At 52.5% G+C, this 115,343-nt stretch carries 85 protein-coding genes, 1 tRNA gene and 6 pseudogenes (1 of these 92 only partly in view); 37 read left to right on the top strand and 55 right to left on the bottom strand.

Features of this window, described 5'->3' with window-relative positions; genetic code table 11:
• On the bottom strand, positions 1-1,021 hold the 5' portion of the coding sequence (gene ggt / locus BLU64_RS06020) for a gamma-glutamyltransferase (RefSeq protein ID WP_074728118.1). It extends 743 nt beyond the left edge of the window; the window shows 1,021 of its 1,764 coding nt (coding positions 1-1,021); its start codon is at positions 1,019-1,021; the stop codon falls past the left edge of the window.
• A gap of 196 nt (positions 1,022-1,217) precedes the next feature.
• Positions 1,218-3,494, bottom strand: a complete 2,277-nt coding sequence (locus BLU64_RS06015) for a molybdopterin guanine dinucleotide-containing S/N-oxide reductase (protein ID WP_074728116.1) — start codon at positions 3,492-3,494, stop codon at positions 1,218-1,220.
• Positions 3,495-3,879: 385 nt separating this feature from the next.
• Between BLU64_RS06015 and BLU64_RS06010 the strand changes: the two genes are divergently transcribed.
• Positions 3,880-5,046, top strand: a complete 1,167-nt coding sequence (locus BLU64_RS06010; protein WP_026741477.1) for a pyridoxal phosphate-dependent aminotransferase — start codon at positions 3,880-3,882, stop codon at positions 5,044-5,046.
• A gap of 85 nt (positions 5,047-5,131) precedes the next feature.
• On the opposite strand, the gene BLU64_RS06005 is transcribed toward BLU64_RS06010, so the two are convergent.
• Entirely contained in the window at positions 5,132-6,148 is a 1,017-nt protein-coding gene (locus BLU64_RS06005; protein WP_074728114.1) for an acyltransferase family protein, read from the bottom strand.
• Between the two features lie 323 nt (positions 6,149-6,471).
• Between BLU64_RS06005 and BLU64_RS06000 the strand changes: the two genes are divergently transcribed.
• Positions 6,472-7,623 (top strand): alanine racemase, encoded by a 1,152-nt coding sequence (locus BLU64_RS06000; RefSeq protein ID WP_026741479.1) that lies wholly within the window; start codon positions 6,472-6,474, stop codon positions 7,621-7,623.
• Positions 7,624-7,668: 45 nt separating this feature from the next.
• Here the strand turns inward: BLU64_RS06000 and BLU64_RS05995 are convergent, their stop codons facing one another.
• The 7 genes from BLU64_RS05995 to bcsR form a co-directional block, all read right to left on the bottom strand.
• Positions 7,669-9,258 (bottom strand): EAL domain-containing protein, encoded by a 1,590-nt coding sequence (locus BLU64_RS05995; protein ID WP_244888412.1) that lies wholly within the window; start codon positions 9,256-9,258, stop codon positions 7,669-7,671.
• Positions 9,259-9,500: 242 nt separating this feature from the next.
• Positions 9,501-12,998: a cellulose synthase complex outer membrane protein BcsC gene (gene bcsC, locus BLU64_RS05990; RefSeq protein WP_026741481.1), complete on the bottom strand. Its 3,498-nt coding sequence runs from the start codon at positions 12,996-12,998 to the stop codon at positions 9,501-9,503.
• Positions 12,980-14,092, bottom strand: a complete 1,113-nt coding sequence (gene bcsZ / locus BLU64_RS05985; RefSeq protein ID WP_026741482.1) for a cellulose synthase complex periplasmic endoglucanase BcsZ — start codon at positions 14,090-14,092, stop codon at positions 12,980-12,982. The genes bcsC and bcsZ overlap by 19 nt, the downstream gene beginning before the upstream one ends.
• Complete coding sequence (bcsB, locus tag BLU64_RS05980) at positions 14,089-16,392, bottom strand: cellulose biosynthesis cyclic di-GMP-binding regulatory protein BcsB (protein WP_026741483.1); 2,304 nt, start codon at positions 16,390-16,392, stop codon at positions 14,089-14,091. Before bcsB ends, bcsZ begins: the two co-directional genes overlap by 4 nt.
• A gap of 19 nt (positions 16,393-16,411) precedes the next feature.
• On the bottom strand, positions 16,412-19,006 hold the full coding sequence (gene bcsA / locus BLU64_RS05975) for a UDP-forming cellulose synthase catalytic subunit (protein WP_074728110.1): 2,595 nt from the start codon (positions 19,004-19,006) through the stop codon (positions 16,412-16,414).
• Positions 19,003-19,734 carry a cellulose biosynthesis protein BcsQ gene (gene bcsQ, locus BLU64_RS05970; protein ID WP_074728108.1) on the bottom strand — a complete coding sequence of 244 codons (732 nt, stop codon included), beginning with the start codon at positions 19,732-19,734 and terminating at the stop codon, positions 19,003-19,005. Before bcsQ ends, bcsA begins: the two co-directional genes overlap by 4 nt.
• Entirely contained in the window at positions 19,725-19,931 is a 207-nt protein-coding gene (gene bcsR / locus BLU64_RS05965; RefSeq protein WP_071999713.1) for a cellulose biosynthesis protein BcsR, read from the bottom strand. Before bcsR ends, bcsQ begins: the two co-directional genes overlap by 10 nt.
• 214 nt (positions 19,932-20,145) lie before the next feature.
• On the opposite strand from bcsR, the gene bcsE reads away from it, so the two are divergent.
• From bcsE to bcsG, 3 genes are read left to right on the top strand one after another with little or no spacing between them, the layout of a single operon-like run.
• On the top strand, positions 20,146-21,687 hold the full coding sequence (gene bcsE / locus BLU64_RS05960) for a cellulose biosynthesis protein BcsE (protein WP_074728107.1): 1,542 nt from the start codon (positions 20,146-20,148) through the stop codon (positions 21,685-21,687).
• A complete protein-coding gene (locus tag BLU64_RS05955; protein WP_026741487.1) occupies positions 21,684-21,869 on the top strand; it encodes a cellulose biosynthesis protein BcsF in 186 nt (61 codons plus the stop codon). The genes bcsE and BLU64_RS05955 overlap by 4 nt, the downstream gene beginning before the upstream one ends.
• Before the next feature lie 2 nt (positions 21,870-21,871).
• Positions 21,872-23,533, top strand: a complete 1,662-nt coding sequence (bcsG, locus tag BLU64_RS05950) for a cellulose biosynthesis protein BcsG (RefSeq protein ID WP_026741488.1) — start codon at positions 21,872-21,874, stop codon at positions 23,531-23,533.
• A gap of 143 nt (positions 23,534-23,676) precedes the next feature.
• Here bcsG and BLU64_RS05945 read toward each other — a convergent pair whose 3' ends face one another.
• The 3 genes from BLU64_RS05945 to BLU64_RS05935 form a co-directional block, all read right to left on the bottom strand.
• Positions 23,677-24,732 (bottom strand): NAD(P)-dependent alcohol dehydrogenase, encoded by a 1,056-nt coding sequence (locus BLU64_RS05945; RefSeq protein WP_074728105.1) that lies wholly within the window; start codon positions 24,730-24,732, stop codon positions 23,677-23,679.
• A 245-nt stretch (positions 24,733-24,977) separates the two neighbouring features.
• Positions 24,978-26,315 (bottom strand): hypothetical protein, encoded by a 1,338-nt coding sequence (locus tag BLU64_RS05940; RefSeq protein WP_074728103.1) that lies wholly within the window; start codon positions 26,313-26,315, stop codon positions 24,978-24,980.
• Between the two features lie 265 nt (positions 26,316-26,580).
• Positions 26,581-27,414, bottom strand: a complete 834-nt coding sequence (locus BLU64_RS05935) for a VOC family protein (RefSeq protein WP_026741490.1) — start codon at positions 27,412-27,414, stop codon at positions 26,581-26,583.
• 297 nt (positions 27,415-27,711) lie between these two features.
• Here BLU64_RS05935 and BLU64_RS05930 point away from each other — a divergent pair, with 297 nt between their 5' ends.
• The gene (locus tag BLU64_RS05930) at positions 27,712-28,386 is read left to right on the top strand and encodes a MarC family NAAT transporter (RefSeq protein ID WP_026741491.1); all 675 of its coding nucleotides are present in this window, start codon (positions 27,712-27,714) and stop codon (positions 28,384-28,386) included.
• Positions 28,387-28,673: 287 nt separating this feature from the next.
• Here the strand turns inward: BLU64_RS05930 and BLU64_RS05925 are convergent, their stop codons facing one another.
• Positions 28,674-29,939, bottom strand: coding sequence for an SfnB family sulfur acquisition oxidoreductase (locus BLU64_RS05925; RefSeq protein ID WP_026741492.1), 1,266 nt, complete (start codon positions 29,937-29,939; stop codon positions 28,674-28,676).
• 134 nt (positions 29,940-30,073) lie between these two features.
• Entirely contained in the window at positions 30,074-30,712 is a 639-nt protein-coding gene (locus BLU64_RS05920) for a TetR/AcrR family transcriptional regulator (protein ID WP_051625414.1), read from the bottom strand.
• A gap of 217 nt (positions 30,713-30,929) precedes the next feature.
• On the opposite strand from BLU64_RS05920, the gene BLU64_RS05915 reads away from it, so the two are divergent.
• From BLU64_RS05915 to BLU64_RS05895, 6 genes are all read left to right on the top strand, one after another.
• Complete coding sequence (locus tag BLU64_RS05915) at positions 30,930-32,267, top strand: neutral/alkaline non-lysosomal ceramidase N-terminal domain-containing protein (RefSeq protein ID WP_026741493.1); 1,338 nt, start codon at positions 30,930-30,932, stop codon at positions 32,265-32,267.
• Positions 32,268-32,512: 245 nt separating this feature from the next.
• Positions 32,513-33,535: an LLM class flavin-dependent oxidoreductase gene (locus BLU64_RS05910; RefSeq protein WP_026741494.1), complete on the top strand. Its 1,023-nt coding sequence runs from the start codon at positions 32,513-32,515 to the stop codon at positions 33,533-33,535.
• Between the two features lie 328 nt (positions 33,536-33,863).
• A complete protein-coding gene (locus BLU64_RS05905; RefSeq protein ID WP_026741495.1) occupies positions 33,864-35,228 on the top strand; it encodes a carboxylesterase family protein in 1,365 nt (454 codons plus the stop codon).
• Between the two features lie 403 nt (positions 35,229-35,631).
• Positions 35,632-36,747 carry an NADH:flavin oxidoreductase/NADH oxidase gene (locus BLU64_RS05900; RefSeq protein ID WP_074728101.1) on the top strand — a complete coding sequence of 372 codons (1,116 nt, stop codon included), beginning with the start codon at positions 35,632-35,634 and terminating at the stop codon, positions 36,745-36,747.
• A 100-nt stretch (positions 36,748-36,847) separates the two neighbouring features.
• A complete protein-coding gene (locus tag BLU64_RS17400; RefSeq protein WP_157755363.1) occupies positions 36,848-36,988 on the top strand; it encodes a hypothetical protein in 141 nt (46 codons plus the stop codon).
• Positions 36,989-37,340: 352 nt separating this feature from the next.
• Positions 37,341-38,978 carry a tannase/feruloyl esterase family alpha/beta hydrolase gene (locus BLU64_RS05895; protein WP_051625425.1) on the top strand — a complete coding sequence of 546 codons (1,638 nt, stop codon included), beginning with the start codon at positions 37,341-37,343 and terminating at the stop codon, positions 38,976-38,978.
• Positions 38,979-39,202: 224 nt separating this feature from the next.
• On the opposite strand, the gene BLU64_RS05890 is transcribed toward BLU64_RS05895, so the two are convergent.
• A complete protein-coding gene (locus tag BLU64_RS05890) occupies positions 39,203-40,153 on the bottom strand; it encodes a D-2-hydroxyacid dehydrogenase family protein (protein ID WP_074728099.1) in 951 nt (316 codons plus the stop codon).
• 173 nt (positions 40,154-40,326) lie between these two features.
• Positions 40,327-41,304, bottom strand: a complete 978-nt coding sequence (locus tag BLU64_RS05885; RefSeq protein ID WP_026741499.1) for an alpha/beta fold hydrolase — start codon at positions 41,302-41,304, stop codon at positions 40,327-40,329.
• Between the two features lie 128 nt (positions 41,305-41,432).
• On the opposite strand from BLU64_RS05885, the gene BLU64_RS17395 reads away from it, so the two are divergent.
• The 4 genes and pseudogenes from BLU64_RS17395 to BLU64_RS05870 all read left to right on the top strand — a co-directional run bounded on the left by BLU64_RS17395 (position 41,433) and on the right by BLU64_RS05870 (position 44,631).
• Complete coding sequence (locus BLU64_RS17395; protein ID WP_157755364.1) at positions 41,433-41,573, top strand: hypothetical protein; 141 nt, start codon at positions 41,433-41,435, stop codon at positions 41,571-41,573.
• Between the two features lie 504 nt (positions 41,574-42,077).
• Positions 42,078-43,529 carry a sugar porter family MFS transporter gene (locus BLU64_RS05880; protein ID WP_026741500.1) on the top strand — a complete coding sequence of 484 codons (1,452 nt, stop codon included), beginning with the start codon at positions 42,078-42,080 and terminating at the stop codon, positions 43,527-43,529.
• Positions 43,530-43,970: 441 nt separating this feature from the next.
• Positions 43,971-44,324: pseudogene (locus BLU64_RS05875) on the top strand (type II toxin-antitoxin system RelE/ParE family toxin).
• Between the two features lie 4 nt (positions 44,325-44,328).
• Entirely contained in the window at positions 44,329-44,631 is a 303-nt protein-coding gene (locus tag BLU64_RS05870) for a helix-turn-helix domain-containing protein (RefSeq protein ID WP_026741501.1), read from the top strand.
• Positions 44,632-44,994: 363 nt separating this feature from the next.
• Here BLU64_RS05870 and BLU64_RS05865 read toward each other — a convergent pair whose 3' ends face one another.
• Positions 44,995-45,351, bottom strand: a complete 357-nt coding sequence (locus tag BLU64_RS05865; RefSeq protein WP_074728209.1) for a MerR family transcriptional regulator — start codon at positions 45,349-45,351, stop codon at positions 44,995-44,997.
• Positions 45,352-45,435: 84 nt separating this feature from the next.
• Here BLU64_RS05865 and BLU64_RS05860 point away from each other — a divergent pair, with 84 nt between their 5' ends.
• Positions 45,436-46,326 (top strand): alpha/beta fold hydrolase, encoded by an 891-nt coding sequence (locus BLU64_RS05860; RefSeq protein ID WP_026741503.1) that lies wholly within the window; start codon positions 45,436-45,438, stop codon positions 46,324-46,326.
• Positions 46,327-46,659: 333 nt separating this feature from the next.
• Here the strand turns inward: BLU64_RS05860 and BLU64_RS05855 are convergent, their stop codons facing one another.
• The 3 genes from BLU64_RS05855 to BLU64_RS05845 form a co-directional block, all read right to left on the bottom strand.
• Positions 46,660-47,781: an NADH:flavin oxidoreductase gene (locus BLU64_RS05855; RefSeq protein WP_026741504.1), complete on the bottom strand. Its 1,122-nt coding sequence runs from the start codon at positions 47,779-47,781 to the stop codon at positions 46,660-46,662.
• A gap of 293 nt (positions 47,782-48,074) precedes the next feature.
• Positions 48,075-48,263 (bottom strand): YjfB family protein, encoded by a 189-nt coding sequence (locus BLU64_RS05850; RefSeq protein ID WP_071999716.1) that lies wholly within the window; start codon positions 48,261-48,263, stop codon positions 48,075-48,077.
• A 523-nt stretch (positions 48,264-48,786) separates the two neighbouring features.
• Complete coding sequence (locus BLU64_RS05845; RefSeq protein ID WP_026741505.1) at positions 48,787-49,644, bottom strand: Ig-like domain-containing protein; 858 nt, start codon at positions 49,642-49,644, stop codon at positions 48,787-48,789.
• 1,421 nt (positions 49,645-51,065) lie between these two features.
• Between BLU64_RS05845 and BLU64_RS05840 the strand changes: the two genes are divergently transcribed.
• From BLU64_RS05840 to BLU64_RS05820, 5 genes are all read left to right on the top strand, one after another.
• Positions 51,066-54,476: an Ig-like domain-containing protein gene (locus BLU64_RS05840; RefSeq protein ID WP_175527798.1), complete on the top strand. Its 3,411-nt coding sequence runs from the start codon at positions 51,066-51,068 to the stop codon at positions 54,474-54,476.
• A 167-nt stretch (positions 54,477-54,643) separates the two neighbouring features.
• On the top strand, positions 54,644-55,558 hold the full coding sequence (locus tag BLU64_RS05835; protein WP_051625416.1) for a hypothetical protein: 915 nt from the start codon (positions 54,644-54,646) through the stop codon (positions 55,556-55,558).
• Positions 55,559-56,075: 517 nt separating this feature from the next.
• Positions 56,076-56,633 carry a hypothetical protein gene (locus BLU64_RS17160; RefSeq protein ID WP_139171486.1) on the top strand — a complete coding sequence of 186 codons (558 nt, stop codon included), beginning with the start codon at positions 56,076-56,078 and terminating at the stop codon, positions 56,631-56,633.
• Between the two features lie 242 nt (positions 56,634-56,875).
• The gene (locus BLU64_RS05825; RefSeq protein ID WP_026741506.1) at positions 56,876-57,940 is read left to right on the top strand and encodes a hypothetical protein; all 1,065 of its coding nucleotides are present in this window, start codon (positions 56,876-56,878) and stop codon (positions 57,938-57,940) included.
• Positions 57,941-58,005: 65 nt separating this feature from the next.
• The gene (locus BLU64_RS05820; RefSeq protein ID WP_026741507.1) at positions 58,006-59,334 is read left to right on the top strand and encodes a hypothetical protein; all 1,329 of its coding nucleotides are present in this window, start codon (positions 58,006-58,008) and stop codon (positions 59,332-59,334) included.
• A 1,149-nt stretch (positions 59,335-60,483) separates the two neighbouring features.
• Here BLU64_RS05820 and BLU64_RS05815 read toward each other — a convergent pair.
• Complete coding sequence (locus BLU64_RS05815; RefSeq protein WP_026741508.1) at positions 60,484-61,416, bottom strand: hypothetical protein; 933 nt, start codon at positions 61,414-61,416, stop codon at positions 60,484-60,486.
• 153 nt (positions 61,417-61,569) lie between these two features.
• Positions 61,570-62,666: pseudogene (locus BLU64_RS16975) on the bottom strand (IS3 family transposase).
• Between the two features lie 265 nt (positions 62,667-62,931).
• Between BLU64_RS16975 and BLU64_RS05800 the strand changes: the two are divergent.
• On the top strand, positions 62,932-63,180 hold the full coding sequence (locus tag BLU64_RS05800) for a helix-turn-helix domain-containing protein (protein ID WP_342341535.1): 249 nt from the start codon (positions 62,932-62,934) through the stop codon (positions 63,178-63,180).
• A gap of 24 nt (positions 63,181-63,204) precedes the next feature.
• Positions 63,205-63,963, top strand: coding sequence for a hypothetical protein (locus tag BLU64_RS05795; protein WP_026741510.1), 759 nt, complete (start codon positions 63,205-63,207; stop codon positions 63,961-63,963).
• On the opposite strand, the gene BLU64_RS05790 is transcribed toward BLU64_RS05795, so the two are convergent.
• Positions 63,949-64,842: a DNA-methyltransferase gene (locus BLU64_RS05790; protein ID WP_026741511.1), complete on the bottom strand. Its 894-nt coding sequence runs from the start codon at positions 64,840-64,842 to the stop codon at positions 63,949-63,951. The genes BLU64_RS05795 and BLU64_RS05790 overlap by 15 nt on opposite strands.
• A gap of 410 nt (positions 64,843-65,252) precedes the next feature.
• On the opposite strand from BLU64_RS05790, the gene BLU64_RS05785 reads away from it, so the two are divergent.
• From BLU64_RS05785 to BLU64_RS05780, 3 genes and pseudogenes are all read left to right on the top strand, one after another.
• Positions 65,253-66,197 (top strand): ArdC family protein, encoded by a 945-nt coding sequence (locus BLU64_RS05785; RefSeq protein ID WP_026741512.1) that lies wholly within the window; start codon positions 65,253-65,255, stop codon positions 66,195-66,197.
• Positions 66,198-66,524: 327 nt separating this feature from the next.
• Positions 66,525-66,625: pseudogene (locus BLU64_RS17155) on the top strand (type II toxin-antitoxin system CcdA family antitoxin); the annotation flags it as partial.
• A pseudogene (locus BLU64_RS05780) lies at positions 66,622-66,861 on the top strand (CcdB family protein); the annotation flags it as partial. The pseudogenes BLU64_RS17155 and BLU64_RS05780, both read left to right, overlap by 4 nt.
• Before the next feature lie 141 nt (positions 66,862-67,002).
• On the opposite strand, the pseudogene BLU64_RS17590 reads toward BLU64_RS05780, so the two are convergent.
• A pseudogene (locus tag BLU64_RS17590) lies at positions 67,003-67,089 on the bottom strand (mobilization protein mobC); the annotation flags it as partial.
• Positions 67,090-67,651: 562 nt separating this feature from the next.
• Between BLU64_RS17590 and BLU64_RS05770 the strand changes: the two are divergent.
• Both BLU64_RS05770 and mcrC read left to right on the top strand, forming a co-directional pair.
• Entirely contained in the window at positions 67,652-69,607 is a 1,956-nt protein-coding gene (locus tag BLU64_RS05770) for an AAA family ATPase (RefSeq protein WP_026741513.1), read from the top strand.
• On the top strand, positions 69,604-70,812 hold the full coding sequence (gene mcrC / locus BLU64_RS05765; RefSeq protein WP_071999720.1) for a 5-methylcytosine-specific restriction endonuclease system specificity protein McrC: 1,209 nt from the start codon (positions 69,604-69,606) through the stop codon (positions 70,810-70,812). The genes BLU64_RS05770 and mcrC overlap by 4 nt, the downstream gene beginning before the upstream one ends.
• 188 nt (positions 70,813-71,000) lie before the next feature.
• Here mcrC and BLU64_RS05760 read toward each other — a convergent pair whose 3' ends face one another.
• The 16 genes and pseudogenes from BLU64_RS05760 to BLU64_RS05680 form a co-directional block, all read right to left on the bottom strand.
• Positions 71,001-73,967 (bottom strand): DEAD/DEAH box helicase, encoded by a 2,967-nt coding sequence (locus BLU64_RS05760; protein WP_074728096.1) that lies wholly within the window; start codon positions 73,965-73,967, stop codon positions 71,001-71,003.
• 244 nt (positions 73,968-74,211) lie between these two features.
• Positions 74,212-75,450 (bottom strand): annotated as a pseudogene (locus BLU64_RS05755) (IS110 family RNA-guided transposase).
• 271 nt (positions 75,451-75,721) lie between these two features.
• The gene (gene mobC / locus BLU64_RS05750; protein WP_074728094.1) at positions 75,722-76,468 is read right to left on the bottom strand and encodes a MobC family replication-relaxation protein; all 747 of its coding nucleotides are present in this window, start codon (positions 76,466-76,468) and stop codon (positions 75,722-75,724) included.
• 8 nt (positions 76,469-76,476) lie between these two features.
• Positions 76,477-78,339 (bottom strand): type IV secretory system conjugative DNA transfer family protein, encoded by a 1,863-nt coding sequence (locus tag BLU64_RS05745; protein ID WP_026741516.1) that lies wholly within the window; start codon positions 78,337-78,339, stop codon positions 76,477-76,479.
• A gap of 725 nt (positions 78,340-79,064) precedes the next feature.
• On the bottom strand, positions 79,065-79,367 hold the full coding sequence (locus BLU64_RS05735) for a hypothetical protein (protein ID WP_026741517.1): 303 nt from the start codon (positions 79,365-79,367) through the stop codon (positions 79,065-79,067).
• 42 nt (positions 79,368-79,409) lie between these two features.
• Positions 79,410-80,426, bottom strand: coding sequence for a P-type DNA transfer ATPase VirB11 (gene virB11, locus BLU64_RS05730; RefSeq protein WP_026741518.1), 1,017 nt, complete (start codon positions 80,424-80,426; stop codon positions 79,410-79,412).
• Positions 80,416-81,639 carry a VirB10/TraB/TrbI family type IV secretion system protein gene (virB10, locus tag BLU64_RS05725; RefSeq protein ID WP_026741519.1) on the bottom strand — a complete coding sequence of 408 codons (1,224 nt, stop codon included), beginning with the start codon at positions 81,637-81,639 and terminating at the stop codon, positions 80,416-80,418. The genes virB11 and virB10 overlap by 11 nt, the downstream gene beginning before the upstream one ends.
• A complete protein-coding gene (gene virB9 / locus BLU64_RS05720) occupies positions 81,636-82,529 on the bottom strand; it encodes a P-type conjugative transfer protein VirB9 (protein WP_074728090.1) in 894 nt (297 codons plus the stop codon). Before virB9 ends, virB10 begins: the two co-directional genes overlap by 4 nt.
• Positions 82,526-83,209: a VirB8 family type IV secretion system protein gene (locus tag BLU64_RS05715; protein ID WP_026741521.1), complete on the bottom strand. Its 684-nt coding sequence runs from the start codon at positions 83,207-83,209 to the stop codon at positions 82,526-82,528. The genes virB9 and BLU64_RS05715 overlap by 4 nt, the downstream gene beginning before the upstream one ends.
• 220 nt (positions 83,210-83,429) lie before the next feature.
• Complete coding sequence (locus BLU64_RS05710; protein WP_026741522.1) at positions 83,430-84,470, bottom strand: TrbL/VirB6 family protein; 1,041 nt, start codon at positions 84,468-84,470, stop codon at positions 83,430-83,432.
• Positions 84,471-84,481: 11 nt separating this feature from the next.
• The gene (locus BLU64_RS05705; protein WP_071999721.1) at positions 84,482-84,706 is read right to left on the bottom strand and encodes an EexN family lipoprotein; all 225 of its coding nucleotides are present in this window, start codon (positions 84,704-84,706) and stop codon (positions 84,482-84,484) included.
• Between the two features lie 10 nt (positions 84,707-84,716).
• A complete protein-coding gene (locus BLU64_RS05700; RefSeq protein ID WP_026741523.1) occupies positions 84,717-85,433 on the bottom strand; it encodes a TrbJ/VirB5 family protein in 717 nt (238 codons plus the stop codon).
• Between the two features lie 23 nt (positions 85,434-85,456).
• A complete protein-coding gene (locus BLU64_RS05695; RefSeq protein WP_026741524.1) occupies positions 85,457-88,204 on the bottom strand; it encodes a VirB4 family type IV secretion/conjugal transfer ATPase in 2,748 nt (915 codons plus the stop codon).
• A 9-nt stretch (positions 88,205-88,213) separates the two neighbouring features.
• Positions 88,214-88,495: a TrbC/VirB2 family protein gene (locus BLU64_RS05690; protein WP_026741525.1), complete on the bottom strand. Its 282-nt coding sequence runs from the start codon at positions 88,493-88,495 to the stop codon at positions 88,214-88,216.
• A complete protein-coding gene (locus BLU64_RS05685) occupies positions 88,492-89,157 on the bottom strand; it encodes a lytic transglycosylase domain-containing protein (RefSeq protein ID WP_026741526.1) in 666 nt (221 codons plus the stop codon). Before BLU64_RS05685 ends, BLU64_RS05690 begins: the two co-directional genes overlap by 4 nt.
• Before the next feature lie 78 nt (positions 89,158-89,235).
• Positions 89,236-89,457, bottom strand: coding sequence for a hypothetical protein (locus BLU64_RS05680; protein ID WP_026741527.1), 222 nt, complete (start codon positions 89,455-89,457; stop codon positions 89,236-89,238).
• 581 nt (positions 89,458-90,038) lie between these two features.
• On the opposite strand from BLU64_RS05680, the gene BLU64_RS05675 reads away from it, so the two are divergent.
• The gene (locus tag BLU64_RS05675; RefSeq protein WP_026741528.1) at positions 90,039-91,979 is read left to right on the top strand and encodes a tetratricopeptide repeat protein; all 1,941 of its coding nucleotides are present in this window, start codon (positions 90,039-90,041) and stop codon (positions 91,977-91,979) included.
• A gap of 310 nt (positions 91,980-92,289) precedes the next feature.
• Here BLU64_RS05675 and BLU64_RS05670 read toward each other — a convergent pair whose 3' ends face one another.
• From BLU64_RS05670 to BLU64_RS05640, 7 genes are all read right to left on the bottom strand, one after another.
• Positions 92,290-92,673: a hypothetical protein gene (locus tag BLU64_RS05670; RefSeq protein ID WP_051625418.1), complete on the bottom strand. Its 384-nt coding sequence runs from the start codon at positions 92,671-92,673 to the stop codon at positions 92,290-92,292.
• 201 nt (positions 92,674-92,874) lie between these two features.
• Positions 92,875-93,210: a DUF8087 domain-containing protein gene (locus tag BLU64_RS05665; RefSeq protein WP_026741530.1), complete on the bottom strand. Its 336-nt coding sequence runs from the start codon at positions 93,208-93,210 to the stop codon at positions 92,875-92,877.
• A 367-nt stretch (positions 93,211-93,577) separates the two neighbouring features.
• Positions 93,578-93,787 (bottom strand): TraR/DksA family transcriptional regulator, encoded by a 210-nt coding sequence (locus BLU64_RS05660; RefSeq protein WP_015730135.1) that lies wholly within the window; start codon positions 93,785-93,787, stop codon positions 93,578-93,580.
• On the bottom strand, positions 93,777-94,361 hold the full coding sequence (locus BLU64_RS05655) for a DUF2857 domain-containing protein (protein WP_026741531.1): 585 nt from the start codon (positions 94,359-94,361) through the stop codon (positions 93,777-93,779). The genes BLU64_RS05660 and BLU64_RS05655 overlap by 11 nt, the downstream gene beginning before the upstream one ends.
• Positions 94,362-94,365: 4 nt before the next feature.
• Complete coding sequence (locus BLU64_RS05650; RefSeq protein WP_026741532.1) at positions 94,366-94,572, bottom strand: AlpA family transcriptional regulator; 207 nt, start codon at positions 94,570-94,572, stop codon at positions 94,366-94,368.
• A 153-nt stretch (positions 94,573-94,725) separates the two neighbouring features.
• Complete coding sequence (locus tag BLU64_RS05645; protein ID WP_026741533.1) at positions 94,726-95,640, bottom strand: hypothetical protein; 915 nt, start codon at positions 95,638-95,640, stop codon at positions 94,726-94,728.
• Between the two features lie 418 nt (positions 95,641-96,058).
• The gene (locus BLU64_RS05640) at positions 96,059-96,328 is read right to left on the bottom strand and encodes a helix-turn-helix domain-containing protein (RefSeq protein ID WP_071999722.1); all 270 of its coding nucleotides are present in this window, start codon (positions 96,326-96,328) and stop codon (positions 96,059-96,061) included.
• Positions 96,329-96,474: 146 nt separating this feature from the next.
• Between BLU64_RS05640 and BLU64_RS05635 the strand changes: the two genes are divergently transcribed.
• Positions 96,475-96,789: a helix-turn-helix domain-containing protein gene (locus BLU64_RS05635; protein ID WP_026741534.1), complete on the top strand. Its 315-nt coding sequence runs from the start codon at positions 96,475-96,477 to the stop codon at positions 96,787-96,789.
• Positions 96,790-96,973: 184 nt separating this feature from the next.
• Entirely contained in the window at positions 96,974-97,288 is a 315-nt protein-coding gene (locus BLU64_RS05630; protein WP_026741535.1) for a helix-turn-helix domain-containing protein, read from the top strand.
• A gap of 131 nt (positions 97,289-97,419) precedes the next feature.
• Here the strand turns inward: BLU64_RS05630 and BLU64_RS05625 are convergent, their stop codons facing one another.
• From BLU64_RS05625 to BLU64_RS05605, 5 genes are all read right to left on the bottom strand, one after another.
• Entirely contained in the window at positions 97,420-98,691 is a 1,272-nt protein-coding gene (locus tag BLU64_RS05625) for a tyrosine-type recombinase/integrase (protein WP_026741536.1), read from the bottom strand.
• Between the two features lie 161 nt (positions 98,692-98,852).
• Positions 98,853-98,928, bottom strand: a tRNA-Asn gene (locus tag BLU64_RS05620).
• A gap of 188 nt (positions 98,929-99,116) precedes the next feature.
• Entirely contained in the window at positions 99,117-100,421 is a 1,305-nt protein-coding gene (locus BLU64_RS05615) for a dicarboxylate/amino acid:cation symporter (RefSeq protein ID WP_051625419.1), read from the bottom strand.
• Positions 100,422-101,158: 737 nt separating this feature from the next.
• Entirely contained in the window at positions 101,159-103,309 is a 2,151-nt protein-coding gene (gene fdhF / locus BLU64_RS05610; RefSeq protein WP_074728089.1) for a formate dehydrogenase subunit alpha, read from the bottom strand.
• 374 nt (positions 103,310-103,683) lie between these two features.
• Positions 103,684-104,646, bottom strand: coding sequence for a DMT family transporter (locus tag BLU64_RS05605; RefSeq protein WP_026741538.1), 963 nt, complete (start codon positions 104,644-104,646; stop codon positions 103,684-103,686).
• A 194-nt stretch (positions 104,647-104,840) separates the two neighbouring features.
• Here BLU64_RS05605 and cbl point away from each other — a divergent pair, with 194 nt between their 5' ends.
• Both cbl and gltP read left to right on the top strand, forming a co-directional pair.
• Positions 104,841-105,797, top strand: a complete 957-nt coding sequence (gene cbl, locus BLU64_RS05600) for an HTH-type transcriptional regulator Cbl (RefSeq protein ID WP_026741539.1) — start codon at positions 104,841-104,843, stop codon at positions 105,795-105,797.
• Positions 105,798-106,452: 655 nt separating this feature from the next.
• Positions 106,453-107,763, top strand: coding sequence for a glutamate/aspartate:proton symporter GltP (gene gltP, locus BLU64_RS05595; RefSeq protein ID WP_026741540.1), 1,311 nt, complete (start codon positions 106,453-106,455; stop codon positions 107,761-107,763).
• Between the two features lie 218 nt (positions 107,764-107,981).
• On the opposite strand, the gene BLU64_RS05590 is transcribed toward gltP, so the two are convergent.
• On the bottom strand, positions 107,982-109,019 hold the full coding sequence (locus tag BLU64_RS05590; protein WP_036152260.1) for an ABC transporter substrate-binding protein: 1,038 nt from the start codon (positions 109,017-109,019) through the stop codon (positions 107,982-107,984).
• A 277-nt stretch (positions 109,020-109,296) separates the two neighbouring features.
• Here BLU64_RS05590 and BLU64_RS05585 point away from each other — a divergent pair, with 277 nt between their 5' ends.
• From BLU64_RS05585 to cuyB, 3 genes are all read left to right on the top strand, one after another.
• On the top strand, positions 109,297-110,319 hold the full coding sequence (locus BLU64_RS05585; RefSeq protein ID WP_026741542.1) for a malate/lactate/ureidoglycolate dehydrogenase: 1,023 nt from the start codon (positions 109,297-109,299) through the stop codon (positions 110,317-110,319).
• A gap of 243 nt (positions 110,320-110,562) precedes the next feature.
• Positions 110,563-111,573 (top strand): D-cysteate sulfo-lyase, encoded by a 1,011-nt coding sequence (gene cuyA, locus BLU64_RS05580; protein ID WP_074728087.1) that lies wholly within the window; start codon positions 110,563-110,565, stop codon positions 111,571-111,573.
• Between the two features lie 2 nt (positions 111,574-111,575).
• Positions 111,576-112,295: a cysteate racemase gene (gene cuyB / locus BLU64_RS05575; RefSeq protein ID WP_026741544.1), complete on the top strand. Its 720-nt coding sequence runs from the start codon at positions 111,576-111,578 to the stop codon at positions 112,293-112,295.
• A 116-nt stretch (positions 112,296-112,411) separates the two neighbouring features.
• On the opposite strand, the gene BLU64_RS05570 is transcribed toward cuyB, so the two are convergent.
• A complete protein-coding gene (locus BLU64_RS05570) occupies positions 112,412-113,752 on the bottom strand; it encodes an anaerobic C4-dicarboxylate transporter (protein ID WP_026741545.1) in 1,341 nt (446 codons plus the stop codon).
• Positions 113,753-115,343: the final 1,591 nt, after the last annotated feature.

Here is a 115,343-nt window from a genome sequence, read left to right as displayed (position 1 = left end):
TCAGCAGTTGATCGATCGGGTTGCGTACAAACGCCGGATCGCCCAGATAGGTATTGCGATCTTTATAGGCGTGGCGCAGCGCCTCGGTCAACGTATGGATCGCCTGCGCGGAGTTAAAGCCCATGCTTTTAAGATTGTAGCCTTGCAGAACGTTCAGCGTTTCGCACAGCGTCACGCCGCCAGAGCTGGGCGGCGGAGCAGAAATGAACTTATAGCCCCGATAGGTGCAGCTAATCGGCGCGGTTTCCGTGACCGTATAGCGAGCGAAGTCCGCGGCCGTAATGATACCGCCGCCTTTTTTCGCGGCCGCCTCGATGTTGTGCGGAAGCGCTCCCTTGTAGAAGGCGTCGGGACCGCGATCGGCAATACTTTGCAGGGTGCGAGCCAGGTCTTGTTGCACCAGCCGGTCGCCAGGTTGCATCGGCGAACCATCCGGGCGCAGGAAGAGGCGGGCGGCTTCCGGGTCTTGTCGGAAACGCTTGACGGTGGTGTCCATGATATCGGTGTCGCCGCGGTTCAGGATAAACCCTTCGCGGGCGAGCTTGATGGCCGGCGCCAGCAGCAGCTGGCGGCTCATCGTCCCGTATTTCTGCCGCGCGGTCTCCAGCCCCATCACGGTGCCGGGCACGCCGACCGCCAGATAGCCGTATAGGCTGGCGCCGGGTTTCACTTTGCCTTCCGCGTCCAGATACATCTCCGCGTTGGCCGCCGCTGGCGCGGTTTCGCGGAAATTGATGAAGGTATCTTTACCGTTCGCCAGATGTACGGTCATAAAGCCTCCGCCGCCGATATTGCCGCAACAGGGATTGACCACCGCTTGGGCGTAGCCGACGGCAACCGCCGCATCCACCGCATTACCTCCCTTTTTCAGAATATCAACGCCGACCTGCGAAGCCAGATGCTGCGAGCTAACCACCATTCCCCTTTTCGCCTCTACGGCCGGGATGGAGACCGCATAGGCCGGCCCCACGGTCAGTAGTCCCCATAGGCTTAATGCTAACCACCTTTTTCCTGATGTCATCCCTTGACTCCTGTCGATGTAATACCTGTTCTGTTGATTTTATATCCGGCAGGGCTGCCTACCGATGATGAAACAGCATACGGAGCTGTCTACGACGAGGGTACCATTCGTGAATAGAAAATTGGCAATCAAGTACCAGGACGTGGCGCAAAAGAAAACGGCCCTGTCTTAAGGGCCGTTGGCGTGAACGAGGGGGTCAGGCCGTCGCGTTTTCCGGCGCGGCGACCACCTCGACCAGACAGCTCATGGCGTTAGGGCCTTGGGTGAGAGAAGAGGTGCCGATATCCAGCGTCAGCACGTTGGCGTTGCCGGATTTCTCCACCTCGTCCCACTTCTTCTGCTCCCAGCCCGGATCGAACCAGGCGCCGGTGGCCATGATCACCACGCCCGGCGTGACGCCGTCGGTGATCTTCACCCCGGCGTAAATGCGTCCGCGCGCGTTATGCACTTCAACTTGCATGCCATCGGCGATATTTCGCGCAGCCGCATCCTGCGGGTGCATATAGAGCGTCTCCCGCCCGGCGGTCTTGTTGGCGGTGACCTGCGGCGTGCTGCCGAGCTGGCTGTGCAGCCGGTCCGAGGGCTGGATGGAGATAAAGTGGAGCGGCCATTTTTTCGCCATATCGGCGCCCAGCCATTCGACCGGCGGACGCCACTCGGGATGCGGACCGAAGTCGTCGTAGCGATAGCCTGCCAGCGTCTTGCTGAACAGTTCGATTTTACCGCTGGGTGTCTTCAGCGCGTGCTGCTCCGGGTCATCGCGGAACGCTTCAAAGAACACGAACGGTTTGTCGTCCATCGGAATTTCGACGAAACCCTGACGCCAGAACGTCCCGAAATCCGGCCACGCCTGTCCCGCGTCGCCCTGACGTTCGCGGCACTGCTGGTACATCATCGCCAGCCAGTCGCGCTCGCTGCGGCCCTGGGTGAAGTCGTCTCCGTAGCCTAGCCGTTCCGCCAGCTCACTGAAGATATCCACGTCGTTACGTGCGTGATGCTGGGGCGCAATGGCCTGATGCATAGCGAAAATGTAGCGATCCCGCGAGGAACCGCCGATGTCGTTGCGCTCCAGCGTGGTGGTGACCGGCAGCACGATATCGGCCATGCGGGCGGCGGGCGTCCAGACGATATCTTGCACGACCACGGTATCCGGCTTGCGCCAGCCTTCCACCAGCCGGTTCAGCTGTTGGTGATGGTGAAACGGGTTGCCGCCCGCCCAGTGGATCAGATGGATATCCGGATAGGTGTGCGTCTGGCCTTGAAACGTATAGGGCTGACCGGGCTGCAATAGCATGTCGGCGATGCGCGCGACGGGGATGATGCTGCCGCGATTCGGCACGGAAGGCGAGGCCGGGGCGGGGGTGGCGATCCGTTCGTTGCCGACGCTGTTCATCGAGCCGTGTCCGAACGAGAAGCCGCCGCCGGGCAGGCCGACCTGACCCAACATGGCGGACAGGGCGATCATCATCCAGTAAGGCTGCTCGCCGCGATGTGCGCGCTGTACGGAGTAGGAACAGGTAATAAAGCTGCGCACGCCGATGAGTTGTTGCGCAAGCCGCGCGATCCGGGCTGCCGGAATGCCGGTAATGACGCTGGCCCACTCGGGCGTTTTGGGCGTGCCGTCGGTGCGGCCGTCGAGATAATCGCTCAGCGCCTCGTAGCCCACGCAGTAGCGTTCGAGAAACGCGCGATCATCGGCTTCGAGACGGCGAATCTCGAACCCCAGCGCCAGCATCAGCGCCACGTCGGTGTTGGGGCGAATCGGAATCCATTCCGCGTCGACGAACGCCGGACAGTCGTCGCGCATCGGACTGATGTTGATGACCGGGATCCCCCTGGCTTTGAGCGTCTCCAGCGCGACTTTCAGCGTGTGCTGACCCGCACCGCCGGAGGCCACCTGCGCGTTTTTCAGCGCCAGACCGCCAAAGGCGATAAACAGCTGGCAGTGGTCCGCCACGCTGCGCCATTCGGTGACTTTACCGGTGAGCGGATGGAAGGTGCCGATGACGTACGGCAAGAAGAACTGCGCCGCGCCCCAGCTGTAGTTACCCGCCTGATCGACCGCGCCGCCGCCGCTGAAGTAGAAGCGGCGCACTTGAGAGCGCGCGTGGTGATAGCGTCCGGCGGAAGACCAGCCGTAGGAGCCGGCGAACAGACTGTCTGCGCCGTAACGGTCGCGCACGCGCCGGTTTTCTTCGGCCACCAGATCCAGCGCGACGTCCCAGTCCACCTCCACAAACGGCTCTTTGCCGCGCAGCGAGGTGTCGCTGTTTTCCCGTTTAGCCAGCCAGGAACGGCGGACGGCGGGTTTGCGGATGCGCTGCGGCGAATAGACCAGCGGTACAATGCTGTCGAGCATCGGAGAAGGATCGGGGTCGGCGGCAAACGGTTCGCAGCCAATCAGCCTGCCGTCTTCCACTACGGCCGTAAATGCGCCCCAGTGCGCGAGATGGGGGTAACGCGTGATTGTCATAGTGCCCTCGGAAAATCGGTGGTTTTCCTCGCCGAAGAGCCGGCATGTATTGTCTGCGGATAATGATCCGGATAAGCAATAAACACGATGTGGACCAGATGGTAAAGAGGGGCGGCGCTTTTTTAGTGCAGCCGAATATCGCTCAAGGTGCATGTGGTTGTTTTTTAACCGCCTTGATTAGGTGAGATGATACCGCGGGAAGACCTTGCAGGGCGCGCGTCGATGACACCTGACCGAACGGCGTAATACCAGTTTCAGGCGCCGGTTCACCTTGCCAGCCGCAAACCAGGCTTTGGCCGATTCGGCATGACGCTATCCAGTGTACGGTTGGTATAACCTTTGCTTGTGTAAAGTTGTGTATATTCACCTAAGGGACCACAGGCCTATGAGCGACATCACCCATATCAATCAAAAACGCCGCGAGATGTTTAAATATTCAGGGGCGTTACTCGGCGGTTTGGCGCTGGCAGGGTTGAACAAATCGGCGCTGGCTTCCGCTATTGCCAGCAGCAAAAGTGACAGCGGCACCACGGAGTCGGTGATTCGCATCAACTACAACGAAAACCCGCTGGGGATGTCGCCTAAGGGGCAAGAGGCGGCCCGGCTGGCTATCGCCAAAGCCAACCGCTATCCCTACAAGGAAGAGGGGCAGTTGCGGGAAAAAATCGCCGGGCTGCACGGCGTGGATAAAAGCAAGGTGCTGATGCTGCAAGGCTCCTGCGAGGGGATTCGGTCCAGCTTCGAGGCCCTGGGCACGGAGAAAACCCAGTTGGTCATCCCCGAGCTGACCTACGAGGGCGGCCCCAAGTACGCCAAGGTCATGGGGATGAATATCGTTCGGCTGCCCATGTTGCCGGGCTGGAAGTTTGATATCGAGGGGATGAAAAAAGCGGTGGCGTCCTACGGCGGTCCGACCCTCGTTTACATCGTTAATCCTAATAATCCGACCGCCACTATCACGCCTGCGGATCTGATCGAGCCGTGGATCAAAAGTAAGCCGAAGGACACGCTGTTCCTGGTGGATGAAGCCTACGCCGAGTTCGTAAACGATCGCCAATTCCGGTCGGTGGATGGGCTGATCCGTGAAGGGTATGACAACATTATCCTGCTGAAGACCTTTTCGAAGATCTTCGCGATGGCTGGGATGCGCGCGGGCTATGCGATCGGCAATCCCGCTCTTCTGACGAAGATGGCGAACTACAACACGTCCGAGTCGCTGAACTATTGCGCGATTGCGGCTGCCAGCGCTTCGCTTGATGACAAGGCTTTCATCAACTACAGCAAGAAAACCATTGATACGTCACGTCAGATTCTGATCGATACGCTGAAATCCCTGGATCTGGCGTATCTGCCGTCCGAAGCCAACTTCCTGTTCCACCGTATCAAGGTGCCGCTGGAGGGGTATCAGAAGCGCATGAAAGAACACGGCGTCTTGATTGGCCGGGCTTTTCCGCCCGCCACTGACTGGTGTCGCATTTCCATGGGAACGCCGGAAGAAATGCACGCCTTTACCAAGCTGATGCGGGAATTCAGAACGAAGGGCTGGCTGTAAGCGTTTTGTCGTGAGGCGTCAGAGGCAGCCATGAAACCGCCTCTGACGTAATAATGCTATTTCCGAACTTTGTCACCCAGGTTCACTACGCCTTGACGATGCGCTTGCTGGGAATAAGCGCGGTCAGCGGTTTTTCCACCACCCGGTAGGCAACAATCCCGAAGACTAACGAAACCAGCGTGGTCAGAATAATCACCGCCGTTTGATTGATGTCGCTCACGGCCAGCTTTTTCATCAGCATCGACAGCGTCATGGTAACGAACCCGTGCGCCAGATAAATGGAATAAGACGCATCGCCGATCAGCATTAACGCGCGGGAGGTCCATCCTTCCAAAGAACAGGCAGAAAACAGGACAACGAAAATCGGGCTGATATAAAAAATAACGGGCAGCCAGGTGGGTTGGAATAGACGGCAAATCAGGTAAAGGACCAGAACTATCGCGGATAATAAGAAACCGTTTTTCACGGTCAATCGCTCGGATACAAAGAAAATAACCATTCCCGCCAGAAAATACAGCAGAATAGGATTGGTCAATACTATGCTCGCGCCCGTATCCGCCGGGAGCCATTTCCCGATGAGAAAGGACAGCAGGAAACAGCACGAAAGGGTCAGCAATATACGGTTTTTCCTACCGAAGAAAATACACACCGCAAACAGGCAATAAAAAAACATTTCGTAAATCAGCGTCCACCCCTGAGACAAGATCGGGTTAATACGCCCGTCCTCGCCGATGCGCGGCAACAGCAGGTAAGAGCTGAGGATTTTGCCCATATCAAAGTGATGACTCTTTAACGCCAGCCCGGCAAACCACAGCGCCAGCAACGCGGTGGTCCAGAACCAATAGGGGGGAATCACCCGATTAAATCTGTGGATCAAAAATGTTTTCGCTTCTTGCGGCGACCAGGTCTTTTTATAGGTCGCCTTCATCATGATAAAACCGCTGATGATGAAAAAGATATAGACGCCCAACGTGCCGAGATCTTCGAGTCGGTATCCATTCTGAATACCGCCATCATAGATAGCCGTGGTGGCGTGCGCGAAAATAACCATGACGGCGGCAATACCACGCAAGTACTGTATATAACTCAGTTTTTTATTCATAGTAGTGACTGTGAAACTCCGTGGGTCGGGGCTATTTCTGAGGCTCAGAGTAGGTGAAGCTATTTTCATTCTCAACGAAATACTACGCTTTCTCACCATAAACAGAATTATCTCTATTTCCCGGCGTCGATTTCGTCGCGGATGCGTTCATCCGGTCATCACCTACCGCCGATGACCTCAGTTTTACTTTCCCCCCATCGACGGAGGAGGTATGACTAGCGGAACGTCTCTGTCGCCGACGCCAAACCGGGCGGTTTCGCGACCTGTCGAACGGGGTGTTGACCCGCTTCGTCATTTTTCTCTTCATTATCAGGAGTGTTGCCATGCGCCAGAATCGGGGATCGGATTACCTGCGGCCCTACCGCGACGATAGGTTGACGCCTTATATCGAGATCGACGATCGGCGTCTGCAGCGGAATCTGCGGCAGATGCAGTTGAAAGCGGATGAGGCGGGCGTGAGCCTGCGACCCCATGTTAAAACGCACAAGAGCGTCGTGATCGCGCGTCGGCAGATCGCGGCGGGCGCCGTGGGGATCACGGTATCCAAACCGAGCGAAGGCGTCGCCTTTATCGAAGGCGGCATTGAAGATGTGTTGCTGGCTTATCCGGTGATTATCCCCGAGAGCATTCGCGAGCTGCTGGTCGTGGCGGCCTATCGCCGGGCGCAGGTGTCTTTCATCGTTGCCGAACCGCTGGGGGTAGAAGCTATCGCTCGCGCGGTGCGGGAACAAGGTCACGATCCCGTCACGGTGTTTGTGAAGGTCGATGTGGGGTTGGGGCGGGTGGGCGTCAATGCGCATAGCGAAGACGGCGTCACGCTGGCGGGGCATATCGCACGCTGTCCCGAGCTGCGGTTCGGCGGCTTGGTGTCCCATGCCGGTCATGCCTACGGCGCGTCGGACATCACCGAGATCCAGACCATCGCGAAAGACGAAGCGACGCGGCTGCGTCTGCTACAGACACGTATTCTGCAACAGGGTGCGGTCAGCCGCTGCGCGCTCTCCACCGGGGCGACGCCGACGGCGCTGGGTGCGCCGATCTCACCCGGGACGGATGAGGTTCGACCGGGCAACTACGCGCTGCTCGATTTAACGGCGATTCGACTCGGACTGTGCCAACCGGACGATCTGGCGATGAGCGTCGTGGCGCGGGTGGTGGCCATCAACGACCGCTATGCGATTATCGATGCCGGTTCAAAAGCGCTGACGTCCGATCGCGGGCCTCATGGCACGGGCGCGGGTCATTGGGGGATTGCCATTAGCGAACACCTGCCGTTGGCCTATAAGGTGGAGAAACTCTCCGAAGAGCACGGTTTTGTCCCGCATCAGGGGCAGCCGCCGCGTTTGGGCAGCCTGATACGGGTCTTTCCCAATCACGCCTGCGCGGTAATGGCGCAGTTCAACAGCTGGGTGTTGCGCGGGGAGGATGATGCGGGACAGGTGATGCAGACGGAAGGACGGGGCTGTTTCCTGTAGCAGAAGAAAGCGGATGGCGGCGCGGGCATCGCGTTATGAGCGCGGTTACGCCGTCTCGGTCTTCGGTGCGGGGACGAATTTTTGCTGGCCTTGCTCTTTCAACCACGCCATTAGCGCTTCGCTGCTCATCGGGCGAGCATAAAGATATCCCTGCATCAGTTGCACGCCGCACCGTTTGAGGTAGTCGTATTCATAGGCGGAGTTGACTCCTTCGGCCACCATTCTGAGCGCCAGACGGTGGCTGAGATTAATAATGGCATCCAGCACCGGCGTATCCCGGTTCGCGGATTCGATTGTGCCGATGAAGCCTTTGTCTATCTTAAGATAGTCCAGCGGAAACATTTGCAGGTAGGACAGGGAGCAGTGGCCCGTCCCGAAATCGTCCACCGCGATTAAAATGCCCTCGCTCCGAAGCTGCGTCAGCTTCGCCACCACGTCTTGCATATCGCTGATCAGACTGCGCTCCGTGAGTTCCAGCGTAAGCTGAACGCGTTGGGACCGCAGCGTTTTCGCCAACTGTCTGATATCGCTAACGAAGTTAGGATGATGAATGTGCGCCGCGGCGACGTTGATCCCCAGCCGAAAATCCTGTGGCAATTTCCACTGGCTCACGTCGGCGACCAGCAGTTTAAACAGGTGATGCGTCAGCGGAATAATCAGCCCCTCGTTCTCGGCGGAGGGAATGAAAATGTCGGGACTGATGGTACGGCCACCCGGTCTAAACCAGCGCAGCAGCGCTTCAGCGCCGATACAACGCTCGGTTTTTATGTCGTACAACGGCTGGTAGTGCACCGAAAATTCATTGGATTGCATCCCTTTGCGCAGCTCATCGCGCAGCGACATCTTGCGCTTTTTCCAGGATCGCACGATGTAGATGAAGGTCAGCGACAGAAACAGCGATAGGGGTAGGAACGTCAGGAAATCATTGACCCAGTCTTGCTGGATCTCTTCCGGCTGGACCTCGGCGCTGACGACGATCGGATACCGCTTGGACGCGCGTTCGTGAAACAACGGCGAGATAAACCAATGCGGGGTTTGACTCTTGTCGCCTTCCTCGACACGAAAACCGCCGTTGAACTGGACGGCGAGATAATAGGGGCGGGCGTTATTGATGGCGCTCATGAAGTCGAGCAGATATTGACCGTCGACCACCACAAATGCGCCGTAGGTCGGCGAAAATTGTCGGGTAAAAATGATGGCGGGGCGGGAGGCCACGCCATGCGTACGCGGCACCGATATGCTCCACATTTCGGGCTGTACCGCCGGTAACGGATACTGGATGATCTGCGTCAGCGGGACGACCCGATCGCCGGAGACGGAGGAGCAGTACATATCCTGCCCGCGCAGCAGCCCCAGCGAGCGGAAATAGGCGGAGAGCGTGCCTTGCCTTATCAGATCGTTGAGTACCGAATCACACGACTTCCCCTCCAAAGGCGCCAGCTTGGCCACCTGATTCCAGGCCATGCTGTTAATCGTCTCCGCCTGATGCAGAATCACCTGTGTCGTCGCTTCCAGATCGCGCCTCACGTCCTGTCGGGCGATGATATAGCTGAATATGATGCCGAGGAGCAGGGGAAAAATGGCGGCGGCAAGGAGCCCTGCGCTGTATTTACGAGCCTGAATGCGACTATACACGACCAAGGATGCCTCCATTCTACAGGTGATTCAGAACATGATTGCTGGGTTGAAAAGGGCGGGGGAACAGCGGGAAGCGGTTCTATACCAGACGCAATAACGCAGAAATCTTCATGCGACAAGTGTAGCACCCGCTGTCACGCTGCGGGAAAAAGTTGTTGAGGCCTATAGGGAGGAATGACCTGCCAAACGGCAGGTCGGAGAGGGGCAACGCCAGCGCGGAGACCGCGCCGAAAAAGAGGCTATTTGAAATCCGCGTAAGGCGTCATCGGCTGAATCGGCATAGCCATATCGCCTTGCCAGCCCGCGTTCGAATAGCGCAAGTAGAGAAGTACATGGCTGGGCGTATAATCCTTGGCTTTCTGAATATCGACGCCGAGGCCCAGCATCCAATGATCCGTCAGGCGTCGCTCCACTTGTGCCTGCAAGGTGTAGCCGATCCCCTGACTGCTGCCGTTGGCCGAGGCCTGATCGCTGAAAAATCCGGGGTAGATCGGATAGCGCCGCTGACCGGTGGTTTTAGAACGAGACCATGATACTGAGCCGCCCAAATCCAACGACCAGTTATCCAAGCGCTGCCGATACGTAACCGGCACGCCGAGCGACAAATAGCGCTGTGGACTGTAATAGCCGCCCTGCCCGTAGGTGTAACCGCTGAGATCTTTCTGGTAACGCCAAAACATACTGTTGAAACCGACCGTCACGCGGCGATGATCTTCGTTGATCAGCTTATAGTAGTATCCCCCCATCAAGCGTTGTCGCTGATTTTCGGCGACATTTTTACCGTCGATGCGATGCGCGCTGATGTCTCCCCACAGACCCTGATCGCCGCCGTGATCGTAGCTCAGACCGATCGAGCCTCCCGTCGCCACGACGCCGCCCCAGGTGTTGCTGTTGCCGACGCCTGGGTTCCGCGCGCCGGCGAACGCCAGCAGCGAGCTGGAGATAGGACGGCGGGAAGCGGTAAGCGTCACGCCCACATTGTGGACGTCGGTTTTACGGCTGATACCGCCGACCCAGTTCAGAACGCGAAAACCAATCGGCGTCGTTCCCACATCCGCAGTCCAGTCCTGATTGCGCCAGCCTGCGCCCAGCGCTACACCTTCCGCGCGCTGCGTCAGATCGCGGCTGCATCCGGAGTCCGCGCAGGTGCCGAACAGGCTGGTATGCGTGCCGTTGGCGGTGCTGAATTGCCCTGCGGAGACGGCGACGTGGTCTACGCGCAGGAATCCCCGCCCGTCGGCAACCGGCGTTTCCCCTTGCAGCATGGTGGTATGCGCGGTGAAGTCGGACTGACCGCCGGTCCCCTTGTTGCGCGAATAATCCTGCGCCATCGACAGCGTGCTGTCCTGCTGGCGATAGAGCGAGGCGGCGTCGGCACGCACCGAGCGCTGTAGCCAGCTGTCTTGCGGGCGCAGGCGAGTCAAGGCGGTGAGGGCGGCGTTATCGCTCGGCGGGGCCGAGGTGATGCCGCTGTCGACCATGGCCTGACGATAGTCCTCCAGCGCCTCGTCGGGATGCCCTTGTTGGCGGGCGAGACTGGCGGCGTCACGGTAAACCCGCGCGCCGTCCGGGGAGGGCGGCGTCTGCGCGGCGCGGCGCTTCAACTGCGTATACAGTAATTCGGCCCGCTGTGGTTCACCCAGTCGCCACCACAGATTGGCGGTACGCCTGCCTTGATCCAGCGAGGGGGCGACGGGACTCGCCGACAACGCGTTCAGCGTCGCCTGCGCTTCCTGTCCACGGCCCAGAGCGGCGAGCGCTTCTGCCTGACCGATGCGCGCGTCGCTATTGAACCGGTCTTGCGTCAGTACGTGCTGATACCCGGTTAGCGCCGTATTCGCCTCTCCTTGCTCCAGCGCCCAGTCGGCCTGCACGATGTCGCGGCGCGGCGTGTCGGGCAGCGTGGACAACAGGCTGTGCGCCTGCGCATCCAGTCCGGCGGCGTGCAGCGCATAGGCGCGGGTATAAATCTCTTCCTGTTGCAGGCGGTTCATCAAATCCTGCAGGCTCTGCTCACGACGAGCTTCCGGCACGCTGTTCAGCAGCGCTAACGCGCGATGTGCCCGATCGCTGCCGGACAGATAGAGACTGTAGGCGTAAAGACGGGTGGCGTCGTGCGGTTGCTGGCGCGACATCGCCTCCATTTCACGGTCGGCTTCCTGCGGCTGTCCGGCGGCGCGCAGCGCGGTGGCCAGGCGGTAGTGCAGCCAGACATCATTCGGCGCGAAGCCCATCGCCTCGCGGTACTTCTCGACCGCCAGCGTCCAGCGGGACTGAGCGGCCAGTCGGTCGGCGTCGGCCCGCAGCGTGTCGCTGCGCAGCGCGTTGAGGGTGGCGAGCAGGGCGTGTTTCTGCGCGGGCGTGAGTCCGTTTTCGATAAACGCCATCGCCTTCTGCGGCGATTCCTGCTGGTAGAGCGTCACCAGCCGCCGCGCCGCCGTAGCGTTGCTGTCCATCTGTAACGCCTGACGGTATAGCTGTTCCGCCGCGCTGGGATGATGGCGAGCCAGCGCTACGTCGCCAAGCCCGATCACCGCATCGCTATCGCCGTCATCCAGTGAACGCGCCTGCCGGTACTGTCGCTCGGCGGTGTCAAGATCCCGCGCGGCGAGCGCGCTGTCTCCGCCATCAAGAGCCAGCCAGTAGCGAGTGGATTGCAGCAGGCTTCGCCATTTGGCGACCTTAAGGCTCATGCTGTCGGCCTGGATAGCCTGCTCAAAATAGCGGACCGCGGCGGCGCGCTGATTGCTGCGCGCCAGCGCCTGTCCCATCGCCCCCAGCACTTCGGCATCGTTAGGATTAGCGCGCAGCGCCTTCTGTAGCGCGGGGATGGCCGTGGCGCCTTCACCTCGCGCGATGCGGGTCAGGCTGGCGGCCCGCTGTTGAAACACCGGGTCGGCCAGTAGCTTCAGCTGATGATCCAGCTCCTGCCGCCCGTTTTCGTATCCATCGCCGGAAGTGAACGTTGTCAGGTAGTCGCGCAACTGCGCCACGCTGTCGTCGGTAATCGGATCGGCTTTAATGTACTTAAGCCACAGCTCGGCGGCGTCATCGCGCCCACGGGCATCGCCGGCCAACGTCCGAATCGTGGCGACGGCTTGCGGCACATCGTCCCGCGTAAACAGCATCCGGGCAATCTGCATCCGTACGCTGACATTGCCGGGGTATTGTCGATCAATAGCCTGTAGCTGTCTTAGGGCCAGCGCTTCCTGACCGGGAATGCGTGCGACCAGCCGCCAGTATTCATACTCGGTATCCACGGTGGGATAAACGCCGTTGAATAGCGCGTCGTAGGCCGCGCGCGCCTCCACCAACCGACCCGAGGCCGCCAGCAGTCGGGCCTCTTGCCACTGCTGACGGCCTTCTGCCGTCGCCAGCATCATACTGACCGCGGACTCACGGGCGGCCGCGGAGTTCGGCGCCTCGGCGTTCAGCCGGTCCATGTAACTCTGTGCCTTGTCTCTATCGCTCTGCATCAGCGCGTGCCGCAACAGGGCGGCGAGGACGTCCGGGTTATCGGGCGCGATATTTTCCAGCCGATAGAGCGACTGCTTCACCAGCTCCAGTTGGTGGGTGGTTTCCCCCATCCGAACCTGTTGCAGCAGCCAGCTGACGGGCAAAATGCCGCGTTGGTGATCCGTAACGGGCGCAGAGACGGCGGATACGGCGGGCGCGGCAGAGAGTCCGGCGAGGGCAGGCAGCATGAATCGCAGCCAGTTTATCTTGATGTTACGCATGTTTCTTTCCAGGCGGGGATGACATCGCCGTGTGGCGAAAAGCGGAAAAAGTGGCTGTCCCAACCGGTGCCGAACAGGGTCAGAACGGTGCGGTAATAGGCCTTTTCGCTAAAAGGGGAATTCCACGCTCTTTGGCGTTGGTCGGACAGGGCGGGTGAGTGCTGGAGCAGCGGCAGCAGCGCGGCGGAAAAGCCGACGTTGCCGAGGGGATCGCCGGCGGCATAACTGACGTTGACGCGTTCCGGCGGCGCGCCGTGGGCTTCCACATAGCGCACCATCGGCATAAACGCCTGCAACAGCGGCGTCTTGTCCGGATCGCCATCCTCCAGCATTCCGGCCCAGAGATAGACCCGAATGGCGTTATAGCTGCCGATCGGGCCTTTGGTCTCATCGAAATGCCAGCCCGCTCCCGACGTCCAGACGATCCAATCCGGCGAGAATCCGCGCGGCGCGGTATCGATCAACAGCTTGATTGTCGTGCGATGCAGGCGAGACCAGAGCCTGGATTGCTCGGCGAAGCTGGCCAGCAACGGCGGCGGCAGATAGCTTGGATTCACCGTCCAGCTTGTCTGGGACGCAAAACCATGTTTGCCCGGCAGCAGTACCGGACCAAGATCGGGGATCTCGGCCGTTTCTTCCCGGGCGATGCGCTGGAGCAGCAGGGTGCCCATGACCTGATAAGTGCGGCTTTGCCACAGCTTTCCGGCCTGTAACAGCGAATAGGCGATCCACAGGTCGGCGTCTGCCGCGGAGTTATCGTCCAACAGCGTCTCGCGACCGGTCGCGGCATCGCGTCCCCACAGCCAACCGGGGAGGCGCAGCGTCAGATCGCCGTTCGCCAGATGGGTTTCCGTCCAGGTCAGTATGCGGTCGAAGCTGTCGCGGTCATTCGCCGCCAGGGCGAAAAACAGCGCGTAGCTTTGTCCTTCGGAGGTGGTGATGGGATCGCCCTCGTTAGGATCGATGACCTGACCGTCGGCGCTGATATAGGCCTGCCGGAACTGCTCCCACTGCGGCCAGCGGCACTCTGCGGTTGTGACGCTGCTGAACCACAGCGCCAGCAAACCACAGCAGTAAACGGTCAGCCGTTTCACAGCGAGGCGTCCTCGTCGTCGAGGCGACGATGACTGATACGGCGCATGAGTCGCCAAGTTATCAATGCCAACAGGATAACCATGAAGATGGCGAGGGAGGCCAGCCAGACGGGATGAGACGACATCGCGCTCCAGATGCTTTCCCACCACGGCAGGTAGCCCACGAACCAGGTATCGCCCACGCGAAGGCTATTGACGCCGGACTCGCGAATAATGGAGACGGCGCCGAAGATAGCGGCGCGTTTGCCGGTATCGTTCAGCGCGTCATTCAGCAGCGCGTAGGCGCGCGGGGTATCGGCCAGCAGCGCGACGACGCTGCGCTGATCGTGGTAAGGGGACTGGAAACTGACGATAGCGGCCATCGGTCCCTCGGACACGATGGTGGTCTGGCTTTCAGCCTTACGCTCGGAGGCGGCGACCGACGTATCCAACGCCATTTGACGCAGCGGCTTCTTCACCCAGCTTTTGGTGGCGTCCACCAGCAGATTCACGTCGTGACCTTCGCGCAGATTGTCCGGCAGTCCGCCGATCATCAGCAGATCCACGTCCTGGTTTTCAGCCTGCTCCCAGTCGTCTGCAATGCGAACGTTGAGGGCCGGGAAGCCGGTCTGTGCGCCGATGTTGCCCATCACGTTAAGCAGCGTACTGATTTGGGCCGGCTGCGGGTGCGCGTTCACCAGCAGCAGCGTCTGCGACAGGTCCGCATGGCGGCTGAACGGGAAGCCGGCGTTAGCGAAGGCGCGCAGCGACGGCATTTCCAGATAGTGGCGATAGCCGGAGAAGTCGACGGTCGAGTCGCCGTCGATCACTACGTGGTTGGCGACCGGCATCACGGTTTCGCAGCGCTCTTCCTGAATGCCGCCGATCTGGTGGGCGGCGTAGTCGAAGTCAAAACGCAGCTGGTTCGCCGCCCCAAGGCGCAGCGCGGGCAGCGTCACCGCCGTATTGGTGTCCTGCTGTCCCTGAATCAGCGGGACGTGCAGTAGCCACTGGCCGCTGCTGTTTTTCGTCGTCAACGGCACGTCCTGCACAAACTGATTGTTCAGGTTCACGGCCAGGCGAGAGCCGTCATTCTGGCGCGGCGAGGTGTAGCGGTACATCACATTCATATCGATGCTGCGCTCGCGCACCAGATACAGATCCGGCGGCAGTCTCAGCAGCAGGGAGATCGGCGAAGGCTGCAACCCGTCCGACTGAAATTGCGCGTCATACTGCTGTAGCTCGGAGAAATGGGTCGGGCGGTCGGTATGCGCCCAGTTCGGCGCGTCGTAAGGAAGACGCGGCGCTAACTGACGGACGTTGTCGATGGTGGCGGACTGGCCGCGCAGCAGGACATCGCCCTGAGCGATCCCCTGAACGGCGGTGATTAGATCGCTGTCGTCCCGGCCCAGCACCAGCAGCATTTTGTTGTACGGATCGTCCGGCTGGCTGAGGATCTCCACGGTGGGTTTGTCGACCAGCGGATAATCTTTGAGGAAGTCCGGGCGGTGCGCGTTGGTGGCGAATACGACGGCGTGCTGATGCGACGGCAGCTGGTTATACAGCACCGGGAAACGTTGTCCGCGCCAATCGGCTTTGACGCCGAACCAGGACGCCAATATGGCCGCGGCGCGCTGTTCGGTCGTCGAAGGGCGGGCGGAGAAGACCACCGGTAGCTGAAGCGGCTGAGTGTCGCGGCTGTCGAAGAATGGCTCCGGAAAGTGAGAGAGATCGTTCTTGAGCGGCAGCTTTTGCAATGTCAGTTTCATCGCGCTGTCCTGACCTACCGCCATCCAGATCGCCGTGTTGGTGGTGTTTTCGCACTGGTTGCTGTAATGGCCCACCAGCGACAGCCGGACGCGGTTGAAATCGGTAATAAAACGCGGGTCCAGCGCCAGCTGGGTCTGGTTATTCTTACCCAGTTGTTCGGCCGTGATGGGCACAACGCCTACCAGCGCGTCGTTGAGATATACCTGTAGGTGCGACTGTGAGGGCAGTAGTGCGGGCGACGGTCGATAGCTCAGTTGCAGTACGGCCCGGGTGACCAGCTCATCGCTGCGCACGCCGAATTCTATCTGACCGTCGGGACGCATCCCTTGCAGTTGGAAGCTGCCCGGAGGGGGAGCCAGACGACTGAACGGCAGCAGGATGTCGCGCAGCGGGGCCGAAGCCTCCGTCTGCTCGGACATGCTCTGCGGCGCGACATTATCGATGGCGGCAACCGTATCCGCCGGGGCGGCTTGCTCGGAGAGCACGTCCGCATGAGTGATTGGAGAGAGTCCAAATAGTATAAAAGTGAACCAACGTAATCTTCTTGTCATTGTGTCATCATCATTGTGGTCATGCCTTCTGGCCGGACGTGCCGGCAGAGTTGATCCTGACCTGTTGGGGAAAAAATGAAGCCATCCAGGCGACGAACGTCGTCAGTATCATGAACAGCCGCCGTAATCGGGGCGGTCCGTACTCGGCCAGACGTAAGTAACCTTTGAAACCCAGCACGGTGATATCCGCGAGGCTATGCAGGGGTTTGTCCTGAGGGAAGCTGTCCTGCCACAGCGCCCAGGTGTCGGCGCGAGCAAACGTGCATTGAATGAAGTCGACCTGCTGCTCGGTCGTCAGATTGTGCAGCCGAATTCCGGCTGCGCGTCCGAGAGTGCGTTGGACATAACAAGGGAAATAGAACTCCTGACCGTCTCGTTGCAGTATCAGAAACACCTTTTCTTTCGCGCGCAGCGCAAGTTCTTCCCGCAGCTCTACGCCGACGCCGCCGTCTGAGTAATCGCGCAGCGTGCAGGGCAGCATATGGCCGTTTTCCCGCGCCAGCGCGGCGGGCATATTGATGTCTACACGGTGCGACTCGCGCAACTGCCTGGCTTCGACCGCGACGGAAACGGCGCCGCCGAGGATCACCATGTTGTACAGCACCCAGATCAGGCTGATGACCACCGTCAGCACCTCGTGCTGCGGACCGCAGTACAGCCGCCAGAACCCCATGACCAGCCCTGCCAGATTCAGCAGCACCAGCATGACGTAAGGGCGGGTGATCACCCAGTCGAGGTGTTTCTGGGGCACCAAACCGCCTTTGGCCGTCACGTTGAACGTGCCCTTGTTGGGATTGAACAGTGCGACGGTGGTGGGCCGGGCGATATACCAGGCCAACACGGTTTCATATACCTCGCTCCAGAACGAGTGACGATAGCGTCCCTGAATGCGGGAGTTGGTCAGACTGGTATGCAGCATGTGCGGCAGTACGTAAATGGCGATGGCCAATGCTGGCGCAAAAATGATGTAGGCATGGCACAGCAGGAAAGCCAGCGGGGCCAACAGGAAGATCAGTCGCGGGATGCCGGAGAGAAAGTGCAGCATGGCGTTGGCATAGCACAGCCGCTGCATGAAGGTCAGCCCTTTCCCCATCAGCGGGTTGTCCAGACGAAAAATCTGTACCATGCCGCGCGCCCAGCGGATGCGCTGGCCAATATGCGCGGACAGGCTCTCCGTCGCCAGCCCGGCCGCCTGCGGGATGCGGATATAGGCCGACGAGTAGCCCAGTCGGTGCAGACGCAGCGAGGTGTGCGCATCTTCCGTGACGGTTTCGACGGCGATGCCGCCTATCTCATCCAGCGCACTGCGGCGGATGATGGCGCAGGAGCCGCAGAAAAACGTGGCGTCCCAGACGTCGTTGCCGTCTTGCACCAGTCCGTAGAATAGGGTGCCTTCGTTTGGCGTACGCCGGAAACGGCCCAGATTGCGCTCGAACGGGTCCGGCGAGAAGAAGTGATGCGGCGTTTGCAACATCGCCATCTTCGGGTCTTTCAGGAACCAGCCCATCGTCATCTGCAGGAAGGAACGCGCCGGCACATGGTCGCAGTCGAAAATGGTGACGTATTCGCTATTGCAGGCGGTGCGCAGGGCGTGGTTGATGTTGCCGGCTTTGGCGTGTTCGTGAGTGGTGCGCGCGATATAGCGAACGCCGATGCTGTCGGCGAACTCGCGAAACTCCGGTCGGTCGCCGTCATCCAGTACGTAGATGGTCAACTTGTCCTGCGGCCAGTCGATGCCCAGCGCGGCATAGAGCGTGGGTTTGACGACGCTGAGCGGTTCATTGTAGGTGGGGATCAGTAGATCGACCGTCGGCCAGACCCCAGGATCGTCGGGCAGGGCGACCGGCTGGCGGTGCAGCGGCCACAGCGTCTGAAAATAGCCCAGAACCAATACGCCCCAGGCGTAGGTTTCGGCGACGACCAGCAGCAGTCCGAAGACCAGACTCACCGGGTCGTCCCAGTTGAGCGTCGAACTATAGCGCCACCAGAGATAACGGCAGGAGACGGTCAGCGACAGCATGATCAGCATGATGGTCGGCAAACGGCCAGGCAGCCGACGCACTACCATCGCCATGCCCCACAGCAACAGGACGAAAATAAACTGGGTGGCGATATCAAACGGCTGCGAGATGCAGAGCAGTCCCAGCAGCCCGACGAGGATTGCGCAGCCGATGAGAGTGAGCCGTCGCAGCCAGAGCGGCAGCCGACTGACCTGGCGCTCGGCTCGCGCAGGGAGCCTGCGCTGGAAAGCGCGTTCCGGCAGGCCGTCAAACCAACGGTAGAGACGCCGACGGCCGTTCAGCAGCCAGCTGAACGAAGAACGCCGGGCGTCGTTGGGGAAAACCAGCAGCAGCCAGGCCAGTTGCAGCAGATAACGCAGCGCGTCCAGCGGTCGCGGTCGCTGAGAGGCGATATGTGGAAACAGCTGATGCCGTTCGGCGATAATGCGCTGCCAGGCGGGGGTTTCCAGACGACAGAAAGTCCACGCCAGCACCACCCACAGACACTGCAAGCACGCCGTCGGGCCTGACACGCCTCTGTGACGATAGCTGTGGTAGCGGCGCTGTAGCGCCTGATGAATCGGCGGACAGAGCAGCCAGCGTAGTAGATTCATGCTTTTCGCTCCGTCACGTTCAATTGCAGCCAGGTCGCCAGCGTCGCCACCTCCTCCGACGCCAGACTGGATGGGCGATACTCTCCAACGGGCTGCTTCATCATCATCGCTTCGGAAAGGGCTTCATCCTGATGGACGATGACCGGAAGCAGCGATTGCAGCGTGCTGCTCCACAGCTGGTGCAGATCCCGCTGTACGGCGCTGTTGACGTTGAACCGGTTAATAAGATACAGGTTGTTGGCGTCGACGGGGTCGCGATTCAGACGCAGGTGGCAGTTGGCGTCCGGCGTGATCACGCGGATCACCCGGTCTGCCGCGTGTAGCAGTTGCTGCGTTGACGGAAGCGGATGCGCCGGTACGTCCAGCAGAATCCAACGGTAGTCCTGACGCAGGCCCTTCAGGCGATCGTCGATCCAGGGCTGAAGGAAATCCGACGACGTCTGATAGCGCATCTGCTCGTCGGCGTCCAAGCGGCCGAACGGGATGAAGTCGAGGCCGGAGAGATAGCGCAGGGCGTTTTCCCGCCAGTCACCATCGTCCAGCGTTGCGCGCATCCAGCCGTCGCAGTAGGACACCGGCGTGTTGAATTGGGTACCAAGCTGGTTGGCGGGAGAAAAGTCCAACGCTATGACCGATTCACCGCTCTGGTTGATAGCCCAGGCCAGCGCGGAAGTGAGTGCGGTGGTTCCAGCGCCGCCGCGTATTCCCTGGAAAGCAATTATTGGCATGGGTCACGATTCTCTTGCTGTCTGGAATTAAATTCATGCAGTAAAGACCAGCGCGCAATAATTCTGGCCAGACGATTTTCTCTGGCAATATCGACATACCGAATAGGCGCTAATGAAAAAACTTTATTCAATATGGCAATGTCATTTTGCGGGTGTAGGCAACCCGAATTTTTATAAACGGCGTTTTCTCTTTTCATCGTCCACTGATGGTTATCATTTTATAATTGATTAAGAATAAAGCTTTTGGCTTAATTATAATTATCGGATTAATCTGCATTGTGAGCTAAAGGGTGGTTCGTTGCCATAATTAATGGGATAAAAGGTAATCATTGTTGAGTATATTACATTTAATTTAAAATTAACGACAAGTGATAACGTCGTTTTTGTTCTCTCTATTATAAAAAACAACCTATGAAATATTTTTCTACGTTAGGAATAGAACAACTGCCGGATGAATTAATGCTGATTCAACCGGCAGGGTGTTATTGGATTACGGTTCAACGGCAGGAAGATGCTATTGCACTGGCGCGGCAGGTCATGAGCGCCCAGTCAGCGGTGACGCTGCTCAGCTCAGCCACCGCGCCGCAGGAGCTGCTGACTCCGCCGCTGACTTCAGGGCCGAATCGTATTCCGATGTATTCATTACCGCAAACCAACAGAGCATTATTGAAGTTGGATAAAGATTTTTTACGTCTATTTTCATCCTCCTCTACTCCTCGCTTGGTTTTGTTTTATACCGAGGTTAGTGATTGGGATAAATTAACGTCTTCAGAATTGTCTGAGTGGTTAAAAAGAGTAAAAAGTGTATTAAAAAGGAAAAAGATTTCATTGCTAATTATTACTTACGGAAGAAAAATAATCTCCCTCAGTGATCATCTGCATGGCCTATTTTGTTATTTAAATGGTCTTTCCTGTCTCGAATATCCAAAAGATAATTGGAAATACAGAATACATTGGTGGTATAACGCTACGCGATTACTGGCAGACCGACAGTTAGCGTTAAATTTTGAGCAAAATCGCTTTTCGTTGATGAAAAAAGAAGAGCAAAACGCGCCATTAACCTTAAATGACGAACATATTTTTATTGCCGAACGCAGCGTATTGGAAGGGGCGCCCCCATTATCGGACCAGTGGCAATTACATGACGGCAACGAGCGGGTTTATGCACAGGCCGAAGGGGCCGATTCCGCGACGGTGATCTTCAGCCTCAGCCACAACGATCAGACCGGCGGGCTGGCTCGCCATATCCACCGACTGCGCAGCCTTCGCGGCCCCGGACTGAAGATTGTCGTTCGCGAGATGGAGGTCGGTCAGCGTCAGAACGACGAGCGCCTGTTGCTAGCCTGCGGGGTCAATATTATCGTGCCGTTTGGCACTTCGTTGTCGCGCTTTCTGATGATGCTCGAAGGGTTGCAAGGGCAACGTTATCAACGCGACGTGCCGAAAGATTTCAGTGTACTGCGGAAGCTGCAGCAGCCGCTGCGCCAGAAAGGATTTATGGCTCTTGAAATGTTCTGTCATACGGTGACGCTGCTGATGAACGACCCGCTGCTGCCGGAAAACAGCAAAGGTGTGCTGGTGGCGTTGACACCAGTGAGCCAGTTGCGGGCGGAGCAGGCATTGACGCTGTGCAAAACCCGGCGTAACGGCGATGTGTTCACGGTGATGGATAACCGCTTATACCTTTTCCTATTTTCCTGCCATCTGCACGATCTTGAAACGGCGCTGGCGTCCATCTTCCCGTTGCCGTGCGACGAGATGTTCTCCGAGCGTCAGGTCTGGTGTGAAGATCTGCCTGTTCTGTCGGAAATCCGTCTGATGGGGGCGAGGGTTCCGCGTACGTCGGCGGCCGACGCTGCCGTACGCGTGACGAAAACTGAATCGGCACCGCCAGCGCCGCGACGGGTACCGCAACGCATCGCACTGGCGCAGGGAAAAGGAACGGACAAATGAACCTGATGGAAATCATGCATGCAGGCATTCTCTTCCTGCTGACTATTTTAGTGTTGAGAACGCTTTTTCCCCGCAGGCTGTCTGCTCGTTGGCGGGGGATTATTTATCGTTTGACGCCGTCGCGCGCGATGAAATATGTGGGAACCTGGCGGCGAAAATCTTCACAATCGGATGTGAAATAATCATGACTGAAGTAAAACAAGCGGCGTCCAATGGGGCGTCCTCCTGGAGCTGCTGGCGAGGTTTGGGCGGCTGGAATTTCTATTTCTTGCTGAAGTTCGCACTGCTGTGGTTCGGCTATCTTAACTTTCACGCGCTGGATAACCTGGTCTTTCTATGCTGGCTGGTTTTTCCGCTGCCGTCTCAGCGCCTGCGCCGCCTGCGTCAGTGGATCTCGATCCCCGTCGGGATCGCGTTGCTTTACCACGACACCTGGCTGCCGGGGATTCAAACTATTCTCAGTCAGGGAGAGCAGCTTACCGAGTTTTCGGGCGATTATCTGCTCGATCTGGCGGATCGATTCATCAATGGCCGGATGGTGGCCTGCGCGTTTGTGATGTGGGTTCTGTACCTGTTTATCGCCCAGTGGGTGCGCGTTACCGTGCTGGTGACGGCCATGTTGTGCTGGATCAATATGATCAATATTGCCGGTCCGGCGTTTTCACTGCTGCCGACGACGGCCGCCACCCCCCAAGTGGTCATCAACTCCAATGCGCCGCAGCCCGGCGCGCCCAACGCCTCTGCGGATGGACTCGACGAGAGCGCGCCGCCGACGAGCGCCAATCTGACGGCCTTTTTGTCGCGATTTTACGCGCAGGAAAAGCTGCGGGTTACGCACTTTCCTGAAACGCTCCCGGCGGATTCGCAGCCGTTTGACGTGCTGATCGTCAATATCTGCTCGCTGTCGTGGTCTGACTTGGACACGGTGCAGCTCCGTCATCATCCGCTGTGGAAACGGTTCGATATTCTGCTCGGCAACTACAATTCGGCGACGGGTTACAGCGGCCCTGCGGGCATCCGTCTGCTACGCGCCAGCTGTGGTCAGACGCCGCACAGCGAGATCTACAAGCCGACGGCGGATCACTGCTATCTATTCGAAAATCTGGAAAAACTGGGCTTCCGTCAGCAGTTAATGCTGGATCACCCCGGTAATTTCGGCAACTACCTGAAGTCCCTGCGTGAGCAGGGCGGGATCGGGGCGCCGCTGCTGTCTCAGGCGGGGATAGCGCCGGCCTATACCTCTTTCGATGGCACGCCGGTATTCAACGACGCGCAGCTGATGCAACGCTGGGCTGATGACCGCCAGCAGAGTAATGAGACGCGCAGCGCGACCTTCGTCAACATGATCCCGCTGCATGACGGCACGCGCGAACTGGGGACGACGCGATCCGCGCCGTATCAGCCGCGAGCGCAGCAGATGTTCGATCAGTTGGAAGCCTTTATGCGCCAGCTCGATGAGTCGGGACGGAGGGTGATGGTGATCGTCGTGCCGGAACACGGCGCGGCGCTGGCGGGCGACAAGATGCAGATGTCCGGTCTGAGGGATATCCCGAGCCCCAGTATCACGCATGTGCCGGTGGGCATTCTGTTCGCTGGGATGAAAGCGCCGCATCAGGAGCAGCCGCTGCGCGTCGATGCGCCGACCAGTATGCTGGCGCTGTCCGAGCTGATTTCCCGCGTGGTAGATGGCCAGGTGTTTAACGCGGCCAACGTCAATATGTCTGTCCTGACCGACAATCTGCCGAAGACGCCGGTAGTGTCAGAAAACGACGGGGCGGTGGTCATGCGTTATCAGGGGAAAACCTGGATACGACTCAACGGCGGCGACTGGGTGAACTACCCCTGACGCTGACGACCGTGAGCGTTCTGGCGATGGCGCCGTGGATCGCTCCTCGGCGCTTTTTTTGCCTGTAATAAAAACGGCCCGCATCGCCATGAATCTCATCACGATGCGGGCTGCTGGATACGCCGAGGATTAACGCTTGATTGTCATGCCTTCAGCGAGGCCATGTCGATGACGAAGCGATATTTCACGTCGCTTTTGAGCAGCCGTTCATAGGCTTGGTTGATCTGCTGGATATCGATCACCTCGACGTCAGAGACAATGCCGTGCTTGCCGCAGAAATCGAGCATTTCCTGTGTTTCCGCAATTCCGCCGATGCAGGAGCCGGCGATGGAGCGGCGGCCTAACACCATCGGCATTGTGCTTAGCGCCGGTTCGACGTTGCCGATCAGGCCGACAAACACCAGCGTACCGTCCAATGCCAAAGTGGTCATATACGGATTCACGTCGTGCTCGTAAGGCACCGTATCAATAATCAGATCGAAGTGGTTGCTCACCGCTTCCATCTGCGTCGGATCGGATGAGAGCACGATGTGATGCGCGCCCAGACGGCGAGCGTCGGCTTCTTTGCTCTTGCTGCGGGTGAACAGCGTAACGTCCGCGCCCATCGCATGCGCCAACTTCAGCGCCATATGACCCAGACCGCCTAGCCCCACGACGGCGACTTTACTGCCTTTGGTCACGTTCCACTTGCGCAGCGGCGACCAGGTGGTGATGCCCGCGCACAGCAGCGGAGCGACGGCTTTCAGATCGATACTGTCCGGGATCCGCAGCACGAAGTCCTGCGACGCGACGATTTTTTGCGAATAGCCGCCGTAGGTCGGCAGGTGATCGTGGCGATCGTGTCCGTTGTAGGTCTGAATATTTCCCTCTTCACAGTACTGCTCCAGACCTTGCCGACAGGGCTGACATTCGCGACATGAGTCCACCATGCAGCCGATGCCCGCGAGATCGCCCGGTTTGAACTGGGTCACCTCGCTGCCGACCTCGGTGACGCGACCAACGACTTCATGGCCGGGCACCAGCGGATAAAAGCTGATTCCCCAGTCGTTGCGTGCCTGATGCAGGTCGGAATGACAGACGCCGCAGTACAAGACTTCAATGACGACATCGTCAGGTCGCGGTTCGCGGCGGGTGAACTCAAGCGGCGCCAGAGGGGCCTGGGCGGACTTAGCGGCATAACCGAGCACTTTCATGTTCATTCTCCTGTTTCATTGGGTAATGACCGTAGGGCGTAATGACCGCCGAAACGGGCGGAAGTCGGTAACGCGGACTGGCAGTGAGAAATAGCCCTTGAAGGCCGAAGGGACGGCGAGGACGATGACACAACATAAAGGCGGCGATGCCGTCCCGCGGTATGACTTCACCGTTGTTTTCCCGCCGTCAAATCCTCTGTCGTCTCTGTGTCGCACCACGCATGTTAGGAAAAATGCCCCATGCGGTTAGGTTATGGATGCGGCGCGGCGCGATGTAAATCGTTCAACCAGCCGTGAACGGCGTCAACCAGCTTGTCTGCCGAACCTTGCGCGAAGCCGGAACTGCGCGCCTCGTAGGTAAAGCGGTTGTAGCTGGCGTCATCCGGCAGGTATTTTGCCGCGCCGTCGACCATCGTCAGCACCCATGTGTGCGCAAACGGCGACTCGGCCTTGATACGTTCGCCGATCTGCGCCGCCAGCTCCGGCTGCACGCCGACCAGCGCGATATCGCCGATCCGGATCAACACCACCGGCAGTGCGACGGGGCGGCCCGGCGTGTAAGTATAGGTGGTCACCGGACCTTTGGGCGCATTTCCGGGCGAGTTCGTTTGCGACGTCACCGTGACGCTTTTTCTTTCCAGCGTCAGCGTGGGGGTGGCGGCGGCGTGAATGCCGCCGGAGACTTCAGTCGCCGCGCGACCTAATTCCGTGCCGAGTTGATCGAGCAGCGTAAAGCCCTCTTCATGGCTATCGACGCGTGTGACGCTGCCGTCGTGGTTGACGACATGCCGGTTAGCCTGACGACGAGGCGCCTGATCGCCCGCCGCGCCCACCAAAAATGCCGCTACCGGCGCGCCGCCGTGCTGTTCCACGTAGCGCGTGGCGACGCCCGCCAGATCCGACGTGATCAGTTTGCCCCCCGCTTTTAGCGTGGAGCCATCCATCACCGAAGACTGGACGGCGTAATTGATCACAACGGCCAGCGGCGCACCCCGAGCGGTGTCGATCCGCAACACGGACAACGCCGGGTCGCTATTCCCTTCTCCGTTGGCGCCGAGCCACCAGCCGAACGGCGTCGAGACGTCGCGATTAACGTTCACCCGGCTGACGCCTTCCCCGTAGCCCACCTGGGCGATGGTCATGGATTTGACCGCCGACAGTGCCGCCGAGCGTACCGCATTTAGGAGCGCCTGCTGCATCCGCGTGGACTGAGCCTGAACGTCCGGCGAGGTATGTTCATGCGGCAAAACGTGCGGCGCGGAAAAGCCGTGGCTGGCGCTGACGATCGTCTGCGCCGGGGCGACCTGCGCCACCTGCTGGAGGGCGTCCTTCATGTTGGCGATCGATTCGTCGGACAGCGACGTCTGATCCACGACGATAATGCCCAGCCGGGTCGTCCCGTCATCCAGCAGAATCACGCGTGTTGCCAGCGGATCGTGCTGCCCGACGAAACCGTCGATAGGGTAGATGTCGTCTGGGATGGCGATGTCCGCCCGGCCTGCGCCGGCGGTGAATGTCGTGGCCTGAGCCAGTTCGCAAAGCAGCATGAAGCCCATCGCCAGGGAGGCGCGCAGAAACGTTTTTTTCATCATCGGTCCATCGTATGGCCGCTCACGGCGGCGGCTATCAATCGTTGTGTGATCGTCGCCGTCCCTCGCAAAACCGCTTGACAAGGGCGGGCAACGAGGACGACGAAATTGCAAAAATTCGTCGGAAATAGCGGGGCAAACGGCGTCAGACGAGGCTCCGGATGGCATTCGCATCTGTAATCCTGACGTCACGCTCCCTCTCCTTATTTATCCGACCGCCGTCGGACGTGAGCGTTCCGTCAGTTGCCGCAGATTTTCACGGGTGTTAGGGATGAAACCTTAGCGCGAGATTAAACCCGGCTTCCGTCGGCACCAGAATGTCGTTTTCTTTCTCAACAAACGGCAGATTGCCGGCCAGCAGGCTCTGACGCGTCTGGTCAAGCGAACGGGTCTTGAAGCTCAGTGCCGTCATGCGGGGTTTACCGTTGTCATCGCTGGGCAGCGTGCCGAATTCGGCGCGGGCGGAGTCGGCACTGATAAAGCGAACCCGCGTCTCTCCTGCCTGTAAGCGTAATTCACCGTCGGCGGCGGGTGTGAACAACGCGGAGTCAAACAGTCGCCGGTAGACCGCGGCAGCGTCCTCCGGACGCTCGGCGGCGATGACGAATTCTGTGATTTCGACGACGCCGTTACGATGTTTGCGCCACTCGGGCTGCCACACGGCTTCCGGCGTCAGATGTTGGCAAAAGAAGCTGACGCCGTTCCCAATGGCGTCGGCGCGCAAACGGGCGATGCGAAAGCGCGCCTCTATCTGGCTCCCGTCTGGTAGCGTGACCGGTCGGGAAAAGGACGCGGGCGTTTCCCCGGCGAGCTGCTGCTGTTGCAGGTGCCGATAGACGGAGTCCGCGTCTGGGGTTTTCCATACCAGTCCGCTAAGGCCGAGCGGGGACTGGCAAAAGTCTTTGCCGGTTTTGGGTTCATAGCCCAGCAGTTCAAGATAGGTTTCGCCGAAGATCGCCAAATGGTTGCTGGAGCCCATCGTGTGATGACCGCGTTCGCTGAGTTGAAAGCCGAGACGACGAAACAGCGTGCTGGCTTCATCCAACTGGTCGGCGACGTTGATGATCACATGGTCGACCACGGGGGGTAATTCAGACATACACGATTCTCCCTGTGTTAAATAAGTGAATCTTGGGCAAAGCCCGCCGATGCCATTGTAACAGCGTTATTGTGCGTTATGGACGATGAGTAGTCGTCTAGATAAGCGATAACCTCTCCCGACAAGCGGCGACGAAAGACCGGTCTCCCGCGTCGTGACAGCGGGTCGCATACCGTGCGAGGGTCAGCCATGGCCGGGTCGGGTTGGACCCCTCTCTGGCGATAACGCCCTGTTCTCTGCCATTTTTCCTATGCTAGGCTGAGGTTCATTGCATCGCTGGAATTATAAGGAAGCCGTATGACCGGGATCTCTGAATTGTTTGAAGCCGTAGGGTTGGGGCTGGTGCTGCTATTGCCGTTGGTCAACCCCTTGACGTCGGTGGCGCTGCTGTTGAGCCTGTCGGGAAACATGACCCGCAAGGACATCAGCCAGCAGTCCACCAAGGCGGCGTTTTACGTCTTTTTGATCATGATGGTGGCTTTTTATGCGGGTCAGCTGGTCATGAATACCTTCGGCATTTCAATCCCGGGGTTACGGATTGCCGGCGGGTTGATTGTCGCCTTTATCGGTTTCCGCATGCTGTTTCCCCAGAAGTCGCATATCGAGACGGCATCGGCGGATCAAAAAGTGCCGGACGTGACCAAAAAGGATTCGGAAAATATCGCGTTTGTGCCGCTGGCAATGCCCGGAAGCGCAGGGCCGGGGACGATAGCGATGATCATCAGCTCAGTATCGACGCTGAAAGCCAACTCGCTCGGATTCGAACCTTGGGTGCTGGTCGTGAGTCCGGTGGTGACGTTCATTGCGGTGGCCCTCATCCTGCTGGTGTGCCTGAAAAGCGCCGGTTTTATCATGCGTTTGATTGGTAAAAGCGGCATCGACGCCGTCTCGCGCCTGATGGGCTTTCTGCTGGTTTGCATGGGGGTACAGTTCATCATCAACGGGGTGATGGAGTTGATCTCGTCCTACTAAAACCGGCGTTTTTATTCTGAGAGAGACGCCGAGGGCGCGGCCAGCGGCTATTAGATTATCGGCCGATGTGGTTTCGCCCGATGGGGTATTCCGTCATTTTGACGGGAGCTTCAACCCGTCACCATTTAACGGCTCATGACGATGACGTTTGCATCGTGAATCAGCCCAGACGAGGTCTGGGCGATACGCGACATTGGCGGCGAAACGGTTTCATTGCTCCACTTTTCAGCTCAGATCTTTCATTGACGTCCTTCTTTTCAACTATTCGTAGGTCGTGGCTTACTCGGTCAGTTCCAGGCGTGACGCGGGGGATTCACCTGGTTCAAATAGTAGTTGCCGACGTGGAAATACTTCCAGCGCACCGGGTCGTGCAGCGTGTGCGTCCGGGCGTTGCGCCAGTGGCGGTCGAGATTGTATTCGGCCAGCGTGGAGCGCGTTCCGGCCAGCTCGAACAGCTTGTTCCCGGCCAGAAGGGCAATTTCGGTGGAAAGCACTTTCGACTCGGCGGTGGCGATAGCGGCGGCGGCCACCGTTTCTTCATTTGGCGTCGCCACGGCAACGTCAATCAGTCGCCCGGCGCGCGCCAGCAGCGCTTCGGCGGCGTGCAGGCGAATAGACAAATCGCCTACGGCGGCGATGGTGAAAACATCTTCCGCTGCGGTCTCTTTATCGCTGTCGATCCAGGGGCGCGTTTTTTCCCGCACGAATGACATCGTATCGGCTATCGTGCCTCGAGCGATACCGACGTCTACGGCGGACTGAATGATCTGCGAAATCGGCCCGGAAGGGGTCGGGCGATCGAAGGCGCGCCAGGCAGGAATAACGCGTTCAATGGGGGCGCGAACATGGTCGAGTATGACGGTGCCGGAGGCGGTAGTGCGCTGGCCGAAGCTCGACCAGTTGTTGATCACCGTCAGTCCCGGCGCGTCGCGATCGAATACGACCAGATGCGGCAACCCTTCCTCGTCGATGGCGACCGTATGAACGACATGCGCGAGCAGTGCGCCGGTTGCGTAGAACTTCTCTCCGGTGACGACGACCTCCTTGCCTTCGCGTCGCAGCGTGGTTTTAAAGTCGGACACGGTGGCCCCGCCCTTTTCTGAGAAGGCGTTACCCCAGCGTATGCCCTGGAGAATCCCGGCCAGCAGCGTTTTTTTCTGATTCTCGGTGCCGTCAGTCAGCAAATGCGCTACGCCGGCCAGATGGTTCTGCGGGATCTGTCCCAGAGCCGAATCTGCCGCAGAGATAATCGCGATCACCTGCGCCACCGTGGAGTAGGAAACGCCAGCACCACCGTAGGCGCGCGGTATGGTGATGCCCCATAGCCCGCTTTGTGAAAACGTCTCCAGCTCGGCAATCGGCAAAATGCCTTCACGATCGCGGCGCGCGGCACCCTGCGCAAACTGCGCAGCCAGCCGTTCGGCGACGGCGATAGCCTCTTCATCGCTGGCGATAATATGCGCAGGCGACGTCGGGCGGGGGAGCGGCGTAAATGGTTCGGCGGAATTGACCCGGACTTCCGGCTGAGTGGCGGTCACTTCGATGGTGGACATAAGTATTTCTCCTCGCAGGCGAAGGCGCAACGGCGCCGTAGCCCTCATCCTAGCAATCGCTCCGCCGCGTCTCATAGATGAATTCCGGATAACCTTATTTGCCAGGTGTATGATTCTTATAGATAAAAAATAGATTAGCTTATGTCGCAGCCTACACCTTGAAGGAAAATGGTCAGCGCTTTGATGACATGCGTAGTGCGGTCGCCTATCTCCTCGCCGTCGTGTCGCACGGGGAGCAGCGCGCCGAAGACGATGTTCATCAGCATGCCGGAATAGACCTTCACATCCTCTTCGTCTTCTAGCGGTAACTTGCCGCGTCGGGCCTGCGTCAGCAGCCAGGCCATGAGCGCCTCACGGGGATGGAATCGTCCGCTGGCATAAAGGCGACCGGACGCCTCCGGCGCTTCTACGGCGGCCTTCATAAAAACGCGGATGAACTCCAGCCGACGTCGCCCCGCCGCGTCATCCATATCCAGACGAAAAATTTTTATCAGCGACGCCAACATCGGCAGGTCCTCGGCTTCCGGGCGCGGAAGATCCAGAAACAGGCGCTGATTTTTTTCGACGACCGAATAATAAATTTCGTTTTTATTTTGGAAGAGCGCGTACAGATCGCGCTTTGATACCGCTGCCTGCGCGGCAATCATGCTGGTGGTCGTGCGCGTGAAGCCATGCTGACGAAACAGGCGGTCAGCGGCATCGATAATGTGGGTGCGCCGTTTTAGCGTCGCATCCGCCATGCCATCAGGCGAGATGAGCGGCTTCTTTTTCATCGTAAGGCTTCCTCATTGCCATGCCGTTGACAGGGTACCGTCGTGAATCAATACTTGGTACCGAAGAGTACCATGGAAAAGGCATTCTTTGCCGTCGTCCTGCGCAGGCAAAAATGAATATTGCGCGCCGCGGTGTGGTGAGCGATCTCAGCCGGTAGCTGGCCTGTCGGGCAACGGTTTACCCTCTCGGATACAACTTGTTGAAAGGAAACAACCTATGTCTACGCGTTTTTGCCTTCCCCTTTTACATCCAACCTCCGTCGCGTTCGGCGTGATGCTGTGCGCCAGCAGCCTGCTTTCGCCTGCCCTGGCGGCGAACAACGATTTGCTGCGCGTCGGTGCCGCCAAAGTGGATATCACGCCCACCACCCTGAAAGACATGAACCCGATGGGCGGGGATTTCAACGGGGTACACGACCCCATTTATATGCGCACGCTGCTCATTCACAGCGGCGGCAACAAGGTCGCGCTGGTTTCAGTGGACGCCATGGAAGTCGGCGACACGACCGCAGTGCGTCAGCGGATAGAAAAAGAGTTGCAGATACCGTTCGCCAACATCCTGATCTTCGCCACGCACGATCATAGCGCGCCGCGGGTAGGCAATGTCTCTCCAGGCGCGATGGCGCATGAGGGTACAACGACGTCTTTGGCCTGGAGCGAAGTACTCTACACTAAAATGGTCGAGGCGCTTCGTCAGTCTGACCAGCAGGCCAAACCCGCACGCTTCGGCGTGGGAAAAGGGACGGTCAACATCAACGTCAATCGCGATGAATATACCGCCGATGGCTGGATTATGGGCGTCAACCCCACCGGACCATCCGATAAAGGCCTGTGGGTGATGAAGTTTGATTCGCTAGACGGTCAGCCAATCGCGCTGCTGACGAATTATGCAGTTCACTCCATGGCGACGCTGGGCATCAAGCAGGTTACCGGGGATCTGACCGGGGTCGCCGCCGACTATGTAGAGAAAACGCTGGGGGAAAATGTGGTGTCGCTGTGGTCGGCAGGCATGGTCGCGGACCAGAATCCGAGGATTTTCCGCACGGGTCTGTCGGACACCGATGAGAAAGACGCGGCGTTCGCCTGGAATGCGGCCACAACTCAGGGGCTGGCCGCTGGCGAGGCGATTGTGCGCGTCGCCAGCGCGATAAAGCCCAGTGACATGACGCGTCGGGTGAACATTCATGCAGAGGAAAAAGTGGTCAGCTGTCCGACGCAGCAGGGCACGGAGACCACCGAGAACATGAATCAAGCCCAAGTCGATAACGTGGATCTTCGCCTGGGTCTGGTGATGCTGAACGACACGGCGATTGCCGGCGTCTCGGGCGAAGTGATGACCCGCATCGGCTATCGACTCGCGAAAAGTTCGCCGCTACTCAAAACTATCCTGACCTCTATCGTCAACGATCGTATCGGCTATATCCCGGACGACGCCGCATACCCCAATGAGGTCTTTGAAGTGAAGGCGAGTCCGCTGAAAGCAGGTTGTGCGGAAGACGCCATCGTCAATAATTTCACCACGATGATAGGCAAAGCGCTGCAACGACAACAATAAGCGCGTGCCGGGTGGCGTGGACGGCGAGTCTGCGCCACGTTTTGCCCGAATGGCTGGAGTAGGGGAGAAAGAGTCGGCAGTGACGGCGACGTGAACCCCGCAGGGCCAGGTTGACCTGCTGTGCGGCGGAACCGGTCAGTTTTGGTCTTTCTGCGTAGTCTCATCTAAAATTTATAGCTCGGCGATACCTTTTAAGGTCGCGTGGCTCCTTGGCTCGCCATCTTCACTATAAGGACAAAAACTTCTTGAAAAAAATAGGCTTTTTGTCGTTTGGCCACTGGACGCCCTCGTCACAGTCGGCAACGCGTTCAGCGGCGGATTCGCTGCTGCAATCCATCGAGCTGGCCGTCGCTGCGGAAGAGCTGGGCGCGGATGGCGCCTATTTTCGAGTGCACCATTTCGCGCGTCAGCTTAGTTCGCCTTTCCCGCTGCTGGCGGCAGTGGGGGCGAAAACCCGCCGTATTGAGATCGGCACTGGCGTCATCGACATGCGTTACGAAAATCCGCTGTATATGGCAGAGAACGCCGGCGCGGCTGATTTGATCTCCGGCGGGCGCCTTCAGCTCGGCATCAGCCGGGGTTCCCCCGAGCAGGTGATCGACGGTTGGCGTTATTTCGGCTTCCAGCCTGCGGAGGGTGAGACTGACTCGGACATGGCGCGTCGCCACACCGAGGTCCTGCTGGATGCGCTGCGTGGCGAAGGCTTTGCCGAGCCGCATCCGCAGCCGATGTTTCCCAATCCGCCAGGGCTGCTGCGCCTCGAACCTTTTTCGGAAGGATTGCGTGAACGCATTTGGTGGGGGGCTGGCTCGAACGCCACGGCGGAGTGGGCGGCCAAACTTGGCCTGAATCTGCAAAGCTCCACGTTAAAGGACGACGAAACCGGAGAGCCGTTCCACATCCAGCAGGCTAAACAGATCCGCGCCTACCGCGACGCATGGAAAGCGGCCGGACACGCGCGCGAACCCCGTGTGTCGGTGAGCCGGAGCATATTCGCGCTGCTGGATGATCGGGATCGCGGCTACTTTGGCGGTGGGGGACAGGATGCCGATCAGGTGGGGTTCCTCGACGACAAAACGCGGGCGATTTTCGGCCGAAGTTATGCCGCCGAGCCAGACCAGCTTATCAAGCAGCTTGCGCAGGATGAGGCGATTGCCGAAGCGGACACGCTGCTGTTAACCGTGCCCAATCAGTTGGGCGTTGACTACAATGCGCACGTGATCGAATCGATACTGACGCAGGTTGCGCCGGGACTGGGCTGGCGCTAACGTCGCCGTAGAAGAGGAGAGGGCGCCGGGACGTTCACGCTGTTCGCCCGCAGTGATCTGTCCCTGTCTCATTTGCGAACGCTCGCTTTCCCCGGCTGTTTGGCATTTTCCGCTGTCTTCCCTCTCGCTTCCGAAAGCGCTGAGTGTAAAAAATTCGTAATGACATCAGTGGATTGCAACGAATTAGATTGGCAACGGTCTAGGATAGATAGTGTGTCGACGGCGTTTGTCCCACGGCCTGATCCCGCGCGGTTGGCAAGGTGGAAGAAAAGTGCCGGTACGGTATATGACCAACGAGACTAACGACTTTGCAATGAAAGGATGAACCATGCCCACACGTCGTGATTTTCTGATGATGAGTTTGCTTTCCGGAGCCATGATTGCCATCAATTCCTCCGCGCTGGCCCAGCAGGGCATCCGCGCTAAGGTCAAAGGCGCCAGCGCGATAACGCAGGTCTTTGGCGATGGCATTCGGTTGACCGCCGTTGCCGTGGAATATGACGAGGCCGTCAGCGGCGAGTCTCTTAGCAAGGCCGATTTCAGCGTGGAAGGCCGAACGGTCACCGGCGTGTTCGCCAGCGCTTCCGCCAACCCCGCCGACAAAGCGGCCGGCGGTCATTTCGTTATCGTTACACTATCGCCGGATGATGCGAATGCACCGCTGGTGGAGAAAATGGACGCGAAGAACGGCAAGGACGTCAAAAAGGGTACGCAGCCGCCGTCGTCCGGCGGCAAGGGCGGCCCCGGCAAAGCAGGGGATATTCCGGCATACGACACGACGTATGCGCTCCCCGTCGGCAAGGTGCATCAAACCGGCGATATCAAGAGCGTGCAAGGGGACCGCATTGCCGCCATGCCCGCACCGCTGACGACGACGCAAGCTGAAAATCTTGTCGTCGATGACTTCGAGTCGCTGATGTTTACCGATGCGAAAACGGGTAAAACATTGCGCTACAACCTGTTTGTGCCCAAGCACTACGACCCGAAACAGAAGTATCCGCTGGTCTTGTTCATGCACGATGCCGGGGCCACCAGCGACGTGACTCGCTCCACGCTCTATCAGGGATTGGGGGCGATTGCGTGGGCCAGCCCGGCCGATCAGGCTCAACGTCCGGCGTTTGTGCTGGCGCCGCAATACGCAGAAATTATCGCGGATGACGACTCGAAAACTTCTGATGCGCTGGATGCCACCCTCAATCTCATCACGTCGCTGTCGGAACAGTACAATATCGATCGCAACCGATGCTACGCAACCGGGCAGTCCGGCGGCTGCATGATGTCGATAGCGATGAACATCAAGTACCCGACCTTTTTCGCCGCTTCGTTTCTCGTGGCGGGGCAGTGGGACCCGGCGCTGGTCAAACCGCTTGCCCGGCAAAAACTGTGGATTCTGGTGTCGCAGGATGACGACAAGGCTTTTCCGGGACAGAACGCGATCACCGAGGTGTTGAAAAAAGAGGGCGCGAAGATAGCGACCGCCGTCTGGGACGGTCGGTGGTCGGCCGACCAGTTCCGCAAGGCCAGCCAGGCTATCGAGTCTGAGGAGTGCCCAATTAATTATGTGTCGTTTGCCAAAGGCACGGTCATTCCCCCCAACCAGTCGAGTGCCGGCGCGAGCGGCCATCGCAATACCTGGCGCATCGCCTACACCATTGAACCCATTCGGGAGTGGCTGTTCCGCCAGCACCGCTAAGGCGCACACGCCTGACGGGCGCGAGTCGATATGATTGAGTCACACCGTATCGGCGGCGCCGCGTCTGTCTTGGCGAGAGGCACCGCCCACTTTCCTCATCCTGCTGAATATGGGCGATGACCGAGGACGGACATCGCCCGATCCCGCAGCCAGCCCGGCCATGACAGATTCTCTGATGATCAAGAAAGCGTCGTCCGGACAGTGATTGCCTGATGAATGATTGGCGTGACGAATAGTTAATCGGGCAAAAGATCCACAAATCAACCATGCTTGATCTGCGGCCTGTCCGACGTTGCCCACACGTTGACCTCCCAACTCGTCGGCTTCCGTCGTGCAGCCTCCAGCGCCGCCCCTGTGCGGCGAGCGTGTCCGCTGACTCCATTCACAGAAAGCGAGGTTCGATATGTCGGTATTGTTCACGCCATTCACACTGAAGGACGTTACCCTGCGTAACCGCATCGCGGTGCCGCCGATGTGCCAGTACAGCGCCAATGAGGGGTTCACCAACACCTGGCATCAGGTTCACTATGCGGGACTGGCGCGGGGCGGGGCCGGTTTGGTGATCGTCGAAGCGACGGCGGTGTCGCCTGAAGGCCGCATCACGGCCCACTGTCTTGGACTGTGGAATGATGCGCAGACGGAAGGGTTGGCGCGCATCGCGGCGTCGATTAAAGCGGCGGGCGCCGTTCCCGGCCTCCAGATCGCACATGCAGGGCGCAAGGCCAGCGCCAATCGTCCGTGGGACGGCGATGATCATCTTCCCGAGGACGATCCCCGCGCCTGGGAGACGATTGCGCCGTCGCCTATCGCCTATGGGCAGAATCTGCCGCGGGTCCCGCGTGAGATGACATTTGAGGATATCGCCAGGGTGACGGGGGATTTCGCCGCCGCGGCGCGTCGCGCCCGCGATGCTGGTTTCGAATGGCTGGAGCTGCACTTCGCTCACGGTTATCTGGCGCAAAGCTTCTTCTCTGCCCACAGTAATCAACGTCACGATCGGTATGGTGGGAATCTGGAAAACCGCAGCCGGTTCATGCTGGAAACGCTGGCGGCGGTTCGCGATGTCTGGCCGGAACATCTGCCGCTGACCGCGCGTTTTGGCGTGATCGAGTACGACGGAAACGACGAACGCACGTTGGCGGAGTCCATTGAAGGGGTACGGCGGATGCGGGCCGGAGGGCTGGATCTGCTGAATGTCAGCATCAACTTCGTCATTCCCGATACCCAAATCCCGTGGGAAACGCCTGCGCTGCTGGCGCCGCTCGCAGAGAGGGTGAGCCGCGGCGCCGGGATTCCTGTCGCGGTCGGCTGGGGGGTTGATGAGCCTACGCTGGCGGAACGCGTCGTGGCGGAGAAGCAAGTGGATTTGGTGATGATCGGCAGGGCGATGCTGGCGAATCCGCACTATCCGTACTGGCTGGCGCAGGCGCTGAACATCGACCGCCCTGACTGGGTGCTGCCCGCACCCTATGCACATTGGCTGGAGACCTATCACGGCGCGGGCAAACTGTCGTCATAGCGTTCGCTCCCCGCTTGATGGGCGGTCGCTGCGGCGACGGGGCTGTCGGCTCCGTCGTCGGGCAGATAGTCCGGTTAGAAGGCGCACGGGCGAAAGAGCGATGTCTATTACAACAATGTCGGCGGCAAGGTGGTGGTACGCCTTGGCGACCCGGCGTGATCGTGGGCGCAGGGCCGCGCCGCGGCTCGGCCTGAGGACGCTGAAACGATGGGCGCTGAGCGGTTTGCAGCCTGAGCTGTGAAGTCAGGTTAACGTGATAAGCGTCACTCAGCCGACTGAAAAGGTTGTGAAAATCCGCACTCACGTCAAGACGCAAACGTCTATTATTTCCAGGCGGATAACGCGCGCCGCGGGGCTGTGACGGATGTCGCAACATCGGCGTCCCTCCGCGTAGTCAGGACACAATAGCGAGCCGGGCTGCGGCACGACGCACGAATGACAGGAACAGAACCATGAGGATCGAGATGAAATATCTAACCGGGCTAGGGCAACTGCTGGGCGCCTGCCTTTTTGTCGTTGCGACGGCGTCGAACGCGTCTGCCGCCGAGCTAGCCGCCGTCCAGCCGGTCGTCTCCTGCGAGCAACTGGGGGCGATGGCGTTTTCCAATGCGGTCGGGGAAAAGGTCACCCTTCATTCGGCCACCCTGACGAAAACCGAGAAGGGAAACTTCTGCCAAATTTCAGCGACGATCGCGCCGTCCATCGGCGTTGAAATCGCTCTTCCTGCCGAACAGTGGACTCAGCGTTTTCTACAGGTCGGCTGCGGCGGTCTTTGCGGCAGCATCAACCTGAGTCTGTCCAACGCCAACGGCTGCGTTCCCGCTATGAACGGGGAGTTCGCGGTTGCCGCAACCGATATGGGTCATCAGGGCAGCATGATGGACGCCTCGTGGGCGGAAGATCCGCAAAAACGTATCGACTTCGCCTACCGCGCCAACCATCTGACGGCGGTGCTCACCAAAGCGCTGATTACGGCCTACTACGGCCAGCCGCAACGTTACGCCTACTTCATGGGATGTTCCGACGGCGGGCGCGAAGCATTGATGGAAGCGCAGCGCTACCCGGAAGACTTCAACGGTATTTCGGCGGGTGCGCCGGCCGCTTTCTTCCAGTTCCAAAACTCGTTCTTCCACGGCTGGAATAGTGTGGCGAATCAGCGCAAGGACGGCACGGCGATCCTGCTTCAGGATCGTCTGGCCATTCTGCATAAGGCGGTGCTGAAACACTGCCCGACGCTGTCCGGCGTTCACGACGGCCTGCTGCAGAATCCGTATGCCTGCTCGTTTTCCGCCAACTGGGTCAAGCGTTGTGCTGAAAAGCAGAGCGACAAGTCGGACTGCTTGACCCAGGAAGAGATCGAAGTCGCCCGAAAACTGTATGCGGGAGCGGGCGATGTCTCGGGTAATCGCTTCGTGCTCGGCGGTCTGCCGTTGGGATCCGAAATGCGCTGGCCCGCGCCGGCAAAAGCGACGGAGCGCTCCATGTCGGAATCGATGGTGCTGCCGGCACTGCAGTCCGTGCTGTTGCCCGGCGGGAAGCAGCCCATTTCCAAGATGAGTGATTTCCCGCTGAATCGCCGAAACTTCGATGCGGTAGCGCAGCTGGCGCCGCTGTATAACGCGGCCAATACCAATCTGCGTCCCTTCATGCAACATGGCGGCAAACTGATCATGTGGCATGGTTTGGCGGATGATTCGGTGAGTCCGGCGTTCTCTCTGGCCTACTATCGTGGTGTCAACACGACGCTTGGCAAAGCGGCGGTTGATAAGTTCATGCGTTTGTTCCTGCTGCCCGGCGTCGGCCACTGCGGGAATGGCGAAGGCTATGACCAGATGGACCTGCTGACGCCGTTGATGGCCTGGACCGAAGAGGGTGACGCGCCGAAATGGATTGTGACCGGTAAAGCCGCCAACGCGAAAAGCCCGGTGCCGCCACCGGCCGCGTCGACAAAAGGGAAGCCCACGGCAGAAGTACAGTTCCACGGTGTGCAGAAGAAAAGCTCGCCGATAGCATCGCCTGCCGCTGAGCTTCAAGCGACCCGTCCGGTCTACCCTTACCCCTACATCGCGCGTTACACCGGGCAGGGCGATCCCAACGACGCCAGCCAGTATCGACCGGTGCTGTCAGAGGCGTTTTTCCGCGTGGCATTCGTGAATCCGGCCCGTACCTACATCGGCCCTGATAATCAGAAAGAGTATGCGGTTAAGGACGGCAAGTTGGTCGAGAAATAAGCCAGCGACGTCCGAACTCGTCATGACGTTGTCCGGCGGCCGCCTTGTGTGGCCGCCGGCTTATTATTCGTGCTTAATTCGAGTTGCCCGCCGTCGCGCGTTTTTTACCAGACGCTTTGTCAACGTTCCGGTTTTGTTCTCTACGGCAATATTGGTGCGCCTTGAGCGACTTTTCCCCAACACTGTCCTCGTTGATGCTGCGAGGAAGGCGGCGGCGCGGCGCATCATGTCATTACGCGCGTCGGCGAGCCGTCCAGCCATGCTTGCAGGTTTTGCACCGTCTCTTCGTAGAAAACACGGTAGGTGTGATGGGTGACGAAGCCGATGTGAGGCGTCGCTATCACGTTATTTAGCGTCCGAAAGGGATGGTTGTCAGGTAGCGGTTCGCTCGAGAAGACGTCGAGCGCCGCCCCCGCGAGCGTCTGTTGTGATAACGCCTCGATTAACGCGGCTTCATCAACCAACGGCCCGCGCGAGGTATTGATCAACCACGCCGTGGGCTTCATTAACACCAGATCGGACGCGCCGATAATGCCGCGAGTGCGCTCAGAAAGCACCAAATGCAGCGAAAGCCAATCGGATTCACGCAGCAACGTCGCTTTATCGACCCACGTCACCCCTGCGGCCTGCGCGGCCTCTGGCGTCAGGTTCTGGCTCCACGCCATCACGTTCATGCCGAAGGCCCGGCCGATCGCCGCGACCCGAGCTCCGATTTTCCCCAGCCCGAGAATGCCGAGCGTGCTGCCCTCCAAATCCGCCCCTATACCCACTTGCCAACCTCCGGAGCGCAGCGAAGCGCATTCGGCGGGAAGATGTCGGGCTGCCGCCAGCAACAACGCCCACGTCAGCTCCGGCGCTCCGTTGCCGCGTCCTTGGGTGGCACTCACCGTGATGCCCTGAGCGCGTGCCGCCGCGATATCAATAGACGCATTGCGGGCGGACGTTGAGGCGATGAATTTGAGGTTTGGCAACCGGGCTAACAGGCGGGCCGTGAGCGGTGTCCTCTCGCGCATTACGCAGAGGGCATCGAAGGGACGCAGCCGGGCGATCAGCGCCGACTCGTCGGCCAGATGATCGCGAAACACCGTGATGTTAGCCCGCGATTGCACGGCGGACCAATCCGCACTGGCCAATGCAACACCCTGATAATCATCAAGAATGGCTATTTTTAACATGTTCAACGCTCCGTTAAGCGACTCGCCGCAAAGTGGACGCGTCTATTGGAGAGAACGACGCGTCCTTCGCGTTATACGAGTGGCATGACACAAAGACCTGAACGCGTCGGCACGGACGCGGCAATACCAGATGGGTGCTGGCGGCGTTTTCAGTTCACCGCCAGCCTTCGCGATTAGCGGTCCAGGACCTGCAGTAGGGCGCGGTTAAAACGTTCAGGCTCTTCCATCTGCGGCGCATGTCCCAGGCCCGCAAACTCCACCAGCTCACCGTTCGGGATACGTTTTACCGTGGCTTTGCCGAGCTGGTCATAATGGCCTAACCTCGCTTTGACCGCCGCGGAGGCAATATCGCTGCCGATGGCGGTGGTGTCCGACGTCCCGATAATGAGCGTGGTCGGCATCTGCAACGCTTGGAATTCATAGACGACCGGCTGGGTGAAAATCATGTCGTAAATCAGCGCCGAATTCCAGGCGACCCGCTGGTGTCCCGGCCCCTGATTCAAACCGGCCAGCATGTCGACCCAACGATCGTAGGCGGGTTTCCAGCGTCCGACGTAATAGGTGTTCAGTTCGTAGTTACGGATACTGGTGGCAGAGGTCCTCAGTTCGCGCTCATACCACTGATCGGGCGTACGGTAGGGGACGCCGAGGGCTTTCCAGTCCTCCAGACCAATGGGGTTCACCAGCACCAGCTTCTGCACCGCCTCGGGATACATCAGGGCATAACGCGTCGCCAGCATCCCGCCGGTGGAATGGCCGACCACCATCGCTTTATCGACGCCGAGACTCAGCAACAGCGCGTGGGTGTTAGCGGCCAACTGCTGAAAGCTGTATTGATACCGTTCGGGTTTGGTGGAAGTGCAAAAGCCGATCTGGTCGGGGGCGATCACCCGGTAGCCCCGTTGGCTCAATGCCTTGATCGTGTCTTCCCAGGTTGCGGCGCAGAAATTTTTTCCATGCAGGAATACAGCGGTTTTGCCGTTGGCCGGCCCTTGCGGCGCGACATCCATGTAGCCCATGTCCAGCGAGACGCCCTGAGACGTAAAGGCAAAGTGGTGCAGCGGATAGGGGTAGGTGAAGCCTTCAAGCTGCGGGCCATAGACCGGTGCGGCGAGAGCGGTTTGCCCACCGCAGAACGACAGCGCCAGCATGAAGAACAGACGTTCGATGACACGAGACATGATTGACCTTTTCAGTGAATTGTCCTGAGAGCACCTTAGCATGGTTTCTTTTTTTCGCCGTGGCGCAACGACGACCTGCGGCGATCGCGATGCGGCCTATGACGCGGCGCACACGCGACGATCAGACGAAGTCTCCATTGGCGCGAGCCGCCTCCGGACTGGCGGATACTATCGACCATGTCGTGCGAACTGGCCGTGTTTACGGCGTAATCCACGACAACCTCAAAGCCGTCGGCTGACGGCAGCAGAGCGAAAACTCGTCCGATACCGCGGGAAGTGCGGGTGACGCGGGTCCGTTTTATCTGAGTAAGCGGAGTGCATGCTCATATTGCGTCTCACCAAAGTTGCTCGGTTATTGTGAGAGGGATGAGAAATGAATGAGGCTGAGCAAACCTTACGGTAGGCTATTTTATGAACAGATTCCGGCATCCGACTGCGGTGAACGAACCGGATGACTCCGAATTTACGCTTTTCTGTGGGTGCCGATCCCCAGCGCAGCATTGCCGGAAAGAGAAAGTGTAAATTGTGTAATTAATTAAAATTGAATGAAATTTTATGTTCGCTTGCGTCAGTGGCTTGAGCGGCTCCTTGAGAAGGCGCGCAGTCGTAAGTTTATATTATTTTTCGCATTAACCTTTATACAGCATAGTGGCGTCTACACTTTTAACGTTGTGCGTTGATGATGGTTACCTTGCATTTTCGGGAGCGCTGTTTCATCAGGCTACTAATTAAAAGAGAAAACTATGAATGCCCAAAACACTGATTCACCAGGAACAAAAGAATTAACCCGAGCTGAAGTCGTCAGGCAGAGAATCTTTTTTGTCGTGCTGGTGGCGACTATGGGCGCATTGGCGTTTGGTTACGATACGGGGATTATTTCAGGCGCATTACCTTATATGTCGGCGCCGTCGGCCGAGGGAGGATTAGGGTTAACGTCATTTACTGAGGGACTGGTCGCTTCCTCACTGGTCTTCGGCGCCGCGGTAGGCTCCTTCCTTAGCGGTTTTTTCTCCGATAAGTTTGGCCGTCGTATTACGCTGCGTAGCCTTGCGGTGCTGTTTGTCGCAGGCTCGGTGGGCACCGCGCTGGCGCCCTCCGTCACTTCGATGGTCGTCATGCGATTCCTGCTGGGACTGGCTGTCGGCGGGGGATCTTCGACCGTGCCGGTTTTCATTGCCGAGATCGCCGGGCCAAAGCTCAGAGCGCCGCTGGTCAGCCGCAATGAGCTGATGATCGTGACGGGGCAACTGGTTGCCTATGTGGTCAGCGCCGCGCTCAGCTACCTGTTGAATGAAGGACATATGTGGCGCTACATGTTGGCCATCGCTATGGTGCCCGGCATTCTGCTTTTCATCGGGACATTCTTCGTGCCGGTTTCTCCCCACTGGCTGGTTTCTGAAGGACGTCACGCCGAGGCGAAAGAAGTGTTGCAGGAACTTCGCGAGACGCCGCACGAGGTCCGCAAAGAGCTGCGCGATATGAGAGAGCAGGTTAAAGAAGCCGAACGCGGACCGGAGGTCGGCGAGCTGCTGCGCGAGAAATGGGTCTTGAGGCTGCTCGTTATCGGCATCGGATTGGGCTTTGCGCTCCAGTTCACCGGCGTCAATGCGTTCATGTACTACACGCCCATTATCTTGAAATCCACCGGTCTCGGCACCACGGCGGCCATCACCGCCACCATTGGGAACGGGGTGGTGTCAGTGATTGCCTCGCTGGCGGGGATTTGGGCCGTCAGCCGTTTTGCGAGACGCCGGATGTTGATGACGGGCTTTGTCTTCGTCATCGTCGCGCAGGTTTCGCTGGGGGCCGTGCTGACTTTCCTGCCCGCCGATCTGACTCAAAGTTACATCGCACTACTGTGTATTCTGGTGTTCCTGTTCTTTATGCAGATGTTTATCGCGCCGGTTTATTGGCTGCTGATGTCGGAACTATTCCCTATGCAGCTGCGCGGACGCCTGTCGGGCACCGCCATTTCGGTTCAGTGGATTTTCAATGCGCTGGTGGCGCTGAGCTTCCCGCCCGTGCTGGCATTTGCCGGGAGTCAGACTTTCTTCATCTTCGCGGTGATTAACGTGTGTTCTCTGCTGTTTATCGCGGCGATGGTGCCTGAAACCCGCGGAAAAAGCCTGGAGCAAATCGAATCCCATATGCGTCACAAATTTGGTGAAGACAGCGATAAAGCGACCGAGGTATAGACAATCTGCGGCGAAGCTGAACTGAGCGTTGCCGCGCAATATCGTTTGTTCTGCATGAATGGTCGCTCTAGACCGCGAGGGAACGTCGTTAGGGGCGACGGCTTCCCTTATTAGCCGTAAAAACAGCCGTAATGACGCCTCGCCGCAAATGGGCGAGGCGTTTCTTTTTCTCTCCGCCGCTTCCTGCTTGTCCCTTCTACCGCCTGACATCGCTGTCCCGACCGAGGGACACCGTGCTGTACCATCGGCGTACTTTGTGTAGCTTGAAAAACGCGGCACCGTTCGCAAAACGCGTGTCGAGTCGTCCCAACCCTCATCTCACATTTCAAGGCTTCTCGGGCTTTCCGACCTGCGTGAGTGCATCACGCGTTTTATCACGACACAATCAAAATATAGGTTTTCACCTATATAGCATTTAACCTATGGTGATGAGGAGGTCGTGTGTGGATCATTGAAACAACGGATACATTTGACGCATGGTTTTGTTCGTTATGCGACATCGACAGGGCCTGCGTACTCGCGGCGCTCATTGTGTTGCGGGAAAAGGGACCATTGTTGCCAAGACTTTATGCAGATACGGTCAAAAGCTCCCGCTACAGCAACATGAAAGAGCTGAGAGTGTAAAGCCGGGGGGATCCCTTGCGCGCCTTTTTCGCGTTCGATCCGCACCGTACCGGAATTCTGCTGTGTGCAGGCAATAAGGCGGGTAATGAAAAACGCTTTTACGATGAAATGATCCCGCTGGCCGACCGGGAGTTCACTCATTATCTCAATCGATTACACAAAAAGGAGTAACGCTATGGGCAGAACGCTAGAACAGCTTATTGCGGATGAAAAACCGGACGTCGTTGCGGATGCGCACGCAATGGCCACGGATATGCTGCTGAATATCCACCTTGCCGAACTGCGTGAGAAGGTAAGGAAAACGCAGGTGGAGATGGCGCAGGCCCTGGGTCTGAAGCAGCCGACCGTGGCGGGGATGGAGAAACGGGGCCGGGACCTGAAACTCTCCACTCTGAAACGCTATGTTGAGGCGACCGGCGGCAAGCTGCGGCTTGATGTCGAACTGCCGGACGGTTCTCACTATGGCTTTGTGCTCTAAGTGGCGCACGTCACCGTCACTTAAATAAGGTAACCTTGCGTTGACTTAATCATGAGAAATCAAACAACCTCGTATTTTTCGTCATGAGCTTTGAGGCCGTCGATCATCGTCTGCCAATGTGATCTGATCAGCCCTGTTCGCAGATAAGCGGTGCAGCTTTAGCGAACTGTCGGCGAAGGTGCAGGGACGCGCTGCGCGCTGGGCTGACCCGTTCAGCGGTCACCTGTTTATCTATTGGGGGTACCTTGTCTGACCGGCGAAACCGGAATCCATAGGATGTTGACCTCATAGTAACCATAAATAAAGACGAACTGAACGGGCATTTCAGGGGCAGTTTATGATGCTTATGACTCTGCATGATGATTAATTTGCTTTTCGTCCGGTCAACGCTTTCAGAAGACGTTCGCGTTGTGTTTCCAGTGAACACAGATGTTTATCAACTTCATCGAGATGCTTTCGCAGAACATCATGGGTTTCAGGGCAAAACTCCCTATTCTCTTCTCTACGCATACAGGCAGGGAACGTCTCAATCTCGGCAAGCGTGAACCCTGCAAGTATCAGCCGGCGAATCTGGCAGATCTGTGCAACCGACTGCTCACTAAAGTAACGGTAGCCGTTGTCTCCCCGCACTGAGGTGACGAGCCCCTTTTTATCGTAATGGCGAATTGCCCTCACGCTGACGCCTGTCCGTACTGAAACCTCACCGATTGATAAAGACATACCTACCCCCGTGAATTTTCGCTTGACCCTGACATTAATGTCAGGGTTCAGCATAGCCTGAAATCTCTGTTTGAGGACTCTATCATGCTGCTATTTCGCTCTCTCCGCACACGGTTGTGCTTACTGTTGATATTCTTTCTGCCCCTGACCGTTGCAGCAAAAAACTACTTCTTGACCGCACCGGATGGGACCCGGCTGGCGGTACAAGAATCAGGTGACCCCCAGGGGACGCCCATTATTTTTATTCACGGGCTGCTGGGAAGCCATCTGAATTGGGAGAAGCAGGTGCAGGATGTGCAGCTCAATCACTTAAGGCTCATCACCTATGACCTTAGGGGGCACGGGATTTCTGGTAAACCTGAGCAGGAATCATCGTATCAAAACGGCAAGCGCTGGGCGGAAGATCTTGCCACGGTGATAGAAGGCAGTCATGCCGCAAAGCCATTGCTCGTTGGGTGGTCTCTTGGTGGTGCTGTCATTACCCATTATCTGGCTGCCTACGGTGACGGCAATATCAGGGGAGCAATGTACGTCGATGGCGTGGTTGAATTAGTTCCCGAACAAATTCCAGCTCACCCTGCCGTTTATCGTGATATGACGTCCGGCGATTTAAGAACTCACCTTGATGGCGAGCGCCGCTTTGTCCAGCTGTGTTTTCACCAACAGCCGGATATTCGTACGTTTGAGCGTCTAATTGCGAGCGCCGCGATGGCCTCATGGTCAATGCAGCGAGCCGTACAGGGCATGAATATTCCGCTTGTTCAGGGGCTCGGTTCTGCCCGCGTTCCGCTGCTGTTTGTTTATGGCAAGCATGATGTTTTGGTCAACCCGCAGGCTGCGCTGTCGAGAGCCCAAAAGGTGAATCCGCGCATTCGGTCACTGATATTTGCTGATTCGGGACATGCGCCGTTTATTGAAGAGCCACGGCGCTTTAACCAGGAACTGGCCAAGTTTGTTGAAGCCACGCATCACTAGTTCGTCAGCACGATGCTCATAACCAAAAAGGTCCTGTCCATGAAAACTGAAAAAGTCTCATCGTTTTTGTTCCGGCACTGCTTAGCGCGCTCACGGTGATTATTCCGGACCTACCGGGCTACGGTAACCAATGGTTTTATTTATCGGTCAAGATAGTGGTGCAACCATCTGCATTATGAAGAAAAACCGTGAGGAAAACTTTAGCGTGGGTAACGTATGAGTTCGCCCCAAAATAAACGGCCAGCAGGACGCTGACCGCAGGGGAAGGGCGTTGGCGATGAATGCCCTGGACAGAGAGGAGCCGACATCACAACTGACGCTGTCAGTTGAAGTTTAAACCAGCGTCTTCAACGCATCGGCGGTGAAATCTTCCAATGCATCCTGCTGACCCGTTCTGATCTTGGCAGCCCAATTCGGGTCGCTCAGCAAAGCGCGGCCGACGGCAATCAAATCAAACTCGTCGCGTTCCATACGTGCAATCAGGTTGTCGAGGTTATCAGGTTTGGCGCTTTCACCGGCAAACGCGCCCATGAAGTCGCTCGACAGGCCGACGGAACCCACGCTGATCGTCGCAGCTCCGGTCAGTTTCTTCGCCCAACCGGCAAAGTTTAATCCCTTCTCTCCGTCGATTTCTGGAAACTCGGGTTGCCAGAACCGGCGCTGTGAGCAGTGAAGGATATCGACACCGGCGTCCACCAACGGAACCAGCCAGTCAGCCATTTCCTCAGGCGTTGGCGCGAGACGCGCCGCATAGTCCTGCTGCTTCCATTGACTGACACGCAGAATCAGCGGGAAGTCTGGCCCGACAGCTTTACGCATGGCCTGAACGATCTCGGCCGCAAAACGGGAGCGCTGTTTTAGCGTTGCGCCGCCGTAGCTGTCTGTGCGCAGGTTGGTGCCCGCCCAGAAAAACTGATCGATCAGATAGCCATGCGCGCCGTGGATTTCCGCGACATCAAAGCCCAGACGCTTGGCGTCGGCCGCGGCCTGACCGAAAGCGGTGATGGTATCGGCGATATCTTCCTCGCTCATCGCCACACCGCGCGGTTGGTCGGGGGCAACCAATGCAGAAGGACTTTCCACCTCGGCATCCGGCGTCCAGTCCGTCAACAAGCTGACGGTTGATCCCGTGTGCCACAGCTGCGGCCCCATTTTCCCGCCCACGGCGTGGACATCGTCGATGACGCGTTTCCAGCCTGCCAAGGCTTTCTCACCGTGGAAGAAGGGGATTTGAGGGTCATTGCGTGAGGCAGGTCGGTTGATGACCGTGCCTTCAGAGAGGATCAGACCCACATCACCTTTGGCGCGGCGCTGATAATAAGCGGCGATTTTCTCGTCCGGAACGCCATTAACGGCAAATGAACGCGTCATTGGCGCCATCACGATGCGGTTTTTGAGTGCGAGATTCTTCAAATGGAAAGGCTGAAACAGGACGTCGACTTTGGATGAGGCCATAGTATCTCTCCGGTGAGTTTAGCGCAGTTCATAGTATATTATGTATACAGCTCGTCAATCAGGTACCTCAATGGCCTCAGGTATTTTGATGGAAACTTTAATGCTGAAACTAGCGGTAGGCTATGCGCCACCCCAAGCCACCATCGCCTGCTGCTCGCTTCAACCCGGGACTCTCTGTCGCAGGTTGAGGCCGCGGCGACTCACCGACTATCAATCAAGTTTACCTAAGAACAAATCAGCGATTGATTGGCAAAGCACCGGCATTTATTGAACGCAGCCGCTCACAACGCGACTTAGGCAGTGGTGTTGATATTTCGCCCCACCGCCGGATTAGCCGGCAACGATGGGATTGATTCGAGAAGATTGGCTGCGGTTGACTCTTGATTATCCGATGTCTTTTTCAGTAGGGTGGTGCTCACCCGACGACTGAGTTCTTGGTTATCAACGCGGGTAGCTAGCGAGGCAATTTGCGATACATCCATATTGTTCTCCCGATCAATATAAGAAAAAAGAACGGACCACGACGTCGACCCATGCGCAAAATATCATCGGCAACCAAGTCATTAACTCCAGAAACGAATTTCGGTAGAGGCGTTTCCCATTCACCTGATCATCAGGAGTCTTTACTCTATCGATAAACTGTCCATTATCATGAAAACGCAAACCGATACATGTGGAAGCACAGTTGGGCTGCCTAACCCTACTGATTGTTTAATAACAAGCGTGTATCGCTAAAGAGCGATAGAGGATGAACGGCATCGTTGAACAATGAGTCTTGGGGATTGTCGACCTCATGATGTAACGCACCGTCGGCTCATTGAAAATGGGGTGACCGAATACACAGGTCTCAGGATTACGTGTAAGTCTAGCCAGCGAGGTCCGTTGTCTGTCGTCATGACAATGACCGGGCCATGTGGCTGAGGAAATGCCAAGGCGTTCATCGTTGGGGTAACCGCCAATTTTCATGGCGGTTACCCCCATTAGTCATTGTTGGTCAGTTGTACATTAGTCTCCGTCTGGCAGGACTTTACTAAGCACTTGTTTAGACGCGTAACTGCATGAACCAAGACCAATGACTTTTTTCTGGCCATCGGTCATATCAACAGTACTCCCCGACAAGATGCTGTGGAAAGCGTAATAATAATAAGCCCCCGATGCTTTTCCCCAGCCGAACGTAGTCATATCACCCCACTCACCATATATCGCGATATATTCAGCACTGGTTGGCATCGCTTTATTTAATCCGGCATGAACATTATCTAGATAAAGATTACAAGCGATATCATATTCGCCGCTGCCTGATGCATTGCTGAATTTGATTTGAATCACGTCGGATATTGGCGTGCCTTTTATCGAAACATGCCCTAAACCATTGACATTTTTCACTTGCACATTCACGTCATCACATGTCCAGATGGTGGACGGCGACGGTTCGCTGATTTCAATATAAAACGTTGCGCCTATGAACAGATGATGGGGGCCACCAATCTCGAAATTTTTATTGTTGTCGTTATAAATTCGTGTAACCTCGAGCGTCGGAAGGGGTCCCGGAGTCGGTGTGCTAGCCTTAAAAGAAGAGGTCGTGATGCTGTAAACTGATGCATCGTCTGCCATTATAGCCATTACTGAAATAGTTTCTTCCACGGTGTCTGTATATTCTACGGAGGCTTGTCCCAAAGCGTTGGTTGTCACCTTAATGATTTGAGTTCCATCAGAAAAAATCGCGTTTCCGCTTACTAATCTGAATTCAACCGCTTTCCCGCTGACATATTGACCATCGTTCATCAGTATGGCTGTTGCGGTGTTTGTATCGGACCCGTTGGCTGATGCCGTAGAGGTGGCTGTCAAAATCAGGGTATACATAAATATTTCCTCGTTTGAAATGTTATGAGTCAAATTGAATTCCCCCCGTTTATGCAGGAGAGCTAAGGTGTTTCTGTTACATAAATCCAGCAGTCATGAACTTGTGACCGCCTGTTACTTAGGAAGCAAAAACATGAAACCATTAAGGTGCGGCATGTTCAGAGCAATATTCTTTTGTGTACAATATCCGGCGCAGAAATAAAGCAGTAGGTAATATGTAGCCAATACTAGTCGATTACACCGTGAATATTGTTTAGGGGGTTATCAATCATTAGTTATAGCTCAATATTACGAAATAGAAAATATCTCAACTAGGGTGGACTGCTGTCTTCTGTTTTTACTCCGCTTGGATAAACCTATATAACTCTAGGATGACGAGACTTATTTGTACAGGGTAAGATATCAACTAACACAGCCTTAAATTAAAACCTGTTTAATGCGAAGTGAAAATTTGTTTCTATAGGTAAAAAGTATTATGGAATCCGAGGTTTCCAAAATTTAATCACTGTGACGGGAATGTCTAGCCTATAAAGTAAGTAGCTAAAACGATCAACAGAAATTTTCGTACCTAATTCACATTTTTACGTTAAGTTTAATCAGGTTCCTACCGGGTGTTCAGTTTTCAAATTAAATATTGCCTAAACGAATTGTGTAAAACATTCGTGTCTCCTGCGTTAAATTCTTTGTGTAAATAGGGGTTTTAATCACCCTTGTGATAGTTCTGTGAGTGCTTTTTATTGATTAAGGTCATGATTTTTAGAACCTTTAATGCAACCTCTTTTCAGGCTCATGGTTTAAGTCCTATTTAATTCAGTCGGAAGTGATGATGCTCAATCCAATAGTCTCAACCGATCATTATTGCCGAATAAAATAAAGTAAATATACTTCCCCCGCAGAAACCTGGCGTAGAGGAAGAGAAGCGAGAAATGAATACATTATCGAAGATAAAATATCAGATAATCTTTATATCTGAAGAAAAAAAGGTATGGAAAACCGTCAAGGATTATGGTTCTATTACCGCTCAGGCGTTCTTTTTACTCTCCGATTATATGTGGTGCCATGCACTGCAATAGTGATATATCGCTCTTAACCCAAAAAATTAATTTTTTCTGAAGAGCGAGGGAGGATGATATAAAGTGACTTCTGAGCAGGTGAAATATCTAATTAATATTACTTAATGCGACAATGGCGAGTCAAAGAAAATTCAGCACCAGGCTGTATTTAAATTGATGACGTCCGACAACGCTGCGATAAAAGAGATCGAGGTAGTCTTCTGCGTAATGGTTGCGTGGAATTATTCTACTTTGGTTATTCCGTTGGGAGGACCTGGTTAGCAAATTCTAAAATATATGATTTTGTTAACGGGCTATGGGTTCCTCTCTGATACTTGCAACAATGCTGTAAGTGATACGATGAAATCTTTGAAAAAAATTATAGTTTGGTCTCAGATTGTACTTCAGGCATTCCTGCCTGTTATACCCGTTGTTATTTCTCAGTCCGCTGCGGCTGAACCCCGCTCGCCTTTCTCCGTCGATCGCCATACCGATGAACCGTCTTCTGTACAAGATGATTCCCTGCCATATTCGGACATCATGACTCAGGGCGCAGGTATGTTGTCTTCAGGGTATGCATCGGATTCCGCACGATCTCTAATCGTAGGGAAGGCGTCTGCAGGGCTACAACAGTGGCTGAACGGCTTCGGTACGGCCCGTGTCCAGCTCAACATGGATCGCCACGGGAGCTGGAGTCACAGCAGCGGCGATCTGCTGGTTCCATTTTATGACAATGGGCATGCCCTTTTATTTGCGCAGGGCGGGATCCGCAAACCATCGGACCGTCTCACAACTAACCTGGGTTGGGGCGTACGTACTTTCTGGCAAAATGGCTGGATGTATGGTGGCAACGTTTTCTTAGATAACGACCTTACCGGGCATAACCGGCGAGTGGGTTTTGGCGGAGAAGCCTGGCGTGATTACCTTAGGCTGTCGGCCAATACCTATATTGGGACTACAGACTGGCACACCTCACGCGATTTTGACGGTACTTGGCAGGAGAAACCCGCCGACGGATACGATATCCGGGCCGAAGGGTGGTTGCCGGCTTATCCTCAACTGGGGGGCAAACTGGTGTGGGAGCAGTATTATGGCGACCAGGTGGCACTCTTTAATAAAGATCACTTACAGCACAACCCGAACGCAATCACTGCAGGCGTTGAATACACCCCGATTCCTTTAGTTACACTGGGCACCGACCATCGTCAGGGAAAAGGCGTCCATGACACGCAGGTTACCTTAGACGTGAGCTGGAACTTCGGTCACGACTGGCGGTGGCAGATTGATCCGGCGAATGTGCAGGTCATGCGCACCCTGGCTGCCAGCCGCTATGACTTGGTGAATCGTAACAACGAGATTGTGTTGCAGTATCGTAAAAATCCGGCGCAGGACGTAGCGCACCTTTTGCTTACGCAAATCACGGATAATAGCCCGGCGGATGGAACCACCCGAAATGTGTTACAGGTGCTGGCGACAAACCGCAGCGGGCAGCCGGTGCGCAACGCGCCAATCAACTGGCTCGCACCTTCCACTGACGGCAGCGTTAGCCTGATGTCGGCATCGTCCGTCACGGATAACAACGGACTGGCTGCGGTGACGCTGACCAGCACGAAAGCACAGACGGTGCCGGTAACGGTGCAAAGTAGCGGTATTAGCGCTTCACAAAATAGTCACTTCGTGGCGATATCGGTCAGCAAAATCGAACTAACCGTGACGCAGGACAACGCTGTGGCGGATGGCAGCAGTACGGACACAGTCGTGGCCACGTTGACGGATAGCAACGGCAAGCCGGCAACAGGACAAGACATTACCTGGACCCTGCCTGGCGGCGTCACGATGAAGGAAAACGCTTCTTCATCAGACAGCAGTGGTAAGGCTACGGTGCACCTGTCGTCCACGACCGCTGGCAGCGCCTCCATCAGTGCCACGTCAGGCAGCCAGGCGGCAGAGGCGACGGTGCATTTCACCGGGAATAACGCCACCGCGAAAATCGGTATCCTGAGTGTCACCTCGGACGGCAGCCCGGCAGATGGGAAAACGACGAACGTAGCTCAGGTCACGGTGACGGATGCAAACGACAATGCGCTTGCAGGTCAGACCATTTCATGGTCAGCAGATAAATCTACAGTTGTCTTTGGTCAGTCTGCGGTCACCGACAGCAGCGGGAAAACGACGGTGTCTTATACCGATACCATTGCCGAGTCTCTGACTTTGACGGCGACCCTGTCTAATGGTGGCAGCGCTACGGCACCGAGCCTGTTTGTCTCCGACAAGGACAGCGCCCGGTTGAAAGACCTGACTGTGACCACCGGGGCTAAGGCATCGGGTAGCGACACCAATACCGCCACGGTGACGGTCACGGATTCGAACGGCAACCCCCTAACAAATATGCCCGTCATGTTCAGTGTCAGCGGTAGCGCGAGGTTGAGTAGCGCGGCGGTCAACACTGACAGTAATGGGCAGGCGCAGGTCACACTGACCGATACGGTGGTCGAAACGGTGCAGGTGACGGCAAAACTTTCTACCGGCAGCAGTCAGACGAAAGACAGCAGTTTTGTGGCCGATCTGGACAGCGCAGTGCTGGCGGTGACCGCCACAACCGGGGCTTTGGCTAATGGCAGCGCAACCAATACGGCGACGGTGACGCTGAAGGACAGCAACGGCAATTCCCTTTCCGGTCAAAGTGTCACGCTGAGTACAAACGGCGGCGCAGTCCTTTCTTCCTCTGCGGGGACGACGGACAGCAATGGCCAGGTCGTAGTCACGTTGACCGACGCTACAGCGGAGACCGTCACTGTCACCGCCGCGCTCAGTAACGGGAAAACGGCCACGGCACAGACGACATTTATCATCTTTAGCGTCACCGCGCTGTCGGCCAGCGACACGAGTCTGAAAGCAGATGGTAGTGCTTCGTCTACCCTGACCGCCACGGTTACAGACAGCAACGGCGCAGTGATAGCGAATACGCCAGTGACGTTCAGCGTGACGGGTAGCGCAACACTTAGTGCCGAGGCAGTCATCACTAACAGCAGCGGGCAGGCACAGGTCACCCTGACCGATACGGTAGGTGAAGAGGTGACGGTCACGGCTCAGGCGAGAGAGAACAGCCGTGATACAGGTAAAACGCAGAGCGTTACCTTTGTGGCCTCATCAATCACGGGCGTCTCGCCTTACGGTACGACGTACGTCTTTACGACGGGGCAAGGCTTCCCACAAACGGGCTTTGCCAACGCGCAGATGTATTTCTATATTGATAACGCCAGGAATGACCAGATCAATTATACCTGGAGCAGTGACCGGTCTTGGGTAACGGTGGACAATAATGGCGTTGCGACCATGAAAGCTTCTACGACATCTGCAGACAGTGGTGATGATTCGCCGGCGGAGTCGGAGCGTCAGGTGACCATCACCGCTACGCCTAAATCTGGGGGGACGCCGCTGACCTATACCTTCACTTTGCTGAAATGGTACAGAGTCTCTGACCGTGCTGCTGTGGAAAGGAATGGTTCTAACTATGCGAGTTCTGCCTGCAGGGCCTTCGGATCATCCCCTACTATAGAGTCTGAAGCAGACCTGACGGATGGTGCGGTATCAGTGGTGGGCAAGTTGTTTGGTGAATGGCGTGATAGTTCGTCACTGACACACTACCAGTTCTACTGGGACGCAGAGACAACCACGACATGGCGTGCGAAGCAAGATATTGCCTTCATCTACTCCACGGGAGTTCCCGGGACGTCACCTCAACCGGGTGCAAGTTACGTCATGTGTAGGGTTAACTGATCATCATGCTTATCAAGCCGTCAAGAGAAATCTTGGCGGCTGGCCGGTTGGCTTAATCAGTGCAATCCCTGTTTTTGTAACAAGGGAGCATCTTCCGACTAAAGTTTGCCTACACTCGAGTACCTGCTTATGAACCAATAATATTAATCTCTTGAATAAGGTATCCCATGAAAGAAGTCTATTTTGATGGAATGCATGGTATTGGGGACAATATCATGCAGCGCTGTTTCATAAAGCAATTGGCTCAAAGGAATCATGAGATTTGGTTAAAAACTCCTGTGCCGGAAATTTATCAGGGGATCAGTAACCTGCATTTTGTTAAGGCAGACACCCCCCTACGTACGCAAAAAAAAAATGAGAATAAGACGAAGGTTCGCTTTGAACCTGTCCCGCCCGGGATAGATTGTCAGCGTATTTTTTATGGTGATGTCGACATGCAACAGGGCACCATTTTCACTACGATGGAGCGCCAGTTTGGTATACCCCCGGCAGATCTTGATTTACCTCACTATGCGTTGCCTGATATTGGGATCCCCACAAATAAACCGCTCGCGGTTATCCGTCCAACGACCGTACGCACAGAATGGTTTAACGCCAGTCGTGGCCCTCTTAATGAATACGTCGACAGCGTCGCCAGAATTCTGGCTGACAAAGGCTGGCATGTCGTCAGTATTGCTGATAATGAACCGGGTCTAGAGTGGATCCCTGACGTTGAACCCTTCGCCCATCAAAAATTACATCATGGTGAGCTAACAATCACCCAGATGCTAGCGCTTGTCGAGCAGGCAGATATGGTGGTGTGTGGCGTTGGGGTGGTGATGCTGGCCGCTCTGGCTTATAGACGTCCAATGATTGGTCTGCAGGGAGGTTGCGGAGGAAGTAACCATCATTCAAAAGTGACTGACCGCAGTTGCATGGATTTATCCCAGGCCATTTTCATCTACCCGGATAACTACTGCCGTTGCCAACTGATGAAGCACAAATGTAATAAGTTCATCAGTAACTTACCATCTAAGGTAACGCCGTTTATTGAACGTATGACGGCGGCATACCAAAGGGAGCGTTCGTGTGAAATGATTTAATGATGAACTGAATTCCGATTGGGTCTGCTCCCTGGACTGAGTATAGGTGGATGGCGTCTCTCGGTGTTATCAGGAAATCATAGTGGAGGTAGGCGTTGGCATAGGCAAGTTTGTGGCGTCCCGACCTGAAACGCTCGGTCATGACGTAAATCCGTTTGCCGGCTGTTTATCCGATGGCTCTGGACTAAACTGGACACAGGCTGCCTTCTAGCGCTTCCTCTCTGGAATCCGTTCAAACAAATCGACCACTCAGATATTGCCGTGCAGCACCCTGATCAATGGGTGTTTGATTCAGAACCGGTATTTGAGAGTCCCAAATCGAGGCTTTATTCACGGCATGACCGACGGGATAAACACTCCTGGTACCGAGCGCACTAATCTGGTTCATTGGTTTTAGATTAGGGTTCGACTGTGCCGAATATTATCATTAAGAGCGAATCTGGTCGGGAGGGGATAAGCAGCTATGCTTTCAGCCGTCGTTCTATTTAGCCGGGAAACTTAACGTGGAGCGAAACGTATGACAGCCAATGCCATTGCGGTGTGTGCGTCAGGGCCATCGTTGTGCAAGGCCGATGTTCAGCGCCTGTGCGACCATGAAATACCTGTCATAACGATAAATTCCAGCTGGGCAATCTATCCGGAATGTCAATATATTTTTGCAGGTGATGAGGCGTGGTGGAATGATAATTATGATCTTATTACTTCCCCCGCTCAAAAATGGACGTGTAGTGAATCCGCAGCACAGAAATATAAAATACATTATTTCGATAAAGAAACGGAAGAAGCATTAAACACGGGAATAGTGGCGATTCTTTTCGCCATAAGTTTAGGGGTTGAGAACATTATTCTTCTGGGTTACGACTGCTCTTTAGAAAAAGGTGTTCACTGGCATGGAAAACATCCTCGACTAAACAATCCTACCAGCTACAGTGTTCGCCGCTGGAAAACTGAATTTGAATCGTATTCAATAGATATACGACGGAGGGTTAATATTGTGAACTGCAGTCATGAATCACGCTTGTCCTGTTTTCCTAAAGCCAGTTTAGAAGAGACACTGAGAAGAGTAAAACGATGATGCGTATATATCTCGTTGATGTATCGCACATGGTTTTAGGTTAGATTATTACCACGATAATTGTCACGATATAACTCATTAAAAAAAAGATCATTGCTCATAAAAAATAATATCCTACATTAAGTTATTCTTTAAATATAAGCTTAAATATTTAACGAGGCCTAAATATGTCACTGGACATATCAAATAGGCAGAACATATTTCAGAAAGTAAATCATTAATCAGAAAAGAGAGGTTATGCTATGGCTAATTCAATTCTACTAACTTCAGATGTTCCTGTTGTTGCTCCTGGTACGACACTGAACCTCACTGCGAAAGTATTTAACAGTGAAACTGGCGTAGGCGCGCAGGGTATGACGGTCAAATGGACTATTATAGGTCCGGAACATACCACTGCGACGCTCGGGAGCGCCACTAGCCTCACTTCAGCAACGGGATTTGCTTCAAATACGCTCGATTGCGAAATAAAAGGGGGCGTTATTGTCCAAGCTTCCGTGGATGACGCTGACAAAGATACAAAAAGCCTGCAAGTCGGCTTTTATTCCGATGATTTATCGGCTCCTATCGTTCCGCAGGCTAAAAATGGGATACTGACCGAAAAAGAGGTTAACGGCACAGTACAGGCAATGGTTTTGCGTCATACCGATGACCCTGTTGCGGGGGACCTGTATAACTTCTATTGGGGAAAGAATGCAATTTCCCGCTTCGATGATGGTACCAGCGACACTTTCCCTTGGATCATCAACATCAAAAACGACTTTTCGGCAACGGAAGTACTATCCGATGGAGATTACACGGTTTACTACACCATAACCGACTTGGCGCAGAACATTACCTATTCACAGCCTCTGGCGATTACCGTCACCGGCGGGACCTATATCAATCCGCTATATGATGCTCCAGAGTTCTCCGACATCTCTAATAACACCATCAACTATGACGATGTAGATCCAGAAACTGGCGTCACTGCGTACGTAATCCTTCCCCAGAGTTCGGACGATGCCGTCATTTATGCGAACAATATCATTACCCTCTACATGAGAGTGTTCGACAAAAACTATAAAACAGAAATTATCCCATCTAAAGCCATCTCGACCCATACCGTCACTGACGATGAAATCAGTGATAAAAAGATTCCTTTAGAAATACCGAAAGATGCAATTATGGACAGCAAAGATACCTTTGATGACGTCCGTGGACAGTTCTGGTACACCGTGACAGGAACGGGTTCTGTTGCCGTAGCGGGATCATCTTTCACGAAAACAGTGATTATTGATACGGTTCCGCCACATCTGCCTAAGGCTTAAACCCGGTTCCAGGGGTGGGGCAGTCCCATCTCTGGATTTTACCGACCTCATTGAAGGAGTTTTATATGGTAAATGCAGTAACTGCCCTCCCGGCGCCGAATTTACCGCAGATGACATCAGACAATTCCATAAGCCTTAATGACCTGAATGTTGCGGGCGGCGTATTTGTTCGTATCCAGCAGTATGATGATGCCGCACGCGGTGATTACATTACGGTATTATGGGATAACCTGCCTGTAAAAGAAGTTATCGTAGATGATTTGGCCTCCGATTTCCCTATTGTTGTGGTCATAACGACAGGTCTGGATGTCGGAGTGCATTCTATTAGCTATACCTCCCGCGATGTGGCAGGTAATACAGGAACGTCTTACAAGGTAACTGTTGAAATTATTGACGGAAAGCCAGAGATAAAATATCCAGCGCCTGTTTTCAGTGATGCCGTGAACAGTGTGATTTACCAGAGCAGTATTACAGCCAATGCTGGCACCTATGTTTATGTTGGCCCATACACTGACATTAAGGTAAATGATACAGTGACGCTCTATTGGATGGGCAAGAGCGCGTCAGGGGATATTACAAATGGTGGTGTAGAATCACAAATAATATTGGCTTCGAATATCACTGCGGGAATGACTTTCTTTATTCCTGAAAGTAAACTCGAAGTTCTCAAGGATAAAGGTATTTTATTGGCCAGCTATCAGGTCAGACGTAATGGTGTCATATTGGGAGTATCAGAATTTAGTGAAGCTATACTTGATTTAAGCGGCAGCGTCGATGAACTCAGTATGATCATCTCCACGGGAGCCGTGAATACAGATTATAATGCTGTTCATCTTTATCCATATAACCAGGGCGTCGTAAAAGGCCAGGCCGGGTCAACAGTTGTTTTATCGGCAGTAGGTAATGCTGTTTTCAATGAGTCGGGTTCTAGCACGTATCAGCCCATTCTCAATCAAAATGGTGAAAGCAGCTTTAAGCTTCGTTCATCAGTGCAAAATAATGTAGAAGTTACAGCAGAAGCCTTAAATAACCCTGGTGTCAGCGTTCGTCAAGTGGTTCGTTTTGGGTCTTACACTCAGGGAAATGGTAATATTCAATACCTAAACTATTCTACGGGAGCGCCTGCCAACGGAATCACGCCTTGTTCCATATATCTTAAAACTGCGCAGTCGTCTGGTCTTCGCGCCGAAATAACTCAGGTTAGGGTATCTGTCACTGGTTCTGCCACAATTGATGGTTATTTTACTAATACAGCCGATATTCTGCTCAATTCTGACAAGTCTTGTGAGATCGATATTATAAACAGCATCGCAGAAAACGTTGATGTCGTACTGTCGCTGCCAGAATCATCAGGTTCCATCAATCGACTCACGGTAGCATTCAAATCCTTCTAAATAATAAGAGTATTCTCTACCTTATTGTCAGGTAGCAAGTAGTCTGCATATTGAATCTATCCGGGCCTCCAGACCAGATCTGGAGGCTCTCATTCACATGTATTTTTCCGTTGAACACGTTGTCTTCGATATACCCTCTTCATCAAATATTGTCCAGTTTGGCAGCATTACGCTGCTTCATTGCTATTTGGCGTCATCGAAAGTTACACTGAGTCGATAATCCGCCTGTCATTAAATAAATACGACAAGTGGGAGTAAAACTTAACCGTGAAACGGAGCGATATGGTGGATTATTTTCCACCGCCAGCATTCACGCTTAGCTTATTTTCATTCTTTGTTCACAATAGATTTCTTTTTTATAGTGAGTTAAATCTCATCATTTAATTTTGAACTACAGAACAATATAAGTAGTAATATGCTGTAGAAATACAAATCATAAAACCATACATTGTCTATAAATAACACAATCTCACTATTGACGAATAACGAGCTGAAAGACCACATAATCTGTAATTTAAAACCATCGACTTTTTATTTCGAATGACGCGGCCTATCCAATACACACGTCTATTTCATTAAGAGGTGAACTGTACGTCAGGATGTATTTACGATAAAAAGCACCAATCAAAAATGATGACAAGAGAGAGACTTCGAAACTCCACTTCAATGAGGCTGTCGTTTTCAACTCCGTGAATGAATAGATGAAAGAAAGAATGAAAGAAACGCTGACCCATGATTTGAACACATAGTTGGTTTACTTCCCCAGCAGGTATTTGACCAATGACAGCCAGCTCAATAATTCAGTTTGGGTCAGGATAAAGGCGAGGTCTCGTGCATTAGACTGCGTCGTGATCATTGAACTTAATCGGACTGTTCGCAGAAGCACATTGACCTTAGCACCCTCAATCCGCGATGAGTCGAGGTCAGCAGTTTTACTGCTCAGAAAATGGCATAAAAGCAAAAAGCCCGCTTAAGTTTCCTTAAGCGGGCTTCTCTAATATGGCTCCTCTGACTGGGATCGCCTTTGCCAGTAACTGGCTAATAAATAAGCTAAACAAGAATCTGCTGCCTGTCAAGACCACCAGAATGACCACCAACCGGAGCGGGTTTTACAGAACTGATTTTAGCACTCTGAAGTAGGGGCTTTAATCAGATGCTATCTTTATTCCAGGATATATTTGACTCTTTAATTAAATAATTTCCGGGAATGAAATACAATGGATGTAATGATCCAGTGAATGACCAAAATATAATGTTTTTTTGATCTGCCCATGATATATCGAGATTCTTTTTACCTTTGGTCTTGCTTTCTTTATAACTTCGGTAAAACTGATATGCGAAGTTGTCTTCAAAGTAATCTGAAATACAATATGTTATTTTGCCATTTTGAATCTCTGGGACTTTTTCCTCAGCCAAGGAATTATCCAATAGTATAAAAATATATTGAAATATGTTAAATGAATAATATTTTCCTCCATTTTTTAAGTTGGATTCTTTTGGGAAAGAACAAGCGTGATATGTTTTTTTTAATAATGGAATCACCAATATTTTGAAACTTGAAGGGATTGTTTTATTTTGTAGGTATGATTTCATTTCAGCAATTATTTTCTCTTTAAATTGGCACTGAAATGTTCTTTTGTCATATTCGTGTGCATTCCAGTTAAGTGAGCTTCTCCAAAACATGCTAATGATAAAATAGTAAATGCTATCATTATCAAAATTATTTAAATTAGGAAGTGTTAAGTTTTTATTTGTCTTTGGTAATAAGTGTCTAATTAACTTCACAAAAAGCAACGGGTTTTTTTTATTTATTGGGAGTGCTAAGTTAGGGAATGATGTTTCTCCGTTTTTACTGAAAAGATCTTCACAACATTTACATAGCATGTATTTGGTTATTTGATGATCTCCGATGTTTCTTTTTGTCCAATCGGACTGTATTAGATTCAGTGTATGATTACTGTCTTTTATATCATATATCCGGGAATAAAAAAATGATGGTAAATAATGACTGTCGATCAATTTGGTGTTCTTAGCATCGCAAAGTTTGCAAGTTCCTATAGTGAAATCATTGTTACTGTCCATATTTTTTATCCTTATGATTAATTTTTTTTGATTGTTTATTAATGAGCTTATCGTTTTATATTTCTGTCAAGCTTGAAGCGCACTCATTTTAGCTCATGCTCTTTCTAAATACCCAGTTTTTTGATTTCGTCCCAATATCGGTGCCAGGTTAAATCAGAGATCCGGGGCATTTTTCAGACTTCGAGAAAATTCCGCCGGAGTCTTGCTATTTAATGAGAGATCGGTCTTTTCTGGTTATATTCCTACCGCAAGCATTCGACTTTTTCCTGCGCATCTTCCAGTGGCAGGAACTAGTGAATGTTCAGACACTCGTCCCGAAAACTGCCGTTAAACGACTCTATCAGCGCGTTATCTGTTGGTTTGCCGGGCCGAGAGACGTCCATCGTCACATCATCTCGTACACCCATTGATCCATCGTTTTGGAAATAAATTCGCTGCCGTTATCGGTCTTCAGCCGTCCCGGTACGAGCTTCTGTAACTGCCTTAGACACTCCATCACCGCGACCACATCATCCCCACACAGCCCCTGACCAATCTGGAGCGCCAGACATTCCCGACTAAAATTATCCACTGCAGTTAGCGCCCGGATCCGACGTTCGTTGAACAGATTATCAGCTACGAAGTCCATGCTTCAGCACTGATCTGTTGCACTGAAGGCCAGACGCGCACGTCGGTATCCGGCTGTGACATGCAGGTGGGGACGTTTTGTCCGCAGATTCAGTCCTTCCTGACAATAAATGCGATGTTTTTTATGGGTAATCAACCATCATTCCCGGCGCAGAAGGATATGAATACGCTGAACGCTGTAACGAATACGGGTCTCGGCATTTTCCCTTATCCGCAGTGTGGCGGCCCGGTCATTACGGCAACTGCGGTAGTGATACATCATACGGCTCTGCATCATCAAACGACAGCTACGATGCAGTCCGATACGGTAAACTTCCAACAGGTATGTCACCGCTTCACGCTTTTCACGGGCCTCAGAACTTTTTTCGGATGACATCCTGCAACATCTCCTTGTCCAGACTCAGGTCCGCTACAAGTCGTTTCGGATGGTGGTTATCTTCCTCCAACTGTCACAACCGGCGCAGCTCCGTCACGCCCATGCCACCGAACTTCTTTTTCCAACTGTGAAAGGTGGCTTCTGAAATTCACATCTTTTTTCTGCAGACTTCCTCTACCAGCGTGCCGGTTTCGGCCTGCTTCAGTGCAAACGCAATCTGTTCTTCGGTATGAGGCGTCTTTTTCATGCCGAATGACCTCTTGTTGACGGAGAAGACGGGCCGAAAACTCTACTTTACGCCGGTACTGAACAAAGGGAAGGGAGCAAATAATACTGATCTGTTTCGTCGGAAAGACGCTTCTTCATGGGTGACTTCATGCCTTTGATGAAAAAATTACTAACTTTGGCGGGAATCGATTGAGAGTCGTTCAATCCCTTATATGCATGTTATGTATGCCTTTTGCTACTTATAGTCTGTCGTCTTATAGTCATCATTTTATAATAATCCCAAAATGATCCATTGGGGCCTAAGCATGGTTAGAAAATCGAGTGACACTCTTCGGGCTGTACTTGCTGAGAACATAAAGACTTTCCGTAGACAAAAGGGGCTTTCTCAAGAAGAACTGGCCGAGTTATGTAATTTGCATCGCACATATATTGGTTCAGTAGAGCGCCATGAACGTAATGTCACTCTTAGCACGTTGGAGGTTTTAGCTTCCACGCTAGGCATAACAGTTCCCGAATTACTTACCAAGCATTGAGTAGCGAATAGGTGGATAACTTGGATGTCTATTACAAATAAAGATATTGACGAGATTATCGAAGCTTTTCTGCGTATGACCCCATCGCAGCAGCAATGGGTAAAGTCTGTTATGAATGCGTTTGATAACCAGTATGAATTTGAACGAGCTTCAGATTCTGATGTGGTAACTGATGCTGTTCTTGCTTCATTTGGTGATCGATTGTTGAGCCATCATGCAGGTAGTCGTCAGGCGCTTAGTAAAGATCGATTTGAATTCGCATTTGAGTCGGTACTGAATGCGGCAGGTATTCACGCTCAGTTAGTGAAGAGTCGAACTAATCGAGGGCATGATATTAATATTTGCGGTATACCGGTTAGCTTGAAGACCGAAGCAGCAGCAAATATTAAAGATAATTTAATTCATATAAGTAAGTGGATGGAGTTAGGCCGAGGTAAGTGGGAACTTAATTTATTACTAGACCTATTTCTTGAACATATGCAAAGTTATGATCGCATATTTACACTTCGTCGACTGACAAATGTGGAGACGAATATTCGCTATGAGCTAGTCGAGATTCCCAAAGGACTCCTGCTTGAGGCCGAAACTTGTGAATTGGAGATTTGTACTAAAAGCAAGCAGAACCCCCAGCCAGGTTATGGTTATGTGAGGGATACTGCTGGGAATCTCAAATACGCTCTATATTTTGATGGTGGTACCGAACGTAAGCTCCAGATAAAGCACCTTCGAAAAGATCTCTGCAAGGTGCATGCGCACTGGATTTTTAAGTCAACGCCCATTTAATAATCGCTTATGAGCTAATTGAGCATATTCTTCATTTAGCTCAATTCCGACACAGTTTCTACCAAGCTCATTACACACAACGCCGGTAGTTCCTGAACCGAAAAATGGATCAAGGACCCGGCCATTTTCAGGGGAACCGGCTGCTATGCATAAGCGAACAAGGGCCCTTGGGTAAACAGCAAAATGACTACCTGGGAATGGCTCTGTGTTGATGTTCCATACTGTTCGTCTATTCTTTGATTTTTTCTTAGGATCAACAGCGGGTTCTTTGATTGCGCTCCAATCATAGTAATACTTCTCCGATTTAGAGAACAAGAATACATATTCATGAGCTCGTGTTGGCCGATCCTTAACACTTTCTGGCTGGCAGTTAGGTTTGTTCCAGATAATGTCTGTCCGGAGGTACCAGCCATCAGCCTGAAGGGCGAATGCTAGTTTCCATGGCACACCGATCAAATCTTTGGGTTTTAATCCCTCTGGCGTTGGTGCTCTATAGTTCATTGCACGACCTTTATTTTTTGCATCCGCATCGCGCCATGTACGACCACCAGAGGTGTAACTATCACCAATGTTTAACCAAAGAGTGCCATCGTCAGCAAGAGTGCGCCTTGCTTCGCGAAACAGAGTCACTAGATCTGCTATGTAATTATCAACTGTGGTTTCGGCTCCAATTTGACCTTCGACGCCATAGTCCCTCAACCCCCAATAAGGAGGAGATGTAACAATACAATTGAAATGTCCATCTGGAATCTGTAATAGAAGTTTACGGGCATCACCAACAAGCAATTCGCAATGATTCGTCATTTTTTTCTCTAGTTGGGACTCTAGCTCTGCACTTTCATTATCAAATAAATCAAGTGATTGTGCTGTTTCAGCCATATTCGATGCTCCGCGAGTTTGCGTTGTGTACATAGTCTAGCATTTGCTACTTATAGTATTCATTTTCCTTCGGAAACTGTCAAGTACTGGATTACTAGGCAGGCTATGGGACCAATACCAGCTACAACTGACGAAACGTTACTGTCTATCTATGTCCCAGCTCACCACTATCCAGTCCCTTTCACCACTGCGGTCTAAGGGGCGCTACGCCTGCCTATGCAGGGGCAGATTTTTTCTCCCGTGTGCTTTCCGTTCCCGTATCAGCTTCCGGTTAATCGTTTCCCAACACAACCCGTCCCGCAAGGGTAAATGGCACGCATTCTGCGCCCTTGCAGTACGGAACGATGCCGGGAAAGCGAACCGTCAGGCGATACGAAGACGAAAATCACACCACTGACGGAGAAAAAACCATGACGATTTCCCTGCATACCCAGACTAGCGCCCCTAACACCGCAGCGGCGACCAGCGTATCCCCGCTGGAGCAGTCAGGCTCCTCAAAAACGAAATTTTCCAAAACTAAAACCGATATTTATCAGACTGTCACCAATAGCATCATTACCGCACTGGAAGCTGGTGTAAAACCGTGGTCTTGCCCGTGGCAACGAGTGCCGGGCATGTCTGGGTTGCCTTCCAACTTTGCAACCGGTATCTCGTATAGCGGAATGAATATCATGCTGTTGTGGTGCAGTGCATCAGAACAGGGCTTCGGTGATTCACGCTGGATGACCTACAAACAGGCGCAGGCAGTAGGTGGGCAGGTTCGCAAAGGCGAGCACGGCACGACGGCAATTTTCTATACAACCTTAGAGAAAGAAAACGAAGACGGTGAAATCGACCAGATTCCGATGCTGAAAACCTTCAATGTGTTCAATGTTGAACAAATTGATGACCTTCCACTGACAACTGAAACAGTCAGTCCAGAAGCAACCTTTGACTCGTTGCCGGAGGCTGAAAATCTGTTCCAGAAGAGCGGCGCAAACATCATTGAGAAAGGACAAAACGCCTTTTTCAGGCCCTTAACTGATGAAGTCTGGCTGCCAGAGCGCCATCTGTTTTCAGATGCAGCTAATTTCTATGCTACCGGACTGCATGAGTTGGTTCACTGGAGTGGTGGTAAAAAACGACTTAACCGTGAAATGAAAGGGAAATTTGGCAGTGCAGATTATGCGGAGGAGGAATTAGTGGCGGAGCTGGGAAGTGCTTTTCTGATGGCGGATCTGGGGATCATCGGAGAGGTTCAGCATGAAAGCTATATTGCCTCATGGCTCCAGGCGCTGAAAAACGATAAGCGCTATGTTTTCAAAGCGGCCAGCGCCGCCTCAAAAGCACATCGTTACCTAATGGATAAAATTTGAGTCGGAGATGATAAGCCGCAAAGGAGTGCGGCTTTAACCTTATTGCGGAGCGGCAGAATGACAGAAGTCTCAGGGAGATTAATTTCCCTGCGAATTTTCCGGGTATTCGATGCCCGGAAAATTCGCAGGCTGCGGGGGCGGGCGGCAAAGAGCCCGCTCATCCCGCAAACGGCGTTTGTACATCGGTGATTGCAGTAAACGACGGCTTAGATATGACGACTGACTGTGAAGTTTGCAGGACTGCAACGGTAGCCGGGCCTCTTTTTGGTGTTATGATAAGTGTATTGTGCCGTGTAATGCGCACATGTTTCATGCAGGAGAGAAACCATGACCGCGAAACAACGCAACACGCAGAGCGTGACCATGACGGTGGAGCGTGCCTTACTGGTAAGAGCGCGTGAAGGGGTATTAACCTGAGTGCTTTATTGGACAATTGAATCGTCGGATAGTGATCCCATTGCTCCCTATTGAAAAGTATCCGGCAGGCCGCCGACCGGATCGCCTTGTCCCCGTCGTCATGCTGACGGACGGCAAAGAATACGCCGTAATGACCCACGAACTGGCAAGTATCCCTGTCCAGGCCTTGGGTGCGGTGTTTTGTGATGCTTCGCAGTACCGTACTCAGGTAAAGGCTGCAATAGACTTCCTCATCGACGGGTTCTGACGTTTCTTTCTATTCTGTTAAACAGGCATTGCCTTTAATCGTAGCTGACGGGGGCCTGTTCCAGTTCGTCGATAGTGCGGAACAGAAACATCTGACGTTAAACGGAACCGGAATACCGTTTCTTGCCACGGTTCTGATACTGTCAAACAGCCTAACCAGACCGCTGCTGTTAGCATCCAGAAAATTAGCCCACCATTGCAGCATCAGACGGCGCTGTTCAAGGTGCTTGGTGATTTTACTCTCTGTCCGCTCCGTGCCAAAAGCGGAAGTTGCTAAATCAGTTTATGTTAATCAACGGGGAGCAGGTCAGGCCAAATTCAGTGTGCCACTATAACATTCTTAGCATGATATTGATGCTGGCATTCAGCCTGAAAGAGTTGCTGCCGTGGGCCATTCCGGCCCGGCTTTTGTCATCCCGCACGGCGTGGTATTGCTGATTGGCGTCATCTGTTTAGCGGTGTTTCTGCCCCCGCAGCCCCGCGCACCCGGAGTTTACTGGTTGAGCGAATATCGCTCTGAACGTCGGCAGCAAGGTGGAGGTGGAGCGGATGGCGGATCAGGAGCGTCTGAACGGAACACCGGTAAGCCCACCACGCATGACCGGGGATGGTTTTATGGAGCGGTGATTGCAGATCCAGACGGTAATCGGGTGAGGCTGGTGGGGTGTGATCTCTTGAAAGCCGCATGCCGATCCCTGTATCGGGTAGTTTAAGTTTCCCGAGATTAATCATAATATCTTAAAACTCACACAGATAAGTTATCAATGCCCAACAAGCATAAGGGAGCACCCGTGGACACAGCAGAACATGACGTCAAATTTGCATGGGCTCGTTTTTATGAGGCTTTTGCCAGCGCGTTACTGGCCTGGCGAAACCGGAGAGCCGAATTAGTCAAAGGCATCCATCTGATTGCCGCTGATGTCGACGGGATGTCCCATCTACAGGACAAACCTGCCAAGGGTGAGGCCTTTCCTTTAAAAGACATTTGTCCGTTTACTACCATGGGCTTGTTCAATCGCAACCTGACTGACACCAATCGCAAAATTATTGCCTCCAGGCTGGCGAATTTGTTGGGCGTGAACGAACCGGTTCCTGACTCCTTTGCCGGTATCCCGCTGCTGAATAACCAAAAATCTTGGTTCTTTGGTTATGAAAAGTCGCGCGATCCTGATGACATTGAACGCTTGTGGGAGATGTTCTCACAGGCAATGACGTTTGCGGATAACAAGAATACCACCTCCGCAGACTTCACTTCCGCATATGACATCGCTTCTGCAGTGACGAATGTCGGCTGGAATCTGAGCATGGGGCTGTACTGGGCCCGTCCCAGGTTCTACCCCACTTTAGATAGCCAGTCGCAGTATTACATCCAGAAAGTGTTAAACATTAAGATCCTTAAAAACGGGGCAAAAGGTCGCTGCAGTGGGCAAAACTACCTGAGCATTATGCAGGCGCTTAAAGAGGCCTTTATCCAATCCAACTATCCGGTTCATTCCTTCCCGGAACTCTCTCTGTCAGCGTGGCATACCGATCTTAGCCAGTCTAAAGATGAAGTGGAAAATCGAACGTGGAAAGCCTCTCTACTGAATAAAATTAAGGCATTATGCCTGAAAAAAGAGAGCCCTTATTTCACTGCTTTGGAGCTGAAAGAAAACTACCTGGACGTATTCAAGGCAGAACGCCCTGAGAGCAAAACGGTTACAAACTCAATCTCCTTTTATCTGCAAAAATTACGCGATGATGATGAGTTAAAATTCCTTGGTCGCGGAAATTATGAATACCTGAATTATGAAAAAAACGAATCCCAGACTATAACTGCGGAAACAGTCGAAGAGAGTGCGCCGCCACCAAAACTCACTCACGCGCCTTACGCCATCAGTAATCTGATTCAGGAGGGCTGTTTCCTGGAAAAGGCGAAGATCCAACTCACACTTCAACGCCTGAACGACAAGAAAAACCTGATCCTACAAGGGCCGCCAGGAACCGGTAAAACCTGGCTGGCGCGCCGTCTGGCGTACTGTTTAATGGGAGAACAAGCTCCTGAGCGTATTAGCGCGGTGCAATTTCACCCGAATCTCTCTTACGAAGACTTTATTCGTGGCTGGCGTCCAGGGAAAGAGGGGAGATTAACTCTAGTCGATGGACCTTTTGTGAACGCAATCAGAACTGCGATCAATAATCCTGCCGCGAAATATGTGGTGATTATTGAAGAGATTAACCGTGGCAATCCGGCGCAAATATTCGGTGAAACACTCACGTTGATGGAAGCCGATAAACGCACTCCGACCGAGGCGCTGGCGCTCTCTCACAGTGAAAATCCTGATGAAAAAATCTACATCCCTGAGAATCTGTATATCATCGGCACGATGAATATTGCAGACCGCTCCCTGGCACTACTCGACCTGGCACTGCGCCGCCGTTTCGCATTTATCGATTTAAAGCCAGCGTTTAATGACGCGTGGAAAAAATGGGTAAATCATAAATTCGCAATTGATTTAGATCTGTTAGCCATCATCGAATCTCGACTGACGGCGCTAAACGAGATGCTGGCAAAAGATGTCACCTTAGGGCCGCAGTTTTGTATCGGTCACAGCTATGTCACCCCAGCTACCGGACAGAAAATCAGCGAAGCTCAGGAATGGTATGAACAGGTCGTAGATACAGAGATCTGCCCTTTGCTCGCCGAATACTGGTTTGATGCCCCAAACAAAGTCAACGAAGCCAGAAAAGTGTTATTAGCAGAATGACGACAATCACCAGGAGTGAGCAACATAAAGCGTCACGTATTCCCATGCGAAATCTTTGGTTGCTGATGCTGTACGCTTCAGATCTGTTTCGCCAGTTGGGACGCAGTCATATTGCGGTTGAAGATAACCCGGCAGAAATACCCGACCTGGTGGCGACAATCTTGCTACATGAGATTGCGCTGCGTCGTCGTCGCAATTTAAGCATGGGATACCAAACCTGTCATGCGACCCTGAACAAGGTGAGAGGACATATTGATGTACTGTACACGGTCAGTCATCAGTTGCTGGAGCGGGGTCGGGTCGCCTGCCATTTTCAGAACATGACCCTCGACACCCCGCGAAACCGCTATGTTCGCTGCGCGTTAGAACGTCTGACCCCGATCATAACGAAACCGTCGTTGGCAGCAGATTGCTACGTTATGGCAATATCACTTCGCCGTGAGGGAATAAACGGAGGATATCCTGACAACCACGAACTGCGCTCGGTGTGGCATTTTGGACGCCATGATGCCGCTGATAAACCGATGGTCGATGCCGCACAATTAGCTTTTGAACTGCTAATGCCGACCGAAGATCCAGGGCAACATCTTTTGCCTGCGCCCTCAGATAATCTTTACTGGATGAGAAGACTTTTTGAAAAAGGTATTGCGGGCTTTTATCGTGTAAACCTCGCCAAAACAAACTGGGGGGTCTCTCCTGGGAAAGAGCTGAAATGGGCGTTGAGCGATCAAAGTGCGGGCAGCGCAGAGATTTTTCCGACAATGAAGTCAGACATTATTCTTGAACACAAGATGGCACAGCAGCGCATTATTATCGATACCAAGTTTAATGCGATCCTGACAAAGGGCTGGTATCGGGAACAATCGCTACGCAATAGCTATATTTATCAGTTATATACCTACCTTAGGACACAGGAGAGTAAGGCGGACCCACTTTCGCTCAATGCCAGTGGCCTTCTGCTTCATCCCGCCGTAGGCTATATGCTCAATGAGTATGTTGTCACTCAGGGACATAAGATCCATTTTGCTACGGTAGATATGGCGGTAGATGCCAAAACAATTAAAAGACAATTGCTGGATTTAGCCTATGATTGCGCGGGAGTCGCTGCTGATGGCTTGCCACTTAATAAAGAAGTAGCTGTAATATATATAATTTACTATTGCAGCCACGTAGCTGTTAGGGAAACGTCTGTTTCTCGCTCATAGCTGCCGTGACCTGCTCCCCATAGATGAATACGCGGCTATGATCGTAAAGTATCGATCAGCCGCTAGGAAAATCGCGAACTTCCACTGGCCTCTCACTGCAGATCATGTTGCACACTGTCCGCCCCGTTCCAGTAGCGGACATTAAACCAATAAATAATCTGTCCTCTTTTCCGCTTTGGCGAAAATTCCTACTTACTCACTAACCAATAGGCTCTTGTTGCACCACCCTGCATGGCGTAAGAGATTCCGAATGACATTAGATCTGCGAGATGAGCATCGATTTCAGCATTGCTTATCCCTGGCTGCACTCCCACTACAGTGAACCCAAGTTGAGTTGCACGAGTGCCTTCGAGTATATCCTTGAGTGTCTGCAGATCACCCACTACAAACCTAGACGGCGACTTAAAACGTTGACTCATTCGATCCGCCATATGCGCAAGAAGCACAGATACATCGCAATAGAAAACGGACTTCACTAATTGACCAGCGACTTCGTACACATCATCCACTCGACCCCCGCTGGGAGCGCCTCCTGCTCCTTTACAGTGGTACAACGAGATGTCCACGTCGCCATTGGCCTCCATGGTCACCGCAATATAGTCGGCTGCCTCTCCAGAACGGTGGTCGTAAAACAGTGCGACTACGTTAGGGAGGCCAAGCAGGTACTGTTCGAGATGTTCCTGTACAGTCCTTTTACCCTGCAACTTTGCGCGCTGTTCCCGTGCTTTTTCAGTGTCGTTGTCGATGACAAACTCGACCCTAATTTCGCATTCGTCCCAACCAATGACCTGCGTATCGTCCTTTGTGAGCGAAACTGCCTGTAACTGCGGCGCAAGCATTAAATTCAGCCCTTCAAAGGTAGATTTATCGGAGGCATAGAACATCGGTGGGTGTTCACTCAACCAGTCAGCTAACGGCATCCATAGATCGCTAGCTGATTCGATCTCCAAACCCACATTCTGATCGAGCAATGCCACCATTCGCCCCTGAGGCGAAAATCGCATATTGGCACTCGCTTCCTCTGAGTGAATGCTGAAGAGCAATTGGGCTTCTGAGGGTCTGCAGTCAAAGTCTGCCAGGTCCCATTCAGTGAGGCGGCTATAGAGCGGCCGTTGATCCTCAGGGCGACGAATTCTAATCCTCGGATTTGTCTTGAATCCTGCTCTGGGCCAGGTCCCTGCAATCACTAGGTCTGGTAGCCTCTGCAACGTCGTAGCCGATCGAATAACATCGAGGCGTGTTTCAGAGAAGGGAGTATTGCCAGCAAGCCGACCATCTAATCGAGCGACCCACTGGTAAAACTCTGCTATAGAGAGGCGCTGATTACTCCAAATACGTGAGCTACTGCTAGCTCCGATGGTCTCTTTTTCTCCGCCGCTCGAACCGCTTCCAAAGAAGTGCCCTTGAGCGTATGCCCGGCTATCACCAGCCGTTACTGCACGTTCCGCTGCTGGCCCTGTTAACGTTCTGTATGTTTCGCTTTGTGAATTGAATGTCGTATTTTTTAGTCCAACATTGAAGAATCGGACACCCTCCAAACCTGCTCGCGCACGGCTGGTTTCCTCGTAGCTCAATGACCGATAACTCTGAGGGCAAACCATGTCCATCAGTCCCAAGTAGATCTTTTCTGTTCTTCTGGTAGAGCCGATATAGCAAAGTTGGGAGTCCGCAAAGTATAAGAGCAGAAAAGCATCATGCCGAATGTTCACAAGCACATCGGATGTGGCGAAATTTGGTGGATTTTCGTCGGAGGTCAGGATTAGTGTCAGGGCTCCATCATCTGACGCCCATTGCTTCACTACTCGCAGGTCACGCCCCAGGGTTTCTTTTATCTGAGTGAAGATTGGAGGTGTGGAGCAACGGAACACGCAGACGTGCGCATAGAGCTCTATTGCTAAAGGGGACACTGCATCGTAGTTTGACTCGGCAACTCTCCGCAGCCTGAGCCGCTCAACCATTTCTAACTCAGCAGCATCGCCTGCCATCTCTGCTTGAGCAGCTGCATCTATCATACTCGCAAGATCTACACCCTCCTTCAGAAGAGTGCTAGGCGCCTCCAGAATTCTTGGGAGCGGCGCAATTAATGTTGCCTGGCCGGTTGCCTTATCCACCCTAGCGAAACGCCCAATGAACTGAATTGTCGGTACCAATGAACGATGTGGAGTGTGTAATGCGGCCACCTTCAGTTTCGGAAAGTCGTACCCCTCTCCGAACATATCCACACACACGATCCCCTGCAGCTCCCCACTGACCAAACGCTGCTCGCAGCGATCCTGGGTACGCTTCGTGATCTTACTATCCACTGCTTCAACGTTGACCCCAAGCGCTTGATAGATTGGAACCAAAGCCCTGGCTGCATTGGTCGTTGCTGCCCTCACAAAGAGGCGATGATTATGCCCTGCAGCTAAGTCCTGATTTAGTTGGTTTACAGCCGTCTCTGCAATGATCTGGTCAATGTGATGATCATCGACCGTGTTTTGAATAGGCGCAGCTCGGAAGGCGACGGGATGAAACGCCCCTTCATCTACGGCCTTCATTACTGGGTAGCGGTAGACCAGCTTCCCTGGAATTACTTGGCCATCGCGGCGAAAAGGGGTTGCGGTCAGAAATACGAACCGGGCTTTCGTGTAGTGCTCTAAGTACGCAGCCCATGTATTCGCAGGAGCGTGATGGGCTTCATCAAATACGATCAAATCGAACAAGTCTGGCGAGGCGCCAAGTGCAACCGCTGGTGATGAACTACTTGGCGTCGAAACCACAACATCGTGGCTCTCTAAGACCTGCCAATCTTCCTCAGATTGAGGTCTCCCTTCATGTCGGAGCACCGATGGGTTAGCAAGATCCGCCGGAATAGCACCAATACGCTTTAGGGTAGAAAGTTCCGCAAAGTGCGATGATACCTGCTTGCGTAGAGCATTAGACGGCTCAACAACGAGCACTCGTTTTGACTGAACCAGAAACGGTAGTGCCATCATTACAGATGTCTTACCGTACCCAGTAGGAAGGCAGATTATCGCCGGGTCGGCATAGACCGAGTAATGCGCCATTGCAGCATGCAGGGCACCGAGTTGACCCGCACGAAAGCCTTGGTTGGGCACTAACTTTTGTGCGGCTAGATTCAGAGCACCATTCGAATCCCTGAAAAAATTAGGCATCTTCCCCTCGCTGGCTGACGAAGTTCTAACTTAAAAACTGCTTTTTACTAGAGGTATGGAAGCGTCGCCGTATGCAGTTTCGCGACCTATTACGCCTTACACTAACGCATAGCACGGCATTGTGCCACTTCCTAGCACTCGACAGTTTTGTATACAAGGTTGTTTGCAGTGTTAGGTCTGAGTCAGAGAACCTAGAAAATCCGCTGAGCGCCCGCTTCACGCCCTGAGACATTCGACAAGCTTTTTATGGCCTAAGTAAGGGCGAGTGTCGCTCTTCCAATGCCAGCAAATATTTCGCTTCGTCGTACTGGGTTCTAGTCTTCCAGCAGCGGTAAATGATCCTTATCCATTTAAACGCCAGAGCCCGGATAGCTGATTGATGCGATTTCCCTTTTTCTCGCTGGCTCTGGTAATAAAGTCTGGCCCAGTATGATGAGTTAACCGTCTTGGCAGCCCATTCAACAAAGGTCTGTCTGACGAACTTAGCACATTGCCATCGCCAGTGAACCCAGGATTTCTGGCCACTTCGTTCTGTCACCGGTGCAACACCTGCGTAGTTTTGAATTTCTTCAGCGCTGTTAAACCGGTCACGGTTATCACCAAGTGCAGCAAGCATCCGTGGGCCCATACATGGCCCCATGCCCGGAAGTGATTTGAACAGCCCCGCATCTGGCAATGTGTCAAACAGCGTTTCGATTCGCTCGTCATAGGTTTTGATGATTTCACTCACGACTTTAATTTGTGTCGCCAGTGCTGTTGCCATCAAAGCATTAGCCTCTATAACACTCGGGTCTGTAGTCAATGGGATCGCGTTATCAATACTCGCAACACGTTGCTCGGTAAGGACCATTGCACGGCCACCTTTGGCATTCAGAAAGTTGCGGATTGTGTCGCGCCTGGCACGTTTCAGTTGTTGCAGACTGGGCCACCGTGTAATTAGTTCACACAACAGTAAACTCCCCCGGTGTGAGAACCACTCCAGGGGCTGAGGATAATATTGTTTAAGTGTGTTGATTATCCGATTAACAAAGCGACGTTTATCTTCAACCAACTGACGACGTTGCTCAACCAGTTGCTGAAGTAACCGGATATCTGCATTGTCGGGCTCAATGGCTTTTACCTTTTGGGGATAGCGTAGCATTAACTCTAATGCCAGCTCGGCATCCTGCGGGTCATCTTTAGCGCCGCTGGGCGAGAAAGCTTGCCGGTAACGGGCCAGGGACAAAGCATGGACAGGGAAAACGGTAATAAACGGATATTTTTGAAGAGCATACACCACGGGGCCTTTCTTCAGTTCGAGAGCTATAGCGATCCTGCCCTTCACCTTCTGGTGTAACCCGGTAAGCCAGAGATCAAGCGCTTCAGCTGTATGTTCAATTACATGGAATGCGCGTTCGCCGTTTTTAAACTGAACTCAGACATCGTGTTTTTTATCTGCCCAGTCCAGACCAACATGTGCAGCAAATTGATTAGTCGCAGTCATCACCAACTCCTTTTCATCGGGGATTGGTATGCATTCCACGCTCTTCGAAAGAAATATAGCCAGCAGTTTATCTGCATGCCCTGAGTATTCGTTAGCGAACGTGGAGCACTTACTGGCTCGAAAGAAAAGCGGCGATCATCACATGATTCTCGCTCAATATTCGTAACCAGTAAGCGCATACCCTGAATCACTTCAAAGTGTAATTCTCAGGGTGCGAATGACTATATCTCGCTCTTAGCCGACCATGAGATTTGGCAACGTCAGAGCCAGCTTATGAATATTGCCTCGGCTCCAGTTGTCGCAGCTCGTCGAGAGTATAAATGCGAAAAACGTTCCGATGACGTGCTTCCAGCGGTATGTGCTGATGGTTGATGATGACGTGTTTGATGCTGCCAAACAGCAGTTCAAGCGCCCGTTTTTTCTGTAGGTCCGGTACGATATAAAAGACGTAAATCCAGTTCTTTTGTGTCCGGGCCAGCAAATGGCTGGCGATAATCGCCTGGTAGCGAGCTTTGGTTTTCAGGCGGCGCTCGGTTTCTACTGCGATGACCTGTCCGTCAGGGAGTGTGATGAGTCCATCCGGACGGTGTTTGACCTGATACTGGCTGAGGAACGTTGAGCGATCGCCGTTTACCCATCCGGATGCGCCTTTTTTCTCCAGGATGAGCCTAGCAACCTGATTATCAAGGTGGTGCTCCAGCGTCCAGCCAGTGATTTTTGACGGTTCAAAGCGTGCCGGGAAAATGTCATCGCCCGGCGTTAAAACGATAGCCAGTCCGTCGCTGGTTATGCCCCATAACGACATTTTCATCGTCCGTGATTCAAACACATGCTTGTGTATTAACCCCATTCGTTCAGTTTTTGTCAGCAGCGTATACAGCGATTTGTGATCCCTGAAGCCAAACAGCAGCATCAGCGTTTTAAAGTCGCTGTAGGTTTCTTCCTTCAGGAAATTCAGCAGCCTTTTTATCTTCTCGCTGTTGCGAGCGGTGCGCTCGCTATGCGTTGCGATAAGCATTATGCCTCCTAAAAATTGAGCAAGGACGGTGTTTCGTCATCATCAGATCTCGGTTTTGCTGATTTTCTTTCTCCTTCAAAGAAAAGATCAGGCTGTGTTGCCGCGACATTGGTTGTTGAAGCGGATGTCGCTCCTTCCTCGTCGAAGTCCAGCGCGATTTTTGCCGGTGCTGCCGACGCGGCAATATCCGGAGAAACGGAATAGATCTCTAGCTCGCGTTTTTGTACCTTTATGGGGGAAATCAGTGAAGCAGAGGGAAGCGTTCTCGTCGTAAAGATAAAGCTGACAAAATCGGGCAGGTTCAGAATCATATTGCTGTCGATAAAGAAACGCTCGGCCTGTCTGATAGTACGTTCACCGTCGATGGTTTCCGTCAGTACGGCATCAGTTTTGGCTTTGCGGATTTCATCATCCACTAAGATGGTGCCAGACATTCTCGCCACCCATTCAGCTGTATCCGGGTCCATAACGCGGTATACCAGCTTGAATTTAGCGTTTTCAACGACTGCACCGACAACAGCATCGCCTTTTAAATCTGCCGGGCAGTCTTTCAAATCGGCGACGGACTGATGCGCCATAATAATATGCACGCCTTTATCCCGTGCCGCGCCTAGCCCTTCCAGAGCCGGTTTTGACAGATGGTATTTTAATTCGTCGAGAAAGATGGCTATGGGGCGGGGTGTTTCTTTTACCCGGTCACGTCGTTCTGCTAACTGGTACAGACGTACCAGCAGCATTCGCTGGGCAGTGATAATCTTGCTATTGCGCATTGAGCCGATGACATAGCAGCAGCCACCTTCATCAAAAACCGATTGGAGTGAAAATCCTGCCGGCGCGTTGATGGCATTGAGCAACGCCAGCTCTTCAATCTTGCCGAAAAAGGCTTTGATATCCTCCGCGATACCTTGAACATATTCGCCGTTATAAATATCGCGGATAGTCGAAGATGTATGACTGCTGACAAATTGTGCCGCGATACGTGCCGCTTTTCGGTCGTCGATACGATAAAAATCGGATTCCTGACCTTTTTCCGCCAAGCTGAATCCCGCAACAAACAATTCCTCTAGTTCGTCAGGTGTAATATTTTCAATCAGATTTAATTGGTATTGCGGTTTTCGCAGGTCAATTAAGGCAAAGGGTTTGCCTGCATCCTCGCAGGCCTTGCGATAAAGATGCGTCGCCCATTCATCATCCTTTGGGTCCATAATAAATACACCTTCACCCGCCAGGATACTTTGGTAAAGCAATATACCGGTTGCTACACCTTTACCGGCTCCGGTGGTGCCGATAATATCCGCATGTTGTCTTTGCCAGTCTTTTAACGGGAGATACATCGGTTTTTCACCACTGTCTATCCCGATAAAAATACCCTTATCTAGGTTGATGTAATCCAGCGGATTATAATGCAGCGTTTCCGGCAGCAGGGATTTTACCGTGCGTACATCTGTGCGTAATTCCCTTTCAAGACTGGTCTTTTTGATGAGTTGTTTTTTTATTTTATCCAGTTCAGGCGTTAATACCCGGCGCAGACTAATATGGAGAATAAGCCCTGCCATGGTAAATATAATTAATATTGACCAGTCCAGAATGGGAGTGCGGGTAAGTATCCGATCGTTATAAAGCCACCTAAAAACGCTAATAAGTAAGGGGCCCACTGTGCCAAACAGGAAACACAGCAGGTAAAAAGTGATAATCAGCTTTTTCCATAACGGGACTTTCTGCCGTTCATCGCTTTTCATTGAAGCGAAAAACGGCAGGGTCAGTCCCGATAATAGCGCCAGCATCAATTGATGCTGTTGCATAACATCAATAAAGGACAGCACACCATTTACTATCGGCGACAGTGAAATGGAAAGCTTATTTAACATCATGGTGCCTCCTTTGTCCGCGACTCGCCCCAACGCATCGCCCCATCAATTCGCCCCACGATGTTGGGCGAAAAGGCGGGGCGAACGTCTGGGGCGAAGAAGGTGACCGCTCTGCGGCCATGTGTCGGAAAGCATGCTTCCCAGCACGAAACAGCGTGCGCCAGTTCATGCGGGCTGGACGCCCTTATTGCCTGGCGCATGGGGGTAATGTCGTGGTTGAACGCCGCGCCAAAACCCCCGAGGTCAAAGGCGGCACACCGTCGCCCGCTACGCGCGACCACCCCCTTTGAGACGCCGTTTTTCGCCTATTTTTTCTTTTGTCCGTTCCGGCCAAGCGAAAAAATGGGAAAACGCCTTCAAAGCGGGTGGTCGCGCCACGCTACCGGCTTTTGGCCGGAGACTTAGCTGCGACGGTGTGCGGGGCTATGCCCCCCAAATAAACCGCTATCGTGGGCGATAGCTTTTCGCTCGCTGGGGCGGCGAAATTTATTCGGCTCCCCCCGGTCTGCAAAATCCGCGTGGGCGCGGCTGTTTGCAGATGGGATCGGCGACGCAAATTAGCAATTTCTTTGAAATTGAATTTACTCGCCTTACGCCACTTTTAAATTTCGGCTATTCGCATAAATTTAAAAGCCTAAAACCGTCACGATCGGTGTCGAGTTTTCCATCCAGAGTTGACTGGGGGAACAGTAATAATCCAGATGTCTTTATTACCGTTTTCTTTGAATTCAATTACGTATGCGGCCAAATTTATTAATTATCTGATCGATAATTTTCGGGTCGGCTAATTTGCATTCGAGTAATAAAGTTTTTCGGGCATCGGCAGTACGGTTGGGGTGAAATCCGTGTCTGTTCTTTTTCACAACCTTAAAGAAATAACGTTCAGCAGACAGACATTCACTTCCTCCGCCGTTACCGGTTGTTTTACCGTACAGACATAAAACAATTTCACAGGCATCAGCGGCCATTACGAAAGAGGGCAGTAGCAAACTCATGCAGAAAAGGCAGGTGGTGAATATGATCATTTTCATATCAAATACCTTTATTGGGAATGAGGGGCTTTAACGGTTCAGCTATCTGAATGATTTCTTCATTTGATGAAGGTGTACAGGTTTGAAATAAATATCCCCCATTCGACGAATATCACCGTGAATATCTACGCTGACGATGATATCTACGCATTTAAGTACCTTGCGTAACAGCACATCGAACGGGATATTTTTACAGTCAGGATTTTCATAACAGCGGTCAATGATCCCTTCTATACATTCTTCCGGACTGCCTGCGTGCAGGGAGGTGATAAGGCCTTCATGCCCTGAACCGATAATTTTCAGCGTGTCCCACGCTTCCCGCCCACGAATTTCTGCCAGCAGAATCCGATCTGGATTCATTCGATAATTCGCTCTGATAAGTCTGCCGGGTGTGATAATCGCCTCGTCTCCAGCATCCGCCGGATAAAACAGATGAACATAATTAGCGTGGTTGTATAAATGGATTTCAGGATTATCTTCAATCGTGGTTAGCCTGAGATGTGACGGAATATAGTGCAGCAACGTCTTCATATAGGTGGTTTTACCGGAGCCGGTTTCACCAACAATAAAGATCGTTTTACCGTACTCGACGGCCTTTTCGATAAAGTGGGGGATATCACCATTGTTGTAGCATCGGGTCAGTTCATCATCTTTACTTTCGTTTCTCTCCTTACCGGCTATCCGGTTATAAAAACCAGCATCAATCCAGGACTGATGCGTTTTCTGCTCAAATGACGGGTTTCGCAGCGTAATCGATACGGTATCCCGCTCACAGGCTGGGGGAATAATAGTCTGGACACGTTCACCTGATCCTAATGTGGCGGAAAGGATAGGGGAGGTATCATCGATATTGTCCTCATTCCATGAGGCCAGTGCTTTGGCCAAAGCATGGCACTGACGCAACGTAACCGGAGAATCATGCTTCTGCCATCGACCGTTTATTTTGGTGTGGATCTCTCCGGGGCGGTTAATGGCGATTTCCGTCAGGCCATCCAGTTTGAGATAATCGCCGAACAACTGGTTTTTCATAAAATCCAGCGACAGATTTTCAGCGCTCATACCACCTCTTTTTTAGACGTAGTTGATAAATGGAAGAGAAATCGATATCCGTACCGGTCATGATGCCGATCACATCGCCCTGATTGAGATACATCGTGGGCGGAATATTGATGCTGTTTTCTAACGCCGTTTTCGCCATTTCTGACGCGGCAGCGCGGGTGTTTTCGGTGTAATCGGTATTGCGGTCTTTCCCCGGTGCTGAATCTGATGCGGCGGCAGCCACATCTTGTACGGTGCTCAACATCAACGCATTGCCGAACCGTTCCCAGAAATGGGTATCAATCCATCCGCTAATCCCAGCCTCACCCAACGGGCCGGTGGCTTCGGTATCAATCAGCGGGATTTGCAGGCTGCCGGGTTCCGGTGTGCGTAATTCTGTCCAAATGACAAACATTCGGCTCCGGCCATGTTGCAGCGCCCCGGTGCGGTAGAACCCTCTGGCGACGGTTCCGGCAGGGAGCAACTTCACGTAATGGTTAGCGCTGTAGACATCTTCGCCGATAAGGCAGGAAATACGACCGCCCACATCAGAGACAAAACGCCGCATCATCGAGCACGGAATATAACGATCAACCGGCAGGTAAAGATTGGGATCGAGACCCAGTCGCCTGACGCTGGTCACTTTTGCGACACCGGGATTGGCGTCGTTAGTCTCTGTGCCAGACATGGTTGCAGGTGTGTCTTTGCTCTGTGTGCCGGAAGGAGCAGTTTGTGAAGCCTGAGTATTACCGCGTTGTGTGGACTCAGCGGCACTACTTGGGCTATCGGCCAGTGCCGCCGCCTTATTTAAAGCAGGTGGCTCTGACGGTGATGCCGTCTGTATTGGGGGATTATCTGTTGCGGTTTCCTGTTTGTCCTGGCCGAGCAGGCCGAACGGATTGTTGTCCATGCCGAGGTTTTTACGCTCATGTTGTCCTGTACTGGCTGACGGCGGGGCTGGGGTTTCAACCGCCTTATCATCGCTTTGTTTTAATGCGATAAGGAAGCGATCTCCACCCAATGCCAGTGCAATCAGTGCGCCCAGACTCAGCAGACTGACCAGCAGCGTCCGGCGGCTGGATGCTTTTTTGAAGCGGGTCACTTCAGGTTGGCCGGGAGGTGTGTTTTGCTCTGGTGCCTGACTCGCCATCGCTGAACGGGCGCGTTCACGGGCTTCAGCCTCCAGCATCGCCACGGTTTTTGCCGTTGTTTCTGGGATGGATTTATCAGTCATTTAGCCTCCAGCGTGACGACAGGTGAAACGGTGTCACCTCTGCCAGTAGTGGCGTTGCCGAATGACGTATTCTCAATCCCGACTACCGCGCTGCCGTAGCGCAATACCAACTGTGGCGACATTGCCCGCACGACGACCACGGTGTAGTTTCCGTGTTTGGTTATTCGGGGTGTTACGGTCTGTTCCTGCCCGTTAACGATCCGGAAGATCGAAGGAAGGATTTTGACGGGAGAAAAACCGAGATAGATAAAGCGGCCATCATCATAAGTGAAATCTGGTGCAATGGAGGCTGAACCGACTGCGACTCGCTTGGTATAGAGCCAGTTACGCGGCGTGGTTGCCTGCTCAAATGCTGTCGTTATCTGCTGCTTTTCCTGTGTTTCACGCAGGAGTTTCAAACGCGCTGCGCTGGCTGTCTCTGATCGCCTGCGATCGTCATCCGGATAGCGAAAACGAATAATAAAGGCCTGTGAAGGCGAGTCATTCTCCAGTACGTTCAGTTCCAGACTGTAATCGCGCTTTGATGTCACGACAAAGAGATTGGTTCTCCATTCGCTCGCCGTTGGCAGAAAAACTTTATTGACGTTGTTGCCGTTATCATCGGTTACCGGCTGGGTGATAGGGTTTGGACTGACACCGACTCGGTTATCACTTTTTGTGACTTTCCAACCCTTTGGAAAACCCGCCTGCGCGTCGATGACTTCTTCATCGTCATCAAACAGGAGTGTGGTGAGGTAGCCGGGACGGGTGTTGACGATGGTCGCATTTTGGCTGTTATAGGTGACATTCTGCATTCGGCTGTCATAGGTGCTGCTGCGCGGTATCGCCGCGCTCCAGGCTGTGGATGAACCCAAAAGAAGCCACAAGATCACGGTTGTTTTCAGCATCATTCACCCCTCAGTTCTTTATCGCGTTGGTAGCTGGTCACGATGAACCCCAGAGGATTCACTTCTCGCTGGCTGTCTGTCAGTTGTTTGCGGGGGAGGTAGCGATAAGTCAGCCGGATGTTCCAGACATCTGTTTTAACCGAGTTATCGACAATCCGGCGGATAGTGCGTTTAATGCGTAAGGTCGCCAGATGGTCAGGCGCTGTCGCGGTCGCGTGAACGTTGGAAATAATGTCGATAGACACGACATATTCCGCTTTATTGAAAATGACATCGGGTGCCTGATTGCTGTTGAACCCGTCGAGATAATCCCGGTTCACACTATCGCTGTTGAATAACTGCACATCGTCATAATCGCGCTGGAGAGCAAAATAGTTATAACCCTCGCGGAGCCTGACATAATGCGCCGCTAACGCCTGAGCCAGTGCTTTCTCTGTGGAAATACTCTGCTCTTTAATCCGGGTCATATATTCATACCGCCCGGTCTGTTTATCCACCGACCATAATTCGATTTCGGTGGTTTTCAGCGGCAGCAGAATAATCAGTGCGGTGATCGCCATTGCGGCCAGAGCAAACCCTATGGCCGCTATTCGCCACGCCATCTTTTTTTCCCGTTCATCCTTTTCCAGCAGGACAGATTCAAAGGCGCGGGATGACGCAATGATGTTTTCTGTTTCAGACATGCTTTGTCAGCTCCTGAATAATTGCGGGAGAATTAACTGGTTGAGGATCGCCAGATACCGGCGGGAGGTCGTGCCGATGCTGCGCACAGCCCGTGAGGACGCACAGCATCAGAAAGACGAGGCTGGATTTCATATCGATACCTATGTTTGTCGAAGACAGAAATACCATACCGATGGCGGTTGCTGCGGCATGAGATGGAGGAATGGGGTTAGAAGGAGATTAGCGGTTACGCTGTTGATTGAAACGCTTCATGCTATCGATAGAAGCCGCACGTTTTTGCCATGCGGGTAGGGCTTTGCTGGTGCCTGCGGCGATAAGTGAACCTGTTGCAGTAGCGGCGCTGACGCCCGCTTTTGCCGCTAACTGGACCCCCCCCGCACCGGTTTTCATGACCGGTTTTGCTGCATCAGAAGAGGGCTTCGCCAGCCCACGTAAGCCGCTCATGGCGGCACCCTGTAGTGCGGCTTGAACGGCTACGCCACCTAATGCGTTCGCGATTTTTGCTGAAAACCAGATAATGACACCTGAAATAACACCCGCAACGCAGCACTGAACACCCAGTGTAATGATATTGGCGCTATCTGCAAAATTAACCGCTTTATCTAATAAGCCATTGAGATAATTAATGACAATCCTGATGGATAACGCAGAAAACATAATCGTCAGGATCACCGTGAAGATAATTTTCAGCCAGTTGTTAAACATCGGAATAAGGAATCCATACAGCAGGCAGAAAATAAATAACGGTGCGGTGGTGGTCGTTAATACAATGATAATGCCGGCTAACAGGTTAACTGCCGAACCAAATAGCAGAGTGACGATTGCACCTCCCCAGACCAGCAGTTGGGCAATACCGCCGTTGAGTTTTACATAGGTGGAATCGTCCTGTTTATAAAGCTTTTGTCCTATCGTTTGCGCTTTCGCCCAGACGGTATCCAGTAACACCCAGACGTTGTCATCACCGCTGACGCCGTCGGTTAATCCGTTAATGGCCGAAATGGCTAAATCCAACCAACCATCGAGATTTAAAACGAATGTCATGATTAGCAGCATTCGCCCGACATCCCATATGACATCTTCTACTGGTGTTTGAAGTTTTCCAGCCAGAGTTTGATAACCCCGATACGTGACAAATAACGTGAAGGAGCTGACGGCGATAACGCTTACCATATCGCCGTACACGGAGGTTTGTCCCCGCAGTACGGCATGTAAACCGTCAGTGATCGTGTTGTTCATTCCAACAAACATACCACCTGACATAGATGACCCCTTTAATTCAAATCGGGAACCTTGGCATTTTCCTGACGGAGTTCAAATCGCGCTTCTCGTGCATTTTTGCAATCTTGAGAGTCATCACCGGACGATTCACACGCTTTATATCGCTGGTTCATTTCATCCGAATGTTCTTTGTACCATTGCGTTGATTTCGGGTTATCACACCCCGAAAGAAATAATGAGCCTAAAAGAACTGTAAAAATGCAAAGTGACGTTTTCATTCTTACCCTCTCAATAATTAAAGTCAGGAATCGGAGCGGCGAGTTGTTGTTCATTGAATGCTTTTTGCCGCTGTTGAGTCAACATCGCGGCACGCTGTTCAGCCTGCTTGACTGACATTTCCCATTGGCTGGCTAATGCATTCAATTGTACGCTTTTGGCTGCCACCGCGTTAGCCAAGTCCTGTGACTCTTTCGAGTCTTTGGCGTTGGCTATGCGGTCGGATAAGTCTGATATATCGTTTAATGTGCTATTAATCTTGTTTTGGACATCGCTGGTATTCTCAATTGAGACTGCCTGATTGAGGACAAGTTGTTTGCAACTTTCCTGATACCGTTGCGATGAACTGGACTGATTACAAATATCAAACGATTGATATTTATTATATAGGTGCTGAAGGTCAGAAGAATAATAACCGCTTGGGTTGGTCAGCAGGTCATCCAGTGAAATACCATTTTTACGGAGATGTTCGATATCGTTTTTTAGGTTTTTAGCATCGTGGAGAAATCCCTGAATATCCCGTATGCCTGTTGCAGTCGCTAATTGCTGCTTATAGGCGTCAAGCTCGCTTTTATAGTGAGTGACCGTTTCCTGCCATTGCTGGAGTTTCTGAATCCATTGGTTAATCGACTCGGTATTACTGGCGGCATCAAATACCGGGATACCGGCGCTCATCGCTGGTGTAGACATCAATAGCGATAACGCCAGACACATCTTTCTGGATTGCATGGTGATGACCTCCGAGGTGAATATCAGATAGCTTGGTTAAGGTACGTTTCTTTCCAGTCGCTGGGTGACATGCCTTCCTGATAAATGGCATCAAATATTTTCAGGTTGTCTTCACTGCCGCTCAGGATTTTGGTGATGTTTCCGAGGCCCGATAAATCCATCCTTGCCATGGCGACAAACGGGCGAGTTTCACCAGCACGCAGTGGTGTTTTCAGGACAACCATATAGTGCTCGCTCGGATCAAGGTTGCGAACAACGTCGTAAACGCTTTCAGGGACTTTCATTTTCTCCACGTAATCTGTACGGCTGGCCTTGGGATTGGCGAGAAAAATTTGGGTACTGCACTGCTCAATAATCGCCGGAGCGATGGGATGCCTGACGATTTCATCGGGTGACTGGGTAGCGGGAATAAAAATGCCGTTCAGTTTGCGGATCACCTTGAGCATGTTGAGGGAGAATTTAGAAAACTCCACATCAGCCAGCCATTTCCAGAACTCATCCATAAACATCACCAGTCGGCGACCATCTAACAGGCTGGTGACGCGGTACAGTAAGTAAAAGGTGATCGGCCCACGTATGTCGTCATCATCCAGGAATTCCGTACCGTCGATACCAAAGTTATCAATATTGCTGATGTTGAACGTGTCCTCCTCGTTATCGAACACCCAGCCAAACTCACCGCCCTGCGCCCACTGTTTCAGGCGTATACGCAGACCATTAGTTCGTGCCTCTTTGGTCGGTGGTTCAGGCAACACTTCCAGCAATCGGGTAATACCATAGCGGCGATATTCCGGCGGATAGTCCAGCATAATGGTATCCACCGCAGTGCTGATACGCTCTTCATCGCGGGGATCAAGTGGCTTACCGTCACGACGGCACAGCATCCGAATCAGTCGCTTGATAAAGCTGATATTCCGCCGAGTGGGAGTAAGTGAAAATGGGTTGAATCCGGTAGGGATACCGGTCCGGATACGGAAATAGCAACCGCCCATCTGGCGGATCGACATCTCCGCCGCTCTGTCTTTATCAAAGTAAACGGTAGTCAGCTGTTTGATGGTGGCAGAAGCGGAGAATGTCGCCGGATTGCGGTACTTCTGCATCAACTGTTTCATCATCGTCATCAGCAGGGTCTTTCCTGAACCTGTTTTACCGATGATGGCGGTATTCCCCGGCGTTTTCTCATTGAAGTCATTCCGTCCTGCCTGACTGTCATGCAAGTTCAGATAATAACCGCCACCACCGGGAGATTTCAGGATGGCGATAGCCTCACCCCACGGATTGCCATTACGCTTGTGAGGATGAAAGTTATGCAGACTCCCCATATCTGCGTAGTTCTGGCTACTGACCACCACCAGACGGGGTCGCAGCGAGTAGACGCCGGGGAGTTGAGCCAGATAGGCGGCAGGTAACGACAGTGTGGATAGTGATGTCATAATGCCGAGATCGTTAAAAGGCTGAGCCAGTGCGTTGGTTTCCTTTACCACCTGATCGGCGCTTGTGGAGGAGACCAGTAAGGAAAAGTGATACTTGCCGCAAGACACATGCCCTGACTGGAGCAGATCGCGTAAGACGATCAATTCCTCACGCTGTGAAATGGCGTCATCGTCGGTTGAGTTCAGCCGTTTTTCCGCCAGTCGGATATGATTTTGCGCTTCATCCCGTGCCATACAGGTAAAAGACTGCGTCAGTACATACTCGCTTTCGGCATACAGCAGCGCATCGAGCAGGCCGGTGTAGGTCTCCGGTGAATAGTCTTTAATTTCCAGACTGCGGAAGAAGTGGGAACCGCCGACCGTCTGACATTCGGCGGTATCGGTAGTGAAGAACACATCCGGCGTGCTGAGTGTGTGATAAGACGGTGTGCGTGTCACCGCCACGTTCTGCCATTTGCCGGTAATCAGACGATGGTAGAAAGCCAGTTGCGAAGAGTAAACCCGACCTTTCTCCTCATAGAGGCCCAATGGCGTTGCCACATAACGCGACAGGGCGGTGTTGATAGCTTCATGGTGTTCCAGCATCCCTTTCAGAGCATCATCCAGCGCCGCTTTCCTTTTTCCTGCGGGCTGCGTCTTCATGATTTTTTTCTCCAGCGTGGAGAAAGGGGCATAACAGATGGTGAAAAACAGCCGATGCCGCCAGAGTTGTTTCTCTTTTAGTGGCTGGTAATAGCGTTCCGTGACTTCATCGGAAAAGGGAATGCCCGAATTGGCCTCAAAGCCATCCTGATATTTCTCCCGTATGCGGTGAATATAGAAGGTGATCGGTAACCCTTCATACGAGCGGATCAGGTTGTTAAGGTGGCTTGCCAGCAATGTCAGATGATGTTCATCCTCACATTCAAAAACAGTGCCGTCCAATTCCCACGTAGCGACTAAATCACCGGCGCGATTTCTTATTATGTGAGGGTGAATGTGGGAGGAATAGGGAATGTATTTATTCAGCGTGATGCGCTCGTTTAATTTCATCTTAGCGGTAAACTCCGAAACATCGACGGCGTCATAGTGGTTTGCCAGCACGGCACGGGCACCAAAATGGCGATTCGTGGCAAATCGCCCGCGAGTTTTAAAGGCCAACCACAGCAGTCCGAAATAATGAATATCCGTTCGGGCTTTTGCCTTCATTTCCAGCCAGGCTGGGATCAATAACAACGCAAGGTAATAGCTGGTATAAACCGACAGCAGGACGATAACACCGCTGACGATCACGAACGGGACGAGAGGAATACCCATAATGGCGGCAGGGCGGGTCAGCGCTTTGTTCAGGGTGGTCATCGGTTCCTCCTAGGATGCCCAATAGGCACCAAAGCCCGATGCGCCGACAATCAGGATGGCTCCGATAATGACGTTGCGCATGTCATGCAAGCTTTTACCATCAAACAACACCTTGTAACCCACCCACATGGTTGCTAGCGTGATCGTGACGGCGGCCAGCCCGAGCAAACCGGTGGAGGTATTATTCAGCGTATCGTTGGCTTTATTAAATCCGCTTCCTGCTGCCAGCGTCTGGGTTGATATCAATAGGGAAGAAAACGCAGGCCAGTATTTACGTTTTTGCATCGTCATTGCTCCTCATTAATCACAGGCAGGGATATATCACCGCGAAGGATGGCGTCGGGATAGTGCAAGGAGGTCAAAACAGGTATGGTTTTTTCGTTAAGCTCACCGCGCAGGACGGTAGCCGGGTAATGAATCTCTGAATTGGATTGGCTGGTGGTACTGTGTTTGAGATCTTCCCGCGTTGACGGGACCGCATAGCCAATACGTTGGATATAGCTGGTTTGGTTAAAGGCAGATTCTGGCTGCTGACCCGTATCGAAATTGCCGGAATAGTAACAACTGAGTGCTCTCTTCAGCGTGCCACCTCGCTGGTAGCAGTCGGTGAGAATACGCTCAAAAACAGACAGATTGGTACAGGGATCTAACAAGTCATGTGCTGTTACGCCGTAATGGCGAAAGTTGGTACTGGTGATTTGCATCAGCCCGACCGAATAGCGACGACCTTTTGCTGCCACCTGCTTGATGATGTTGACGGCAACTTGCTTGCTGGTGGGTTGATGAGAAATGATGCCTACGCTGCCGGGTTTTCTCTCTTTCTTTGGCACAATTTCAGCGACGGCATAAGGATTAAAGCTGGATTCTACTTTTGCCACATCAGACGCGGTGGATGGGTGAATAGTGGCGGCACACTGCATGACCGCCGCCATAAAAGCAGTGGGTGAAAGCATGGTTGCCTCGGTAACAAGTCTAGCCACACGTAGCCATCAGATAGTCGATGGCAAGGGAAAAGGAGGGAGAGTTGAGCGTTAATCGTGCTGGGGTGCCTGCGGCGTATCGCTATCATCCTTGGGTTCAAGAAGCACCAGCTTACCGGAGACAGCAATGCCAGGCGTCAGTACGATGTTCAATCCAGATTTCCCGTTATGCACGAACGCCACGCCGACTTTTGTCCAATACGTGTTCTTCTCTCTGCTGGTATTGGGTTGGCTTTCCTGCGTGATAAATACGTGATAGGTAGGTTTTCTCATGCTATTTCCTTTCATCAAAAGTTATGGTGAATTAACTCAATCGTTCACATCCCGATTCTGCATTCCGATTTCAACGGGTCAGCGAGAACATTCAGCGGCACCCTGAATTGTGGTTGTGTGACAGCCCGACTCATCTTTTTAAAGAGCAATACTCGGCTCGGACGAATAAACGGCCATAACGCTCGCCAAGGGAAGGTGGCGCGATAAGCGTGCGATATCGGCGTCAGGATGAGAATGAGAAAATCAAAAAAGGAATGAGAGAGAAAATATATAGTGTGGTAATTATTTGATGGATTGTATTGGCTTGATTTTGAGTTGTCGCTTATGGACATACCTAATATGACAGGCAGCTTTGTGCCATAAGGGGACAAAGTTGACATAACTATACCTATCAACGCGGAGCAAGCCAGTCAGTTGGTGATGGGAGTGAGTTGTCAAAAGTTGTCGCCCGCTACCATCTCCATCGGAGATTCTTAAGTTTACGCACTCTAAGTTACAGTTGCTTCAAATAGTTGCCAAAATACTGAAATCGAGTTTAATAGGGGGATGATATCTCAGCACACAGTATACAGGGACACAAAATGCATCATTTAAATGATTTCCCCAAAAGAGATAGAAACCACAGGATTGAAAGACTTGCGATATCAGCTTTTGAACATTTCCTTAGAGATTCAAATGATTTTTTCATTCAAAGTCAGGATATAAATGATTACGGCGTAGACTATCAACTCGAAATCACAACAAATGGTCAAGCAACTAATATTAGATTGTTTGTTCAACTAAAAGGTACTGAGCAAGAATTGAATAATGATGGATCGGTCAGCATATCTGTTAATAGAGCTAACCTGAATTATCTATTAATGCACCCCTATTCTTTTTATGTGTGTTTCCATGCCCCAAGTAATAGTCTAAAAATAACATTCGCTGAAAGCGTGATTCGAAGCTATGAACAGTCTGAAAAGCAATGGATTGAGCAAGAAACACTCACTGTAAAATTCATTGAGGATATTTCTGACTCTCGTTTGCATGAAATTGCAGAGGTGGCTAGATTTAATGCCATGAGTGACCGTAATGCTAGAATCGAGTTGATAACAAATCATATTTCAAATGTTAGCGATGTTATTAATAAAGTCATACCGAAGATACATATACCAGAAGATAAAAAATTAGCTCATGAATTACTTAATTCATTGTATGAAAATAACTATGATGATGTAATAAGTGCTAATTTTTATGAGTTTTTAGCTATTTTCGGCCCTGACCATCCGGCTATGATCATTCCATATATGTCGGAAATTAATAAAGCTATGGATAGAGTTAATGGCAATGAAGAAAGGGTTTTAAATGGTATACAATATCTTAGAGATAGATTGGAAGAGGGTAATATAACAAAGGGAAGTTTATATTATTCAATAGGTAATGGGTTTACGGCTCTTGACAGGGACAAAGAAGCTATTCAAGAGTATAAGACTGCTCTTGAGCATATAATCGAAGCAGAGAAATTAGCTGCGCAATGCTACAAAAATATGGGTAGTAGTTACTCAAAGCTAGGGAATAAAAATGAAGCATATGAATGCTATAAGAAGGCACTTGAGTTAGAACCAAACTTAAGTGAAGCTAATTTAGCTTTGGGAGTAATTCATAATCGTAGGGGTAATTATGAATTGGCATTAGAATATTTAGACAGAGTGCTTTTCCCAGGAAATTACCAGCATAAACTAATATATGTTGAAAAATGGAGAATAAACACTCTTTTCAATATGGGGGATTATCGTTCGGCATATAGAGAGATTAATAGTCTATTAACTCGGAATGATAATAAAGAGGACTTATGGAAATGGTGCTTAATGCTAGTTGCAGCGTTCTGTCGAACTTCGACTGCTTCTGCTAAACTTAGCTTGCCTTTTTGGGCTCGCTTTTTAGAATTCTACCCTAATCACCCTGATGCATCTAGAGAAATTCTATTGGCGAAAAATTACTTAAGAGTTAATGATAATTTAACTAAATATTCGTACCATGATTTTAAGAAGGAGTTTGAACTGCGAATAAATAATGTTAGTAATGAAGATAGTGCTTTCCTGTGGGATCGTATAGGTCATTGGGCACAAGATGAAGACGAGTGGGAAGATGCAGAGATACACTTCCGTAAAGCATATGGAATTGCGGGTGGCGAATATGGATATTGTCTTGGAGTAGCTCTGAATCATCTTGGTCGCTTCCAAGAAAGCTTGCCTATTTTGGTTGAGCAAGCTGAAAAAATCCAACCTGATGATTTTAGCTGGTTCCAAGTCGCTGTTGCCTACGAATTTCAAGGATATATTCAAGAGGCAATCGATTCTTATGAAAAATGCTTATCAATAAATAAGAATAACGAATTGGCATTGTTCAATCTTGGAGGTCTTTACTGGAATTCGAGAAATTATGATGAAGCAAGTCGTGTCTGGAAGCTGGCAGTAGCGTATTATCCCGAGCATGAGCTTTCGCAGAAACTTCGAAAGGATATTCCATTTATTTTAAATTGATTTCCTTTATTAGCGACGAGCTTAAAGTCGTAATTCATAGAAACAATCATGGATATGGGACATAGGCTCGTTGCTACAGAAAAATATACTTATATTTGAATGCATATGACCTCTAAATGTGAATGGCACGATTATGCGGGATACAATTCAGGTCTTCGCTCATAGCAGTTATTTTGCGCTTCTTGCAGACTGCTTTGTGCCAAAAACGGCAATATCTAATAGAATATTGCGCGGATCAACGGGACGCAGATCAAATAGCTGTTATTGACGCATGATGCAAATACCCCGCAAGGGCGGGGTTTGAATGAAGCTACAATCTTTTAATCAGGTTCTCAATATTGTCTGGTTCAAAGTAATGCGGATTAACTTCACCATTTATGAGGAAACCATCTTTTAGTAGGTCTTCAAGCTCACTCTCTACCTCTTTGTTGAAGATACCTGGATATATTCTCTTGTATGACTGAAAGGTACCTTTCATCTTCCTGCAAGCATTCTCCGCGATTTCGAATGAGATCTCGTTCCCTGCATTGAAGACCGGTATGAAGATCTCAAGAATATCGTTCTTTAGCTTCTGTTTAAGTTTCTTTTTTTCAACGATATTTGAGTAACAGATACCTAAAAAGAAGGTGAAGATACCAGGAACCCAATTGTTAACGAGAACTTCAAAAATCCCTTTAATAGACAAAGTGTCCACTACCTTACTCCTGAGTTAAGATTTAGGTTCATAAAGCACAAACCCCGTACAAGGCGGGTATTAGACGGCAGGTCGGACGTGCTATTTATTATACAGCGTTCATGTGAAAGTGTTTCACCTTTGGTGGCAAATTTCTTGCGAATTCGTTTGCCGTTTGCCCTAAATAGATAACACTCGCTAAGCCACTTTCCTGATGGGTACTTACGAACGATCATTCTGTTTACTCTTCATGAGTAAATCCCGAATTTTCGCAAGGTTTGAATTTTCGGGGGCTGAATCCATGTATGGATCGCGCTCAAACACTAATTGCTCAGACTCAACGAAAGCCTGCCATTCTACTGGGTCTAGCTCAAATTCCATCGCAGACATATCACTTTCATCTTCCCCCTCGATCCAGCGGACTAAATAAAACAATTCATCATCAGGAGAGTCATCATCGTCATCAACAATATCAACGTCGGTTACAGTGATGCGAAGGGTGGGATCGATTTTTGAGACATAAATTCCTAACTGCGGCATAGAGGGAATATTGTTCATGAAAATTCCTTTTATTGGTGTTTGCTATTTGAATAAAAATACGCCCAAATGAGTGCTTACTGTGAATACGGCAAGAATCGTTGTAAGTATCCCGCTTAGACGCCCCATTCTCTTTTAGAGATCCTCTTGCATATGGAGTATGTTACCTGAAAACGAACTTCCGTTCCTCGCTCGTTGCTGACCGTGAGGTTCTATCGAGTTCTAACACAAAGATCTGCCAGATCAAGTCTGAAGCAATACAGCTAAGTAACAATGGTAACGGTTTTTTATTCAGTGCTTAGCTGCTTAAAATACGAATAGTGACTTATTCGGATAATGAAAAAACGCGCAGAGGATATAATTACTCTGCGCGAGTGTCATCTTGTTATCAGCGCTGACGGCGCTCAAGTATGGTTTGGCATTCCGTACAGGTTGTCACGCCCGGCAGGGTTTGGCGTCTCTGCTCGGGAATAGGTTCACCACACAAACGACAATAATGTAATGAAGGTGTAGTTGCTGGCTTGAAACGGTTCTGTTCAATCATCTCTTCCAGGCGTTGCTCATTAAATTCCTGATCGCGATCGATCTCATCTGGCATGCAATATCCTCCTGTTCAGTGCTTCTTTCTCACAAAGGGTGATACGGTTCCAGACGGCGGTCAGGGAGAGCCCTTTTTCCCTAGAAGATAAGGACTCAGTAACCAGCATCATTGTTTCCAGCGCTTCAGGTGTATCAAGGTTTTCAGAGCGGTTCTTTTTCCATGACAGCCAGATTTCTGCATCAATGTCTTCATCTGGAACAGGCGTTCGGCCATAAGGGATGGTGACACCCAGCAATCGGCGACGAGCGCAGACTTCATTCGAGGTGAGGCCAAAAAAGTGATTCAAGAGTGCAATAGATCCTCCCAATCTGACGGCGCGATTTATCTGCTGCTGGCGTTGGGCTTCTTGGTGGGACAGCGTCAGGATCTGTTGTAGAACGTCGTGACGGACAGTAATCGACATAAACTGTGCTGATGCTCGGCTGACAATAAACAGTTCGTCGAGGGATAGCTGATTGAGAGCGTTCAGTTCGTCGAATGTAAATCCTAACGTTTCACAATAACGAAAATTGCCTTCCTTAAGAGCGGTAAGGGCGTTTGTTAACACCGCATAATTTAGGGAGGGAATCATGATGTTATATCTCCCTTGAGCGTGTTAAACGGTTAGTTAATTTAAGATTTATCCATTCGTCGATTTCGGATTCGAGCCAAGCCACGCTGGCCGGTCCAATCTTTATTGAAGAAGGAAAGGAGCCTTCTTTCATATATAGGTAGATTTGCGAGCGCTTCAGGCCGGTTTTTACTTCCACTTGTTTCAGACGTAATAACTGATGCGATGTCATCAATACCTCCAGTGCAGAAATGGCATATGCCCGGAGATGACAAAAAAACACAGTGAGGAAAGGTATGAAAGTTGAAGAGCCCGTATTACGGACACCACAATCCTTAATACGGGTTTTTAGATTGAAGCGTGTAATGTCATTTTAATTAGGTGCTTAAATAGACGTCGGTGAACCACGTTCAAGCGCCGTTTTTAACGTATCGCCGCTGAATCGATCGGTTATGCCTTCGTTTGAAGCCCACTGTTCAAAGATGGACAGAAGCTTATAAGGTTGGCTGATTAATGGGCTTATAGACTCATTGTTTTTACAGGCAAGCCAGAACAGCCTCGATAATGGTGTAGATATACGCGTTGAGGAAGGCGGAGAAGTATCATATTTGGCTGGCATGTTAATTAATTTTTTAAGTTCGGTATGTTTAATGACAAAACAGGCATCCTTTGGTAAATCATGAATTGGAAAATATTCTCGATGGCTATACTGATTTGTTTTTAGATATGGGGTTTTTTTAGTAATATCCGATGTGATGTTCTTAGGAAGTCTCGCGATTTGCTGTTTTATCCTTTCACGATATCTGACCTTCTCAAATATTTGAAAATGATCGTCATCAATGTTGACTGTGAAACCATAGTTAATGTGATTTTCTCCGATTACGGGTAGTGGAATACTCAGAGATCTTGCTAATAAATGTTGAACCAGTACGTATTCATAGCCGATAAGTGCAGTATCAATCACTCTTTGAGAAATATGAATATATTTCCCCTCGGTAGAGACTATCAAGTTTCGGTTATTAATGAGACAGTTTTTTTCGAGAATGCATAGCTGGTTAATCAGATGCTTTCTGATCGGTTTAAATTTTATCTTAGCATTTTTTGTTTTAATTCTTCGTAGAATTACTGATGATTGGAAGTAGATAGAAAGGTTGATATTTCCACATAAGGCACTGCGATAAATATCAGCTTCTGTTAATGGTGATTTTCCTATCTTTGTCGCTAAAACTATAGCTTCTGGTATCGTAATCCAGTTGAATTCATCTCTCTTAATATTGAACATCCTATTTTTCATTATCATGATTCATCTCCTTTATATGAAAATGACCTATCGCATAGGTGGTTAACGTTTCCTTATGCAGCCATGACGTGTAGATAAGATTCTAAAAATGATAAATAGGATAAGTGAGTGGTTTTTGGTAAAACGATGACGTTATCAATCGCTTTTCGCTGTTTGTCACTAAAATGTTCAAACTAGGACGCTAGCAGCAGATGGAGTGAGTACCTTATGTGGGTTTTTATTCTTAGCGTTGTGATTTGATTTACAGCAACACGACCAAACTCAGTATTAAAAATGAATGCAAAGATCCTGAATCGGGACATATCAATTGGTTCGAAATCAATAACGAACCAATTGACGATGCGGTACGATTGAGTCGAGTTTGGATAATCGCCTGTTTTAGTTTGTATTTGACCTTTAAATCCCAAAAGTGCTTTAATTATTTTTTATGGCGTATTTCTCTCGGAATACGTTTCCCTTGTGAATCGAAGTAACGATTCGGCCAAATCTCACTCGCTGGTATGCCTAAAGCGTCCGCAATAAGTTGTTCACCCTTCGGCCAGGGTCGAATTAGTGCATTTGACAGCGTCGATGAACTGAGACCAGCCTTACGTGATACAGCAGCTAACGTTGTCTTCCGTTTGCGTAAGGCTGCAATGATATCGGCAGGATGCCAGTCCTCTTGTTGTACTCGTTGTTCACTGTTCATATTCCCTCCTGTTAGATTAAACCTTTGCTTTTCTAGGTAAACTATATCTTTATTTTAGAGCAAAAAAAGATCAAAAATAAAGGCAAAATTTATTAAATAAAGAAATAATTTAAGAAGGGGCTGTTTGGAGAGGCGATAATTAGTACATGTTAATCAGCACAGTGGGTAACATCGTGATTGGTAAGCGATTAAGACTAGCCCGAGTGAACAAGGGATTGAAGCAGGCTGAACTCGGTTGCCTCGCTGGTCTGGATGAGGAAACAGCAAGCTCTCGTGTGAGCCAATATGAAAGAGAAATCAGTGCGCCAGATTTTGGGTTGGTTTCTCGGTTTGCTACAGTGTTGGATGTTCCTGAAGCGTATTTCTATGCTGTTGATGACGATCTCGCCACCTTGATCTTACAGTATCACCGTTTCAAGAAAGCCAACCCGAACTCCACGCTGCTCATCACACCTCAGTAAGGTTGGTGTCCTAATGCGTCTGGTGTTCAATTCCTGTGCACTTACCCTTCTAGATTTAATTATTCCTACTCTCAATGAATTAAATCTTCATTTTTGAGTTTAAAATAACCAAAAATAAATTTTAAATTTACTAGGTGAAGAACCACTTCAAGAGAGGCCTAGCGGGAACGGCGATAATCGGCTTATGTTAATCTGCGAAGCAGGTAATGCCGTGATTGGGAAACGATTAAGATTGGCCCGAGTGAATGCAGGATTAAAACAGGTCGAGCTCGGTTGTCTCGCTGGACTGGATGAAGAGACGTCGAGTTCTCGCGTAAGCCAATATGAAAGGGAAGTCAGTTCACCGGATTTTGGTTTGGTTCGCCGCTTTGCGGCGGTGCTGGATGTGCCGGAAGCGTATTTTTATGCTGTCGATGAGGATCTCGCAATGCTAATCTTGCAGTACCATCGTTATAAGAAAAGTAACCCTAATTCTACGTTATTGATTACCCCTCAATAGACCTTCGTTCCTCTATCCGGTCTGAGTAATTTCCTGACAATTCACGATTTTTTGCAAGGTTGAGGCAAGATTTTCTCGCAGTCTGAAAAGCAGATCCAGTTATCAGGATCTGCTCTTAGGTGCATTATCGATCAGGCCGCTCCAGCCGTCTTATGTTGTTGAGCATAAATGTATGGTGCAACATGTCCTTCTCGGTTGGTATCCAGATAATCCGACCACCATTGCATCATCGCTTTTCTAGCATCGAGATATTCAGCTTTATGGATGTAAGCTGCTCGAACGCCGTTACGTTCCTGATGACTCATTTGACGTTCAACGACATCCTGCGACCACAGCCCAGATTCCATCAGCGCGCTACAGGCTATTGCGCGAAATCCGTGGCCGCAGATTTCATTTTTTGTGTCATAACCCATCAGCCTTAGAGCCTTGTTGATCGTGTTTTCGCACATCGGTTTATAAGGATTATGATCGCCGGGAAATACCAGCTCTTGATACCCGGATATTTCCCGTATCTGTTTCAGAATAGTGATGGACTGACTGGAGAGAGGAACGATATGCGGTGTTCGCATTTTCGCGCCACGCCCTGAGTAGCGGACACCGGGGATAGCTTCGCGTGTGGCTGGGATGGTCCAGATTTTGTTTCTGAAATCGACCTCAGACCAACGGGAAAAACGCAACTCGCTGGAACGGATGAACAGGTGCAGAGTAAGTGATACTGCCAAACGGGTTAATTCTCGCCCTTGCTTGTAGTCCTCAATGCGAGTCAACAGTTCCGGTAGTTTCTCCAGCGGAAGAGCAGGGTAGTGGCGTTTGACGGGCGGGGCGATGATACCGTCAAGATTAGCGGCCGGATTATGCTCTATCAACTCCTGATGCACGGCATGGCGCATGATGTTGCACATATGCTGTCGGGTTCGTGCTGCCACTTCCAGCAGACCTTTTTTTTCAATTCCTTTCAGCAGGTCGATGAAATGGCGGGTTTTTAGTTCTGTGACTGGCAGGTGTCCAATTATCGGGAAGATATGATTGTTCATGCTGGCAAGCAGACGAATGGCATGGTTCTCTGACCAGGCTCTGTTGTTTTTATGCCAGCTTAGTGCCACTGATTTGAAGGTTTTCTCTGGCGAGGCAGTGGCTCTTTCAGCATAACGTTGTTGTGCTGGGTTGATATTCTGTGCCAGCATTTTACGGATGCCGTCGCGCTGCTGACGAGCGTCGGCCAGAGAGACATCAGGGTAGGCACCTAAGCCGAGACGGGATTCTTTTCTATTAACACGATATTTGAGATACCAGAGACGTGAGCCGCCTGGATTAACCAACAGATACAGACCATGAGAATCGGAAACTTTGAAGGGTTTAGCGGATGGTTTTAAGTTGCGGATTTTTGAGTCGTTAAGAGACATTTGGGGGTCACTCCGTCATCGAACCAACTTGACCCCAAATCTGACCACCAAATTCTCCCGATGCGGAGGTAAAACTGAAAATGCACCGGGAGGACTTTTCAAGCTAACTCATTGAATCAAAATCACATAAGAATTCGCAGAGCGGCATGAAAACAAGAATTTGGCTCCTCTGACTGGACTCGAACCAGTGACATACGGATTAACAGTCCGCCGTTCTACCGACTGAACTACAGAGGAATCGTGTGAACGGGGCGCATGATAACGAGGGGCAGGGGGCATGTCAAAGGCGGAAACCCGAAATCAGGTTTGTTTGCTGTCAGAATGCGCAAAGTGATGTTTTTTTAGAAATCCCAGACTGGAAAATAGGCATTAGATGAAAAAAACAGCGGCCATATGGCCGCTGTTTCTGGTGGTTGACGAGATAGTTAGGCGTGCTGTTGCTCTATTTGCGTTGCCGGAGGAGTAGAAGTCGCGGTTTCATCCCCCTCTTCATCAACGTCGTGGACATTTTTTTCCAGACTGGAGACCACCGCGGTGGAAATGCTGTTACCGATGACGTTGGTGGCGGTACGGCCCATATCCAGGAATTGGTCGATGCCCAGAATCAGCAAAATACCGGCTTCCGGCAGGCTAAACATAGGCAGCGTAGCGGCGACGACCACAACGGAAGCGCGGGCGACGCCGGCCATGCCTTTACTGGTGATCATCAGCGTCAGCAGGATCAGAACCTGCTGGGTCAGGCTTAGGTCAATGTTGTAGGCCTGCGCAATAAACAGGATGGCGAAGGACTGATACATCATGGAACCGTCGAGGTTGAAGGAGTAACCCAGCGGCAGTACAAAGCTAGAGATTTTCTTCGGCACGCCGAATTTGGTCAGCGCTTCCATGGTTTTCGGATAGGCGGACTCGCTGCTGGCGGTAGCGAAGGCCAGTACGGTCGGTTCGCGAATCAATTGACCCAATACGACGATGCGTTTGCCCAGGAAGGCATAGCCCACCAGGAACAGTGCGCCCCACAGCAGCGCCAGACCGATGTAAAACTCGCCGATAAGTTTGCCGAAGTCATACAGCAGGCCCAGGCCTTGTGTCGTGATGGCGGAGGCGATAGCGGCGAAGACGGCAATTGGCGCGAGTCCCATGACGTAATCTGTTACACGGAACATCACTTTGGCCAGTTCATCAATCAAGGACTGAATCGTGGTGGCATGCTTGTTATGTTGTTTCACATAAGCCAACGCGGAGCCGAAGAACAGTGAAAAGACCAAAATCTGCAGAATTTCATTGTTCGCCATCGCTTCGACAATGCTTTTGGGGAAGATGTGGCTGATGAAGCTTTTCAACGTGAATCCATCGGTGCTCAACCCGGTCGACACATGCGTGGTTGTCGCGACCAGATTCATGTCCGCGCCCGGCTGGAAGAGGTTGGCCAGCGCCATACCGATAATCAACGACAGAATGGAGGCGGTGACGAACCAGATCATGGCTTTCAGACCCACGCGTCCTACGGCAGAAGCGTCGCCCATGCTGGCAAGACCAGAGACCAGCGTGGCGAAGACCAGCGGTGCGATAATCATCTTGATAAGGCGCAGGAAAACATCGGTAATCAGATTAAAATAGGACGCGATTTCTTTGGCACGAGCACTATCCAGGTACTCATGACAGGCCCATCCGACGATGATCCCCACGACGATAGCGACCACTATCTGTAAAAGTAACTTCTGCCTTTGCATACGAACCTCATGTTGATGAATGTGTACAGACAACACCGTGTTATTGCAGCGTGGCGGTTCATGCGTATTTCCTCACACACTCAGCCGACACTCTGACTTGTTATTGGGCGTATTGTGTTTGCCTTATTAATAACAGTGAATCAAGGGTTTTACCGTTTTTTCCCGCCAGGGGAAATACAAAAGTCGCTAAAAAAAGCGAAAAGTGATTTTTTTTTGATATTTACTGTGGATGGAAATTACGTAGCTTGTGTGATTTTTGTTTTTATCTTATTGTTTTTGTTTGGTTTGATGTTCGTTGTTGTCGGGGGATTATCCACCTCGATTAGGTATTAGATTTACTTATGATGCAGGTTAAATTAGCAGCAATTTAAATTATTCGTGTAATTGATTAAATGAAATAAAGCGTAGAGATTTCGCCTGCAATGTTATTTGAATAACGCGTTTCGACTTCGCGATATGAGCGGAAAATATCTGTCAAATATTATTGATATCATTACTTCAATTGCAGTAAAAATTAAATCCGCCTCAGGCATGTAATTACCATGTTATTTGTTGGTATGTTCGTCGTTAAATATAACGCCACTATTTTTCATCCTTGTGATGCGCGTCTATTGACAAGTTCTTGAGGGGCAGAACGAGCGACTATTGCCTGTCAGGGCCATTAAGCCGTGCTTATTAAAAGAGAGTGTATCGGTTAATACGCGCCCATAAACAGGACGCGTGGGTGACGTAATGTTTTAGTGAGCCACTTCCGCCGTATCACGCAGATGGGCTTTCAACTTGCTGTACTCCCGCTGCACATACTCTTCCGCCCAGTTCTGATCCTCAATCGGTTCGAGTCGCACCGCACAGTGTTTGTATTCCGGCGTTTTCGCGATGGGGTCCACCTCGTCGAGCGTCAGTTCGTTGCAGGCGCCGATCCACCATTGATACGTCATATAGACAGCGCCTTTATTGATGCGCTCGCTGACCGCGGCTCGGCTGATGACTTTGCCGCGTCGCGACGCCACCCAGGTCAGTTGCTGATCCTGTAACCCCAGCTCGGCCGCGTCCACCGGATTGATTTGCACATAGCCCGGTTCATCCGCCAGCGTTTGCAGGGCGGTGCAATTACCGGTCATGGAACGACAGGAATAGTGGCCGACTTCGCGAACGGTGCAGAGGATCATCGGGTACTGGCTGTCGGTCTGCTCCATCGGCGGATGCCATTCGGTGGCGAACAGCAGCCCCTTGCCGTTGGGACGGTCGAATTTGCTGCCGGCATACAGCCACGGCGTTCCGGGGCTATCCGGCGTTTCGCAGGGCCACGGAATACAGGCCAAACCGGCCATTTTTTCGTAGGTGGCGCCGGTATAAAGCGGACACAGCTCGCGCATTTCGTCCCAGATCTCCTGCGTATTGCGGTAGTGCATCGGATATCCCATGGCGGTCGCCATCAAGCTGATGATTTCCCAGTCGGGTTTCACGTCTCCCTGAGGCTCGACCGCTTTATAGAAGCGCTGGAAGCTGCGATCGGCGGCGGAATAAACGCCTTCGTGCTCTCCCCATGAGGTGGCCGGAAAGATGACGTCGGCGACGGACGCCGTTTTCGTCATGAAAATATCCTGAACGATCAGCAATTCCAGCTCATCGAATGTCTGGCGCACCAGCGACAGGTCCGGTTCGGTTTGCAATGGATCTTCGCCCATCAGGTAGTTGGCTTTGATTTTTCCGGCCTTGATTTTGTGCGGCACGTCGGTCAGCGTGAAACCTTTGTGCGCGGGAAGCGAAGAAACGCCCCAGGCCTGGGCGAATTTGGCGCGAATCGCCGGATCGGTGACGTCCTGATAGCCGGGGAACAGATTGGGCAGCGCGCCCATATCGCAGGCACCTTGAACGTTGTTTTGTCCGCGCACCGGACCTACGCCGACGTTGGGGCGGCCCAAATTACCGGTCAGCAGCGCCAGTCCTGACAGACCTTTGACGACGTCCACCCCCTGCGTCCACTGCGTCACGCCCATGCCCCACAGGATGGTGGCGGAAGGGGAGGCGGCATACATGCGGATTGCCTCGCGGATCAGCGAGGGGGCCAGGCCGGTGATCTCGGCGACAGATTCGGGCGTGTATTTCTCGACGATGGCGCGATATTCCTCAAAGCCTTCGGTATGTTGTTCCACAAAGGTCTTATCGTAGAGGTCTTCATTTATCAGCACGTTGGCGAAAGCGTTGACCAGCGCCATATTGGAGCCGTTTTTCAACGGTAGCCATAAATCGGCGATGCGGGCGGTTTCGATGTGGCGGGGATCGCAGACGATGATCTTGGCGCCGCGTGCGCGCGCTTTAAGGATGCGGCGGGCAACGATAGGGTGTGAGTCGGCGGCGTTATAGCCAAAGACCAGAACGCACTCGGTATGTTCGATTTCGCAAATCGAGTTGCTCATCGCGCCATTGCCCAGCGTGACGTCGAGGCCGGAGACGGAAGGGCCGTGGCACACGCGCGCGCAGCAGTCGACGTTATTGGTGCCGGTGACCGCCCGGGCGAATTTCTGCATCACGTAATTGGTTTCGTTGCCGGGACCGCGGGACGACCCGGTATGCATGATGGCATCGGGGCCGTATTTTTCGCGAATGGCTAATAGTCGAGAGCTGGCGAACGCGATGGCTTCATCCCACGAGACCACCTCGAACGGAGCGCCTTTTTGGTGGCGGATCATGGGCGCTTTTAAACGTGGCGTCAGCAGCTTGGTATCGTTGAGAAAGTCCCAGCCATAATAGCCTTTCAGGCAAAGTTCGCCTTCGTTGGTCATGCCCTGAGCGCCTTCTGCGCCGACGACTTTATTGTTTTCAACCAGTAGGTTAATTTTGCAGCCTGACCCGCAGTAAGGGCAGACGGTGATCACTTTCTTCATGAGGGTATCTCCTTCGGCGCTCTTCGCGGGAGAGCGTTCCCAATGGCGTATCGGCAGCGTGGCCTGCCGTGTCCTGCGTTAAAGCCTAGTCTGCCTCTCGTTGATCTGGCCGAGGCGAAACGGTTTTTTTAAGCCGGGCTGGCTTTGCTGAGGGCACGACGCTGGGCAGTGACTGATACGGTGTCCTGGTGCCTGATGATGACCGATACGGAAGACAGGTTTACTGATCGTCGTCATAGCGGCGCTCGGTCAAGTGAAAACGGCGCGGCAACAGGCGTGGGGACGCGATTGACGCGAGGTGTGTCCTCAAGAGATGGCGAGCGCTCGAACTCGTCGATTATCGCCTATCGCCGGAGTAGGAAAAGGGGGGGCCGTTAGTGAATGACGTCGGCGCTGACGATGGGCTTCGGCTTGATGCGCATAGCGCTGATAACGCCGCAAACCAGACAGGCGATGCCCGCCAGTGTGATCCCAGGCGGCCAACTTTGGCGCAGCATAAACGTATAGACCAGCGCAAAGAGCGTTTCGAACACCAGCATCGGCCCCATCAACGCCGTGGGAAGCCGTTGGCTGGCGGCATTCCAGCAAATCGTCCCCAGCCAGGAACCCAGCAGACCGATCGCCAGCATGAGCCATACAAATCGTTCAGGTTGAGGCCCCAAGGGCAGGGAAAAAGATGGCGAAGTCAGCGCCAGATAGCCGCCGACCATGACGTACGCCACGAAAGCCAGCGGCAGCGTAGCGATGCCCTGCGCCGTCGCCCAGGTCATGGGATGATGCGAGGGGTGTTGCCGCAACCAACGGGAGTTACGCAGCGGATACCAGGTCCAGCAAACGACGGCCATCAGCGCGAGGAGGATACCGCTGAGATAGCGCGGCAGCGGAACGGATTCAGCCGCGCCCTGACGCTCGGCAATATTGACCAGCACCAGTCCGATGATAATCAGCAGTAGGGACGGCGCCAGCCGCCGCCAGGCCAGTTGACCGTCTTCCCGGCCGTATAACAGATTGGCGCTGACGGCGATGATGACCGGCAGCGTGCCGATAATCATGGAGGAAACTGGCGCGCCGGTACGCTGGATCGCGCTGGCGAGGAACAGATAATAGAGCAGGTTGCCGACGGCAGACAGGCGGAGCGCCTCGAACCAGTCGCTGCGGGACAATTTTTTCAGTCGGCTGCGGTCGAGCCATGCCAGCGGCAGGGCGATCAGTCCAAAAGCCAGATAGCGTCCGCTAGACTGCAGAGCCGCAGGATAGTCGGGGATGATCAACGGCCCGATAAAGATGAGTCCCCACATCAATCCGGCGGATAGCGCAAAAAAAATTCCCGATAACACAGTCTCGATCCTAATGAATGACGTTGCGGTGATGCGCGCAGCGGGCCGTCCGTTGCGGCCTGTCGGGCGGGCATACTCATTTCGCGCTGTTCTATATCTTTAAAAGTTATATATAGGAAATTTTGTTTATTTGTACGGCATAACATTACTTCGTATGAATAGTGCTAACAAGTAGCACAAAGGCGGAGCAAAGTGTGAACTTTCAACAACTGAGAATCATCCGGGAATCGGCACGGTGCAACTATAACCTGACCGAGGTGGCTAATACGCTCTACACGTCGCAGTCAGGGGTGAGCCGTCATATTCGTGAGCTGGAGGACGAGCTGGGCATCGAAATATTTATCCGGCGCGGCAAGCGTCTGTTGGGGATGACGGAGCCAGGGAAAGAGCTGCTGGTGATGGCTGAACGTATCCTGAACGACGCCAACCACATCCGCAGGCTGGCGAATGTGTTTAGCGACAACGACGCGGGCGAATTGGTGATTGCCACCACGCATACTCAGGCCCGGTATAGTCTGCCCTCGGTCATCCAGTCGTTCCGGGCGCAGTATCCACAGGTGCAGTTAGTGCTTCATCAGGGGACGCCGGAAGAAATTGTAGCGATGCTGTCTTCAGGTGAAGCGGATATTGGCATCGCGTCTGAGCAGCTGATGAATACGACATCGCTTGCGGCCTTTCCTTACTACCGCTGGCATCACTCCATTTTGGTGCCGACAGGACATCCGCTGGCGGACGGCAGCCCCATCACGTTGGATAAACTCAATACGGTGCCGCTGATCACCTATCGTCAGGGAATCACCGGGCGCTCGCGCATCGATCGGGCATTTCTCGCCGCAGGACTTTCTCCACATATCGCCATCAGCGCGCAGGACTCCGACGTCATCAAAACCTATGTCGAATTAGGCTTGGGCGTGGGGATTTTGGCGGACAAATCTTACGACCCCGTACGCGATGCCGGGTTAGTACGCATCGAAGCGGAGCACCTGTTCGAGGCCAATACCGTCTGGTTGGGACTCAAACGCGGTCAGCTGCAACGCAACTATACCTGGCAATTCATACAACTCTGCAACCCGGAACTGACGCTGGAAGAAATCAAGCAGCGAGTCTTTTCCGAAAGCGATAGTGAAAACGTCGTCGATTACCAGATCTGACGTCCGCCGGGCGGTGCTCTGGTGAACAAGGCCGTTTGTTCGCTAGCGCCGTTTTATTTACAACGTTATCGCCATCAACTTCCCATACAGGCGACGTCTCACCGGAAACGGCGGTGTCACCGAGCGCCTAACCCACTGAGTCGTAACTTTTCCGTTGTCGCGATGCAGGGAATAAAGCCGTTGATGCCTGTTTACACGCGTACCCCGCTTTTTTTTCTTTTTTTGTAGCGATGACGCGTACTTTTATATTCTGAATGGCGCTAAAAAATAGCACTGATATTCCTGAATTTTCTGTAGCCAAAGCAGGAAAAATCGTATTGCTTAACAGCATAATTATGAAAATGCTTATCTATGATTGGCTTGATCTCACCCACCTGTGATAGTAGCATCCCCGTTTTAACAATAACTTAGACAAGATGCGTTGTTGATAAAAACAGCGATTTTGTTTTTAAATACATATAGTTGTTCGGTTTAAGTGAATAACTATTTGCATGATAAATAGACAGCACGCCTCATTCGGCCGCTGCTATAATAAAAAACCACCTCATCTTTGTAACCTCCCCCTCGTCTGAACATATTCAGCATCCGCTGATGGAATGAGGCGCCGGTAGAACCGTTGCCTGCGAGGATCGGAGCACAGGAAATGGAAAGTGACATGAAAAAACAAAAAATTAGCTTGGCGTGGCAAATTCTCATCGCCCTGGTTATTGGTATTGCCCTTGGGGCCTTTTTGCATGAACATCCGAGCGAAAAACATTGGTTGATCGTCAATGTTCTCAGCCCGGCCGGTGATATCTTTATTCGGTTGATCAAAATGATTGTGGTCCCGATTGTGATCACCACGCTGGTCGTCGGTATTGCTGGTGTGGGAGACGCCAAGAAGCTGGGCCGTATTGGTCTGAAAACCATTCTCTACTTTGAAGTCGTGACGACGGTGGCGATCATTCTCGGCATTACGCTGGCGAATATTTTCCAGCCGGGACACGGCATCGATATGTCGACATTGACCAGCGTCGATATCTCACAATATGAGAAAACCACCGAACAGGTACAGAGCGGGGCGCATAGCCTGGTCGGGACAATTCTGTCGCTCATTCCGCCCAACATTTTCGACTCTATGGCGAAAGGGGACATGCTGCCGCTGATCTTCTTCTCCGTGCTGTTTGGTCTGGGCTTGTCTTCTCTGCCGCGCGAACAGCGTGATCCACTGCTGAACGTCTTCCGCAGCGCATCGGAAACGATGTTTAAAGTGACCCATATGATCATGCGCTATGCGCCGGTTGGGGTCTTCGCGCTGATTGCCGTGACCGTCGCCAACTTCGGTTTCGCTTCGCTGTGGCCGCTGGCAAAGCTGGTAGTGATGGTTTACGGCGCGATCGTCTTTTTCGCGTTGGTGGTGTTGGGACTGGTGGCGCGCGTCTGCGGACTGCGGGTCAGCATGCTTATCCGTATCCTTAAAGACGAGCTGATTCTGGCCTACTCGACGGCGAGTTCCGAAACGGTCCTGCCGCGCATTATCGAAAAGATGGAAGCTTACGGTGCGCCAAAAGCCATCACCAGCTTCGTGGTGCCGACGGGCTATTCCTTTAATCTGGATGGTTCCACGCTGTACCAAAGTATTGCGGCTATCTTTATCGCGCAGCTGTACGGAATCGACCTGACTATTAGTCAGGAAGTGGTGCTGGTATTGACGTTGATGTTGACCTCGAAAGGGATTGCCGGCGTCCCGGGCGTATCCTTTGTCGTTTTGCTGGCGACGCTGGGCAGTGTGGGTATCCCGCTGGAAGGTCTGGCCTTCATTGCGGGTGTTGACCGTATCCTGGATATGGCGCGTACTGCGTTGAACGTGGTGGGTAACGCCCTGGCCGTGCTGGTTATCGCTAAGTGGGAAGGACAGTTTGATGCGGAAAAAGCGCGTTCCTACGAGCGTGAAATTCGCGGCCTGAGTTCCAAAGCCGCCCACTGATATTCTCGCTTCCATCGCGGGACTACCCCGCCTAGGTGCACTACATCCGCCTAGGTGCGCTCCCCGTTTAAAACGCAGCGTGACCGAGTCACGCTGCGTTTTTTTATGCTTTGGCTGCTCCTTGCTCTGTTGCCGCACCGCCATCACACGCGTCCAGCCAAGAGAAAGACGTGTAACCGCGAATTTGCTTGGGGCCTCTCGTTTCTCCGAAATATGGCTCAACTGCCCGGCTGATCGTGAATTTCTTCGAAGAAGTAGTCTTTCCACGACGCGGCTTTATTCTTCAGGATACCCAGCTCATACAGCTTCTCGGCGTAGACATAGGTTCGCTGTGGCGTCACGGTGAAGTCGATTTCAGGGTCTTCGACAATTCGCTTCACCAGCTCTAGAGGCAGGCGCGATTTCTCAACGCGGAGGTAGGTTTCCGCCGCGGCCGCTTTGTCCGCTTTGATAATGTCTGCGGCCTCTTTCAGTGCAGCGTAAAACGCCCGATAAGTCTTGGGATTTTCATCGTGAAACTTCTGGGTGGTGTACAACAAATTGAAGGAGCCAGGACCGCCAAGCACGTCATAAGAGCTTAGAATCTTGTGCACTTTCGGGTTTTCCAGCGCTTGATACTGAAACGGCGGGCTGGAAAAGTGGGCCGTTATCTCAGAACCTCCTGCGGTCAGCGCGGCGCTGGCATCCGGATGGGGCAAGCTGACGGTGATAGTGTCGAAACGCTTGAAATCGTCATCCCCGAATAGCTTGGCGGTCTCAATTTGCAAGGTGCGTGACTGGAAGCCGACGCCCGCGGCGGGGGTGGCGATGCGGTCTTTTTCACTCAGGTCTCGCACTGTTTTTACCGCAGGATTGTTGCTGAGGAGGAAATTGGGCATGGAGCCGAGCGAAGCAATGGCTTTCACGTTCTGCCGGCCGCGAGTTCGGTCCCACAGGGTCAGCGCGGGGGGGACGCCGGCGGAAGCCACGTCGAGCGAACCGGAAAGCAACGCTTCATTAATAATGGTGGCGCCGGAAAGCGTGCGCCATTCCACGTTGATATCCACGCCTTGTTGCTTGCCATGTTTTTCAATGAGCTGCCGGTCTCGTACCACGTCGAGGATCAGATAGCCGATGCCGAACTGCTGAGCGATGCGGAGGTTGCCTTCCGCCTTCGCGGACAAGGGGACGACGCTCAGGCCCAGTCCTGCCAATAAGGTCAACGCAGCCAGTCGTCCGGTCAATCCCCTCTTTTTCTGCTTGCCTGATGAATTCATATTTTTCTCACTTATATTAAATAAAAAAATAAACAAATACGAAACGGCGTCCGCCGGACGAAAAGAAAGTTTGCGTATGCTATGAGCAGGAGAGTGAATTTTATAAATGTTATTTTGGAATAATTTATCGGTATTTTATTTGTATCAATCTCGGTAAAAGAAAGCCTGAATATTGCTTAGCGAATTTGCTTCTATTCAAAGCACTAATTTTGACTTATCGAATAAAAAATACGGTGCATGATATTTATCTCTGTCAATTAACCTGGAATGAAATGTCATGCCCGTTTTTTCTCATCACTATTTACGCGGTTATCTGCGCGAGTGTTTGCTGGCGGTTGAGGTGACGGAAGAAGTCGCCGGTCTGGTTGCGGATAACCTCGTGGAGTCGAGTTTAAAAGGGCATGATTCGCACGGCGTCAGCATGCTGCCGCGCTACATCGCCGCCATTCGCGATGGCGGGCTGCGTCCTCACGCCGTAGCTGAGAAAACGCTGGATGCGGGGCCGCTGATCTCTTTTGCCGGACAGCATGGCTTCGGTCAGGTGGTCGCCCGGCAAGTTATCGCAGAGGGCATTGAGCGCGCGCAAGAACACGGCGTCGCCGTGGTCGGGCTGGCGGATGCGCATCATCTTGGACGCATTGGCGCCTGGGCGGAGCAGGCGGCGAACGCCGGACTGGTGTCCCTGCATTTCGCCAACGTTTATAACCGCCCGGTGGTGATGCCGTGGCAGGGCGTCCAGCCGCGGTTGGGTACGAATCCGTTCTGCGCGGGTATCCCCGTTGCCGGTAAAGCGCCGGTGATCCTGGACTTTGCCACCAGCGTGATTGCCGGCAACAAGGCTCGCATCGCGTGGAATGAGGGCAAACTGCTGCCGCCTGGCTGCATCGTGGACAATCAGGGCCAACCCGCTGTGGACCCTCGCTGGCTGATGGAACAGCCCACTGGCGCGCTGCTGGCGTTCGGGCAGCATAAAGGCTCCGGCCTGGCCATTATCTGCTCGCTGCTGGGCGCGGTATTAACCGGCGGCAGCAATGAGCGTACGGCGACAGGGAAAGGCAACCAGATCATCAACAGCATGCTCTCCATTTTGATCGACCCCGATCGTCTGGGGGGCAACGCGCACTATCAACAGGAAATTCCTGTATTGCTGGAGTGGATCCGGCAGTCCCGCGAAGATGGCGAACTACTGCTGCCGGGCGAACCGGAACAAATCGCTTACCGGCAGCGGGTGGAAGAGGGGATTTATGTGGATGACGTCAGCTGGGGCCAATTGAGCCAGCTGCAAACACAGGTCGCCTGATGATGAATGACGGCGGAGCGCTGCGCGGTTTAAGTTAGAAACTATTGCATTGATGTCAGATGATTCCTGACAAGCGATGAGGACCGGAATTTGCACGCCATAGCAGGCGCATCCCGTTATTTTCTGATTAAGCGACGCCATTAAAGTTTATTACATTTATTCAAAAAGTTGCCTGGCGCCATAACGCAGACGACACACCGCTTTCAAATAGAACGTGATACCGATTTTCTTAAGGAGAATAAGATGCACCTTGCTCGTTTCCCACGTTTGTCACTGGGGCATTTCCCCACCCCGCTCGAACCCCTGCCGGCGTTGACGGCCTATCTCAACGGCCCAACAATTTATATCAAGCGCGATGATGCGACCGGCCTGGCGACGGGCGGCAACAAAACACGCAAACTGGAGTTCCTGATGGCGGAGGCGTTGCAGCAGGAAGCCGATATTATCCTGACGCAGGGCGCCACGCAGTCGAACCATGTGCGCCAGACAATCGCCGCGGCGGCGAAGCTGGGGCTGAAAACCAAAGTGCTGTTGGAAAAACGGGTTGAAGACTACGGCGAGCCTTATCAGCGGTCGGGCAACATCTTGCTGGATAATTTGTTAGGTGGGGAGATCGTCGACCATCTGCCCGCGGGCACGGACATGCAGCAGGCGCTGGAGTCGCTGGCGGACGAGCTGCGTCGAGAAGGCCACCGCCCTTATGTCATTCCCGGTGGCGGCTCCAACGTGACGGGCGCCTTGGGCTATGTCGCGTGCGCGGAAGAGCTGCTGTTTCAGTCCAGCCAGCAGCGTTTGCGTGTCGATCATATTGTTCATGCCTCGGGCAGCAGTGGTACGCAGGCGGGTCTGGTCGCCGGACTGACGGCGGTTCGCAGTGGCATACCGGTGCTGGGTATCAGCGTACGCGCGCCGAAAGAGAAGCAGGAAGAGAACGTCTACCGTCTGGCGAAGCAGATCTGGCAGCGCCTGGGGATTGACGAGACGCTGCCGCGCGCTGCCGTACAGGCTAACAGCGACTATGTCGGCAAAGGGTATGGCATCCCTAACGAGGGGACGCGGGAGGCGCTCCAACTGCTGGCGCGTCTGGAAGGGATCCTGCTCGACCCGGTTTATTCCGGAAAAGGGATGGCAGGACTGATCGACCTCGTCAGAAAAGGCCATTTCAAGAAAGGCGAGCAGGTCGTTTTTATTCATACGGGCGGTTCGGCTGGACTGTTTGGCTACCGCGAGTTCTTTGAACAGCAGGAGCGCTGATCGTGACCGACTGTCTCATTGGCGTGTTGGGCGGTATGGGTCCGCTGGCGACGGCCGATTTGGTGCAGAAAATCATTGTGTCGACGCCAGCCGACCGCGATCAGGATCATGTCCCGCTGGTCGTGTGGAATGTGCCGCAGATCCCGGATCGCCAAAAAGCGCTGGCGGGGACGGGTCCATCGCCGCTGCCGGTGCTGTTGGAAGCCATTCGGGCGCTGAATAAGCTGCCGCTCAGTCATATCGTGATCCCCTGCAACACGGCGCACCACTGGTTCGACGCACTCACGGCGGCGAGCCGCGCGCCCCTGTTGCATATCGCGGACGCCACGCTGGCAGCGATGCATAAGCACGTCACCGTGCCGCCGCAGGTGACGGGACTGATTGCCACGCACGGTACGCTGCGCGCGGGGTGGTATCAGCAACGTCTGGCTGCCGGGGGCAACGAGGTGCTGGAACCGACGCCGCAAGAGATGGAAGAGCTGTTTGTGCCGGGATGTTACGCGGTCAAGCGCGGTGAACTCATTGAAGGCGGTGTCTTGCTGGAACAGCTGGCCGATAGGCTAGCAAAGCGAGGCGCAACAAGGCTGATTCTGGCCTGTACGGAGGTGGCTCCCGGGCTGGCCGCCGTCAATTCACGCTGGCTGGCGCGCAGTATTGATACGACGCAGGCATTAGCGCAGGCATGCGTTGAACTCTGGCAGCAGTCCCGCGCGTCGTATTGATAACGCGTATTGTGGCAATAGAAAACCGCCCGGTCAGGATGACGCCGGGCGGTTTTTTTACGCTGAAATAGAGGGCGGCCCGCCGACGTCAGAGTGCGTCGGCGTGGCGGTGCGACTCAATAGTAACCATACATGGCGGCGAAAACCCATCCAAACGCACAGGAGGTGAATACGCCAATCAGGCCGGGAAGAATGAAGCTGTGGTTAATCACAAAACGACCGATATGCGTCGTTCCTGAACGGTCAAACTGAATGGCCGCCAGGTCGCTCGGATAGGTCGGAAGAATATAATAGCCGTAGCAGGCAGGCGCGGAAGCCACGATATAGGCGGGATTAACGCCAATGGCTAATGCGACGGGCACAATGGCGGCGAGTGCGGCGGCCTGCGAATTGACGAACTTGGACACCAACAACAGGATCAGGGCATAGGCCCAGGGATACTCCACCACCAGCGTGCCGAGAGTGGTTTTAATCTGCTCCAAATGCGCGCCGAACATCGTTTCGGCCATCCAGGCAATACCGTACACGGCGACGATGGCGATCATGCCCGAGCGGAAGACCTCGTTTTTGGAAATAGAGGCCGGATTGGTTTTGGTGATGATGATGATCAGGGCGCCGGACACTAGCATAAACATCTGAATGACCAGCACCATCGACAGCGCTTTGCCGTCGAAGGCCGGGCGAAGTTCTTCTACCGCCCCCAGCAGCGCGACAGCGGCAATGGTGGTCAAGAAAATCCACATCGCGACCCAGTTGCTGCGCGGCAGTTTTCTGTCCAGTAACGTCGCTGTATCTCCGTAGACGTACTCCCGATTTTCCGGTACGGAAATGAATTTCTGAAATTCCGGATCTTGATCCAGATCTTTCCCACGAAACCAGCTGAAGATCCCGATAGCCAGGATGCCGAGCAGGGTTGAGGGGATGGTGATGGCGAGCAGGTCGAGAAATTCCAGATGCTTGCCGTGGAAAGTAAAGTTGGCCAGCATCGCGACCAGCGAGACAACGGCGACGGAAACCGGGCTGGCGATAATGCCCATCTGAGCGCCGATGGAGCTGGCGGCCATCGGTCGTTCCGGACGAATGTTATTTTTGATCGCAACGTCGTAGATAATCGGCAAAATGGTGTAAACCACGTGACCGGTGCCGCAGAGAATCGTCAGAATACACGTGACGAAAGGTGCGATGATAGAGACATATTTGGGATTGCGCCGCAGCATTTTTTCGGCCATTTGCAGCATGACGTCAAGCCCGCCTGAGGCCTGTAGCGTAGCGGATGCGGCGACAACGGAGATAATGACCAGCATAACATCGACGGGAGGTTTCCCTGGTTCGAGTTTAAAAAAGAAGACCAGTATGACCAGCCCGATACCGCCTAGTAATCCTAGCGCGATCCCACCTTTCCTTGCGCCGTAAAATAGACAGATCAGGACAATGACCAGTTGAATGATAAAGTCCATATAATCCTCATTACTCACTGAAACGAGTGCGTTAATTAAAATTGACTTACTTTTGTCGTGGGTACTATAGATATCGCATCCCGTCTTATTTTTTGACCTATCTCTCCAATTTCGAATTTTCTCAATCTTTGCGTTAAATAGGGGACGTGGCTCTCAATAACAAACGCCATGGGTTAATTTAATTATTTAAATAAAGAAACTGATTTTTAGTGGCGTGGTTTAGACGTCGGGATTTGGCATGTTTCATTCTTTTGCTATTCAAAGGTATTAGTGAGTTTTCTTGTTTTTATTTTGTTTAAAGGATGTTTTTGTTTTGTATCGAATGAGGGGGCTATTCATAAGCTGTATTCATAGAAGTGGGGGGAAATATCATCAGTATTTTATATGTATCTGTTTTTATTCGTAATTTTTATTTTTATGGAAAGTCAATCCCTGTGTGTATTCGACATGAATGCTTCGCGTTATAAAAAGGATGAGGAGGGTCATCCACGGGGGAAGGAATAAGATGCTCATGCCTGGTGTTGTTGAAGGCCTGCGTGGCTTAAGTTGGTTTAGTTATAGATTGAATGCGACTTTAATTTTTCAGGTTATGAAGTAGATGAGATAGCCCTATCAATTATGATGCAGGACAGCATTTAAACAATAGCTCGCGGGAGTGATCTGTTTAACATTATTATCCTCAATAATTACTGCGGGAAACGTCAGAACAAAAGAGGCCGTTTCTTCTATCCTGTGATTTGCATAGTGTCGGGCTATCTCCTGCCCCAGGGCTTTGATGAGTAAGAGGGCGTATTACTTTATAAGCGGCCGAATACACGATCCTCCTTATTGTGACGTCTTCGGAGGAGGGCATCATTTCACTTCGCCTTTTCATCGCGCCTCATTGGGGTGTCATGACTCTCTCATTCTCCCCGAAACGAGCGCCGGCGTTTCCGTGCGCAAAATGGAGCGGCGTGATGGGAAAAGAGTGTGAAGATGGGGAGTACCAAGTGGTACTGGCATTTGCCCTGGATTTTCCTCTGTGCTTTCATGCGGCGCCCCTCGTTTTCATCGCTAAACCGCTGAAAATCAGTCCCTTGAAGGGAATCATTGTGTGTTGCGGGAGCACATCGCTCGCTCCCTCTGGGCTGCCTGTGGTCATCGAAAACATAACATGACGTTTAAGGTGTTATTTTTTTTTAGATTTTATCGTAATGAATTTTATGATGTTGTCAGGAGAAATATGCTGATATAGCAAGATATTCATTATTATTCCGCGTGCTCATCATTATTTATCCTGTAAATATATTTCTTGAAATCAAATGAGTGACGGGTCATTAAATAACAGTATCGAGATCTCATTTTGCCCTTTATTAGGGCGAGATAAATTATTTTGCACTCAAAGCGTGCAATTAAACTCATTGTGTTTTACCTAAATGTAATGCTATGTATTTTAAGGAAATTTTATTTTATGAATTAAGGATGGTCTTGAGTTGGTTATCGAAAAATACCTTTTATCCGGCGGAAAGTTCAGAAAATAAAGGGGTGGCTAGTTGGCTTGTTTTGTGCATTACTAATAATGGTATCACGTGATACCCGTTTAATAAGGAGC

It is taken from the genome of Lonsdalea quercina, assembly GCF_900107885.1.
Lineage (GTDB): Bacteria > Pseudomonadota > Gammaproteobacteria > Enterobacterales > Enterobacteriaceae > Lonsdalea > Lonsdalea quercina.
The sequence above is the reverse complement of the archived record's forward strand: the minus strand, read 5'-3'. Positions and strand labels throughout refer to the sequence as shown.

Bases quoted from the DNA above. Each gene is read 5' to 3' on its own strand.
- BLU64_RS17400 (WP_157755363.1), top strand. From the start codon at position 36,848: ATGTCTATTACAACAATGTCGGCGGCAAGGTGGTGGTACGCCTTGGCG.
- BLU64_RS05675 (WP_026741528.1), top strand. From the start codon at position 90,039: ATGCATCATTTAAATGATTTCCCCAAAAGAGATAGAAACCACAGGATT.
- bcsC (WP_026741481.1), bottom strand. From the start codon at position 12,998: ATGCGTAACATCAAGATAAACTGGCTGCGATTCATGCTGCCTGCCCTC.
- BLU64_RS05570 (WP_026741545.1), bottom strand. From the start codon at position 113,752: ATGGACTTTATCATTCAACTGGTCATTGTCCTGATCTGTCTATTTTAC.
- fdhF (WP_074728089.1), bottom strand. From the start codon at position 103,309: ATGAAGAAAGTGATCACCGTCTGCCCTTACTGCGGGTCAGGCTGCAAA.
- BLU64_RS05630 (WP_026741535.1), top strand. From the start codon at position 96,974: ATGTTAATCTGCGAAGCAGGTAATGCCGTGATTGGGAAACGATTAAGA.
- BLU64_RS05715 (WP_026741521.1), bottom strand. From the start codon at position 83,209: ATGTCTGAAACAGAAAACATCATTGCGTCATCCCGCGCCTTTGAATCT.
- BLU64_RS05735 (WP_026741517.1), bottom strand. From the start codon at position 79,367: ATGAAAATGATCATATTCACCACCTGCCTTTTCTGCATGAGTTTGCTA.
- BLU64_RS05815 (WP_026741508.1), bottom strand. From the start codon at position 61,416: ATGGACAGTAACAATGATTTCACTATAGGAACTTGCAAACTTTGCGAT.
- bcsR (WP_071999713.1), bottom strand. From the start codon at position 19,931: ATGAAAAGAGAAAACGCCGTTTATAAAAATTCGGGTTGCCTACACCCG.
- BLU64_RS05585 (WP_026741542.1), top strand. From the start codon at position 109,297: ATGCCCGTTTTTTCTCATCACTATTTACGCGGTTATCTGCGCGAGTGT.
- bcsB (WP_026741483.1), bottom strand. From the start codon at position 16,392: ATGACAAGAAGATTACGTTGGTTCACTTTTATACTATTTGGACTCTCT.
- BLU64_RS06005 (WP_074728114.1), bottom strand. From the start codon at position 6,148: ATGAATAAAAAACTGAGTTATATACAGTACTTGCGTGGTATTGCCGCC.
- BLU64_RS05935 (WP_026741490.1), bottom strand. From the start codon at position 27,414: ATGTCTGAATTACCCCCCGTGGTCGACCATGTGATCATCAACGTCGCC.
- virB9 (WP_074728090.1), bottom strand. From the start codon at position 82,529: ATGATGCTGAAAACAACCGTGATCTTGTGGCTTCTTTTGGGTTCATCC.
- BLU64_RS05615 (WP_051625419.1), bottom strand. From the start codon at position 100,421: ATGCAAAGGCAGAAGTTACTTTTACAGATAGTGGTCGCTATCGTCGTG.
- BLU64_RS05920 (WP_051625414.1), bottom strand. From the start codon at position 30,712: ATGAAAAAGAAGCCGCTCATCTCGCCTGATGGCATGGCGGATGCGACG.
- BLU64_RS05835 (WP_051625416.1), top strand. From the start codon at position 54,644: ATGAAAGAAGTCTATTTTGATGGAATGCATGGTATTGGGGACAATATC.
- bcsG (WP_026741488.1), top strand. From the start codon at position 21,872: ATGACTGAAGTAAAACAAGCGGCGTCCAATGGGGCGTCCTCCTGGAGC.
- BLU64_RS06015 (WP_074728116.1), bottom strand. From the start codon at position 3,494: ATGACAATCACGCGTTACCCCCATCTCGCGCACTGGGGCGCATTTACG.
- BLU64_RS05640 (WP_071999722.1), bottom strand. From the start codon at position 96,328: ATGAACAGTGAACAACGAGTACAACAAGAGGACTGGCATCCTGCCGAT.
- BLU64_RS05650 (WP_026741532.1), bottom strand. From the start codon at position 94,572: ATGACATCGCATCAGTTATTACGTCTGAAACAAGTGGAAGTAAAAACC.
- BLU64_RS05850 (WP_071999716.1), bottom strand. From the start codon at position 48,263: ATGGATGTATCGCAAATTGCCTCGCTAGCTACCCGCGTTGATAACCAA.
- BLU64_RS05795 (WP_026741510.1), top strand. From the start codon at position 63,205: ATGTCTATTACAAATAAAGATATTGACGAGATTATCGAAGCTTTTCTG.
- virB10 (WP_026741519.1), bottom strand. From the start codon at position 81,639: ATGACTGATAAATCCATCCCAGAAACAACGGCAAAAACCGTGGCGATG.
- BLU64_RS05855 (WP_026741504.1), bottom strand. From the start codon at position 47,781: ATGGCCTCATCCAAAGTCGACGTCCTGTTTCAGCCTTTCCATTTGAAG.
- BLU64_RS05695 (WP_026741524.1), bottom strand. From the start codon at position 88,204: ATGACCACCCTGAACAAAGCGCTGACCCGCCCTGCCGCCATTATGGGT.
- BLU64_RS05820 (WP_026741507.1), top strand. From the start codon at position 58,006: ATGGTAAATGCAGTAACTGCCCTCCCGGCGCCGAATTTACCGCAGATG.
- BLU64_RS05710 (WP_026741522.1), bottom strand. From the start codon at position 84,470: ATGTCAGGTGGTATGTTTGTTGGAATGAACAACACGATCACTGACGGT.
- BLU64_RS05645 (WP_026741533.1), bottom strand. From the start codon at position 95,640: ATGATAATGAAAAATAGGATGTTCAATATTAAGAGAGATGAATTCAAC.
- BLU64_RS05800 (WP_342341535.1), top strand. From the start codon at position 62,932: ATGATCCATTGGGGCCTAAGCATGGTTAGAAAATCGAGTGACACTCTT.
- BLU64_RS05700 (WP_026741523.1), bottom strand. From the start codon at position 85,433: ATGCAATCCAGAAAGATGTGTCTGGCGTTATCGCTATTGATGTCTACA.
- BLU64_RS05745 (WP_026741516.1), bottom strand. From the start codon at position 78,339: ATGATGTTAAATAAGCTTTCCATTTCACTGTCGCCGATAGTAAATGGT.
- BLU64_RS05895 (WP_051625425.1), top strand. From the start codon at position 37,341: ATGGCGTTTTCCAATGCGGTCGGGGAAAAGGTCACCCTTCATTCGGCC.
- BLU64_RS05685 (WP_026741526.1), bottom strand. From the start codon at position 89,157: ATGCTTTCACCCACTGCTTTTATGGCGGCGGTCATGCAGTGTGCCGCC.
- BLU64_RS05945 (WP_074728105.1), bottom strand. From the start codon at position 24,732: ATGAACATGAAAGTGCTCGGTTATGCCGCTAAGTCCGCCCAGGCCCCT.
- BLU64_RS06000 (WP_026741479.1), top strand. From the start codon at position 6,472: ATGCGCCAGAATCGGGGATCGGATTACCTGCGGCCCTACCGCGACGAT.
- BLU64_RS05690 (WP_026741525.1), bottom strand. From the start codon at position 88,495: ATGACGATGCAAAAACGTAAATACTGGCCTGCGTTTTCTTCCCTATTG.
- bcsQ (WP_074728108.1), bottom strand. From the start codon at position 19,734: ATGCCAATAATTGCTTTCCAGGGAATACGCGGCGGCGCTGGAACCACC.
- BLU64_RS05915 (WP_026741493.1), top strand. From the start codon at position 30,930: ATGTCTACGCGTTTTTGCCTTCCCCTTTTACATCCAACCTCCGTCGCG.
- BLU64_RS05865 (WP_074728209.1), bottom strand. From the start codon at position 45,351: ATGTCTTTATCAATCGGTGAGGTTTCAGTACGGACAGGCGTCAGCGTG.
- BLU64_RS05900 (WP_074728101.1), top strand. From the start codon at position 35,632: ATGTCGGTATTGTTCACGCCATTCACACTGAAGGACGTTACCCTGCGT.
- BLU64_RS05705 (WP_071999721.1), bottom strand. From the start codon at position 84,706: ATGAAAACGTCACTTTGCATTTTTACAGTTCTTTTAGGCTCATTATTT.
- BLU64_RS05665 (WP_026741530.1), bottom strand. From the start codon at position 93,210: ATGAACAATATTCCCTCTATGCCGCAGTTAGGAATTTATGTCTCAAAA.
- mcrC (WP_071999720.1), top strand. From the start codon at position 69,604: ATGACGACAATCACCAGGAGTGAGCAACATAAAGCGTCACGTATTCCC.
- BLU64_RS05925 (WP_026741492.1), bottom strand. From the start codon at position 29,939: ATGTCCACCATCGAAGTGACCGCCACTCAGCCGGAAGTCCGGGTCAAT.
- BLU64_RS05625 (WP_026741536.1), bottom strand. From the start codon at position 98,691: ATGTCTCTTAACGACTCAAAAATCCGCAACTTAAAACCATCCGCTAAA.
- BLU64_RS05635 (WP_026741534.1), top strand. From the start codon at position 96,475: ATGTTAATCAGCACAGTGGGTAACATCGTGATTGGTAAGCGATTAAGA.
- BLU64_RS05930 (WP_026741491.1), top strand. From the start codon at position 27,712: ATGACCGGGATCTCTGAATTGTTTGAAGCCGTAGGGTTGGGGCTGGTG.
- BLU64_RS05655 (WP_026741531.1), bottom strand. From the start codon at position 94,361: ATGATTCCCTCCCTAAATTATGCGGTGTTAACAAACGCCCTTACCGCT.
- BLU64_RS05860 (WP_026741503.1), top strand. From the start codon at position 45,436: ATGCTGCTATTTCGCTCTCTCCGCACACGGTTGTGCTTACTGTTGATA.
- BLU64_RS05845 (WP_026741505.1), bottom strand. From the start codon at position 49,644: ATGTATACCCTGATTTTGACAGCCACCTCTACGGCATCAGCCAACGGG.
- BLU64_RS05760 (WP_074728096.1), bottom strand. From the start codon at position 73,967: ATGCCTAATTTTTTCAGGGATTCGAATGGTGCTCTGAATCTAGCCGCA.
- BLU64_RS05825 (WP_026741506.1), top strand. From the start codon at position 56,876: ATGGCTAATTCAATTCTACTAACTTCAGATGTTCCTGTTGTTGCTCCT.
- BLU64_RS05785 (WP_026741512.1), top strand. From the start codon at position 65,253: ATGACGATTTCCCTGCATACCCAGACTAGCGCCCCTAACACCGCAGCG.
- BLU64_RS05680 (WP_026741527.1), bottom strand. From the start codon at position 89,457: ATGAGAAAACCTACCTATCACGTATTTATCACGCAGGAAAGCCAACCC.
- BLU64_RS05905 (WP_026741495.1), top strand. From the start codon at position 33,864: ATGCCCACACGTCGTGATTTTCTGATGATGAGTTTGCTTTCCGGAGCC.
- bcsA (WP_074728110.1), bottom strand. From the start codon at position 19,006: ATGAATCTACTACGCTGGCTGCTCTGTCCGCCGATTCATCAGGCGCTA.
- BLU64_RS17160 (WP_139171486.1), top strand. From the start codon at position 56,076: ATGACAGCCAATGCCATTGCGGTGTGTGCGTCAGGGCCATCGTTGTGC.
- BLU64_RS05880 (WP_026741500.1), top strand. From the start codon at position 42,078: ATGAATGCCCAAAACACTGATTCACCAGGAACAAAAGAATTAACCCGA.
- gltP (WP_026741540.1), top strand. From the start codon at position 106,453: ATGAAAAAACAAAAAATTAGCTTGGCGTGGCAAATTCTCATCGCCCTG.
- BLU64_RS06010 (WP_026741477.1), top strand. From the start codon at position 3,880: ATGAGCGACATCACCCATATCAATCAAAAACGCCGCGAGATGTTTAAA.
- BLU64_RS05890 (WP_074728099.1), bottom strand. From the start codon at position 40,153: ATGTTAAAAATAGCCATTCTTGATGATTATCAGGGTGTTGCATTGGCC.
- mobC (WP_074728094.1), bottom strand. From the start codon at position 76,468: ATGCTTATCGCAACGCATAGCGAGCGCACCGCTCGCAACAGCGAGAAG.
- BLU64_RS05660 (WP_015730135.1), bottom strand. From the start codon at position 93,787: ATGCCAGATGAGATCGATCGCGATCAGGAATTTAATGAGCAACGCCTG.
- BLU64_RS17395 (WP_157755364.1), top strand. From the start codon at position 41,433: ATGACGCGGCGCACACGCGACGATCAGACGAAGTCTCCATTGGCGCGA.
- BLU64_RS05870 (WP_026741501.1), top strand. From the start codon at position 44,329: ATGGGCAGAACGCTAGAACAGCTTATTGCGGATGAAAAACCGGACGTC.
- cuyA (WP_074728087.1), top strand. From the start codon at position 110,563: ATGCACCTTGCTCGTTTCCCACGTTTGTCACTGGGGCATTTCCCCACC.
- BLU64_RS05940 (WP_074728103.1), bottom strand. From the start codon at position 26,315: ATGAAAAAAACGTTTCTGCGCGCCTCCCTGGCGATGGGCTTCATGCTG.
- BLU64_RS05955 (WP_026741487.1), top strand. From the start codon at position 21,684: ATGAACCTGATGGAAATCATGCATGCAGGCATTCTCTTCCTGCTGACT.
- BLU64_RS05790 (WP_026741511.1), bottom strand. From the start codon at position 64,842: ATGGCTGAAACAGCACAATCACTTGATTTATTTGATAATGAAAGTGCA.
- virB11 (WP_026741518.1), bottom strand. From the start codon at position 80,426: ATGAGCGCTGAAAATCTGTCGCTGGATTTTATGAAAAACCAGTTGTTC.
- bcsE (WP_074728107.1), top strand. From the start codon at position 20,146: ATGAAATATTTTTCTACGTTAGGAATAGAACAACTGCCGGATGAATTA.
- BLU64_RS05590 (WP_036152260.1), bottom strand. From the start codon at position 109,019: ATGAATTCATCAGGCAAGCAGAAAAAGAGGGGATTGACCGGACGACTG.
- BLU64_RS05885 (WP_026741499.1), bottom strand. From the start codon at position 41,304: ATGCTGGCGCTGTCGTTCTGCGGTGGGCAAACCGCTCTCGCCGCACCG.